We start from the raw sequence: 115,343 nt of genomic DNA on the forward strand, positions 1-115,343 counted from the left end.
CCGTTGGAGACTACAACGTTGATAGGCAAGATGTGGAAGTGCTGTGAGGCATTAAGCTAACTTGTACTAATTACCCGTGAGGCTTAACCATACAACGCCAAACGCGTTTTATGTGACAGTTTAGACAGAAGTTAATATGACTAAAGTAGATATTACTTAGAAAGACTTAAAAAATATTATCAGATATTTTCCAAATTCAGTTAATTTGTAGGAATACGAATTAACGCCCTAATTTGCTTGGTAACAATAGCGTTTTGGACCCACCTGACCCCATGCCGAACTCAGTAGTGAAACGAAACAGCGCCGATGATAGTGTAGCATTTGCTATGTGAAAGTAGGACATTGCCAGGCTCTAAATTGTAGAAAGCCCGACTAGAAATAGTCGGGCTTTTTTACGTCTGCAGAAAAGTGAAATGCGTATGATTAATGTACACTCATCTCCCTAACACGCAGGTTGGGCAAGCAACGCGACTCCCGACACTCAAATCATAAAAATATAACCACTAGCCAATGAGTGTGTCGCATTTGCTATGTGACTTTCTACCGCTGTGGGCACTGCGACATTACAGGTTCCAAATTGTAGAAAGCCCGACTAGAAATAGTCGGGCTTTTTTACGTCTGCCGGAAAGTGAAAGGCTAAAATCTTTATGAATAAAGTTGCTTTGCGAGTATATTTATTGTGTTTTTGAACTGCTGTTCTAATTGCTTTTTGCCGCTGAGATTTAAATTTTTAATAAGTTGCTCATCGGTATGGTGTTGTAAAACTGTTTGAATTAAAAGTTGCTGCTGATTGCTTGTTAACTTAGTCATTACAGCAGAATTTTGGCTAATTAAACGCCAGAGAGTAGGTGATATAGTAAAGCGGTTACTGCTGAGTTGCTGTGTAAATAACCTTAACGTATCAGAAGCTATTACCTCATCATTAAATGAGCGCAGTAATGTGTTAACCAGTTGCCATTCTAATGACTTAAAGTGGCTTAATAGGCCATAAAACAGCTCGTATTGAAACTGCTTAATCAGTGACTGTAAACTTTGCTGTGGTGCATTAAGTGATTTAACAACGAGTGTTGCGTGCTCAGCAGTGCTTTTGTCACGCTGGTAACCTAATTTAACAGCATTAAAGCCTAGGCTTTGCCAAAAGTTTAGCAATTGTGCAGTGGCACCAAAACTAGCACCAAACCAAGTACATTGTTCTTTTACTTGTGACTCGCTATAGCTCAGTAATGCTTTTCCTAGACCACAACTATGTGAGCTTGGATCAATTGCAATACGCACAACTCGCGCACTTAAATGAGTTAAAAAATCACTGTTAAAGCTCAGTTGTGCAAGTGTTTGCGCCATTAAATGCCCTTGTGGGCGGCGCTCACCATTTATTACTTGCTGAGTAAGTTCTGGGCTTAAACCGCCTTCTATCGCGACTAAACATACACCTACTAATTGCTTGTTTATTTTGCTTATAAATATGCGTTGCGATGGTGAATCTAACAACTGGCGTAAATCATTCACACTACTTTGATAATGAGCAAGTGCTAGTAAAGCAACGACTTGGCACAGTAGCGCTTCATCATTTATGAGTTGTTGCTGAGTTACTTCACTATGCTTAGGAGTCTGCAATTTATTGCTGTTAGTTTCTTGATACTGTGCATCAAGTGCTAATAAACTGCGAATATGCTGCTCAAGAGGGTCGTGTTTAGCAAAGCGCAATGGCTCATCAAGAGTAATTACTTTAGAGGCTTTATACTGGTTTTTAATATATTGGCTAAAGCGAATTGTATAGCCTCTACCATTGCCTTCATAACCTACTAAGGTGCTTGCAAATACAATGCGAGGATAATGCGCTAACATGTTTAATAACATAGGCACTGGAATAGCAGCAGCTTCATCTACTAAGAGTACATCACACTTGGGAAGCTCATTTAACAGAGCATCTGGTGCAATATATTGCATGTTAGCAAGCTGTTTTTGTAATGGATCGTAATTAACATTTAGCTGTGCAGCTAAGTGTCTAAAACTGCTGTGTGTTGCTCTAAATTGAGTGGCGCAAATAATTACTTTTTTATCAGCTAATTCTGCGGCTGCTAAGCCTAATGCGGCTGACTTTCCTCGGCCTCTATCTGCATTGATCAGTAGTGGTCTATTGGCGCGTCCATGAGCTAATTTTACTATTTGTGCTACGCAGTTTTTCTGCGGTTCAAAATCAATACTAGTGTGCAGTGCGTAGTTATAATTATTATTGATGCAGCCAAATTCTTCCCTGTAATGCAAGGCCGGTAAGCCTTTAATAATAGAGCTGAAACGCTGATTGAATAAACTATATTGATTGCTGTGGCCATGAGACTGGACACTTTTTAACGCGGGATCTTGCCAGTTATTTAGGTTACCCAGCTCAGGAAGTAATACAAACAATACTCCGCCAGCTCTAACTGTTCCTGCAATTGCGGCCAACTTATCGGGGTATAAGCCACTAAAGCCATCGTAAATGGCGTGGGTAAATTCTTGTCCTAATATTTGGTGAATGTGTGCAGGCCATTGAGCATTTTTAAGTGCACAATGTTTAGATAGAGTAAGTGTATTAGTATTTTGTACTAGTGAGTTTGTCAGCTCATAACACCAATTATCATTGCCAGTAACAAGCACTAGCTGGCGGTGATGCGCGCCAGCTAATTGTTGCTCTAATTGTATGAGTTGCTTTTTATATAGCTTGTAGTCTTGCATATGCCGTTACTAACCACTTACTACCTAAGTCATCAAAGTTGACTTGTACGCGAGATTGCGCACCCGCACCTTCGTAATTAAGTACTGTACCAATACCAAATTTAGCATGCAGTACACGTTGTCCCAAATTAAAGCCGCTATCTTCAAATGCAGCGTGACTAACTGATGCGCTAAAACGCCCTGCAGCGGGTGGTCGAGATACTTGGGTTTTAATGCGAATTTCTTCAACACAGTCCTCAGGAATTTCCCGTAAAAAGCGCGATGGTGTATGGTATTTTTCTTGTCCGTATAAACGACGGCTTTCGGCATGGCTAATATATAGTTTATCCATAGCGCGAGTCATACCTACATAACAAAGGCGGCGTTCTTCTTCTAAACGGCCAGACTCTTCATTACTTTGTTGAGAAGGGAACATACCTTCTTCTACGCCAACCATAAACACTAACGGAAATTCTAAACCTTTAGCTGAGTGCAGTGTCATCATCTGTACAGCGTCTTCGTGCTCTTCTGCTTGTCCTTCACCAGATTCAAGCGAGGTATGCGCTAAAAAGCCTTGTAGAGGAGAGCTATATTCTTCTTCTTCAGGCAATTCGTACTGATCGCAAGCGCTAATAAGCTCTTCTAAGTTTTCTACTCGGGCACGGCCTTTTTCACCCTTTTCGGCTTGATACATTGCCATTAGTCCAGAGGTTTGAATAACGTACTTAGCTTGCTCATGTAACGTTAGATCGCTAATTTTATCTTCAATATGCTCTACTAGTTCGACAAATTTACTCACTGCACCAGAAGCGCGGCCAGATAAATGTTGTTGCTCTACAATTGCTTTTGCGGCATACCAAAGTGGTAACGATTCGGCGCGTGCACAGTCGCGTATATGGCTTAGCGTTTTATCGCCAATACCACGAGCTGGAGTATTAATTACTCGCTCAAATGCAGCATCGTCTTGACGGTTACCTATTATGCGTAAGTACGACAGGGCGTCTTTAATTTCTTGGCGTTCGAAGAATCGCATGCCGCCATAAATACGATACTTTAGACCTTCTTGTAGCATGGCTTCTTCGAGTACACGTGATTGCGCATTACTTCTATATAAAATAGCCGCATCTTGCAGCGCATTGCCGGCATTTAACCAACTACGCAGTTTACTACTTACAAAACGCGCTTCGTCTAGCTCGTTAAATGCGGCGTAAATAGAAATAGGTTCGCCTTCGTTACCGTCGGTCCATAAGCTTTTACCCATACGCTCTGAGTTATTTTGGATCAGGGCATTTGAGGCTTTTAATATAGTGGCGGTAGAGCGGTAGTTTTGCTCAAGGCGAATGGTCTCTGCGCTAAAGTCAGTTAAAAAACGTTTAATATTTTCTATTTTTGCACCGCGCCAACCATAAATACTTTGATCGTCATCGCCAACAATCATAATACTATTGGAGTCGCCAGCAAGTAGTTTTAACCATGCGTATTGTATGGTGTTGGTGTCTTGAAACTCGTCTACTAACATGTGTGCAAAGCGCTGTTGATAATGGCGCAGTAGTGTAGGGTTGTTTTTGAGTACTTCGTAGCTGCGCAGTAATATTTCGGCAAAATCGACTAAGCCTGCTCTGTCGCATGCTTCTTGATACGCCGCGTACACGCGCAGCATCATTTGCTCGTTAATATCGTAGGCTTGAATATCTTTAGGGCGAAGTGCTTCATCTTTTTTAGCGCTTATGTACCAACCAAACTGTTTAGCGGGCCATTTTTTATCATCAATATTCATCGATTTTAATAAGCGTTTGATCATACGTAGCTGATCGTCTGAGTCTAAAATTTGAAATGCTTCAGGTAATTTTGCTTCACGGTGGTGCGCGCGTAAAATACGGTGCGATAAACCATGGAAAGTACCAATCCACATACCACCAACCGGCGCTTTTAGCGTCTCCTCAACGCGAGTACGCATTTCTTTAGCTGCTTTATTAGTAAAGGTAACCGCAAAAATACTATACGCTGAGGCTTGCTCAACTTGCATTAGCCAAGCAATACGATGAACCAACACTCGTGTTTTACCAGACCCAGCACCTGCTAATACCAGCATGTTTTGTAGTGGGGCTGCAACGGCATCGCGTTGTTTGTCGTTTAAGCCATCGAGTAATTGTGAAACGTCCATCGTTACGCCTTTTTAATCAATAATGCGGGCAGTATAGCAGGTGTTTTTGTTAGGCTAAATAAAATACTGTTTTTATACACAGCTATTCATAAAATTATGTTCTAAACTAGTAGCTTGATAGCAAATCAAAAACGAAAAAGGTTAAAAAGATATAATAAAAATTGCTAATTTGACCTCAATTTAGTAAAAATCACCACAGCGTTAAACTGATAAAAATACAACTATATGATTTGTAACATTTATTAAATTGGCATAGAGTGTGTAAGTAATTCTATAGCTAAAATATAAAATTAAATAAACTACAGAGGTTAGTATGTCAGGACAAGGTTCAGGCGGTAACGTAATCGCAGCATTATGTAATATATTTTTCCCGGGTTTAGGGCAGTTAGTGCAAGGGCGTATTCTTGCCGCGCTTATATTCGCTATATTATTTTTTGGTGGTGCGGCATTATGGTTTTTAATTGTGCCAGGAATAATTGCCGCTATTGTATATGTTTGGGCAATTATTGATGCAGCACGTTATAGATCGTGACGTAATTAATATTAAAGCTTTATAAAATAGCGCCTTTTGGCGCTATTTTGCTTTTTAGCGTCTGCTGCTATTTACGTATATAATTGCGCAACTAACGATTTAAAAGCGATACGTATGGAATATCAATTTATTCGCGATCCAATTAGCGGATTACGCATTAAAATAAGTAGCGAGCATGCCATAATTGGCCGCTGGTTAAACGAAGAAATAGGCAAAGATAAAATAGCTATGGTGCAAGCGCTTATTGCATCGGTGAGTTCAAGCTTTGAGCCTTTAACACTAAAAGGCCAAGAAATAGATTTAATTTTAACGAAAGACGAAGCCCTATTTGAAGCCCATGCTCTGCACCAAGACAGTGAAGATCTTATGGCTTACCAAGACGACGATTTAGCGCTTGAAGAAAATGGCCTAAGCAGTGGTTGTGGTTTTGAAGATTTTATAGATCTAATAAACTCATGGCATGAGTTTACGACTTCAAGATAAACATAACTAGAAAATATACAGCAATGCACAACAAGCATTTTATCTGTATTATTACACCAATGAAAATTTAGCTAATCAAAAATGACAGGAATTGATATGTCTGCCAATTTAAACAAACTAGTAGTGATGCTAGAAATGCAAAATGCCATGAATACCAAAGTACATGACCAATGGTTTAGCCAAGGGTTTGATTGGTACAGAGCCATTTGGGTTGAGTGTGCAGAAATGCTCGATCATTACGGTTGGAAATGGTGGAAAAAACAAACGCCTGATACCGAACAAGTTATTTTAGAGTTAGTGGATATTTTTCATTTTGGCTTATCACTCAGAATTGACGGTATCACCAGCTACGAAAAAATAGCTAAACAGCTTGAGCAAGAATTAAGCACTGCCTATCAAGCCGATGATTTTAAGCAAACACTGGAAGTGTTGGCGGCATCTGCTGTTGCAGATAAAACCTTTAATGCGGCTGCTTTTGCAGGTTGTATGGCGAAAATAGGTATGAATATTGACGATTTATACCGAGGTTATGTGGGTAAAAACACCTTAAACTTCTTCCGTCAAGATCATGGCTATAAAGATGGCAGTTACATAAAAGTGTGGGGCGGCCAAGAAGATAACGAGCATTTAGTGGAGGTTGTTAAAAGCCTTGATACCGAACATGCAGATTTTGCAAAGTTAGTGTACGAAGGCTTAGAGGCACGATACCCAACAAAATAGTTTGCGCTAAAATAATTAAATTAGCTTGCGATAGTCGGTAACATTTAAGTAATCGGCTATATCGTTATGTGGTTGTTGGCTGTCTGGGTTTGCAACCGCAAGCAAGTGTTCAATACCGTATTGGCGTGCTGCGTTGAGCACAGGAACACTATCATCAACAAAAAGCGTACGGCTTTTGTTAAATCCTAAGTCACTTTGCACCTGTTGCCATAAGCTTTGCTGCTCTTTACTTACCCCATATTCATGAGTTGATACGACACCATCTAAGTAGTTATCAATTGCAGTTTGCTCAAATTTAAGCATTACACACTCAGGGTGGGCGTTAGTAAGTAAAATTAACTCTTTACCTGCTTTTTTAAGTTCAGTTAAAAAGTACGGCACATCGTCGCGCACTTTTATTAAGTGCTTAGACTGTCGCTTTAGTTCCATAATAGGTAGGTTTAACTGTTGCTCCCAATAATCTGAGCAGTACCATTGTATTTTTCCGCTAACGGCTTGGTAGCGTTTTAAAATATCAGCTTGCGCTGCTTCAAAGCTAATATTTTTTGCTAATGCGTGCTGTTGTGGAATAACGTTAAGCCAAAAATGGCTATCGTAATGTAAATCGAGTAATGTTCCATCCATATCGAGTAAAACTGTATCGATTTTTGACCAATTTAGCATGGGCTTTTCCCTGTGAAAAGTTTATGATTAAGCACAACTGCCATGATAGCAAATTAACGCCAATGACACAGAAAAAGCACCCAATACCACCGCAAATCCTCAGTAATAAAGTTGTAGCTAAAAGTCGCTTATTTACCGTGGAATCTTTAGAACTTAAATTCTCTAATAACGAAGAACGTCAATATGAGCGAATTCGTGGCGGCGGGCGAGGTGCAGTAATGATTGTGCCGTTAACTAAAGATAACGAATTACTACTGGTGCGAGAATATTGCGCTGGCACTAACGACTATCAACTGGGTTTTCCTAAAGGGTTAATTGACCCAGGTGAAACACCAGAGCAAGCCGCTAATCGCGAACTTAAAGAAGAAGTTGGTTTTGGTGCAGGTTACCTAAAACGATTAAAAGCGGTATCTATAGCGCCAAGTCATTTTAATACCACCATGCACATTATGGTTGCTAAACAATTGTATTCACAAACATTGCCCGGTGATGAGCCAGAGCCACTGGTCGTTGTTAAGTGGCCATTAACCGATTGGCAGTCATTATTAACACAAGACGATTTTACCGAAGCACGCAGTGTAGCTGCTTTATTATTATTAGATCAGTATTTAGCATCAGGAGTCATTGATGAATAAATTACTAGAGCCTTGTATATTATTGGCTGAGCGTGCTGGTGATGCCATTATGGCTATTTATAAAAATGGCGATATTGGTAAAGAGCAAAAGCTAGACAACACACCTGTTACTAAAGCTGATCTTGCTGCTAACGACGTGCTTGTGGCTGGTTTAGAGGCGTTAGCACCCAATATTCCTATTATGTCAGAAGAAACACCGATCCCAGCATTAGCCGACAGGCAGCATTGGCAACGTTATTGGTTGCTTGATCCTATGGATGGTACCGGAGAGTTTATTTTAGAAAGTGGCGACTTTGCGGTAAATATAGCACTCATTGAAAATAACCAACCTGTACTGGGAGTTATTCATTGGCCAACAAAAGGGGTAACCTATTTTGCGAGCGCCGATAATGGGGCGTTTAAGCGTAAAAATGGTAGCGACAAGCAAATATTTGTAGCCTCACCCGATAACTTAACGGTCGCAGTAAGCCGCCGTCAAAAAATTGAAGCAGTGAGCCAGTACCTTAACGCCCAATTTACTACTGTTGCTTTAGGGTCATGCTCTTTAAAGGCATGTATTGTTGCAGAGGGAAAGGCCGACTGTTTTTTAAGAATAGGCCCCACTGGTGAGTGGGATACGGGCGCATCACAAATTATAGTTGAGCAAGCTGGCGGCAGTATTACCGATGCAGAGTTTAACCCACTAACTTATAATCAGCGTGAAAGTACTGAAAACCCAGACTTCATTGTAATGGGACACCCTGATTGGGAGTGGCAAAAAATGATTAATCCACACTAAAGGGAATACTTACAACACCAGCTGCTTGCTTTTTGTTCACTTGAACAATAATAATAACTAAAGCCTTGCATTATATGTTTATTCCTATATAGTAGCGCTCTCTTCAAGGCAGGCTCGTAAATATTACGGATTTGTTTTAAAGAAATTACAGGCGCGGGATGGAGCAGTCTGGTAGCTCGTCGGGCTCATAACCCGAAGGTCGTCGGTTCAAATCCGGCTCCCGCAACCAATTTCCTTTAGAGGATTGAGGTTACTGTAAGTGTTAGTTAAGAAAAAGCTTGTCGGTCTCAGCTCTTCATTAGCCAGCAAAGGTAGTCGTTATAAATTCGGCTCCCGAAACCAATTTTTAATTGGAAGCCAAGTTGTAATGTAAGCAACTTTAAATAAGTATACAATTTCAGGCGCGGGATGGAGCAGTCTGGTAGCTCGTCGGGCTCATAACCCGAAGGTCGTCGGTTCAAATCCGGCTCCCGCAACCAATTTCCTTTAGAGGATTGAGGTTACTGTAAACGCTAGCTTAAAAGATAAAATAAAGTAGTCGATAGACTTAAAATATACAGGCGCGGGATGGAGCAGTCTGGTAGCTCGTCGGGCTCATAACCCGAAGGTCGTCGGTTCAAATCCGGCTCCCGCAACCAATTTCCTTTAGAGGATTGAGGTTACTGTAAACTCTAGCTTAAAAGATAAAATAAAGTAGTCGATAGACTTAAAATATACAGGCGCGGGATGGAGCAGTCTGGTAGCTCGTCGGGCTCATAACCCGAAGGTCGTCGGTTCAAATCCGGCTCCCGCAACCAATTTCCTTTAGAGGATTGAGGTTACTGTAAGTGTTAGTTAAGAAAAAGCTTGTCGGTCTCAGCTCTTCATTAGCCAGCAAAGGTAGTCGTTATAAATTCGGCTCCCGAAACCAATTTTTAATTGGAAGCCAAGTTGTAATGTAAGCAACTTTAAATAAGTATACAATTTCAGGCGCGGGATGGAGCAGTCTGGTAGCTCGTCGGGCTCATAACCCGAAGGTCGTCGGTTCAAATCCGGCTCCCGCAACCACTGAAATAAATAAGAATAAACAGACACTCTTTAAGAGTGTTTTTTTATGTCTAAAATTTAGTGAGTGACTCATAACCCGAAGGTCGTCGTCACTGCGTGATGCGTTCGCTCTTCATGAACTCTGGCTCCCGCAACCACTGAAATAAATAAGAATAAACAGACACTCTTAAAGAGTGTTTTTTTATGTCTAAAATTTAGTGAGTGACTCATAACCCGAAGGTCGTCGCTTTGCTATTTACCACATTTAGTTGGATGATCAGGAAGGCGTAATACATGGCTATAAAGGTAAATTTAACTCATAGGATTTATAGGCTAGTTTTAAATATAAAAGGAACTTAGCAGCTTAATTAGTGCTAAAAGTAGTTATTTTTTTAAACTTAGCGTAGCTTATGTAGCAGTAACGTAAATATTTTAGCAAGAGTAGGCATGACAGAACTTTACCACTGGTTTGATTTAATAGGTGTTGCAGTATTTGCCATATCGGGCACCTTGGTAGCGTATGAAAAGAAGATGGATGGCTTTGGTGTTGTTGTACTTGCTACCGTAACCGCTATCGGCGGAGGAACTGTTCGCGATGTGATATTAAATGTTCCGGTATTTTGGCTTCACGACCAAAGTTATTTTGCTGCAATTTTGGCTGCAATACTACTAACAACGCGGCTAATAAATAAGCAAAGAACCATACCCCATTATAATTTACAAATTGCCGATGCGTTTGGTTTAGCTTTTTTTGCTGTAATGGGCACGCAAAAAGCATTGCTCGCCGGTATGCCAGATATGACAGCAGTGATTATGGGGGTTATTACCGGATGTTTTGGTGGCCTAATTCGTGATGTACTTGCCCGGGAGATCCCCATGTTGTTAAAGGGCGAGCTTTATGCAACCACCTGTATAGCAGGGGGAATAGTGTACACCTTGTGTATTAACTTTTCGCTTATCGTTGAAGTTGCGATGATTTTGAGTATGTTGATGACTCTATTACTACGTTTTGCAGCCATAAAATGGGGTATTGTATTACACGTTTTTAAATATCCCGACTAAACTAAAGCTAAAGGGTATTTATTAGGATAGGGAATGTCGTTAGCTCGCATATATTCTCGTGCTCAGGTGGGCATAAATGCCCCAGAAGTGATTGTTGAGGTGCATTTAGGTAATGGTTTGCCTGCTTTTCATATTGTAGGCTTGCCCGAGGCCTCGGTAAAAGAATCTAAAGACAGAGTGCGTAGCGCACTTGAAAACTCTAAGTTTGGTTTTCCCGATCAACGTATTACTGTTAATTTAGCCCCTGCCGATTTACCAAAAGACGGTGGCCGATTCGATCTTGCTATTGCCGTAGGTATTTTAGTCGCCTCAGGGCAAATAGTGTGCTCTGACATTCATAAATATGAGTTTTACGGGGAGCTGGCACTTAACGGTGAAATACGTGGCGTAAATGCTATTTTGCCCTCGGTGCTTGCTGCTAAAGAGCAGGACCGCTGCTGTTTTTTACCACTGGCAAATGATAGCTTAGCCAGTTTAGTTAACGGGGTTAAACGCAAAGCAGTAAGCTCTATAGCAGAAGTGTGGGGCGATTTACTTAATCAGCAACCACTGCCGTTAAATATACAATACCCAGATTGCACGCAAGCTCCTGATTTTTTGCTCGATTTAAGTGATGTAAAAGGCCAGCCTGGGGCAAAGCGAGTACTCGAAATTGCCGCTGCAGGAGGTCATAATTTATTGTTTTTAGGGCCCCCTGGTACCGGTAAGTCAATGCTGGCTCAGCGTATGGCAACCATTATGCCGACCATGTCAGATGATGAAGCAATTGCTACTGCTGCGCTTTATTCTATTATTGGTCAGTCGATTGATTTAACTAATTGGCGACAACGGCCATTTCGTAATCCTCACCATACCTGCTCTGCTGTTGCATTAGTCGGTGGCTCGTCAAACCCTAAACCAGGGGAAATTTCATTGGCGCATAATGGCGTGCTTTTTTTAGATGAGTTGCCAGAATTCGAACGTAAAGTGCTTGATTCGCTGCGTGAACCTATGGAAACTGGTACTGTCACTATTTCGCGTGCGGCAAGACAAATGGAGTTTCCGGCGCAGTTTCAGCTTATTACGGCGCTAAATCCTAGCCCTACAGGTTGTCACAATGATAAGCGGGCAACGCCTGATCAAGTAATGCGTTATTTGTCGCGTGTTTCGGGGCCGTTTATTGACCGTATTGACTTACAAATTGAATTACCAAGGCTAACGAGTGTTGAGTTGCAAAGTAGCAAACCCGAAGAAACCAGTGCAGTAGTAAGAGCGCGAGTAGAGGCTGCTTATTATTTGCAGTTAAAACGCCAAGGTAAAGTGAATGCGCGATTAAACAATAAAGAAATGAGTATACATTGTGATCTCGCTTCTACTGAGTTGCAGTTTTTAGCCAGAGCGAGTGAAAAACTGGCATTATCGCCACGCTCATACCATAGAATAATTAAAGTAGCGCGTACTATTAGTGATTTAAAAGGGGCGGAGCGTATTGGCTTAGATGAGTTAAAAGAAGCACTTAACTACCGCGCCTTTGAGCGCTTACTAGCGCAATTAACTAAGTACTAAATAGAGAGCATATAACCTTTACCGCGTACGGTAACTATGCGTTTTTGATCTTTTTCATCATTTAACTTTTTACGTAAACGGCCAACTAACACATCTACAGTGCGATCGTTTGGGCTCCAATCAGGCTGGCCTATTTCTTCAGATATTTTTTCGCGAGAAGTTGCTTTACCTGCGTTACCAATTAAACAAATAAGTACTTTATGTTCTGCTTCGGTTAAGCGCGATTCAGCACCTGTAGCTGTAATTAATGTGCGGTTGTCGGGGTGTAATTTAAAGTCGGCATATTCTATAAACTCTTCGCCGTTGTCATCGTTTTTATCATTTTCTGAATTTAAGTGTGCAATGCGTTTATATAAAGCACGCATGCGCAGCTCTAGCTCAAGTAAGTCTACGGGTTTGCATATGTAGTCGTCTGCGCCTTGGGCAAGGCCTGCAATGCGATCTGCTTGTGAATCACGACTCGATAATAAAATTACGCCAATATCGGTAAGGGTGTTTAACTCTTTAGCAAGTTGTAAGCCGTCGCGCTTTGGTAAAACAATATCAATAATGGCTAATGAAAAAGCACCGCGCACATTAACACGCGACCTTATAGTGCTCAGTGCATCGGCGCCAGTGGGGTCAACTTCGATTGTAAACTCGGTATTTGTAAAATGATTTTGGATGCGTTTAACGAGTAATTCGTCGTCCTCAACCAATAAAACATGAATAGTCATAATACTTTATTGTTAATGCTTATAGTTTTCTATGGTAGCACCATTAAGTAAAGGCTGAGAAGGGCGTTTATTGCTTTTAAGTAACCTAATGTTTCAAAAGTAGTTAATAAGTTTATAGTTTAGAAAATTTAGCACCTTTAGAGCTTTATTAAAGGTGCTATTTAGCCTGTACTCAGAATAAATATCTTAATCTAAGTTTGCTTAATTATTAAAAATAATTTAGCGATTAGTCGTTAGGGTAAAGGTAATCCCACCATTGGGGCTCATTTTTTAGTTTTTTATCAAAATAAGCTAGCATGGTATTCCACCAATCAAAGCGTTTGTCGCGGGCAATAATTTGATGGTTCGCACCTTTGTATTCTATTAACTCTACATCTTTATTAAGTAATTTAAGTGCGGTGTACATAGTTAAGCTTTCACCAACGGGTACGTTAGTATCACTGTCACCATGAATAAGTAGCATAGGCGTGGTTACTTTATCGGCACTAAACACTGGGCTATGTTTACTATAAAGCTCGGGGTTATTCCACGGAAAGCTGTTTTTAGACGCTTCGCCAGAATATAAATAGCCCCACCATCCTTCGCCCCAATAAGATGTGAGGTTAGAAATGCCAGCATGAGAAATCGATGCGCTAAATAAGTCGGTTTTAGTTGCTAAATGCATAGTCATAAAACCACCGTAAGAGGCACCTAAGTTGCCTACCTTTTCGCTATCTACATAGTTGTATTTATTTAAAAATGCCTGCGTGCCTGCAATTATATCGTCGCTGGTGTAGTTGCCCCACGCATTAACGTGCTGCGCCGAAAATTTTTGCCCAAAGCCGGTAGCGCCTGTTGGCTGTATTACATAAACCACATACCCGTTTGCCGCCCATAAATTAAACGGATAACGTCCAGTAAAGCCTCGTGTCACTGGCGATGTGCCGCCATAGTAATAAACCAGCGCTGGGTGTTTTTTAGTTTTATCAAGGTTATTTGGGATATAAACACGCCCTGAAATTTCAACGCCATTTTTATTAGTGAAATTAAATTCTTCGAGTGTTGGAATGTGTGTATTTGCATAGCTAAGTGGCTTTGAATCCCAGACTATTTTAGCGGTGTTTTTACTTATATTAAACCGCTTTAATTGTTGTGGACTAGAAGCCGTGGTGCCACTGAGTAATATTTCAATGTTGCGCTCGTTTGAGTAGCTAAACTGCTCAACAATATCTAAACCGATATTTAATTTTTTAAAGCGCTGCTTACTTAAATCAAATAGGTAAAGCGGTTGGGTGTCGTGCTCAGTAACCTTTAGTAATGCGTCGCCATTGTTTAATACACTCAGGCTTCCAATTGCCGGATCAAACTGTTTACTGAGTGCTTTAACGTTTTTTCCGCCGTCTGTAAGCAGGTAAAGTTGACCGTCGTAGTTATTCGCTAGCATTCCTTTTGGCAATGCTCTACCTGCCCCATTTTTAAAGTCGGGACCTGCAACAACATACACATCTTTATTGGCGTATTTGGCCTGATTAAAAGTTTTAAATTTACCCAAAGAAGTAAGCTTATTTGATTTTAAATCAAGCTCTACTAGTTCTGTTTCTGGATGAGTTGACGCTTGCATAGCGACTACAGGGCGGCTCATTAATAGTTTACCGCGCTTATTGTTAAAGTCTTCAAAGCTATGCGAAAGCGGCCCTTGGCTGAGTGTTTTTATTAAACCACTTTGTGTATCAAGCATATAAACTTGGCTTACTGAGCGTGCGTATGACCAGCGATCTTGTAACCCTTTATAATGCTTTGTAAGCTTGTCATTACCCTTGTCTGATGCAGGGTTAGACCAACTAAATATTACACTGTGCTCGTTATAAAAGGTAAAACCGCTAGCGCCTTCTAAGCGAGTAGAGAGGGTTTTTATTGATAAGTTTTTACGGTTGAGTTGTTTTAATTCACCGTTTAGTAAATACACTAAAAAGCGATTGTCTGGGCTCCAAATAAGGTTGCTTGGTTGTTCTGCCTCAAAGCGATACAGCGTTTGATTGTCGGTGTTTTTAAGCTCAGTAATATTGTTTGCTTGATTTAGAGTTTTATCATTAAAGCGGCGCGTTGTCGTAATATAGTGCTCTGAGTTTGGTGCTAATGATAAGCCGCTAATAGTGGGGGCATCAAATAATTGCTTTGCCGATAAACGCTTAGTTTGTGAAGTGCTAAGGGTAATGTTATCGCTCGGTGTTTTTGGTGTAAAGTCGAGTGTTACATCGTGCCAATTTGCAACTTGTTGCGCAACAATAATAGCAGTATGGCTACCATTATTTAAGGCGAGTTTGTAGCTGCTGTTGTCTGCCTTTTGCAATTCGCCATTTATAAACAATTGCCCTTGTTTAATGCCTTTTAAGGTTAACGTACCTTGGCTAAAACGCGTGGTTTCTATATTAAACTTAAGTGCCTGTAAGCCGCCTAAAGTGAGTGCATTTATTTTATTAAATGGCTGCCAGCTGTGTTTTTTGTCAAACACCGAAAAGTTAGCTACGGGGAGTTGTAGCTGGGGTAATAAGTTACTAATTATGGTATCGCTTTGGGCCGTTTGAAAAGGCTTTAATTGCATGTTTTCAGCCAGTGGCCCAATAAATTGAATTTTAGATTTATCAAGCGGCGCTGCAAGCGTAGCAAAACTTAAGCTGCTAAGGGTAAAAAGGGCAAAGGAGTGTTTAAATAGTTTATTGCTATGACGCCAAAGTGCGTTAAGTTTCATTATTATACCTATTATTATTGAGTCTTTGGCCAAATATAGCATGTATTGTTATCATGCCCATATATTCAACTAAGCGGAGAGCAAATGACATTACTGATAATTTATATGGTTGTTGCCATTGTTATTTCATTTTTATGCTCAGTAATGGAAGCCGTGCTGTTAAGCATTTCACCTAGTTATGTTGCATTACTGCGTAAAAAGCAGCCTGTATTAGCTAAGCAGCTCGAAAAACTAAAAAATAATATTGATCAGCCATTAGCGGCTATTTTAACGCTTAATACGGTGGCGCATACCGCCGGAGCGGCTGGAGTTGGCGCGCAAGCAGCCATTGTATTTTCGGATGCTGCAGTAGGGGTTGCCTCTGCAGTGATGACTTTATTTGTGCTGGTGTTTTCTGAAATCATACCTAAAACGTTAGGGGCAAACTATTGGCGAGTACTTACCCCAAGTGTGACTTACGGTTTACGCTTTTTAGTTATATTGCTTAAGCCTTTTGTATGGCTTGCACAAAAGCTGACAAATTTAATGGGGCCAAAGCACGACCAAGCCTATTATATTCGCCAAGAAATAGAAGCCATGGCCGATATAGGCACCGAGTCGGGGGCGCTGCATCAAGATGAGTCTGAAATAATTCGTAACTTATTACATTTTAGACATGCCAAATTATGCGACTTAATGACCCCACGTACAGTTATTTTTAAAGTTCATAAAGACTTAACCGTAAACGAATACTTGAACTTGCATGGTTCGTCGTCGTTTTCTCGAATATTAGTGTTTGATAAAGACACTGACGATATTATCGGTTTTGTGCATAAAAACGATATTATGTTGGCATGTCATCGCTTAGGCAGCGATTACAAAATTAGTAAACTAGTAAAGCCAATTTATACGGTTCCTAGTTCGCAAAATGTGTCGTCGTTGTTACAAACCCTATTAACAGACCGCACGCATATTTGTTTAGTGGTTGATGAGTATGGCGACGTACAAGGGATTGTCACTCTTGAGGACATGATTGAAGCGCTAATGGGGTTAGAAATTGTAGATGAGCGTGATCAGTCCACTAATATGCGTGCAGTTGCGAAGCAGCGTTGGCATAAACGTTTGGCAAATAGTAAAAACTTAGTCACTGAAGAAGATAAACACCCTAGAGGAGACAACTAAAGAGCTCTCCTCATTAGCTTGGGGGTTTATAGTTAATGGTATTTCCTGTCACTTTAATCCAATATTGTGCCCAGTCTATAAATTCACTCTTAGATTTAGGACGACTAAATAAAAATCCCTGTATTGCTAAGCGAGTTTTGTAATGCCTTAAATAGGCAAGCTCTTCAGGTCGTTCAACCCCTTCTGCTACTAGTTCTAAATGCTCTTGATTGGTAATATCTATGAGGGAGCTTACAACAACTTGAGAAAACTGATCTGTTTCTATATTACTAATAAGTGTGCGGTCTATTTTTATTTCGGTAAAGGGCAAGTTTTTAAGTTGGCTCATGCTAGTAAAGCCAACGCCAAAATCGTCAAGTGATAAGCCAAAACCATGCATTCTTAAGCGGTTTAATGTTTCTAATTGGCTTAGGCTTGAAAGTGCATGTTGTTCGGTTATCTCAATAATAATATCACTAGGTTTAAGCTGGTTAAGTTTTAATATAAGTAATAGCTTATTCGGGCAGCTAAGATCGTTTAACTGCATGGGAGATAAGTTAAATGCCAGTTTTAAATTTTGTCCTAGCTGCTCTTTTATATTTTCGAAATCACTGGTGGCTTTTTTAAAAAGCGCAAATGTAATTTCATTAATTAGATCATGTTGCTCAGCAAGGCTAATAAAGCGAGCTGGTAAAATTATACTGCCGTCGGTATTTGACACAATACGCGCCAATACTTCAGCACTTTTTATTTTACTGGTATTAATACATATTTTGGGTTGATAGAACGGCGTTATTTCATCATTTTTTAATGCGCTAATAAGCTCTGCTTTTGAAATAGCAGGTTCTTTTATTAAAGTGTGGCTATTTAAATAGGCAACTTTATTTAATAAAGCGCCTACTTGGGTTAATTGTACGGGCTTAGAAATATTACCGATAAGGTGGGCATTATGCTGTTTGGCTAAGTTGGCAGCTAAGCTAATTACCTTATGCTCCATTTCAGAAATAATAATAATAGCGCCTTGGTAATTTAGCTCTCCTAAATGGCGTATTAGCTCCATACCATCCATTTCAGGCATGTTTAAATCGGTAAAAATAGCATCATAATAGTTTATGTCACGTTTAACTTTTTCTAGCGCTTTTGTAGCACTTAGGCAAGTGGTTATGGTTTCCGACATATCTAACTCAGCGAGGATTGCTTCCATTACAATTAAAATAGCTTTTGAGTCATCAACGACCAGAATATTAGGCACTACTTTTTTCACTGTTATCCCTTTCAATGCATAGTGTGTATTACTATAAAAGTAGTAGGTTCTCATGTGTTTGTCATTCTTTTAATGTGTATATTAGCCAGCTAATAAAAAAGTTGTTATTAATCATGCTTGCTCGTGTTTTTTAGCTGAATCGGTATACTAGCGCTATTGTTTTAAACGGTTTTAATTATGATAAGAATAGAACTTAAGTTAGCCGATCAGCCCTTTACACTTATGGTTTCTGGGCAAAAAATTGTGCAGATATTTCATAGTCAACAAGCAATTACTTTTGATAACCCCCGCGACAACTATTATCAATTTACTTTTGATAACAAACTAATAGGTATTGATAGCGCATTGGTTAATGAGCAGAGTATTTCGTTGTTTGTAAACGATGAGTTTGCTACGCAACTTGCTTTACCTGCAGCTACTGGCGGTGAAACTAAAAAAGGCTGGCTAGGATTGGCCGCCCTTGGTTTTAAGCTATTTAAAAGTGCCAAAGTAATTAAGGTAGTGTTAGCGGGAGCGTCAGTTGCCGGTTATGCCTGGTTATTCAGTATTGAGTTTGCACTTATGCTTATTGCTTGCTTAGTCGTACATGAATACGGGCATGTGCGTGCTATGCAATATTTTGGCATTAAAACCAAAGGCATTTATTTAATTCCGTTTGTAGGCGGGCTTGCAGTAAGCGATGATAAAATTACCACGCGTTGGCAAGATGTAGTGATTTCTTTAATGGGCCCCGCGTTTGGGCTTATAACGTCAGTATTAAGTTTAGTGTTGTATTACGCTACCGAAATGGAAATATTTGCCGGTGTTGCTGTGCTTAGTGCTTTACTTAACTTATTTAATTTACTCCCCATTTTACCGCTTGATGGTGGCCATGTATTAAAAAGTATTAGCTTTTCTATGCGCTCGTGGGTAGGTTTAAGTGTGTGTTTATTGGGAGTGCTGTTTGGTTTATGGCTAAGTTACACCTTTGGTTTAATGTTGTTGGTGTTCTTTTTGTTTATTGGTGCGCTGGAAATTGTATTTGAATGGCGCGGTAGACACACTTCACATTTAATGCCACTTGATAAGTATGGCCAAGGTTTTTCAGCGGTGATGTATGCGCTGGTGGTTGCCGGGCATGTAGCTGTAATGATGCATTTTGCCGACTCAGAAAACCCCATTTTAAGCTTACCAATGAAAATTTTATCGAGCTAATCGTATTTAAAAGCAGGGCTGTAATTGCAGCCCTGCTTAATACGTTATTTTTTATACAGTTAATAAAAGCTCAACATTAAGGATATAAATACTCCAGTTACAAATAGCTGCACTACGCAAAAGCCCATAATGTCTTTGGCTTTTAGGCCTGCTATAGCAAGTACAGGTAATGCCCAAAAAGGTTGAATTAAGTTAGTCCACGCATCGCCCCAAGCTACTGCCATTGCAACCCTTGATATGTCGGCGCCAAGCGCTTGCGCTGCGGGTATTACAATTGGCGCTTGTACCGCCCATTGTCCGCCGCCCGAAGGCACAAACATATTAACCAGCCCGGCACTTATAAAACTAAAAAATGGCAAACTGTCTGCATCCGCTATGGCAATAAAACCGCTTGATATTTGCTGTGCTAGACCACTATCAACCATTACCGCCATAATGCCGGCATAAAACGGAAATTGAATAACAATACCTGCGCCACTAGGAATTGCCTGCTGTAAGCTATTGAGTAAGTTATGCGGTGTTTGATGTAAGGTGATAGCTAAAAACAAAAACAACGCAATTACGCTATTTAAGTTTAAGCCGCCACCGGCAACTAAAAAATAATAACCTAAATAAATTAACCCCAGTAAGCCAATTGTAATACCAAGCAATTTACTTTGCTCTAAGTGTTGGGCTGGCCTAGTAATATTAATTATTGCAGGGGAGGTGTTTTTTAATAGTGCGGGATCTATATAAACACTTTCCTCGGCGCTTGGAAGCATGTAACGGTTAACTAGCGGCATAATAATAAATAGTCCTACTAGTATGGCAATATTAAAGCCAGCAAATAGCGTTTGCTCAGTGCTAATAATCCCCATGCTCGATTGCAAAAAGTGCCCTTCGGTGGCTATCGTCAGTGGAATTGAGCCTGCTAATCCGCCATGCCACACTACAAACCCTGAGTAAGCGCTGGCAACTAATAAGCGGTAATCAACTCGGGTGTGTTTAGCAATGGCTTTGGCAAATAACGCACCAATAACTAAGCCAAATCCCCAGTTAAGCCAACTAGCGAGTAGTGAAATAAGCGTTACTAATATAATTGCTTTTGGTGCGGTGTTAGCAAAGGTGGCGAGTTTTTCTAGTAACTTACTAATAGGTGGAGTGCTTGCCAACATATAGCCGGTAATTAACACCAGCAGCATTTGCATTGCAAAGCTAAGTAAGTTCCAAAAACCATCGCCCCACGCTTGCAGTACCTCAATACCGGTTGTTGGAGTAAACACGCTAGCGATAACTAAGGTAATAACACTTAGTAATATTACAAATATAAAGGGATCAGGCAGGTAGCGCTCAACGAGTTTGGTAAAGGGGGTGGCTATTTTATTAAGCATAACTAGGACTGTTGTTAGTATTATTTGTAGGGTAATTAATCACGAAAAGCATTAATTGGCAAACCGCATTTAGTCTTATGGGCGTTATGTTTAAATGGGAGTAGTGAAAATATTGCTTAAACTAATAGCATAAAGTAACGTGTTGTTTATAGATAATTTACTAACTAAGACTTTGTATTATGCCGGTGATATTTAAAAGGCTAGTGTTACTTGTACGGGCTCATATTGATCAGTTGAGTTGGCAAGCAGTGGCACTGGCTATTTTGACTCATATGCTTTTAACATGGGGATTGTTATATATAGCAAATGAGCAAGCACTCACCTCCCTAACAACCTTTTTTTATTATTACACGGTAACCACTTCAACCGTAGGGTATGGCGATTTTAGCCCAGCCACAGATTTAGGGCGTTGGGTGGTGGCTTTAATACAAATACCTTTTGGTTTAGCTTTATTTGGCGTTCTGTTAGGAAAAACAGGGCAAACAATAACTTACTTAATTAGGCGCGCTATGACTGGTGATAAAAACTTTGCTCACAGTAGCAACCATATTATTATTTTTGGTTGGCACGATACCCGTACTAAAAAAATGATTGATTATATTCTGGCCGACACTAAACGTACCGAACGGCGTATTTTACTTGCAGTAACTGAGCAAATGGAGCACCCATTTTTAAGTAACGAAAGTGTCGACTTTGTGCGATTAAGTAGCTTTACCGATTTAGAGGAGCTAAAGCGTGTAGCTATAAGCTATGCCGATAAAGTGATTATTGACGGCCAAGACGACGATCAAACCTTTACCACCGCATTACGTATTAGCCGTTTAGTTAAAGATGGTTGCCATATAAGCGCGCATTTTTTAGATGAAACAAAAGTAGATATGCTATTAGAGCATTGCCAAAATGTAGAATGCAGTAGTGTTAAGTCGGCAGAAATACTCGTACGTTCGATGCAAGATCCAGGTTCGAGCCGAGTGCACGAAGAGCTACTATCAATTTTACAAGGAGATACGCAGTTTAGCTTAGCCGTTCCAGAGCAAAGCAAAGAGATGGAGTTTGGTACTTTGTTTCATCATTTTAAACATCAGCATGATGCTATTTTACTTGGTGTGGCGCACAACTTAAGTGCACAAAATATGGATTTAAATCCGCCGCTTGATTATAAAATTAGCGCCGGCGACATTTTGCATTACATAGCGATAGAGCGGGTATTAAGTCGTGAAGTGGACTGGCCTGCTTTGGCAAAAGCATGAACGAAGTTATATTTTTAATCATTCTTTTAATTGCCTACATTTTACCTGTGGTTATTATACTCAATAGTAAGCGCACTCAAGGCCACGAAAAAAATGCCTGGTTAATTGGCATTGTATTTTTTTCGTGGTTAGGGCTTATTATGTATTTAGCCATAGTGCCTAAACATGGGCGTAAAAAAAGGCAAAATAAAAAGCCTTAAATATAAGGCTTTTTGGCAATAGGAAGTAGTTGCCGCAGTGGTATTAATGGTATTGCAAGCCACTAGTTTAAACTTTAGTGCTATTCAAGCTCTTTAAGTTTGTGTTTCACAAGAGGGTCGTTTGGCGCTAATTGCTTGGCGACTTCGAGTAATTGGATGGCATCATCGGGGTGCTGCTCTTGATGTTTAAGCGCTACATCAATCAGTGGCTGAATATCAATACTGGCTTGATGCTCCTGTACATGAGCTGCTTTTTCGTCTATCAAAATATTATGTGCAGTACTTAGTAACTCTAGGCGATGCGCCGATTTCTTATTCGCTTTGTTGAGCCTTTTGTAATAGTCCTCTTTAAAGCGCAAGGTTTTAGTTTGCAGGCGAAATTGCGCAATATCAATTTGTTGATGGCGCATAAAATCCACAGCTACTTGCTTATAAAAACCAAACTTATTTAAGTAAGTAGCGTGAGTGCCGTGGCCCATACCAAATACCCGTAAATGGTTAAGTTGCTTATAGCGCTTGGCATGTAGTCGATCAATACGATTAGTGGGGTCGTAAATAATATAGCCTTGGGCGTTGCCTAAATCTAAATCGGCATAACTGCCTTCCCAATCATATTGCTGAGCTATATCTGTGCTAGAGCGGTCGTCCCATGGCACTAAGCTTTTGTTTTTAGTGCTAACAGGGTGAAAAAACAATACCTGATCCAGCTGGAGTAATTTTGCAAAAGCACCAACCGCAAAGCCACCACGGCTTAAGCCATAACCCAATCGACAATTAAACGGCGTAAGTAATGTTGATAATTGCTCGAGAAAGAATATTAAATTTCGATTACGGAACCAGTTACTCTTACCCAAATGCTGAAAGGCGATAACATTTACATTTTGTTTTTGTGCTAGGTGATAACCCCAAGGGGCGAAGTCTGCGTGAAGATCTTGCTCCTGCACATTAGTACCAGCAGGCGAAAAGGTAAATAATAGAGGCTTAGTAATATCAATAAAGTCGTACTTAACATATACATCGCCAAGTAAATCTCCCCCAGACATTGGCAGTTTGGCTTGCTGCTCATCGCACGAAAGGGTTAACCACTCATCTAACCAATACAGTAACTTCATTTTTCCTCCACAAAAACAAGCGGCGAATTATAGCAAACTCTCATAGATAAGAAAAACCAACATACTTTTGTAGTAGTGTCATAGAGTTATATCTATTGCACAGTGAATTGCTTTACTTATAAATTTACCGCTGATTTTAAATAACTAGAGTTCAAGTTAAGTAATAAAAGATTTTACTCCTCAGCCATGCGGGTAATTACTTGCCAGTCATTTTGGGTTACGGGCATTATTGATAACCGCCCGCCTTTTTTAAGCGCTATGTCGGTGATGCGAGGATTAGCTTTTATTTCTTTTAAGCTCACCAGAGAGTTTAAATGAGATTGATAAGTTACTTCTACCACTACCCAGCGAGGGTTGTCGCTGGTGGCTTTAGCATCATAATAATCACTACTTAAATCAAACTGGGTTGGATCTGGGTAAGCTGCTTTTGTTACTACAGCAATACCTACTACGCCTACGAGCTTACAGCTAGAATGGTAAATCATTACTAGGTCACCTACTTTTACCTCGTCGCGCATAAAGTTACGTGCTTGGTAATTGCGTACCCCTTCCCAAATTGTAGTGTTATTTTGTGCATTTTTAAGATCGTCAATCGAAAATGCATCGGGTTCAGTTTTAAATAGCCAATACGCCATATCAGGACTCGTAGAATGATTTACATCCTTCTATTGTATAGTATCATTTGGGTATTAGAGAATTGAGGAAGTAATAATGAGCCAAGTATTAGATGATTTATTGTCGTTGTTAACACTTGAAGAAATTGAGCAAGGTTTATATCGAGGGCAAAGCCAAGATTTAGGTTTTGGTGCTGTATTTGGCGGCCAAGTTATGGGCCAAGCGCTATCTGCTGCAAAAGAAACGCTACCAGAGGGGCGTATTGTACATTCACTCCACTCTTACTTTTTACGCCCTGGCGATGCCACTAAGCCTATTGTGTATGATGTAGAAGCTATTCGCGATGGTAAAAGCTTTAGTACTCGTCGGGTTAGTGCTATTCAGTACGGCAAGCCTATTTTTTACATGACAGCGTCTTTTCAAGGAGCTGAAGAAGGGCTGTCGCATCAGGCGACTATGCCTGACGTACCTTTACCTGAAGAGCTGCGTTCATCGTTAGAGTTTTATAAAGAAAACGCCGAGCAAATACCCGCTGCTATTCGCAATCAATTTATTAGTGAAATGCCAATAGAAATACGTCCGGTGACCTTTCATAACCCATTTAAACCTGAAGCAATGGAGCCTGTTAAGCACATTTGGTTTAAAGCTAACGGTGAAATGCCAGACGATCAACGTATTCATAATTACTTATTAGCATACGCGTCTGATTTTGAATTTTTACCAACCGCTTTGCAGCCACATGGTGTGTCTTTTATGCAACCAAATATGCAAGTTGCCACGATTGACCATGCAATGTGGTTTCATCGACCATTTAGAATGGATGACTGGATTTTATACTCAGTTGATAGCCCAAGTGCAAGCTCTGGTCGAGGATTAGTAAGAGGGCAGTTTTTTGACCGCCAAGGCAACTTAATTGCCTCAACAATGCAAGAAGGGGTTATGCGTCAGCGCTAACTTACGCACTAGTAAAAAGGGTAGTAGGTGCCATATAAATTATGCGGCACCTACATTTAAACAGGTAAGTAAGCGGCGTAGCACTCACTTAAAACTAAGGCTTTATTTACACTGACCTTGTACTATATCGCTAATTGACTGCCAAACTCGTGCTGGCAATAATGCTTTAAGATGCATATAAGTTTCACATAATTGCACGCTGCCTATTAAGCCTGCATCACCATCAGTAATTAAAGACTGTGCGCGTAAATTATCAATAAAGCCGACCAGCACCTTTTTATCAAAAAACTCAGGGGTTTTAATCCCATGCAAAGTGCCTAAACGTTGTGCCAGCACTTGGCTTTCTCGCTCTAACTCCGCTTTTTCAATGCCGTTGCTAGTTTGTATAAAGCCAATCACAATTGCATAACGCTGCAATGTAAAGTTCAGTGCTTTACCTAACATATCCAATTTAGCCAAACAGTCGTTGGTATTGGTTATATGAATGTTATCGCCATCAAGTTCTATTAAGTTTTGATCGACAAAATTCGCCAAAATACGCGTAATGTAATCCTCATCTAGCTCTCGTAAATACCATTCTTTAGCAAACAGCGGATAAAACGCCGCAACTAGCTGCTGACACTTTGAAACTGTTGTGGTTTTTTCTCTAAACAAATGCAGTGCAATTAAACTTGGTACGGCAAAAAGATGTAAAATATTATTACGATAATAATTAAAGAGTGTTTTTTCTTTATCGTTAATCGCGATAATTTCGCCAAATTCATCACTTATCACATCAAACTTATTAAGCTTTAATGCATGCGTTAACAGTTGCTCTGGCGTTTCTTCTGGAGCTGTTACTTTATTACTGTAGCTGGCGTCGCGTTGTAAGCGTAAGTAAAAATCAAGTTGCGCTAAAAGCTTTGGCTTACTCAGTGCGTGCTTGTCGTTTACCAGTAAAATCATCGCTAATAAATTAACCGCATTAAGTGCCGCTGCATTGTTAATTTTAACCATAACTTGGTCGGCTAGGTTTGCTACTTGTGGGCCTAACCACTGCGGTTTTTGTACATCGGTAGGATGTATGTCGTCACGCCAATTGGGTTGGTTGTCATTTAAGTATTGGTTTATAGAAATAGGGTCACCAAAGTTTAAATAACCTCGGCCATAGTTTTTAAGGTTTTTAATCGCTTTAAAAATCCCAAAGATAGACTCACCTTTTTTATCATTTCCAGCGAGTTCTTTAAGGTAAGTGTTAATTTCCATAACGTGCTCGTAACCAATATATACCGGCACAATAGAAATAGGGCGGTCAATACCACGCAGCATTGCTTGCATGGTCATTGCTAACATACCCGTTTTAGGCGGTAATAAGCGCCCGGTGCGGCTACGTCCGCCTTCGGTATAAAATTTAACAGAGTAACCTTTAATAAATAACTGGCTTAAATATTCTTTAAATACCGCAGAGTAAAGCTTATTACCGGCAAATGAACGGCGAATAAAAAATGCGCCCGAGCGGCGAAAGATCCCGCCTGCCGGGAAAAAGTTAAGGTTAATACCCGCGGCTATATGTGGTGGTACTAAACCTTGATGATAAATAGCATAAGTAAGTAGTAAGTAATCCATATGGCTGCGATGGCACGGCATATAAATAATTTCGTGGCCTTTATTAGTTAGCTCATGAATTTGCTCTGTGTATTTTATATCTATACCGTTATATAGCTTATTCCACAGCCAAGTTAAAAAACGCTCAGCTACGCGTATCATCGCCTCTGAATAGTTAGCCGCTATTTCATTAAGTAACTTAACCGCATTTTGACGTGCTTGCGCTTGGCTAATGTTTTTAGCCTTTGCTTCGTCTTGTATGGCCTTTTTTATTGTTGGAGAGGCTAATAATGAGTTAAATAGCTGCTCGCGCGATGGCATTTTAGGGCCTGTTGCGGCAAGTTTTTGGCGGCGAAAGTGTACGCGGGCTACTCTTAATAGTTTTTGTGGTAGCTCGTTAACGTCCGCTTTTTCGTCTACTAAAAGTGATAAGTCGAGTGGTTGGCTAAAGCGGATAAAGTTATCTCGGCCAGAAAATAGCACCACAAATAACTTTCTAAACCAACTTGGTGTTAATGAGTGTGTTATGAGCGTGCTAAGTCCGGGCTTTTCTTTGCCGGGTGCTCGGCCCCATAAAATAGTAACAGGAATAACCTGCACATCTTTTTGACCACTACTTAATAAGTGGTCAATAATTTGTTTGCCTTGCGCCAGTGCATTAGTTGGCTTTGCTATATCACCAATTAATGGTGGTGGGTTTTCAATCCCTATAAAGCGGTCTAAGCGTTGTGTGCCTAATACTTGTTGTTCTCTAGGGTCGGGTAATCCATGGCGTTTACATACCCGAGCAAGCGCCGCTAAGTCAAAGCGAGAGTTTAGGCGCACAATATAAAAGGTAGGGTTTTTAGAGTTTAATTCATATTGTTCAGTCGGCTTTTCTGGCAGTACCTTACTTCTTACAAGTAAGCGGCTTACTCCAGCTGATAAAACATTTAAGCAATAATTTACAATACGCATCGACTCACCATATAGAGAGTAATTACCCATATAATTTGGGTATATAAAAGCAAAATTGGCGCATATGATAACATAAGATCTAAAAAAGCCTTTAATTTGCGTTGCCGATTAGTCAGTACGTTATGGCTTAATATATATGCATTACACCTGATTGTAGCTGCTCTATAATAGGTTGCAGTATATTTGAGCAACCAGCAGGCTGTAATTATTTACTAATTAGCTGTTGCATTTATCACCAATGTAATTATAATACGCAGGCTTTCAAAATTCCCAAGGGAACTTGAAAGGATAAATTAAGCTAGGATTTCTAGCTAATAAACAGGAGTTCCGATTTGGAACTCAACGTAGATATAATCTAACAACCGACATCTTAATATTTAAGATTGTTTCGGTCGTTTTTTTATGCTCTTTTAAATGCTCTTTATATTGAGGTTAAGAATGTCAAATCAACGCATTCGTATTCGCCTAAAAGCTTTTGACCACCGTTTGATTGACCAATCAACGGCGGAAATCGTGGAAACTGCGAAACGCACTGGCGCACAAGTACGTGGTCCAATTCCACTACCTACACGCTTTGAACGTTTTACTGTACTAACATCACCGCACGTTAATAAAGACGCGCGTGATCAGTACGAGATCCGCACCCATAAACGTCTGATCGACATCGTAGAACCAACTGACAAGACTGTAGACGCGCTTATGCGTTTAGATCTTGCTGCTGGTGTAGATGTTCAAATCAGCCTGGGTTAATCGGAAGATTAGAGAGGTTTTAGGAAAATGGCATTAGGTCTAGTCGGTCGTAAAGTGGGTATGACACGAATCTTCACTGAAGATGGTGTATCTATCCCTGTGACAGTTATTGAAGCGACACCTAACCGCATTGCTCAGATTAAATCTGAAGCAACAGACGGTTATAACGCGCTTCAAGTAACCGCAGGCACTAAAAAAGCAAGTCGTGTAAACAAAGCTTCAGCGGGTCATTTCGCTAAAGCTGGTGTTGAAGCGGGTCGCGGTCTGTGGGAATTCCGCCTAAATGGTGGTGAAGGCGATTTTGAAGTAGGCGCTGAGCTTACTGTTGAATTATTCAACGAAATCAACAAGGTTGACGTAACCGGTACTTCTAAAGGTAAAGGTTTCCAAGGTGGTGTTAAGCGCTGGAATTTCAGCATGCAAGACGCTACACATGGTAACTCTCTATCTCACCGTGCTCCTGGTTCAATCGGTCAAAACCAATCACCTGGTAAGGTGTTTAAAGGTAAGAAAATGGCCGGTCATATGGGTGCTGAGCGTGTAACGACTCAAAACTTAGAACTAGTTCGCGTTGACGCTGAGCGTAATTTGCTTTTAGTTAAAGGTGCAGTACCTGGCGCTATCGGCGGTGACGTTATCGTTAAACCAGCTGTTAAAGCATAAGTCCTGGAGATTTAGTGATGGAATTAGCAATTAAAGACGCTTCTGGCGGTCTTGAAGTTTCTGAAGCTACTTTTGGACGTGAGTTTAACGAAGCATTAGTACATCAAGTAGTTGTTGCATACGCAGCAGGTGCTCGTCAAGGTACTCGTGCTCAGAAGACACGTTCTGAAGTAAGCGGTGGTGGTAAAAAGCCATGGGCTCAAAAAGGTACTGGCCGAGCACGTGCTGGTACGATTCGTAGCCCAATTTGGCGTTCAGGTGGCGTTAGCTTTGCAGCTAAACCACAGGATCATAGCCAAAAAGTAAACCGTAAAATGTACCGCGGTGCGATCAAAAGCATCTTATCTGAATTAGTTCGTCAAGAGCGTTTAATCGTTGTTGAAAGTTTTGCTCTAGCAGCACCAAAAACTAAAGAACTAGTTGCTAAGCTTAAAGAACTTGAGCTTAAAGATGTTCTTATCGTGACTGAAGAAGTAGATGAAAATCTTTTCTTATCGGCACGTAACCTTTATAAGGTTGACACGCGTGATGTAGCTGGTATCGATCCTGTAAGCTTAATTGCTTTCGACAAGGTACTTATTACAGCCGCTGCTGTTAAGCAACTTGAGGAGGCGCTAGCATGATTCGCGAAGAACGTCTTTTAAAAGTGATCGTTGCTCCACATATCTCTGAAAAAAGCACTATTGCTGCTGAAGAAAACAATACTATTGTTTTTAAAGTAGCAAAAGATTCAACTAAAGCTGAAGTTAAAGCAGCAGTTGAGAAGCTTTTTGAAGTAGAAGTAACGGGTGTTCGCACACTTAACGTTAAGGGTAAAACAAAACGTACTGGCGCACGTTTCGGTCGTCGTAACGACTGGAAAAAAGCTTACGTTACTCTTAAAGAAGGTAGCGAGCTAGACTTTGTCGGCGGCGCCGAGTAATAAGGGGATAGAATTATGGCACTTCAAAAGTGTAAGCCTACTTCTGCGGGCCGTCGTCACTTAGTTAAAGTGGTTAACTCTGATTTACATAAGGGTAAGCCGTACGCACCACTATTAGAGAAAAACTCTAAATCAGGTGGTCGTAATAACAATGGTCGTATTACGGTTCGTCATATCGGTGGTGGTCATAAGCAACATTACCGTTTAATCGATTTTAAACGTACTAAAGATGGCATTCCAGCCACTGTTGAACGTTTAGAATACGATCCAAATCGTAGCGCAAACATCGCTCTTGTATTATATGCAGACGGTGAGCGTCGTTACATTATCGCACCAAAAGGCTTAAAAGCTGGCGATGCAATCCAGTCTGGTGTTGATGCACCAATCAAACCTGGTAATGCATTACCAATGCGTAATATGCCTGTAGGTTCGACTGTTCACAACGTAGAATTAAAACCAGGTAAAGGTGCTCAAATCGCACGTTCTGCTGGTGCATACGTTCAAATCCTTGCTCGTGATGGTCAGTATGTAACATTACGTCTTCGTTCAGGCGAAGTTCGTAAAGTTGAAGCTGATTGTCGTGCGACTCTAGGTGAAGTAGGCAATGCTGAGCATATGCTTCGTTCACTTGGTAAAGCAGGTGCAAATCGCTGGCGTGGTATCCGTCCGACAGTTCGTGGTGTTGCCATGAACCCGGTAGATCACCCACACGGTGGTGGTGAAGGTCGTACATCTGGTGGTCGTCATCCTGTGTCTCCATGGGGTAAGCCGACTAAAGGTGCTAAGACACGTAAGAACAAGCGTACTGATAAGTTTATCGTACGTCGTCGTACTAAATAATAGTTGAGGAATAGCCATGCCACGTTCTCTCAAGAAGGGTCCTTTTATAGACCTACACTTGCTGAAGAAGGTAGAGAAAGCGTTGGAAAGCGGAGACAAGAAGCCAATTAAAACTTGGAGCCGTCGTTCAATGATCATACCTAACATGATCGGATTGACCATCGCTGTCCATAATGGTCGTCAGCACGTTCCTGTGTTTATCACAGACGAAATGATCGGTCACAAACTAGGTGAATTTGCACCAACTCGCACTTACCGTGGCCATGCTGCGGATAAGAAAGCGAAGAAACGATAAGAGGGGAAGATAAATGCAAGCATTAGCTAAACATAAATTCGCCTCTGGTTCGGCGCAAAAAGCACGTCTAGTTGCAGATCAGATCCGCGGACTACCGGTTGATCGCGCACTAGAAATCCTGGCGTACAGCCCGAAAAAAGCGGCTGTATTAGTAAAGAAAGTACTTGAGTCTGCTATTGCTAACGCAGAGCATAACGAAGGTGCTGACATTGATGAGCTTCGTATAACAACGATCTTTGTGGACGATGGTCCTACAATGAAACGTATTATGCCACGTGCTAAAGGACGCGCAGACCGCATCCTTAAGCGTACAAGCCATATCACTGTTATGGTTTCAGATAGCTAGGAGATATAAGTAATGGGACAAAAAGTTCATCCTACTGGTATTCGCCTAGGTATATCTAAACCTTGGGTTTCTACCTGGTACGCGAGTTCAAAAGATTTCTCTGCACAGCTTTTTGGCGATCACAAAGTACGTACATTCCTTACAAAGGAATTGAAAACGGCTTCTGTGTCTAAAATCGTTATTGAGCGTCCAGCAAAATCAATCCGCGTAACAATCCACACGGCTCGTCCGGGTGTTGTTATCGGTAAAAAAGGCGAAGACGTAGAAAAATTACGTCAAGCGGTAACTAAAATCGCTGGTGTACCTGCTCAGATTAATATTTCTGAAGTACGTAAACCAGAACTAGATGCACAACTAGTAGCAGACGGCATTGCCTCTCAACTAGAACGTCGTGTTATGTTCCGTCGCGCTATGAAGCGTTCGGTACAAAATGCAATGCGCATCGGTTCTAAAGGGATTAAAGTTGAAGTTAGCGGTCGTCTTGGCGGCGCAGAAATCGCACGTACAGAGTGGTATCGTGAAGGTCGTGTACCTCTACATACTCTTCGTGCTGATATCGACTACGCAACTTCTGAGGCCTTAACCACTTATGGTATCATTGGTGTTAAAGTTTGGATCTTCAAAGGCGAAGTTATTGGTGGTTTACCACTAGTACAAGAGCAAGAGAAGCCAGCTAAACGCGCACCAAAGAAAGCCAAAAAAAGTGCTAAGTAGAGGTAGCGAGTAATGTTACAGCCAAAACGTACAAAATTCCGTAAAACGCACAAAGGTCGCAACCGTGGTCTAGCGCAAAACGGTAACAAAGTAAGCTTCGGTACTTTCGGTTTGAAAGCTACTGGCCGTGGCCGCATGACTGCTCGTCAAATCGAAGCAGCTCGTCGTGCCATGACGCGTCACGTGAAACGTCAAGGTAAAATCTGGATCCGTGTTTTCCCAGACAAGCCAATCACGAACAAACCGCTTGAAGTTCGTATGGGTAAAGGTAAAGGTTCTGTTGAGTATTGGGTTGCTGAAATTCAGCCTGGTAAAGTACTTTACGAAATGGAAGGTGTTTCAGAAGAGCTTGCTCGTGAAGCGTTTGACCTTGCTGCTCGTAAATTGCCATTCAAAACAACTTTCGTAACTCGGACGGTAATGTGATGAAAGCTAGCGAACTAAAAGATAAAAGCGTAGAAGAGCTTAATACTGAACTTCTAGGACTTCTTCGTGAGCAATTTAATATGCGCATGCAAGCAAGCACTGGTCAGTTAGCTCAGACACACACGCTAAGAACAGTACGCCGCGATATCGCGCGTGTAAAAACAGTTATTAACCAGAAGGCAGGTCAATAATGAGCGATAAAATTCGTACTCTTCAAGGCCGTGTAATTAGCGACAAGATGGAAAAATCTTTCACTATTGCTATCGCACGTTATGTGAAGCACCCAATTTATGGGAAATTCATTCGACGCACGACTAAGCTACACGTACATGACGAAAATAATGAAGTTCAGGCTGGTGACGTAGTTACTATCCGTGAATGTGCTCCAATTTCTAAGAGTAAATCTTGGACATTCGTAGCAGTTATTGAACGTCCAAAACAAGCTTAATTTTTAATTAAGTCTGTTTTATAAAAAGCCTCGGCATTTATTTGCTGGGGCTTTTTGTTTTTGGGGCTATCAGCCGCAAGCTTTCAGCGGTCAGCTGCTCGAAGTGAATTTGAGCGCCATAGCCTGAGTTGAGCGTTATGAAACCTGAGTGTAAAAAACACTACGGCAAGCTGGCATAAAAACAATAGCCTTTGCCACAGCAAAGGCTATTGTTTTTATGCGCAGACCGCTTACCAAATCATTTCGACAAACTCAGGGTGATCAACAAATGGGTTGCGATTGCCTTGATGTTCATAAGCGGCTTGGTTTCTATCTTGCTCTAATTGGCTAACAGGATCGTTGTTATGCCAGTTTAACAGCATAGCCACAACCCAGTTTTCAAATACTTGGGTGCTGGTGCCATTAAGTACCGCATTACTCGCCGTGGTATTATTTTGCCAAGTGCCAATCATATTTTCGTAGCGTGTTGCCATGTAAAAGTAAGCGCGGGCAAAGTCACCTTTAAACTCATCAATCGGCTCAAATACCGTGCCTGAGTAATTTAATGAACTCGTTGCTGTGCCTAACTTACTGCCATTGTTTGATGTGTAGCTAGGCGTTGCCACCTCACCAAAGGGGTAATTGCTACGCTTTGAATTAACATAACCATCGGTGGCAAAAATATGGTGTACGTCTGAATTCATCGGCTCAACGGTGCCGCCAAACCAGCTTTTAGGAAATGAATGCTCACGGTTATAACAATCGGCTTCACTATTATAATTGCCGCATTGATCAGTAATCGCTACGTAGTTATAGCTGTCTGCGCCGTTGGGGTTTTCAGAATAGCGGTCGAGTATTGAATTATCGTTTTCAAAATAGTTATCACGTGATGCACGGTCGTAAAAGTGCCAAATAGCAGCATAGCCCTGAGAATTATGGCCTTTAATAATATGATACAACTCAGTTTTTAGCGCATAGCCAGTTAACCCTTGGGTACTCGCATAATAGCCACTGGGCGGTGGGGTTTCACTAGCGCCTAAGGTAAACGCAGTGGCCTCTGAGCTTTGAAAGCTAGCTCCACTGGCCAGTGTCGTTTGCTCTACCGTTAATGCATAACTACCATTACCGACAGTACAGCAAATGCCATCGCCATAACTATCAAAAATAGTAAAGGTATAATCGCCATCCACTAAGCATGTTTGCTCATTATAATGGCTGTTGGCAGCATAGCCACCGCCCGTAGCCACTATCACACTTTGACTATTGGTGATCTGCCAACTGGTTTCATCACCATAGTTATCGGTGGTCAGGTTTAAAGTTACGGTGTTGTCACTGCAGCTAGGCGGTGATACCGGGTCGCCCGCTGACGGTGAAAAGCTATCTACATAAACGCTTTCATTGCCATCAAAACCGCTTACATCATAGAAGCGCAGACCAACAGTAATTTTGCCAGTACTGGGGGCGGTGTACGAATAACTGAGTTGTTGCCATTGGTTCAACAGCGTAGGGTTTGAATAATCGTGATATCCATCGGCCACCAGGCGAGCCTTCAAACCGCCTTCGGTGTGATACACCCAGCTAGAAAATAAGTAGCTTTTTCCTGCCTCCACAGCAACTTGTTGCAGCAGGTCGGTGTTACTTTGGGTAGCCGTGGTTACGACCACCTTTGCCGCCAGTGCGCCGGAGTTTACTTGCGTATTGTCTGCGGCAAGGGTGATGCCGGAGTCTATTGTGCTCCAACCATCGGGTTGACTGCCCGACCAGTTTTCAAAATCACCATTAGCAATAGTCGCTATGCTTGGTAGCGTAGTGAACAATAATGCACTGGCAAGTAAGTATTTTTTGTATGTCCCGTATGACATGATTTTTCCTTATAGATGCGCTTAAAGTATGGGCGGAGCTACTATAACGTACCATTATATTGTTGCAGTAATGTTAATTTCAGTGCGGAAGGAAAATCATAAAATTGGATGAGTTTGTTAGATCAAGACTTTATGCAAAATTATCTTAGCCTTGCAGCAAAGGTGTGCAAGTAGCCATTATTTTTAAACTATTTTTTACTGTTTTTGGTTAAGTTAATAACTAAATAGAATATCAAAGTTGATTCTGTTCTTTTTTTAACTCTGCATTGCCCGCTATCCTACAAGCTCAGTAAACCTCAACAGATTCTCTCTGGGTGAGGTAAAACTCATTTTGAACGACGTATAACAGTACGTTGTGTTTAACTTTTAGGGTTACGGGGAATTGATTCATGTTGCTAGGTCAACTAAACGCTGCGGCAAGTCCGCTATCGCAAGAGCAAGTACAAAAGCTGCAAGGTTTAGTGGCTGAGCTTAATCCAATTCAACAAGCATGGGTTAGTGGCTATCTTGCTGCAAATGCTAATACGGCGGCCTTAGGCGGTGCTATGAGCGTAGCTCCAAGTGCTGGTGAGGCAGTTGCATTAACTATTTTATATGGCTCGCAAACAGGTAATGCAAAGGGTGTAGCTGCTAAGTTAAAAGCACAAGCAGAGTCACGCGGTTTAGCCGTAAAGCTAGTGAACATGGCCGATTACAAACCAACTGCACTAAAAAAAGAAAAGTTTATAACTGTGGTTGTTGCAACTTCCGGCGAAGGTGAGCCACCAGAAGATGCAGAGGCTTTGCACGAATTTTTAACCACTAAAAAAGCGCCTAAGTTAGACGGAGTGAAAGTAGCCGTGATTGGCTTAGGGGATTCGAGCTATGAATTTTTTTGCCAAACAGCAAAAGACTTTGAGCAGCGGTTAAATAAACTCGGCGCAGAAACAATTTATCAACGCGCCGATTTAGATGTAGATTACGATGACGAAGCGGCAACTTGGATCACTGGCGCATTGGATGCCTTTGAACCCGATTTAAAAGCACAGCAAGGTAGCTCAGGTGGTCAAGTTATTGCAATGCCGTTTGCTGGGTCAACTACTGTGGCAAATCAATATACTAAACAAAACCCGTTTGCCGCAGAGTTAGGTTTAGTGCAAAAAATTACAGGTCGCGACTCAACTAAAGATGTCCGCCACGTAGAAATTTCGCTTGAAGGCTCAGACATTAGTTATATACCAGGTGATTCATTAGGCGTGTATTTTTTAAATGACGAGGCTCGTGTTGATGAGTTGCTTACACACACGCAAATTGATGCAGCTAGTTTAGTAAAAGTTGCAGATGAACAGCTAAGTATTCGCGATGCACTGATTGAAAAACTTGAATTAACGCAGTCGTACCCTGGCTTTGTGGAAAAATATGCAATAGCTACAGGCACACCACAACTATTAAAACTGGTTGAAGATAAAGCGGCAATGCATGAATACATTGAACCACGCCAAATATTTGATGTAGTTGCACAAAACCCGGCTAAGCTTGACGCGCAAACACTCGTCGATTGCCTGCGTAAATTACAAGCACGTTTATATTCAATTGCCTCTAGCCAAAGCGAGGTTGAAGACGAGGTACATTTAACCGTGGCATTGGTTGAATTTAATGCCTTTGGCAGTGAGCATTTAGGCGGTTGTTCGGGCTATTTAGCGCGCCGTGCTGAGGAAGGCTGTAAAGTTAAGGTATTTAGTGAGCATAACGATAATTTCCGTTTACCAACGAATGATGAAACACCAATAATTATGGTTGGACCTGGTACGGGAATAGCACCGTTTCGCGCCTTTTTACAAGAGCGTGATGCGCGCGGCGCATCAGGTAAAAACTGGCTGTTTTTTGGCAATCCACATTTTACTCAAGACTTTTTATACCAAGTTGAAATTCAAGGTTACTTAAAGTCGGGTTTACTAAGCAAAGTAGATGTTGCATTTAGTCGCGATCAAGCCGAAAAAGTGTATGTGCAAGACAAGTTACGTAGTAACAGCAAAGCTATTTTTGAGTGGCTTGAAGCCGGCGCACATTTTTATGTGTGTGGCGACGCTAACCATATGGCAAAAGATGTACACCAAACATTACTCGAAATTATTAAAGAAAATACCGGTAAGAGCGATGAAGATGCTCAGCAGTATTTAAAAGATTTACGCAGCGCAAACCGCTATCAGAAAGACGTTTACTAAAATTAAATATTTAAAGCAGCCGTCACTGTCACTAATTTAGGATTAAACATGAGCGAACAAGATAAAAACGTAAAGCTTTCTGATAACGAGCGTATGAAACGAGAAAGTAATTTTTTACGTGGCACTATAGCAACAGATTTAAAGGATGAGATCACCGGTGGTTTTACCGCTGATAACTTCCAGTTAATTCGGTTTCACGGTATGTACCAGCAAGATGACCGCGATATTCGTGGTGAGCGTGCTAAGCAAAAGCTTGAGCCATTACACAACGTAATGTTACGTGCGCGTATGCCTGGCGGTATTATTAAGCCTGAGCAATGGTTAGCCATTGATAAATTTGCAGAAGAAAAAACCAGTTATGGCAGTATCCGTTTAACTACGCGTCAAACGTTTCAGTTTCACGGTGTATTAAAGCCTAACATTAAAGGCATGCATCAATTACTGGATAGCGTTGGAATTGACTCTATTGCTACCGCAGGCGATGTTAATCGAAATGTGTTGTGTACTACTAATCCGGTTGAGTCAGAGTTGCATCAAGAAGCGTATGAGTGGGCTGCAAAAATTTCAGAGCACCTATTACCAAAAACTAAGGCTTACGCCGAAATTTGGCTGAATGGTGAAAAAGCAGAAACCACAGAAGAGCCAATTTTAGGTTCTAATTACTTACCGCGTAAGTTTAAAACAACGGTAACAATTCCGCCGAATAATGAAGTGGATGTGCACGCCAACGATTTAAACTTTGTAGCTATTGCCGATAACGGTAAATTAATTGGCTTTAATGTGCTTGTAGGTGGTGGCCTTGCCATGACACATGGCGATACAGCAACCTACCCACGTAAAGCAGACGACTTTGGTTTTATTCCACTAGAACATACGTTAAAAATTGCGGAGCATGTGGTATCGGTACAGCGCGATTGGGGTAATCGTTCAAATCGTAAAAATGCTAAAACAAAATATACATTAGACCGAGTAGGCGTTGATGTATTTAAAGCGGAAGTAGAGAAACGCGCTGGTGTTGAGTTTGCCGCAAGTCGTCCTTATAAATTTACTCACCGAGGCGATCGTATAGGTTGGGTTGAAGGTATAGATGGCAAGCATCACCTAACATTATTTATTCAAAGTGGGCGTATTTTAGATTATCCAAACAAACCACTAAAAACAGGCTGTCGTAAAATAGCAGAAGTTCACCAAGGTGACATGCGCATGACGGCAAACCAAAACTTAATTATTGCTGGTGTAGCTGCAGATCAAAAAGCCGTGATTGAAGAAATTGCCCGTAACCACGGTTTAATTGACGATAAAGATACCGAGCAACGTAAAAACTCCATGGCGTGTGTGGCACTGCCAACATGCCCGTTAGCCATGGCTGAGGCTGAGCGCTATTTACCTAGCTTGGTTGAAAAAATAGAAGCACTACTAGCCAAGCATGGTGTGCCGAATGACAGTATTATTATGCGCGTAGTGGGTTGCCCCAATGGCTGTGGCCGTGCCATGTTAGCTGAAGCGGGATTGGTTGGGAAAGGTCCGGGTAAATATAATGTGTATTTAGGCGGTAACCTTGAAGGCACGCGTATTCCTAAATTATATTTAGAAAATGTGGGTGAAGACGTGTATTTAGCTGCTTTTGATGAATTAATTGGGCAATGGGTTAATGAGCGTAATGACGGTGAATGTTTTGGTGACTTTGTGATCCGCAAAGGCATTGTTGCTGAAGTTAAAGTATCGGTTACCGATTTTCACGCATAATAATAAGCCAGTGCAACACACTGGCTAAGGTTTGGAATTTACCATGAGTGAATTTAAAAATATTTTACAGTTAGATAAACAAAGCCAAACTAGCATGCTAGCAGACGCCAATGGCATACTGAAAAACATGAGCGCTGAACAGCGCGTACAATGGGCACTTGAAAATTTACCTGAGACACATTTTTTATCATCGAGTTTTGGTATTCAAGCCGCCGTAATGTTGCACTTAATAACATCACAACAGCCAGATATTCCGGTGGTATTAACAGATACAGGCTATTTGTTTCCACAAACATATCAATTTATTGAGCAAATGACGGCGCGTTTATCACTCAATTTAAAAGTGTATAAATCAGAACTGAGCCCTGCTTGGCAAGAAGCTAAATTTGGTAAGTTATGGGAGCAAGGAGAGGCCGGAATTAAGCAGTACAATCAGCTTAATAAAGTTGAGCCGATGACTCGCGCCTTAAAAGAAATTAATGCTGGTACGTGGTTTAGTGGCCTGCGTCGCGACCAAGCATCAAGCCGTGCTGATAAGCAAGTAATTGAAATTAGCCGTGGTACAGTAAAAGTTTACCCAATTATTGAGTGGACAAACCGCGATGTATATCAGTATTTAACTAAGCATAACTTGCCGTACCATCCTCTTTGGGAAGAAGGCTATGTGTCTATGGGAGACATACATACTACACGTAAGCTAGAGCCCGGTATGACCGAAGAGGAAACTCGCTTTTTTGGTTTAAACCGAGAGTGTGGTTTGCACATTGATGGTGATGGTATTTAATATTATTGATTACCTAACTCAATACTTAAAAAAACGCAGCCTTGGCTGCGTTTTTTACTTACACAAAAGGATTGCCTGATTGATTACTTTTTATTAGACTTGGCCGAATAAAGGATTAATTTTAAGCAGGAAGGCTATGAAATACTTTACCTATTTAGCAGTGTCAGTAATGATTATTGCTGTTATTTCTCTGTTTTATTTAAAAAAGCCAAACGGAGAAACATGGCTTAGTACATCTGTTGTGAGCAACCAATCTCAGCAAATTAAAGATAAAATAATCTCGCTTACTAGTAACACGTTTGAGCAAGCCGTTAATAGCGTGTCGAATACATCCTCAACAACCCGCAGTAAAATATTTAAGTGGCAAGATCAGCAAGGCCAGTGGCACTTTTCAGATACACCTCACCCTAATGGGAAAAGTGTTGAAGTAAAACTAGATCCTAAAGATATTAACGTGGTAGTTGCCCAAGATACGGCTATTTTATCGGGCAGTTCCAAATCTTCAGCAGTAAGTAGCACTTCAGCTACACCTACAGTTTATGATCCAGTATCAATTAAAAAGGTGTTTGATGACGCTGAAAAAGCAAAACAAAAATTAGAGCAACGTACTAAACAATTAAATGATTTAAACAGTTTTTAATTATTTGGGTTTATGGCTATGCGCTTTTAAATAACGCTTTTCTGCTTCCATAAGTAAAATAGTTAAATAAATTTTAGTGGGTAACGATAATAATACGCCAATAGCAATGCAGGCTGCCGCTATAATTATGCCGTTAATACCATGCTGGCTAGTAAAGTAGCTTGATACAATTAACGCATGACCAGTCACAATTAGGCATAACCCAAGTACAATTGATATTTTAAGTAGCCTAATAATTATAATTTGTGACATAACGCCCTCACTAATAGTCATACTAGTGTAGAGTGTTTTTAAAGCATTACCTTGATTTATCGCAACAGACGCGCATAAAAAAGCCTAACTAAATTGTTAGGCTATGATTAAATTTTAGGCGTAAGTTTATGCTGCTATTAGTTAATCGAGCATATTACGAAGTACATACTGTAAAATGCCACCGTGTTTGTAGTAATCCCACTCTTTTGGCGTATCAATACGTACATCGGCACTAAAGCTTACTTTTTTACCTTCACTATTAGTTGCAATAACGCTAACTTCCTTGGTTTTATCAAACAAGCCTTCAATATCAAACTGCTCTTGGCCGGTTAAACCTAGCGACTCATGACTTTCGCCATCTTTAAACTGTAGTGGTAAAACTCCCATACCAATAAGGTTAGATCGATGAATACGCTCATAGCTTTGTGCTATTACAGCTTTAACGCCTAACAGGAGCGAGCCTTTAGCCGCCCAGTCACGAGATGAGCCGGTACCATATTCTTTACCAGCTAAAATAACCAATGGCGTATCGTTCTTTTGATATTCCATGGCTGCATCATAAATACTGGCAAGCTCATCATCAGGTTGCGTGCGAGTAACACCGCCTTCAGTACCAGGTGCAAGTAGGTTTTTAAGTCTAATATTAGCAAATGTACCGCGCATCATTACTTCGTGGTTACCACGACGCGAACCATAGGAGTTAAACTGCGCTTGTCCTACTTTGTTATCTTGTAAATATAACCCTGCTGGTGAGTCTGCTTTAATCGCACCGGCTGGCGAAATATGATCCGTAGTAACCGAGTCACCTAGTTTTGCTAAACAACGTGCGCCGGTAATGGTTGGAATACCCGGAGGCTCAATACTCATCCCATCAAAAAAGGGTGCTTTTTTAATATAAGTTGATGCATCATCCCAATCGTAAAGTTTACCATCAGGTATTTGAATTTTTTGCCAACGGCTATCGCCTTCGTATACGTTAGCATAACTTTTTTCGAACATTTCTCTGGTTACCGTTTCCTTAACTAAATCGCTTACTTCTTTAACACTTGGCCAAATGTTTTTAAGGTAAATATCGTTACCGTTAGCATCTTGTGCAAGTGGTTCGTTATATACGTCAATATCGGTTCTGCCCGCAATGGCGTAAGCTACAACAAGCGGAGGAGATGCTAAAAAGTTCATTTTTACATCTTGGTGAATACGCCCTTCAAAGTTACGGTTACCCGATAAAATAGAGCTCACAACCAGTTTGTGCTTTTGAATAGCATCTGAAATTTCAGGAGCCAGTGGGCCTGAGTTACCAATACACGTGGTACAACCATAGCCAACTAAGTTAAAGCCTAGGCTTTCTAAATCGTCCATTAGCCCTGCTTTTTCTAAGTAGTCAGTAACGACCTTAGAGCCAGGAGCAAGCGATGTTTTAACCCAAGGTTTTACATTAATCCCTAATTGCTTGGCTTTTTTAGCAACTAAACCAGCCGCTAAAATAACACTGGGGTTAGAGGTATTTGTACAACTAGTAATTGCGGCAATAACACAGGCACCATCGTTTAGTTCAAACTCTTGGCCCTTAAAGTTTACTTTAGCTGCCCCTATAAACGGTGCTTCATTGCTTGACTCGTCAGGGTTAGTTGCAGGGCCTTCGCTTTCGATACGCGCTTGCTGTGTATCACTGCTGCTAATTTTTGCTAAACGCTCTTCTTGAAACTCTTTTAAATGTTGGCTAATTGCTTCACCCGCTTTATCAAGCGATATTCTATCTTGTGGGCGTTTAGGGCCAGCAAGGCTTGGTACTACGTCATCTAATATCAGTTCAAGTTTATCGGTGTAATTAGCTTCATCGCCATCGTTGCGCCATAAGCCTTGATGCTTAGCATAATCTTCAATAAGTTTAAGCTGTTTTTCATCGCGGTTGGTTAAACGCAGGTAGTTAATGGTTTCGTCATCAATCGGGAAAATACCACATGTAGCACCATATTCTGGCGCCATGTTGGCAATTGTTGCTCTATCGGCAAGTGGTAAGTCGGCAAGGCCATCACCATAAAACTCTACAAATTTACCTACTACACCATGGTTACGTAGCATTTCGGTAACGGTAAGTACTAAGTCGGTAGCTGTGGTGCCCTCTGGTAAACGGCCGTTTAATTTAACCCCTACAACCTGAGGTATTAATAAACTAATAGGTTGGCCAAGCATGGCGGCTTCGGCTTCAATGCCGCCTACGCCCCAACCAAGTACGCCTAAGCCGTTAATCATAGTGGTGTGCGAATCGGTACCCACTAAGGTGTCTGGGTACGCATACTTTTGGCCATTGCGTTCATCGTTAAAAACAACGCGGGCTAAGTACTCTAAATTTACTTGGTGCACAATGCCAGTTGCCGGAGGCACAACTTTTAAGTTATCGAAGGCGGTTTGGCCCCAACGTAAAAATTCATAACGCTCTTTATTACGGTCATATTCAAGCTTGGCGTTTAAGTCAAACGCACCTTCATTACCATAACCATCTACTTGCACAGAGTGGTCAATAACAAGTTCAGCAGGAGAAAGCGGGTTAATTTTTGCAGGATCGCCGCCTAATTTTTCCATCGCATCGCGCATTGCCGCTAAATCGACAATGGCAGGTACACCGGTAAAGTCTTGCATCACAACACGGGCAGGCGTAAACGCTACTTCAGCAGAGGGTTTAGCTTGAGGGTCCCAATCTAATAGGGCTTGAATGTCTTGTTCTTTAATGTTTTCGCCGTCTTCGTTACGAAGTAGGTTCTCGAGTAGTATTTTTAAAGAAAAAGGTAAGCGTTTGGCTTTGTCGCCAAGGCCTTTAAGAGAGTGAATATGAAACTGCTCACCATTAACGGTAAGTTGCTGTTGGGTTTTGAAACTATTATTCATTATTTGCCCCTTTGTTATTAGATAAGTGCTATGTAGAGTGACCTTTTATAGTTTGTGAATTGCAAAGTGTATACCAAGATAAAAACAGTGTTTAAAGTGTGATTTTTAAACAGCCATTACAATAGAGATGATGCTGAAAGTTTTTAATTCAAGGGAGCCAGTTAGACTTACCCAAAAGATATTTTTAATTTGCATACAACCAGCCTTGCTGTTTGCCCTTAAAGCTAACGTAAAGTAGTAATATGGCAATTACTACCACCAGCAGTGGCATAAATACCGCGCTAGAACCCATTATTTTAACGCTGTTAATAACAATAAAGTTGTAATACTGTTGGATTAAAATAGCCATTAACGACACGGTAAATACGGGCAGTGCAAATGACTTTTTAGCGAGTAATAAAACACTGCCAAGCGTGCCGCCAAATACTGCAATAGCAAATGCAATGGTTGACCAAACGGGAATGTTAGAATATGCAGCTTGCTGATCTATAGGAAGTTTGCTAATTACTTCGGGTGTCATCAGCATTTGTAGTGCAAAGGCAATAACGCCACATAAGTTCCATATAAGCGCTACCCATGCGAGTGGTTTTAACCACTTAGGAGGGGGATGTGCAAGCATTTAATTACCTTACTTTTTGTTATAGTTAGTGAGGTAATTAAAGATCAAAAAAACCAACTATACAAGTTGGCTCGTTTTATAAATAAAAATCAAAAAAAGACTATAATTTAACCGAATGAAATAGGGCGACGACCGGTTTTTTCATCTACTTTAGGTTTTTTAGTGCGCTTACGTTTATTTTTTGCAGGCTGACTCACCGGTTGCGGTGCTGCTTGGCTTGGCTCGGATTGCGGCTGCTCGGCAGGTCGCTCTACCGGTGTTGCATCTTCACTTAACGCTAGTTGAAAAAGCTCGCCATCAAACTCTAGTATGTCGCCACTGTATAGTTTTTTCCGTTTAATTGTACAAATTTCATGGTTAACACCCACATAACCTTCAGCAATTAAGTTTTTTGCTTGGCCGCCGCCTTCCACTAAATTTAGTACTTTTAATAATTTACACAGCTCAATCGGCTCTTCTTCTAATTCAATTTCTATATATTCTTCGTTCATGTTTGCTCTCGGTGGGGTAACGCATTAACGCTAGTATAAAGTGAAGTCACTATTTTTGCATCAAAGTGCGTATACAAATCTAACCATGGTTTTCTATGTGTTCGCTCAACTTAGCAATACGTAAGCTCATACCTTCTATTATTCGATCTTTAATTTTTTCGCGTATTACATTGGGTAAGCGAGTAAGGGAATCAGAGGTAATAGCAAGCACAATTGCATCTGTTTTAGCGCGTGCGCTAATGCTGCGTGCACGGTTATTAATAAAAGCGCCTTCACCTATAAACTCCCCGGGGCGTATAGTACCGAGCTCTAATAAATGGTTGTGCTTAAACACTATTAATGCACCGCTAAGTACTATAAATAGGCGCTTATCGTTGTCGTGCTGTTTAAATAAAAATGAATTTTCGCGCACTAAATACAATAAACCAAACGACTCTAAAAGTATTTGGCGCTCGTTAAGGCTAAATTCTTTAAAAAACCCTAAACGGTTGATAATTTCCATCTGTTTAAATAGCGGAATGTTCTCTATTAACTTCATTAATTACCTAAGAGTTATTACGCGCAAAACTAATTAATGTTGCGCTCTTTTAATTTACGGGTCAATGTATTGCGTCCCCAGCCTATTTTTATAGCGGCTTCTTGTTTGTGGCCTGCGCAATTGGCGAGTGCTGCTTTTATTAAGCGGGTTTCGAGTTGCGCTTGAATATTAGGCCAAATATTTTCCTTACCTTGTTTAAGTTCCTGATTAAGCCATAACTGGAAGGCATCTAACCAATCGCCTTCTTCTTGAGTTAGTGAGGCATTAATAATTTCAGGTGGCAAGTCTTGCTCGCTAACAAGCTCACCAGGAGCCATAACCGTAAGCCAACGGCAGGTGTTTTCTAATTGGCGTACGTTACCGGGCCAACTGAACAAGCGTAGCTGCTCAATTGCTTTAAGGCTAAGAATTTTACTTTCTACTTGCAGATCTTTAGCGCTTTTATGTAAAAAGTGCAGTGCTAGACGCTCAATGTCTTCGGTACGCTCCCTGAGGGCAGGTAAGCGCAGGCGCACTACATTTAAGCGATGAAATAAGTCATCCCTAAACTTGCCTTGTTTTACGAGCTCCTCAAGGTTTTGATGGGTTGCAGCAATAATACGCACATCTACTTTTATGCTTTTATGCCCGCCAACACGGTAAAACTCTCCATCAGATAATACCCGTAGTAGTCGAGTTTGTACGTCGAGGGGCATATCACCAATTTCATCTAAAAATAGGGTGCCGCCATTGGCTTGTTCAAAACGGCCTTTTCGTACGCTATCTGCACCAGTAAAAGCCCCTTTTTCATGGCCGAATAATTCTGACTCAACCAGCTCTTTAGGAATTGCGGCCATATTTAGCGCAATAAATTGGTTTTCTTTACGCGGGCTATGGTTGTGCAGGGCGCTGGCAACAAGCTCTTTCCCCGTTCCTGATTCACCATTAATAAGTACACTCATGCTTGAAGCTGCAAGCTTACCTATGGCCCTAAATACTTCTTGCATGGCAGGTGCTTCGCCAATTATATGCGCGCTTTTAGGGGGCGTGAGTTTACGTTTAACTTTTTTTGTAGAATTAGCTCTATAGGCGCTTTCAACTAGGGCAACCGCTTCGTTTAAATCAAAAGGTTTGGCTAAATATTCAAAAGCCCCTTTTTGAAAAGCATTTACGGCGGAATCGAGATCTGAATGTGCGGTAATAATAATAACCGGTAAGCCGGGCACTTGCTCAGCTATTAGCTCCAGCAGTGCCATGCCGTCCATTCCGGGCATTCTTACATCGGAGATCAGCACGCTCGGTTGGCTAAATTTTAATGCATTAAGCACACTTTGTGCTTCAGCAAAGCTTTGTACTGTAAAACCTGCGCGAGTAAGCGCTTTTTCTAATACAAAACGAATAGAGGCATCGTCATCTACAAGCCAAACTGTTTTCATGCGTACTCCAAGGCGTTAATCTGCAAGAGGCAGATAAATATTAAATTCGGTGTGACCAGGCCAGCTATCGCACTCAATATAACCATTGTGTTGATCAATTAATGTTTGCGCTATAGAAAGTCCCAATCCAGAGCCGCCATCTTTATTGGTGATCATCGGATAAAACAAAGTATCGCGTACACTAATATCAATCCCTGGGCCATTATCGAGCACTTGAATTAACAAGGCTTTTTTTGGTGCCTTACCGGGCCTACGGTGCTGATAGTTAATTCGGGTTTTAATTTTTATTTCCCCACCATTAACTAATGCCTGCTGGGCATTACGCACAATATTAAGTACCACTTGTTGCACTTTACTTTGGTCAATATAGACATCAGGAATACTCGGGTCGTAATCTTTTACCAAGCGAATATTGTCACTATTATCTAGGGTACTTAATTTGATCACCGACTCTAAAGTTTGATGTATATTGCCATAAGACTTTTGCGGTAATTGGTTAGGCCCAAGTAGTCTATCTACTAACTCACGCAGTCGGTCGGCTTGCTCAATAATAAGCTCGGCACATTCATTTCTTTCTTGCTGGTCTACCTCGTACTGCAATAACTGCGCCGCTCCGCGAATTCCCCCTAAAGGGTTTTTAATTTCGTGTGCTAAACCTCGAATTAAATTACGTGCGGCTTGGTATTGATGCATTTGGTTTGATGCTTGATCAAATTTAATTTCATCATCGGTTTGCCGACATTCTAATAAAATATAAAGCGCACCTTGGTATTTTATTTGTTTTGAACTGACCGCTAATTTAGCATGGCGAGAATCAACAAATACCACGTCAGCCCTATGCTGGTGGCAATCTACGCCATCAATTAAAGAGTATTGCGCTATGCGTTTTAAATCGATTGAGTGGTAGTTAAATAAATCATCAAAAGATTGCCCTAATAAACGCTTAGTGCCTAAACCAAGCAGCTCACTGGTACTGGTATTAGCATAAATAAGCGTAAAGCTTTCGTTTAAAAGCATCACGGCTGTGGTTTGATTTTGCCATATGGCATTGAGTAGCTCAGGGCTAAAGTGTGTGTTATTAAGCATTGTTGCACCATTTTAGTGCGCCTGTGTTTTCAGGCAAGTAATTTAATGAAATTGCACTGCAATTGCAATTGCTATTTTTAATATGAATTAGGTGGGAGTTAATTACCTAAGCTTAAGCCTTTTCTGTGCATAAAAAACACACTTAATGGGCTTATCGCAATAACTTGGTTTTGTTTGTTGTACAGCTTAACTTGCAGAGTGTGCTCACCACGCTCTACATCTCTTAAAGCAAAGGTTGAGGTATCACTTGCTGCGCCATAGGCTTTACCATCAAGCAATAGCTGTATTGTAAAGTCGTTTTCAAAGCGGGGGGTAATGCGAGCAGATACATACACAGAGCCGGTATTTTCACGAATAGTTTGTTTGTGCTCAGGCGATGCAATACCAATACTAAATGCAACTGGCTGCACTTTAGTTTGGCTATTTAAAATATCAGTATTTGTTGCAGGCATGGTTAAATCTTGGCTGGTGAGTTTTATCTCTTTGGCGCCAATATGAGGGGTATCTGAAAACACCAATACGCCATTTTTATCTTTCCATGCGTAAATTTTTTTTTCACCAGCGTAACTACAAACACTTAATAATGAAGTAATTAGTAGTAATAAAATCTTGCTACTCACTCTGCAACCCTGCATTTTTTACATTAACTTTACTTTAGTGGAGAAAGTACTAATTTACCATTAAAAAAGCCCGCAAAGCGGGCTTAAATATATATTTTATAACTGTTAATTAAAATTAACAGCTGTAATACATTTCAAACTCAATAGGGTGCGTTGTCATGTTAAGTTTTTCAACTTCTTGACTCTTAAGTTTAATGTAAGCATCAATTAAATCATTAGAGAACACATCACCTTGATTTAAAAACTCACGGTCAGCATCAAGAGATGCCAGTGCTTCTTCTAATGAAGAGGCAACGGTTGGAATTTCTGCTGCTTCTTCTGCCGGTAGGTCGTATAAATCTTTATCCATTGCATCACCAGGATGGATTTTATTTTTAATTCCATCAAGGCCAGCCATAAGCATGGCAGCAAAAGCAAGATACGGGTTAGCCGTTGCATCAGGGAAGCGTACTTCAATACGACGACCTTTAGCCGATGGTACTACCGGAATACGAATTGATGCAGAACGGTTACGTGCAGAGTATGCAAGCATTACCGGTGCTTCGTAACCTGGTACTAAACGTTTGTACGAGTTAGTAGAGGCGTTAGCAAACGCATTAATTGCTTTAGCATGTTTAATAATACCGCCAATGTAATAAAGCGCATCTTCAGAAAGACCGCCGTATTTATCACCGGCAAATAAGTTAACACCGTCTTTAGCTAACGACTGATGACAATGCATACCAGAACCGTTATCGCCAACAATAGGTTTAGGCATAAAAGTAGCTGTTTTGCCGTATAAATGAGCCATGTTATGGATAACATACTTCATTTCTTGAATTTCATCGGCTTTAATTACCATAGTATTAAAGCGCGTAGCAATTTCGTTTTGCCCTGCAGTTGCTACTTCGTGGTGGTGTGCTTCAACAACTTGTCCCATTTCTTCTAATACTAGACAAGTAGCAGAGCGCCAATCTTGAAAATCATCAACAGGAGCAACTGGGAAGTAACCGCCTTTAACGCCAGGGCGATGACCTGTATTGCCGTCTGCGTATTCTTTATCTGAGTTCCAAGCAGCTTGCTTAGAATCGATTTTGTACATAGAGCCAGACATGTCTGTTTTATATTTTACGTCATCAAATACGAAGAACTCTGGCTCTGGGCCAAATAAAACCGTATCAGCAATACCCGTAGAGCGCATATATTCTTCAGCACGCTTTGCTACAGAGCGAGGATCGCGCTCGTAACCTTGTAATGTAGAAGGCTCTACTACGTCACAACGTATAATTAATGTGGCTTCTTCAGTGAATGGGTCAAGCTTAGCTGATTCAGCAACAGGCATTAACACCATGTCTGATTCGTTAATGCCTTTCCAGCCAGCAATTGAAGAACCATCGAACATTTTACCATCTTCAAAAAAGTCTTCATCAATTTGATGATGAGGAATTGAAATATGCTGTTCTTTACCTTTGGTATCAGTAAAGCGTAAATCAATGAACTTAACGTCATTTTCTTTAATAAAATCTAAAACCGATTGCGACATGTGTCCTCCAACTATAAGGTTTTATTATTGCTGCTTAAATGCTTTGTGTTTTATAAGCTGATTTTGTGCCACTATTGTAACTTAATGTTTATAAACATAAAAAATACAAAAGTAATAACGGCGGTTACTAATGCGCACCATTTTGGTGCGTAAATGCTTCAATATAGTGCAACAGTTACAGAGTAAAAAGTTGCTCGCTATTTAATCGTGATAGACTAACATAAAGTAAATACAAAAGACTGACCAAAATAGCAATAATGTCATTAAAGTGGAGGTTTTTATAAAAATATTAAAAATTTTATTTTTATAATTAGTTAATTTAAAACAGTAGGTTAAATAAAAAAACCAGAAAGTTTGCAAATTTATTTTGGATAAACTTTCATCCATTCCATTTATAAGGGATAATATGCGCCCTTTTAAATCCTATGCTGGGACATCTCGTGAAAACGCAGGTGAGTGCGTAAGCCCCTGCAGGATCAATGAGATTCAATTTCTCTGAGTGAATATTAATGAGTATCGAAAAGATAAGAAATATAGCAATTATCGCCCACGTTGACCACGGTAAAACTACACTGGTTGACAAACTGCTTGAGTTTTCAGGCACATTAGAAACACGCGGCGGTAATGAAGAGCGCGTGATGGATTCAAACGATATAGAAAGAGAGCGTGGTATTACCATTTTAGCGAAAAACACCGCTATTTCATGGAACGGCTACCACATTAATATCGTAGATACTCCAGGACACGCCGATTTCGGTGGTGAAGTGGAACGCGTACTTTCAATGGCTGACTCAGTATTACTAATTGTTGACGCTCAAGAAGGCCCAATGCCACAAACGCGTTTTGTTACGCAAAAGGCATTTGCGCAAGGTTTAAAGCCAATCGTAGTAATTAACAAAATCGACAAGCCAAGTGCACGTCCTGATTGGGTTATGGATCAAATCTTTGATTTATTCGATAACTTAGGCGCCACTGACGAGCAGTTAGATTTTAAAGTAATCTATGCATCAGCAATCAACGGCTGGGCAACATTAGATTTAGACGAGCCATCTGATAACATGGATGCCATGTTCCAAATGATCGTTGACGAAGTATCACCACCAGATGCAGATCCTGAAGGTGACTTCCAAATGCAGATTTCTCAACTTGATTACAACTCATACGTGGGTGTAATTGGTGTTGGTCGTATCAAGCGTGGTTCTGTTGCTCCAAACCAACAAGTAACTATTATTAGTGCTGATGGTACTAAACGTAACGGTAAAATTGGTACAGTTCAAAGCTACTTAGGCCTTGAGCGTATCGAAACTGACCGTGGTTATGCAGGTAACATCGTTACTGTAACCGGTATTGGCGAGCTTAAGATTTCAGACACTGTTTGTTGTACTACTAACGTTGAAGCATTACCACCACTAAGTGTTGATGAGCCAACAGTAACAATGACATTCTCTGTAAATAACTCACCTTTTTGTGGTAAAGAAGGTAAGTTTGTAACGTCACGTAATATTCGTGAGCGTTTAGACAAAGAATTAGTACACAACGTAGCACTTCGTGTTGAAGATACTGGTAGCCCAGATAGCTTCCGTGTTTCTGGCCGTGGTGAGTTACACCTAGGTATCTTAATCGAAAACATGCGTCGTGAAGGTTACGAGCTTGCAGTATCTCGTCCAGAGGTAATTTTGCGTACTGTTGACGGCGTATTAGAAGAACCGTTTGAAACAGTAACAATTGACTGTCAAGAAGAGCACCAGGGTTCTGTAATGGAGCAAGTTGGCCTACGTAAAGGTGAACTTACTAACATGACTCCAGATGGCAAAGGCCGTATGCGTTTAGACTTTATTATCCCAAGCCGTGGTTTAATTGGTTTCCAAACTGATTTCATGACGCTTACTTCGGGTTCTGGTCTTATGTACCATACGTTCGATCATTACGGTCCTCATAAAGGCGGTTCAATCGGTGTTCGTAAAAACGGCGTAATCATTGCAAATGCTACAGGTAAAGCACTGACTAACGCATTGTTTAACTTACAAGAGCGCGGCCGTTTATTCATCGGTCACGGTGTTGAAGTTTACGAAGGTATGGTTATCGGTATTCATAACCGTGATAACGACCTTACAGTTAACGCCCTTAAAGGTAAGCAGTTAACTAACGTACGTGCATCTGGTACAGATGAAGCGCAAACGCTTTCTCCACCTTTAAACTATTCACTTGAGCAAGCGCTTGAGTTTATTGATGAAGATGAGTTAGTTGAAGTAACGCCACTAAACATTCGTATTCGTAAGCGTCATCTTACAGAAAACGAACGTAAACGTGCGGGTCGTTCGCCTAAGTCATAATCTATTAATTTAGAATAATGATTTTAAAAGCCGCTGTATTGCAAAATACAGCGGCTTTTTTGTGTTTGAAAGTTAGCTAAATAACAGATTAAAGAGGGTAGATTAAAGAAATTATCATCACCGCGATGATTGGCGTGCTGTGCATTACATTGAGTTTTTCTCCTCTAAAAGCGCAGCGCCTCTTAACCTCTTTGTGAATAATTCACTTAAAGATCTTTTGTATGCAGAATGAGAATAAAAAGTAAAAGGGAGAGCTTAAAATAGCCGATAATGCAAAGTACTAGTGTTTGTTGGCAGGGTATTTTTTCGTTGGGTTTCGCTGCGCTCAACCCAACCTACGTGCATTCGTTAAAGTTTGATTGTTTCGCCTTCATTTAAAATATACAGCGGTACTGGTGCATTCATTTTTTTATACATATGCAGTAAGCGCGATAGTGCTGAGTGGCTGCTGTGATCGCCCATTTGCCAGCTTGAGTTGCCATATCCCCATGGTATCATTACTTTGCAATTAAGCTCTGTGGCCGCATTAAGGGCATCCTCTGGCGTGGTATGAACGTAGCGATACCCTTTAGCGTTAGTTTTATGGTAATAAGAGGCAATTGGCATTAGGCATAGGTCTATATCACCGTACTTTTGCTGTATGTCTTTAAAGTGTTGTGAATAGCCAGTATCGCCGGCAAAAAATAAGGTGCTGCCATTTTGTTCAAGCAGCCAGCCATTCCAAGAATCTTTATTATCATCTTCGTAAATATAGGGAATAAGCACCCGATTACTAAAGTGATGCGCAGGCACTGCGTGTATGGTTAAGTCCTCAATGCTGGTTTTTGCATACCACGCCATTTCAGTAATATTAAAGCCACCCGTTGGGAAGTTATCTGCCATTCCTAGGGGGGCTAAATAACGTGGTTGAGTACCCAGTTTTTTAATATCTGCTTTATTAAAGTGATCGTAATGAATATGCGAATACATAACGGCGTTAACGTTTTCAAGTGTTTGCTTATTTGGCCATGCTCCGGGTTTGCGATAAAACCCACCTGCAAGCTTAAAGCCTAAATCAACCGGTGAATCAAACTGCTCACTAACCGGATCAAATAATACATTTTGTCCATTAGGTGTACTGACCACAAAGCTGGCATGCCCTAACCAACGAACCGTATAACCGGTATTGAGCTGCGGCTTAATTTGCTTCCCTTGATACTGGCAGTTGCTGCTGGGTGTTTCGCAAATCAAGTCCGGATGTGGCGGGTAGCAGTTCTGCTCGCAGGTGGTTGGGTAAACCTTTTTGCCTGGATATAAATTATGGTAACGGTCTGTTTGGTTGTTAACGGCAATAACTGAGTTTTTGTCAGCTATTTTTTGCACCTGATTAGGTGTACTACACGCTGATAAAAAACAGCTTATAAAGATTATAAGGGCAATGTGTTTCATAATTAAATCCGTTTTAAAATAGTGCTAAAGCAGCCATGCAGCCATAAAAAAGCCTGCAATAATGCAGGCAAATTTAAATATAATATCAACTAACTAACCGGCACTATTCATTTGTTCAATAAATTTATTTGAGTCGGCAATCGATTTATTCATATCGTTCATTAGCAATTGTATATCGCGTTTAAGGTTAGTGAATTCACCTTTAATAGCCGATACCGCTTGTGCGTTTAAGTTATGCTTTAAGTATAAAACGTTATCATGAAGCGATGTTAATACCGGCTCCATTTTGCTCTCTGCGCTGCGCATTGAGCGTAATAGCTGATCAAATTGACGCTTAGTCGCGGCTAGCTTTTTACTGCTTTCACGCTTAAGTGATGCGCTTTTGTACTGCTCTAGCTCATCGCTCCACTCATCAAATAAGGCTTCTGCTACGTCTTCTACTTTATTGATGTTAGTTGACACTTCGTTAGCGGCTTTTAAGCTCGACTCGTAGTCATCGTTTAACTGATTGTAGGTGTCTTGCAGTTCGCCACCATTAAAATCAATAAGTGTAGTTAAGCGCTCAAGCGCTGATTTAAACTCTTCTTGAGACTCTTGTTGCGAGTCTTTGGTTTCTTCTACGCGGTCAATAAGAATATCACGTTTGTGAACACCTACTTTTTCCATGGCCGAGTAATAAGCCGACTGGCAACCCGATAATGTTAGTACAAGTGCAAGTACGGTAACACTCAGTAATGTTTGTTTTTTCATTTGGTTTCCTATTTACGTGTGTTAATGCTGTAAATTATGGTGCTGATTGTTATTATGGTCAAAATTATATTAGCACAAGTCAATGTTATGAACGATAAGCTCTCTTATTATAAACAGCAAGTTGGATCTTTTTTGCGGCAGCAACCCGGCTGGTGGATGCAATATATTAACCGCTGTATTGATGACCAAATAACCGTTAATGCGGGCTATTTAGCTTATGTAACTTTGCTGTCTTTGGTGCCATTGATTGCCGTAGGTGTGGCGATATTTTCGGCTTTCCCGGGGTTTGAATCAACTCGATTAGCAATTGAAAGCTTTTTATTTACTAACTTTGTGCCTACTTCGTCAGATGTTATTAAAGAGCATATTAGCTCGTTTGCGGGCAATGCAAATCAAATGACCGCAGTGGGTATTGGCTTTTTAGCTGCTATTGCCTTATTACTCATTCGTAATGTTGATGCCACGCTTAACCGTATTTGGCGAATTAAGAAAAAGCGTCCAATGATGATTTCGTTTGCCGTTTATTGGATGGTACTCAGTTTAGGACCCGTATTTTTAGGCGGCAGTATTGCAGTTACTTCGTATATTGTATCGCTGGTGTCGTTTGCTGATCAGGGGATTCCGGGATTTAGTGGCTTTTTATTAAAGTTATTACCGTACGGCATTTCTATGGTGGGTTTTATTATGCTCTACACCTTGGTGCCCAACACTCGAGTGTCGTTTAAAGCGGCGATACCTGGGGCACTATTTGCTGCCATGTTGTTTGAGTTAACTAAAAAAGGTTTTGCACTTTATATTAGCCACTTTCCATCTTATGAAGTTATTTATGGTGCAGTTGCTACCATTCCTATTTTGTTTGTGTGGATATATTTGTCGTGGATAGTGGTGTTGCTGGGCGCTGAGCTTACGGCGTGTATTAGCCCTGAAAATATAGAAGACACGCCAGAAATAGAGCTAGACGAGCAACCAAATACAAAGGATACGCTGTAAAATGCAAGGTTTAATACAACGTGTAAAACATGCCAAAGTAGAAATTAATAACCAAGTAGTTGGCGAAATTGGTCAAGGAATTTTAGTGTTGTTGGGTGTTGAAAAACAAGATGACGAGCAAGCGGCCGATAAGTTACTACATAAGATTAGTAATTACCGCATTTTTACTGACGAAAACGACAAAATGAACCTAAGTCTAAAAGATATTGCTGGTGAGCTATTAGTGGTGTCGCAGTTTACTTTGGCGGCAAATACTAAAAAGGGCATGCGACCTAGCTTTTCATCGGCGGCAACCCCAAGCCAAGCTAATGAGTTATACGAGTACTTTGTAGCGCAAGCCAAGGCGCTTAATTTAACGGTTGCTACCGGTGAGTTTGGTGCCGATATGCAAGTGAGCTTGTGTAACGATGGGCCAGTAACCTTTAATTTAGCTGTTTAGTGATCACCACGATATGATTTATATAGCCTGCTACTTTTTGCGGGCTAACTTTATAACCAAATACATTAAGTAATACTTGCTGTAACTGTTTTAATTGCGACTCATGTTGCGATAAAAAATTAATAAATAGCGTGCCGTTGTTGTTAAGGGCTGCGTGTATTTTTTGATAAAAAGCGGGTGCGAATAAAAATCGTGGCGCGTCTATTTGGCTAAATAAATCTAAAATAATCCAATCTATGTTGCGGGCGCGACCCAGTACTTGCTGGGCATCCTCACAAAGTAACCGCTGTGTATTATTACTAGGCACTTGCTGCGTAGTAAAAAACTTTTTATAACAACTAATTATATCTGCATTTATTTCAGCTGAGGTGATTTTTGCGTGTGGATATTGGTGCAGCAAATAATTACGAATTGCTCCGCCGCCAAGCCCCAGCTCGAGTACTTTTTTAGGAGTACTTAATGTGTGCCAATGCTGTGCTAAGCACTGTAAGTGTGGCAGTAATAAATTGCTTGGTTGCTGCTGCGTTACCACAGATTGCAGAGTGTCATTTATTAGCAGCCAACGCAGTTGCTGATGTTGGCGTACTTGAATGTGATCGCCCCCATATTTATGCCAATAAAGTAACTGGCCAACACTGTGGCTGTTTTCAATAAAATAGCTATTAATCAGGCCATTTACAGGGTTTATGTATTCGCTCATGTTGCTCAGCATAAACTAGCATAGCTAAAGCGCAATGGCTTTTGTCATTAATTTTTTACACTTTGCATTTGCCATCACCAAAGTCGTATTGGCAGTTTTTTTTAGATGGAGTATGGTATTTGCCATAATTAAGTGACGTTGTATTTTATTTACGGCTTAACAGCAGGAGTATGTATGTTTCAGGTAAGTACACCGCAAAGTAGTGAAGATTGGCAAGCCTATTATCAATTACGCTGGGAAATTTTACGTGCCCCTTGGGGTGAGCCACGTGGTTCTGAACAGGATGATTTAGAACAAGATGCCGAGCATCGCTTTATTAAAAATAAAGCGGGTAAAGTATTAGGGGTGGCGCGGCTGCACTTTAATAACCAGCAACAAGCTCAAGTTCGCTATATGGCTGTAGCTGAAGAAAGCCGTAATCAGCATATTGGTAGTCGTTTATTACATGACCTAGAAAAAATAGCATGGTCACAAGACGCTGCAGAGTTAGTGTTATTTGCACGCGAGCGCGCACTCGAATTTTATAAGCGCCATGGTTATGAAACACAAGAAAAAGCGCATTTAGCGTACGGCGATGTACAACACTATAAAATGGTAAAACAAAAGCCATCAGAGCCTGGCTGGTTTCGCCACCCTAACTGGACTCAAGTGCTGCAAAACACTTGGCGTGAGTCAATTCCAATTAGTGATGCAATGGGCATTAAAGTAGAGAGCTATACCGACTGGCAATTTACGACTAGCGCAGATTTAGATGCTAATTTAAACCTGCATAACACTATGTTTGCTGGTTCTATTTATAGCTTAGCAACCCTTACGGGATGGGGCGCAACCTACTTAGCACTTAAAGAAGCAGGGCTTGAAGGGAGTATTGTATTAGCCGATGCCAATATTAAATATTTAAAACCGCTTAGCAGTGATCCACGCGGCTGTGTTGATATACAAAGCTGTAAGGGTAAGCTCAGCGAGTTAGAAACTGAGGGTAAAGCCAGCTATTTAGTGCCTGTTATTATTTATGATGGTGATAAGGTAGTGGCTGAATTTGAAGGGCAGTTTGTAGTAAAAAAATAAGCTGTTAGCACTTTATAATTGAATTAAGCACGAAAAAAGCCAAGCAATGCTTGGCTTTTTAATTTATTTACTTTAATCGCTCATTAATTAAAGTAAATCGGTAAGTAGTATACCTACGCCAATGCGTTCTATATCAGCGTTGTAATCAATTAAGCTTTCGCCATAGCCATTAAAGTACTGTGCATAACCACGCACTCGGCCCCAAAGCGGAAATGACCAATCGAGCTGTAAAGCACCGCGATTGTCTGAATTTAGGTTGTTACGGGTCATAAAGCTAAATTCATGTTCATTAAGGCGATACGCACCGCTAAACTCAAAGTAACCCATGTATTTGTAAATGTCAGGGTTGTCGTCGCCTCTTGGATCTAAAGGTGTTTCTTTCTCGCTTTCTGAAATACGATACCAAGGCTTAAAGTTAAATACAAAGCCATTTTTTTCCCAAATAAAGTTAGCGTAAATACGGTTCCATGAACGTGAGTTTGGCTGGCTATTACCGTTAGACTGATGCGAAATACCCAAAACAACAGCCATTTCGTCGCCCCAAGGAACGTGCTCTTGATCTAAATAGTTAACCCAAAAAATTTCTGGCTCGTAGTTGGTCTCACGAAATGGTGATGAGCTTTCTTTGTTATAAAGCTGCCAATATGACTGTAGTGTAAAGGCAAAAAATATAGCTTGGTCTTCATCAGAAAAGTCATTGAAGAGAGGCACCTTAATTGAAAGCTGATACTTGGCTTCTAAGTTATCGAGTGGCTCGTCATTTTTTTCGCCAGTTAGCTCGTCGAATGTTTCAAATGAGCTATTGTTCGGATGCGATACATACGAGATAGGTAAAATGTAGTTACGTTTATGTGGCGTAATAACATTACGGTTTTTTTGGCTTACTGCTTCACGTGCTTTGCGCTTATCGATAGCGGTAAGCTGTTTATCTTCTTCAAGAGCGGAGCATTTTTTACGAAGCTGGTCGAGTGTTTGCTTGCCGTCTCCACCAATCACTTCATTTAAAATACATTGTTTTACCAGCTCAATATTACTATTTTGCTCATTGCTTTTAGGCTTTTCTTCAGCAAAAACAGTAGTACTAACTAATGTTGAAAGTATGATCAAGTATCGCCAGCTCATTGTAATTCCTTTGTGAGTATTGATGGTTTAATGCGTTAATTTAATTATAACGCCTTTTTACATATGTAACGGTGAACTTTTACTGAATTTACGTATATTTTGTATAATTAGATCAAAATAAAAGCGGCCTAAGCCGCTTTTATAATGCAAATTAACTATAGTTAACTTACTCTCACGCAATGAGAAGGGAGAGCTTAAAGCTCAAATACGTTAGTAAAAAATTTATACAGTTCAGTGCCTTGGTTAACACTCGCCGAGGCAAAGTGCAGTATGGCAATAGCATCACACTCAAGGATAAGTGTTTGTAGTGGCTGTTCACTTAAATAACGCTCCATGCGCAGTATTTTAGCAATTGGCTCACCCGCTTTAATATGCGCGCCTAGGGGGGCAATATACTCAACCATTCCGCCCATGGGCGCGTAATAAGCAAAGTAATCATTTAAATGACACGCGTAGCGAGTAATGCTAGCCGGCGTGTGGGGTGCATTTTCAAATACGGCTTTATAATTTAAGTAACTTAAAATACTGTTTGCATCGTTTAGTGCTTCGCTCAAGTCTATTTTTTCTTGGCTGCCTAGCTCTACAGTAAAAGCTTCTACAGGTATGCTTAGCTCGCGACCTTGTTTGCTCAGTGCTTCGCTTAAATGCCACCAGGGGCAAAAGTTTGCTTCATCCATAGCGCCGTCAAAATCACTAGGAATAAGCAGTACGTGCTCAATATTAAAATACCGAGCGCTATTAGCTGCATAGGTTGGGCAGTACAAGTGCTTGCTTGAAATAGGACCTGTGTGTAAATCCAGTACTATATCGGCTTGGTGAGCGAGCTTTTGTAAGTTAAGTGCAATGCGTTTACCTGTATTGAGTAAATAAGCAGGGCCGTTGAGTTTGCTGTCAACTTCGTCAATAAGTGCCTGTTTAAACGTGCTTTTTAATGTGGCATCGTCGTATTGCGTATGGTTTTTTGCAAACTGAGTGACTAACTCAGTATTATAATGATACATCCTATTCCAATTAGTGCCGGTGATAGGGTCGAACCGACCTAAGGTAAATTCCCCCGACTTTTGATTACAACCAATAGGATTGGCATAGGGCACTAAAGTAATATCACCTTTAAGATTGAGGTGCTTTAATTGTTCAAGTAGTTGAAAAATTACCGCATTACCTTGTACTTCAGCCCCGTGCATGTTGGCCTGAATATACACACTTGGCCCCGTGCCACCGCCTTTTAAACGATACACAGGAATAGTGAGTGGTAAGCCATTGGCAACTTCACCAACGACGATGTTTTCTTGACTAATTGGTGAGGCGATCATGAGTATCTCAACATTTTAATTTTATCTCGGGTACTTTATTTTAGGTACATTATCTTAGGTAAATTATCTCAAGTAATAACTGGCATCTTCGGCTGCACGTAGGCAGCTAAGTTTGTTTTGTTCTAAAACATATTCGCCTGCAAGTTCGTGGCATAAAAAGTACGGCATACTTTCACTAAAACCATAGGCACCACATTGACTAAACACCAACCAGTCGTGTTCATTTAGATCACTTGGTAATGCGTGCTCGCCCAAGCAATCGAGTGCGGTACAAAGTGGCCCGTATAAGCTCATAGCTTGGGTTGGTGTGTTTGAATCTCGTAGTAACGCTGCTGGAAAGTCTTGACTAGTGACGGCTGGGCGCAATAAGTGGTTTATGCCGCCACTTAAAATAACTTGTTGTTGGCCATAGTTTTGTTTTCGCTCTACCACTGGGGTTGCGTAATGTCCGCATTCACCCACGGCATAGCGGCCAAGCTCCATCCATAGCTCTTCAACGCCCGCCTGTTTTTTAATTTTAGCGAGGGCTGTTATTAAGTCATCCCAATTAAGCGTTATGTCGTTTTGCGTATACGGAATACCTAAGCCGCCACCTAAATCTAAAATTTTAAGGTTTATATTTAAATCGCGAGCAAGCTGGCTAAGTGGTGCAATCATTTGTGACCACAACTCACTGAGTTTTTGCGTACTGAGCATATTTCCCCATTGAAAAATATGCAGGCCATCAAAGCTAAGTGCGTCATAGTCGGTAATATTAAGTGCCTGCCACTCTGTACAACCGAGTCCAAATGGCGTGAGGCTATCGCCACCTAGTGGATTTTTTTCGCCCTCGGGCCAACGTAACTGTACGCGCAGTAATACCTGTAGTTGACAGTTTTGTAGCTTGGCTTGCTCATTGAGCCAGCGAACTTGATTAAGACTTTCGGCAACAAAAGTACGTACGCCGCGCTCAATAAAGTGTTTAATTTGTTTTGGGCTTTTAGCTGGCCCGGTGTTGAGCACGCGATCGCTACTAACGCCTTGAGCAAGTACTTGCTCAAGCTCGCCTTTACTGGCTACGTCAAAATTAAACCCGGCGTTATCTAAGCATTGAATAATTTTAGACAGTGGATTTGCTTTAACCGCATACCACAGTTTTACCTCGGTTTGTGCGACCAATTGTGCCAAGTGATTATTTAGCGTATCTAGGTCGTAAACAAAAAATGGGCTATCGAGTTGGCTTGATAATTCATTAATTGCCGTTTTAACGCCCGTGCTCAAAAAGCTCATTAACGTAAAACCTCTTCAAGTAGTAATGATGCATCACTTTGCTCATCGCGGTACTTAACAATTAACGCGCACGACATGCTTAAACCTTGTGCACGCGCCCATTCGTTTGAAGCAGGGCGAGAGCCTGGTATTACAATAGCGTACTCAGGAATTGGCTCGCCTTTATCAAGTTGGCGCTCGTTTACACAGTCGTATACCGGAATCGTGGCCGATAAACGTACACCAGGAGCAAGCACTGCGCCTTTTTTAATTACTACGCCTTCAACAATTACGCAGCCTGCGCCAATAAATGCATCATCTTCAACTACCACTGGGCTGGCACCAATTGGCTCTAACACACCACCAAGTTGCACGGCTGCGCTAAGGTGTACATTTTTACCTACTTGCGCACACGAGCCAACTAAAGCGTGGCTATCTACCATAGTGCCTTCGTCAATGTATGCGCCAATATTTACATACGCTGGTGGCATAATAATAGTGCCTTTAGCTACATAAGCACCACGGCGCACGCTTGAGCCACCCGGGACCATACGTACGCCATCGGTGGCACTAAACTGTTGTGGCGCTAAGTTATGTTTATCAACAAAGCCACCGGCAAATTCGGTGTTTGTACCATTTTTAAAGGCTTCTAAAATACCTTGTTTTACTGCAACGTTAGCCTGCCATTGGCCGCTTTCGTTTTGTGATGCTGCGCGTACTGCGCCCGACTCTAAATTATTTAATAGTTCTAACCAGCTCATTATAAAAACCTATGTTTAATGCCAAGATAAAATGGTGTTGTTTGCTTGTTCAATGCACGTTGTTTGCGTTAATTCGAGGTGAGTTAACGGGGGGCGTAAATACGAACTCGTTAATCGCCCTTGTAAATGCATGAGTACTTTAACGGGAATGGGGTTTGCTACAGTGAACAAGCTACTGATTGCGCTTGACCACTGAGTAAATAAATTGGGGTATTGGCCACTTAGGCTACGCTGTACAAATTCGTGAGTTTGTAGCGGCCAAGCATTAGCTGCTACCGATACCAGTCCTTTAGCACCGGCTTGGGCAAAGTAGGGCATAAGCGCATCATCGCCGCTAAAAATAGCTAAGTTAGGAGCCGCTTGACGGTAAGCTTCAAATTGCGCAATGTTGCCACTGGCTTCTTTAAGTGCCCATAGGTTTTTATGTTGCTGTAGGTTTTGAATGGTTGCTACTGGAATATCGACAGCGCTTCGCCCTGGTACGTTATAAAGCATACAAGGGTGTTTACTTATATTTAAAAGGCTTTCAAACCAATGGGTTTGTCCAATTACACCGGGCTTTGCATAAAGCGGCGAGCCAAGTAAAAAACTATGAATAGGCAGGTGGTTACAGTATTCAACCCAGGCTAATTGCTGTTTGAGGTTCATACCACCTACAGCCACCATTAAGGGTACATTAGGTGATAATTGGCACACGTGCTCAACAATGGCTTGTTGCTCTTTAAGTGTTAAGGCTAAGCCTTCACCTGTGCTGCCTAGTAATAAAATGGCATTATTAGCAGCAGCTTGCTCAGCAACCAAAGTGGTTAAGGTGCCATAGTCGATTGTACCGTTTTGATTAAACGGAGTAACGAGCGCCGTCCAGACTGAGTAGTCATCTAAATTAAAGTTTTTGATCATCTCTCGCGAACTTATAGAATGTTCGGCGAGTTAAGAAGCTATATAGGAAAGAGCCGCATTAACATCGTTCGAACAAATACCCACGTGTAGGGTATGTTATAATTCGAAGAGCGAATGGGCTTAAATAATAGGGCGCACGGCCTTATTATACTAAGACCAGAAGCTCTCCACCAAACTAATAAGCTACGTTTAAATAGCTATTGGTGACAGTCGCTAGGATTCAACCTAGTCGCCCGAAACAACAATGACACAAACATTGTTGTTTCTCGGCGTTAATTCCCCTTACGTATGCTCAATGGAGTTTGTGCTCCTAACATACGCTACCTGAATAACGCACCTCTTCCAGCCCTTTATATTTGTACTGCTAGCAATACAAATATAATTAAATAGGGTAAGTGCGATGATTAAATCATTTTAGCCATCTGGGTGTCAAGCAGCTAAATGCAGATAGTGTCATCGATTTTGGTTACGGTTACGTATAATGACAATTTCCCTTAAACTAGAGGGTAATCGCGGCGCGAAATTTGTAACTGCAAAATAAGGTTTCAAGCAGATGGAAAAATTTAATGATATTTATCAGCGAGCAGTAGAGCGAAAAGGCTCAACACAAATGCTACAGCAACTACTCGCTAAACCCGCATCTAAGCAACAATTAGCAGCTTTAAGTGATGATGATTGGCTGGAAGAGTTTACGCGTAAGGTTTTTCAAAGTGGCTTTTACTGGTCGGTTATTAACAGCAAGTGGGCAGGTTTTAGAGAGGTTTTTTGGCAGTTTAGCGTTGAAAAATTATTAATGATGCCACCCGATATGTTGGAGCAAAAAGCCAGCGACGAGCGTATTGTTCGCAATTATAAAAAAGTAAAAACGATCCCCGAAAATGCGTTCATGATCCATGAGGTTACCCAGCAACATGGTAGCTTTAGTCAGTTTATTGCAGACTGGCCAAGTGAAGATATTATTGGTTTGTGGGCGTACTTAAAAAAACACGGTGCACGCTTGGGTGGAAATACCGGCCCTTATACTTTGCGTGCATTGGGTAAAGACACCTTTTTATTATCGCGGGATGTTGAGAGTTATTTGCGCGCGCACAAAATTATTGATGGTGGCTTACAAACTAAAAAGTCGTTAACTGCAGCGCAAGCGTTCTTTAATGAATTACAGCAACAAAGCGGTTTGAGCATGCAAGAGCTAAGCTTAATTATAGCCTACAGTGTAGGCGATAATCGTGTAGGTATAAGCCAACAACAGTAGAGGGTAGTTATGAATTTAATGCCAAGGTACAGACAAGTAGCCGACAATTTTGCAATTGAAGATCGCCCATCTAAGGTGGCCGCCCCACAGCTATTACTCTGGAACGACAGCTTAGCTAAAGCGTTTAATATTAATGTAGCTCCTGAGTTACGGGCCAGTACTTTTGGCGGCAACGAACAGCAAGCAATTGCAGCGGTTGCACTAGGATACTCAGGGCATCAATTTGGACATTTTTCACCACGCTTAGGCGATGGGCGTGCTCATTTGCTAGGAGCAGTAGCGGATGCGCAAAACCAATTATGGGACATTCAATTAAAAGGCTCTGGTGCCACTCCTTACTCTCGTGGTGGCGATGGCCGGTGTGCACTTGGCCCGGCAATACGTGAATATATAATGAGCGAAGCAATGCAAGCGTTAGGTATTAAAACCACGCGCTGCTTAGCTGTGGTTGGTAGTGGCGAAACTGTGTACAGAAACCCACCTCAGCCTGGCGCTATTGTGACGCGCTTAGCCAGTAGCCACATTCGTGTTGGCTCGTTTCAGTATTTAGCAACACAAGGTGACGTTGCAGGGCTTAAAAACCTTGCCGACTTAGCTATTGAGCGTCATTACCCAAAAATTCAAGCAACAGGACCTGAGCGCTATTTAGCGTTTTTAGCTGCAGTGATTAAAAACCAAGTTGAGCTGGTGGTTAGTTGGATGCGAGTAGGCTTTATACATGGCGTAATGAATACCGATAATACGCTGGTTAGTGGCGAAACTATCGACTATGGCCCATGCGCCATGATGAACAGCTTTGATTTTGATACCGTGTTTAGCTCTATTGATAAGCAAGGGCGTTATGCATTTGGTAATCAACCTAATATTGCTAACTGGAACTGCGCTCGCTTAGCTGAGAGTTTAATACCGCTTGTACATGATGACGACGAACAAGCTGTGTCATTAATGACTCCAATACTAGATGGTTTTGCTGAGCAATTTAATGCTGAATTTAGTGCAATGTGGGCAACTAAGCTAGGCTTAGCTGATACAGATACAGCCGATAAAGAGTTAATTGCAGAGCTATTACAGTTATTAAAAGAGCATCAACTCGACTATACCAATACGTTTGATGCACTAACCGAGTCTTTAACAGGTGTAATGAGCATACCAGAGGCATTAGTTCAGTGGGCCTGTAAGTGGCAAAAATGCACCGATGATCGCAGCTATATTGTAATGCGCGCAGCTAATCCACGAGTTATTCCTCGTAACCATGTGATCGAAAAAATACTTAGTGAGTATAATAAGGCAGGCTCAAGTGAATTACTGCATGAGTTTATGCAGGTTATGCACACACCTTATAAAAATACAGACAAATTGGCAAAATTTCAGGATGCACCTAGCAGTGATAAAGAGTATTATACTTTTTGTGGTACTTAATTATTAGATGTAAATTTAAGTTGCTGATTATAAAAGGTCATTTAGCGGCGGTAGCGCTGCTTTATTATTGAGCACAATAAACTGAGCTGATATTATTGATATGCATTTAAAGCTAAGTGGCTGGCGCTCAATATAAACTCAGCGAGTGAAGTAGGTATGGTTATTTAATAAATTTAGATACCAGCAATAGTATTTATTATTTAGGGGTTGGGTAAAGTAATTTATATGTCCTAAACTTACTAATACCGTACATATAGAGTATTAAAAACGAATTAATTATCTTTTGTTAAGTATTGATTAATAAAGGATCAGGTAATCTTAATAAAACTGGTTGAGCTAGAAAGAATTAGCTATATTTTTAATTGTTAAAATGGGAAGAAAACAATGAAATTAAAATCACTTACAATCGCAATCGCGTTAGCTGCAACTAGCGCATCAGCATTTGCAGCAGAAAAAACTGAAGGTTTTTACATTGGTGTGTTCGGTGACTATTACGATGCATCTTGGAAAAATCTAAACATGCACCAAAACTTGGAAGTTAATGAATCTGCAAGTTGGGGTGCTGAAGTTGGCTACCGTTTCAGTGATTACTGGAGTGCACGTCTTGAGTATGCAGATATGGACTTTAATGCATTTCTTAAAAATCCGATTCCTAATGGTAATCGTAACGACGTAGAAGGCGAGCGTTTTGGTGTTGATGCACTTTACCACTTTGGTGGCGGCCCTTTCTATGGTTTATTTGGTATTAAAGAAGTAAAAGTAGCAACTGATAATACTTTCTTAAACGCAGGTGTTGGTTACCAGCACTTCATTACAGACGGTTTATTTGTTAACGCAGAAACATCTGTTTATCAAGGTCTTGACCGTGGTTATACCGATGTGAACGCTAAACTAGGTATTAACTACTTATTTGGTCAAAGCTCAGTAGCAGAAGAGCCAGTTCAACCAGCTCCAGAGCCAGTAATTGTTGAAGTTGCACCAGTAGACAGCGACAACGATAACATTCCTGATGTAGATGATCAGTGTCCTAATACACCAATGACTGATGCAGTTGATGGCACAGGTTGTACTTTATACGAAGATAAAGAAGTAACTGTAAGCTTATTAGTGACTTTCCCTAATAATACCTCTGCAGTATCTACACAGTACTTAAACGATATCGATAAAGTAGCTGAGTTCTTAAAAGAGTACCCAGATACAACTGTTCTTTTAGAAGGTCATACTTCTTCTGTAGGTAAAGCATCTTACAACAAGTGGTTATCTAAAAAACGTGCTGACGCAGTAGCTAAAAAATTAGTAGCTGATGGCGTAGCAGAAGACCGTATTACTACAGTTGGTCTAGGTGAAGAGCGTCTTAAAAATGAAGCGAACACTAAAGCAGCACACCAAGAAAACCGTCGTGTAGAAGCGCATATCAAAACGATTAAAAACGTTAAAGTTTTACGTTAATAAAATCGATTGAATTACAAAAACCCAGCTTTATGCTGGGTTTTTTTATGTCTACTAAAAACCCAAATTAAAAATAAATACTAATGATTCTTACTTAATAAACATTCATGGAAATTGATTTTACTTTATCTACTATTCATAATACTTATAGTCGGTATAATCAGTTGCTGAACTGGATAGATTTTCATCTACCCATAAAAGCTTTATAATTAAGCGTTAGAATACTATAAGTATTGGGTAACATTGCGCTTATGAAGCGCTACCGAATACTTTCACGTCACCAAGAGGGCAATATTGTGCTACAAGAATATCGTAAACACGTAGAAGAACGTGCCGCGTTAGGTATCGTACCAGCGCCATTAGATGCTCAGCAAACGGCTGATCTTATTGAATTAATCAAAACTCCACCGGCTGGTGAAGAAGAATTTATTCTCGACTTATTAGCTAATCGTGTACCGGCAGGTGTTGATGATGCAGCTTATATCAAAGCAGGATTTTTAGCGGCAGTTGCTAAAGGTGAAACTAATTCTCCACTACTTTCTAAAGAAAAAGCGGCAGAATTATTAGGTACTATGCTAGGCGGTTACAATATCGCACCTATGATAGACCTACTTGATGACGACACACTTGCACCTATCGTAGTTAAAGGCCTTTCAAACACATTATTAATGTTTGATGCATTTTACGATGTAGAAGAAAAAGCAAAAGCGGGTAACACATTCGCTAAGCAAATTATTGAGTCTTGGGCAAATGCAGAATGGTTTACTAATAAACCAGCTGTTGCTGAAAAGATTTCAGTTACTGTATTTAAAGTAACTGGCGAAACAAATACGGATGACTTGTCACCTGCACCAGATGCATGGTCTCGTCCAGATATTCCACTACATGCTTTAGCTATGCTAAAAATTGAACGTGATGGTATCACTCCTGACAAACCAGGCGAAGTAGGCCCAATCACCCAACTAGAAGAATTAAAAACTAAAGGCTTACCACTAGCTTACGTTGGTGATGTTGTTGGTACGGGTTCTTCACGTAAATCTGCAACTAACTCAGTGCTTTGGTTTATGGGCGATGATATTCCGTTTGTACCAAATAAGCGTGTTGGCGGTGTATGTCTAGGTAATAAAATTGCACCAATCTTCTTTAACACTATGGAAGATTCTGGTGCTTTACCAATTGAGCTAAATGTTGATGAACTTAACATGGGCGAGCAAATTGACATCTACCCATACGAAGGTGTTGTTAAGCAGCATGGTACTGATAAAGTAATCTCTAAGTTTGAACTTAAATCTGAAGTGATTTTAGATGAAGTTCGTGCTGGTGGTCGTATTCCACTAATCATTGGTCGTGGTTTAACAGACAAAGCACGTACATCACTTGGTTTAGGTGCTACTGATATATTTAAAGTACCAACAGCAACTGAAGTATCAGATAAAGGCTTTACACTAGCGCAAAAAATGGTTGGTAAAGCATGTAACGTTGCAGGTATTCGCCCAGGTCAATACTGTGAGCCTAAAATGACAACTGTTGGCTCGCAAGATACAACAGGTCCTATGACACGTGATGAGCTTAAAGATTTAGCCTGTTTAGGTTTCTCTGCAGACTTAACAATGCAGTCTTTCTGTCATACATCTGCATACCCAAAACCTATTGATGTAAACACGCATCACACGCTTCCTGATTTCATCATGAACCGTGGCGGCGTTTCACTTCGCCCAGGTGACGGTATTATTCACTCATGGTTAAACCGTATGTTATTACCAGATACCGTAGGTACTGGTGGTGATTCGCATACACGTTTCCCATTAGGTATTTCATTCCCAGCGGGTTCGGGTGCAGTAGCATTCGCAGCAGCAACAGGTGTTATGCCTCTTGATATGCCTGAGTCAATTTTGGTTCGTTTTAAAGGCGAAATGCAACCAGGTATCACACTACGTGACCTTGTTCATGCAATCCCTTACTACGGTATCAAGCAAGGCTTATTAACAGTTGAGAAAAAAGGTAAAATCAACGAGTTTTCTGGTCGCGTACTAGAAATTGAAGGCGTTGAGCACCTAACTGTTGAGCAAGCGTTTGAATTATCAGATGCATCTGCTGAGCGTTCAGCTGCAGGTTGTACGGTTAAGCTTTCAAAAGAGTCTATTTCTGAATACCTAGAATCAAACATTGTTATGCTTAAGTGGATGATCTCTGAAGGTTATGGCGATGTACGTACGATTGAACGTCGTATTAATGCAATGCAAGACTGGTTAGCTAATCCTGAGCTTATGGAAGCAGATAAAGATGCTGAATACGCTCACGTAGTTGAAATCGACTTAGCTGAGATTAAAGAGCCAGTTCTTTGTGCTCCAAATGATCCAGATGACGCGCGTCTACTTTCTGATGTTGCTGGCGAGAAAATTGATGAAGTATTCATCGGTTCTTGTATGACTAACATTGGTCACTTCCGCGCGGCTGGTAAGTTACTAGATGGCTTTAAAGGTCAACTACCTACTCAGCTTTGGGTTGCTCCACCTACTAAGATGGACAAAGACCAACTAATTGAAGAAGGCTACTATGGCATCTTTGGTCGTGTTGGCGCACGTATAGAAACTCCAGGTTGTTCATTATGTATGGGTAACCAAGCACGTGTTGCTGATAAAGCAACGGTAGTGTCTACCTCTACACGTAACTTCCCTAACCGTTTAGGTAATGGCGCAAATGTATTTTTAGCATCATCTGAACTTGCTGCAGTTGCGGCAATTATCGGTAGATTGCCAACTGCTGCTGAGTATCAAGAATATGCAGCGAAGATCAATGCAACAGCGTCAGATACATATCGCTACTTGAACTTCCATCGCATGCCTGCTTACACTAAAAAAGCAGACAACGTGATTATTCAACAAGCAGTATAATTTTTACAGCTTATTTAAAAACCCGCTTTTGCGGGTTTTTTATTGGCTAAAATAAATTTTAGATAGTTAATGTTGTTTTTTTGCATTTATTGTATTAATTTTGGTGGTTAATTGTTTTGAAGTTAAATAATAAAGCAATAAATCCTCTTTGCATGCATTAAAATCCCCGCAATATTATAATTACTATAGCAGGATTTTTATGACCGCTTTAAACCCCCAGAATTTACTGCAGCTGCGTTTTATTAACCAAACAAATATTGATTTGGTTAAGCCTTCTTTTGATAACCTGCCAACTAATCCTTATGCAGATGGTGCTTTTCGTAAACGCCGTTACTCTGTAGTTAAACTACAAAATGGTGAGCTAAAGCTACAAGCAACAAAAGCATTTGTACAAGATGATGCAATTAATACCTTTCAGGGTAATGTTGAGCGTAGCTACGAAGATTTAGAGCAAAGCCTACTTGAGTCAGCGGGCATGAAAAGTATTGTGAATGAGTTTCGTCAAATTACCGGGATTGATGAAGAACGTGATATCGAAATTCATCAATTTCGTATGTTAGCGATTGATAGTGATACGCCTGCGGCGCCAGAAGGCGTGCACCAAGATGGTTTTGATCATGTGTGTGTATGTGGTGTATCGCATGAAAACTTAGAGGGCGGTGAGTTGCTTGTATACGAAAACAAGCAAGCCGATCCCTGTTTTAAAATGGCCATAAAAGACGGTATGTTTGCAGTTATTAACGACCGTCAAGTGTGGCATAACGCCACTCCAATGAATAAACTTGATGCCAGTAAACCAGGTTACCTGGATTGCTTTGTATTAACGTCTTAAGGAATGAGCATGAATATAACGCAATTACGTGAGCAATTTCCGGCATTAATGCAAAGCGTTAATGGTAACTCTCCCGTGTTTTTAGACGGCCCCGGTGGCTCGCAAGTACCGCAATCGGTACTTAACGCTATGACTGCTTATTTGGGTTATTACAACTCAAATTTAGGCGGAGCATTTTTCTCAAGCGATAAAACCGTTGAGCTAATGGCAAGTGCGCGCCAAGCAGCTGCCGATTTACTCAATGCGCCCAGCTCACAACAAATTGTATTTGGTCCGAATATGACCAGCTTAACGTTTAGCTTTAGCCGCGCAATTTCACGTAACTGGCAAGCGGATGATGAGATTATTGTCACTAACGCGGATCACTTTTCTAACGTTTCGTCGTGGCAACAAGCAGCTGAAGATAAAGGTGTTAAAGTTAATACTGCGCTTATTAACGAAGCCGACTGCACACTCAATATGGCGCAGTTCGAGAGTTTACTAAACAGTAATACTAAGCTAGTAGCGGTAACTTACGCCTCTAATACCACAGGTTCAATTAACAATATTAAACGTATTGTAGAGCTTGCTCACAACGTAGGTGCGCTGGTATATGTTGACGCAGTACATTATGCACCGCACGAACTTGTAGATGTACAAGCGCTTGATTGCGACTTTTTAGCCTGCTCTGCGTACAAGTTTTTTGGCCCGCATTTAGGTATGGTTTATGGCAAAAAAGAGCACCTTGAAGGATTTACCCCGTACAAAGTTGAGCCAGCTAAAGACGTAGCGCCAGGTCGCTGGGAAACCGGCACACAAAGTTTTGAAGCCATGGCTGGTTTTATAGCGGCGGTTGATTACATTGCAGCAATTAGCGAGCTTGACGACAGCCATTCGCGTCGTGAAAAGTTAAATGTTGCCTTTGCTAAAACCAAGCAACACGAAATGGCGCTGAGTGAATACTTTTTAACGCGCTTAGTTAATTACCCGCGTATTAAGCTGTTTGGTATAGATGACTTAGATCGTTTAAATGAGCGTACGCCCACTTTTGCGTTAACGTTTGAAGATTTAGAGCCGCGCGCTGTATCTGAATTTTTAGGTAAGCAACATATTTGTGTATGGGATGGCAACTTTTACGCACAAGGTTTGTGTGAGCAACTCGGCGTACTTGATAAAGGTGGCGTAGTGCGCATTGGTTGCATGCACTACAACACCACCGCAGAGCTTGATCAGTTATTTAATTTGTTTGATGAGCTACTAGGTTAATATACATAAAAAAGGTGCGCTAGCTCTTTGGCGCACCGTATATTTGCTCTGCGCGGTTAAACAGTACCCACGAGGTTAAAATATACTTATCGTTAGATACTGGTTTATTGCCACGGTGAGTGTGAGTAAAGTAGCCGGGCGCTATTACCATGGTGCCTTTTTTAGGCGCAATTTTACGCTTTTGATAATAAAACTCCGTTTCCCCACCTTGCTCAACATCGTTTAAATAAAACATAAACAGCAATACTCTATGTAGCGCCTCGTTATGATTTAACTGCGGATAAACTTCGCTGTGCCAATACGGGTAACCGCCTTTATTTACTTGGTATTTTTGCGCCTGAATATTACCTAGCCTAAAAATTTGCTGCACTAATAAGGGCAGTTGTGGTTTACCCACTTCATCAAAGTTTGCGTGTGTTAAGTCAACAGGTTCGCCGTTTTTAGGGTGATATACTTTTAGTCCAAAGGCACCAATCATAATAAAAATATGTTCTTCAATGTATTTAAAAACATACTGTGCAGTGGTTTGTTGAATGTGTTTTAATTGCTCAACGTATTCCGGATGATTGTTTAAGTGCAAGTCGTGGCTATCTTTTTTATTTAAATCGATACCGCCAGATGTCATCCCTTGTTTTATATGCGGGCTTTGAGAAAAGGTAGTGATAAAGTTATCACAAAAGTCATTGCTGAGCGCGTTATCGTATACGCGAATAAAGTCCGTCATAGTTTACCTTTATATAATTATTATTGGATTATTATGTTTATTGAAAAAGTGATGCCGCGCTTTAGTGAAACAGATGCGCTAGGACATATTAACAATACCGTACTCCCTGTATGGTTTGAAGCTTCGCGTGCGCCTATTTTTAGGTTTTTTACCCCAGATTTAAACCCACATGACTGGAAGCTAATTATTGCTAAAGTTGAAGTGTCGTTTGTTGGCGAGTTATTTTATGGCCATGAAGTAACCATTAAAACCTCAGTAGAGCATGTAGGTACCAGCTCGTTTGTATTGCGCCAAGAAGCCCACCAACAAGGTAAGTGTTGTGCAGTTGGTAAAACGGTATTGGTACGTTACGATTTTGCAGCGAAAGCAAAGCAATCGCTTTCAGTATCTGAAAAAACGTCACTTAATGCGCATTTAGCTCTAACTAGTTAGTTTGGTAAATGTTTACAGCGGTATTGAGCCATTATAGTTTTGAATATACTGGCTCAGCGCCGTTATTTGCTCAGCATTAAAACGTAAACCTAACTTACTACGACGCCACAATACATCCTCGGCGCAGCGAGCCCACTCGCTATTAACTAAATAATTTACTTCAGTGGCGTATAAACCATGGCCAAAATGCTGGCCTAAATCAGCTACGCTTTGGGCATCTGTAAGTAGGGTATAAGTGCCTGTACCATAACTGCGTATAAAACGATTTAAAATAAACTCAGGCAACCATGCATACTTTGCCTGTAGTTGTTGCTGTAATACTACCTTTGATGAAAAGTCGCCACCGGGTAGTGGAGTGTTTTTCGTCCATGCTTGGCCCATATGCGGATAAAAGCTGGCGAGTTCGTTTACTGCATTTTCAGCGAGCTTGCGATAAGTGGTAATTTTTCCACCAAATACACTTAGCAGTGGTGCCTGGTTATTATTGCTCGATAATATCAGTTTGTAGTCGCGAGTAACGGCTTGTGCGTCGCATGAGTTATCATCTAGTAAGGGGCGTACACCACTAAAGGTATGCACTATGTCGTTATGAGTAAGTTGTTTTTTAAAGTAATTATTAGGGGCTGTTGATCTTTGTAGTACATATATCAATCAGCCCACATTGGTAGCCACATCATAGTAAATGCTAAAGCGAGCATTGAATGATAATTTCGTTCAAGCTTTTCATACCGTGTGGCTATCCCTCTATATTGCTTAATACGGCCAAATGCATTCTCAACCAAGTGCCGATATTTGTACATGCACCAGTCAATATCCTCATTGCCTACTAAACTGTTACCCTTACGTGGAATAACGGGTGTAGCGTTATTATCACGCACAAATGTTCTCAGTTTTTCACTGTCGTAGCCTTTATCTGCGACAACCATATTACTTGTTGAGCAATTAGCTACGAGTGACTCTGCATGGACGATATCATGCGTATTTCCACAGGATAATTCATAATAAACAGGCAACCCTCCGCTATCGACTGCAAGATGAATTTTCGTAGAGTTTCCACCTCGACTCTTTCCAATTGATTCATTGTCAGCGGTTCTTGCACCGCAACTATGTTGATGAGCTCTGACAATACTGCCATCAATGAAGACCCAATCCATGTCCGCATCACGAGATAATGCGCGAAATAGTTCATTCAAAATCCCTTTTTTGGACCATAAATTAAACCGTCTGTAGATAGTACTCCAACGGCCAAAATAAGAAGGTAAATCTCGCCATGGAATACCTGTGCGCATCTTATACAGTATGCCTTCGAGCGTTTTTCTATGGTCGGGCTTATTATAAATTCGACCACTTAAGTACATTACTTTTGATAAGACATTCCATGTCCCGTCTGTTAACATTAATCTTGGCATGTAGGTTCGGTGTAAAGTTTTCTGGCGAATTCAATTATACCTTATCTTCATGCTGTTTGTTTTTCATACCGCAAAGATCAACACGCCCTAGTAATGCCAATTAAGTAATCGACTTCTTCATCGCTAATTTTTACATCTGCTATATTGCCGCTGTATTCTTCATCTGTAGTGCCAATCAGTGAATAGTCATCTTCAAATGGGGTAACAAAAATAATACGCTGATCTTTATTTTGTAAAATATAGGCCTGCGGCTCAGTGTGAATACGCGGCACAATAATATGGCTGCCTTTAACTAAGCGAATATTATGTGGCGATGGGCCAGTAATTACTTCATCAAAAAGCGATGCAACCCAAGGGCCCGCTGCATTTACAACGCCTTTAGCAACTATAGAGCATTGCTTTTTGCTGTCTTGTTGCTCTAAGATCACACTCCAATTATTATGACTGCGGACTGCTTTAATACAGCGCGTGCGGGTTAAAATGGTTGCCCCTTTTTGCTGTGCTGCCAACGCATTTAAAATAACTAACCTCGAATCATCAACCCAGCCATCAGCGTATTCAAAACCGCGGGTAATAGTCTTGTTCAATATACTATCGCAGGTAAATTTAATTGATTTTGATGCGGGTAAAGTAATGCGTTTGGCAAGATGGTCGTATATAAATAACCCAATTCTAATCATCCAGTAAGGGCGTAAATGTGCTTGATGTGGCAGGCTAAAAGATAGCGGCCACATAATATGTGGGGCATTTTTTAATAACACTTCGCGCTCTTTAAGTGCCTCTTTTACTAGCCTAAATTGGTAATGCTCTAAATAGCGTAGCCCACCATGAATAAGTTTACTGCTACTTGATGAGGTAGCAGAGGCTAAATCATTTTGCTCACACAGTAATACTTTTAAGCCTCTACCGGCGGCGTCAGCCGCAATACCAGTGCCATTAACGCCACCGCCAATAACCAGTAAGTCATATTCATTATCGAGTGATTTCACTGAATACCTCTTTATTAATTTAAGCGATGGCATATCAATAGCCAATAACACTATCGCATTAGCAGTCGTCTTTTGTCGCGTTATTTGAAAGCGTGACCTGTGCTATACAGTGCTGCCATTTTGCGTATAAATCGTTACGTTCATCTATGTTCATGGTTGGCTCAAAACGACGGTCGCATTGCCACATAGTAGCTAATTGCTCCGTTGACTGATAAACCCCAGTTTGCAGCCCTGCTAAATAGGCAACTCCCAGAGAAGTTGTTTCTGTTAGCGCTGGGCGTTCCACACTGGCGCCTAAAATATTAGCTAAAAACTGCATGGCCCAATTGTTTTTTGCCATGCCACCGTCCACGCGCAAAATACTTGGACGCAGGCCATCACCTTCCATGGCTTTTTGTAAATCTTTGGTTTGATAGCCAACAGACTGCAGCGCCGCTGCTACTATAGTGCTAATGCCCGAATCACGGGTTAAACCTAAAATAGCACCACGGGCATTGGCATCCCAGTATGGGGCGCCTAAACCGGTAAACGAAGGCACTAAAAATACGCCGTGATCCAGTGGCACGTCTTTGACCATAGCTTCGCTGTCGCCAGCATGTTCAAGTAGCTTTAAGCCCTCAACAATCCATTGCATAGTGGCACCCGCCATAAAAATACTGCCCTCTATAGCGTAGGTCACTCTACCATTGAGCCTGTAAGCCACAGTAGTTAATAAGCGGTTATTAGAGGTGAGGGCTTTATCGCCCGTATTAAGCATTAAAAAACAGCCCGTTCCGTAGGTGCTTTTAGCCATGCCTTCTTTAAAGCAAGCTTGGCCGATTAATGCGGCTTGCTGATCCCCCGCCATGGCGCAAATTTTAATCGGTGCACCAAAAAGTTCACTGCTGGTACTGCCAAACTCGGCTGCGCTGTCCATCACTTCTGGAAGCATAGAGTGTGGAATATTAAACTGCGTTAGTAACTCTTCATCCCAACATTGCTGATGTATATTAAATAATAGTGTACGTGAGGCGTTGGTGGCATCAGTACGGTGCACTTTACCAGCAGTTAAATGCCACAGTAAATAACTGTCAACTGTACCAAATGCTAGCTCACCGGCTTGCGCTTGTTGCTGTGCACCGGCAACATTATCTAAAATCCAGCGAATTTTAGTGGCTGAAAAATACGGATCTAATAATAGTCCGCTTTTATCGCTAATTTTTTTACTGAGTTTATCGCTACGTATTTGCTCGCAATACTCGCTGGTACGGCGATCTTGCCACACAATGGCATTATAAATTGGTTGGCCAGTCTTTTTATTCCATACTAAAGTGGTTTCGCGCTGATTAGTGATACCAATGGCAATAACCTGCTCGGCTGTAACCTGGTTATTAGCCAGTACTGTTTTACAGGTACTTAGTACGGTTTGTAAAATATCGTTAGGGTCGTGCTCAACCCAGCCATTATTGGGAAAGTGCTGCGGGAATGTTTGCTGAGCAGTATCAACTACCTTGGCATCTTTGGTAAATAAAATAGCCCGAGAGCTGGTAGTTCCTTGATCAATCGAGAGTATGTATTTAGACATAAGCTTAACGTTATTTATCTTAGATACAGATAGCTTGTCTGCAAGTTAAATTAATAGCAATGCTTTTTAAATATTTGGAAGGGCTGTTATAGCTATACCGTTGCAATTTATGCCAAGGGTGGGTGGCAGCGTATATGAGGGAAAGGTTAAAGAGCCCATAAGTCAGAGGGCTCTTAAATACAATGGCTATAAATTGCGCTTAGCTGGCTTTTAACAGCTGTTGATGTAACCAATCTTTCAATACCACACGGTCATGTTTTAATTGCAGCATTGCTTCGTCATCAATAGGCGCGTCTTGCAGCTCTAAGGTACGAATTTCTTTATCAAGCGCATTATATTTTTTGGCTTTATCTGCAAACTCTGGATCATTGCTATTGAGTTTTTTAATGGTACTTAAGTGCTCAGGAAAGTCTTGAGTTAATGAATGATCTTCGCCTAACATAGGTACTCCTTAACGGTGCGTGTAATAAATGTGTTTTAAAAATAACACGCTTAGGGTTTAGTTAAATTCAGATTGCATGGGTATTTATGTACGCCATAATATTAGAGCTGGGGGTTGCTTGAGTATAAATCAACATAGAGCCGTTATTAATTATTATTACGGAAATACTTATATATCACTATACAAAGCACTGACACTCAAAGATGCTTAAGTTAGAATACAAAATGCAACAACTCCTCGCAAACAATAACTACTTTGAGTGCTTTATTACATGCTTTTAATGATCGACAATTACGACTCGTTTACCTATAACTTGGTACAGTACTTTCAGCGTTTAGATCAAGAGGTGCTGGTTAAACGCAACGACCAAATAACGCTTAGCCAAATTAAGCAGTTAAACCCACAACACATTGTAATATCACCTGGTCCTAAAAGCCCAAGCGAAGCGGGTATTTCACTAAGTATTGTTGAGCAATTAAAAGGGCAGTATCCTATTTTAGGAATTTGCTTAGGGCATCAAACTATTGCTCAAGCCCTAGGAGCCAAGGTCGTGCGTGCTAAAAAAGTAATGCACGGTAAAACATCGCCAATTTACCATAGTGATCAAGGAGTATTTAAAGGCTTAGCTAAGCCTTTAACGGTATGTCGGTATCATTCTTTAATTGTTGAGGCGCAGTCGCTGCCTAAAGAGTTGCAAGTAACAGCCTGGACCCAAACCCACCAAGGTGAGTTTGACGAAATTATGGGATTATTACATACAGACTTGGCACTTGAAGGTGTACAATTTCATCCGGAAGCTATTTTAACTGAGCAAGGTTTAGCGTTACTTGATAACTTTTTAACTCGCTTCTAAGCTTATAGTATTAAGTAAATATCATTACATTAAAGACAGAGAGCCATGACCGAAATAGTGCAGCAACCGCGTATTGTTAAAATGCTTAATCAACGAGCACATGATTTGCTGCTTGGTCATAACTTTGCTCATCAACAAATTGGCTTTATTCATACGCTAGAAATGGACTATGGCGAACCACTAAAGCAACGCACATTACTTGAAGTAGAGGTTGCCGCTCAGCAAAAGCGCAAGCTAAAAAGTACCGCGCATCATAAATATCGTGCAGCAGCGAGCGAGCAACTGCATAAAGCAATAGAAAAAATGATGTCTGAGCAGCTTAGCGATATAGACAGTGTTATTCAAAACACCATAGGTGTAGAGGATAACGTATGTGCCATGTTAGATATTTTAGCCACAAAAAGTGCATCGGTTGGGCGTTTAGAGCCCTTAGTTAACGACCTAAGCTGGCTTGGCAGAGAGTTAGTTACTTTAGTAAACTTGCCTTATTATCGTAATCAGCGCAGCAAAAATACCGCTGTGAAAGTAGATAGCCCCGCTTTAGCGCTGCGTTATATTGGCCTAGATAACTTACAGCTAGTAGTGCCAACTTTTGCAGTGCGCCATTGGATGCCTTATAGCACAGAGCCTTTTTCGTTACTAAAAAGGCGCTTAAAAGAAAGCGCCATGGCGAATGCTATTGCGGCACAAAAAATTGCTGAAGTTAACGAAGTTAACCCAAGCCATGCCTTTACTTTAGGAATGTTATTAAACGTGGGGCAAATAGCCTTAGTGCGTTTATATTTAAAAGTGTTTGAGCAAATTTGGCAGCGAAAAGTGCAGTTTGCTCGCACCACAGCTAATAAAGACTTACATACTGCATTGCTGGAGCTAAAACCAGACCCTTTATTTTTAACCACCTTACTGAGCGAACAGTCGTTGGCTATTAGCGCTAAAATAATTGAAAAAATGGCCTTTAAGTATTTGCCGTTTAATAGCGTCATGCAGCAACTTGTTAATGGGGTAGAAAAAGGCGATACAGCGCTGCCTTTAACGCAGGTAATGTTAAAAGCACGATGTTACTCTCAGTACTTAACGCTAAAACAGCATCAGCTAGTTGAACCGGATGAAACGCTTAGTTGGTTTTCGTACTTTAAGTTCACCAAAAAAGAGCTAAAAGCACTCCAAGCAAGCAATTTTAATAATCTTGCTATTCAAATTGATTAAATTTGTTAATTTTTTTGCGACTATCCATTCACTTTTTATTATCTCTTTTCAATACATTTCCCCGTTTAAAGTGAGGCGCGCTCGTTGTTCAGGCGCTTTATTGGCTAAAAACGAGCTGCATAAAGCAAGCAAATAGTTATTCACTATCTATGAAATTATATCTCAAGCCCTTTATTATCAAGGGTTACATGAAAGTTTTTGAAGAGACATAATCAATGTTTTCTGAAATAATAAGCGTCTGAAAATTGAACCACACAGCCCTTTTTATGCAAATATCGCTATACTGAGTTTGCTAAAAAACACATATGCTACAGGTTACCACACAGCTATTTACGGCTTTGTGATGTACACAATTAAGAGGAAATAAAATGACAGTCAATCGCGAATTATTTGATCACGTAATGGTTCCTAACTACGCACCTTCAAGCGTAATTCCAGTTCGAGGCGAAGGCTCTCGCGTATGGGATCAACAAGGTCGAGAGTTTATCGACTTTGCTGGTGGTATTGCCGTTAACTGTCTTGGCCATTGTCACCCTGCATTAGTAGGCGCATTAAAAGAGCAAGGCGAAAAGCTTTGGCATCTATCAAATGTAATGACCAACGAGCCAGCATTACGCTTAGCTAAAAAAATGGTTGATGCAACCTTTGCCGAAAAAGTTTACTTTGCCAACTCAGGCGCAGAAGCAAACGAAGCAGCACTTAAATTAGCGCGTCGTTTTGCCCTTGATCAATTTGGCGCAGAAAAGTCACAAATCATCGCATTCAACAAAGGTTTCCACGGCCGTACATTCTTTACCGTAACTGTTGGTGGCCAAGCGGCATACTCAGATGGTTTTGGTCCTAAGCCAGGCGACATTGTACATTGTGATTACAACGACCTAGCTGCATTTGAAGCACTTATTAGCGACAAAACATGTGCCGTTATGATGGAGCCACTTCAAGGCGAAGGCGGTATTGTTTCGCCAACTGACGAATTTGCACAAGGCGTTCGTGATTTATGTACTAAACATAATGCACTGCTTATTTTTGATGAAGTGCAAACAGGTGTTGGCCGTACAGGTAATTTATACGCATACCAAGGTTTAAACGTTGTTCCTGACATTTTAACTACGGCTAAAGCATTGGGCGGCGGCTTTCCTATTGGCGCTATGATCACCACAACTGAAATTGCACAGCATCTTAAAGTAGGTACGCATGGTTCTACTTATGGTGGTAACCCATTAGCGTGTGCCGTTGCCGAAGCAGCATTCGATACTGTAAATACTCCAGAAGTACTTGCTGGTGTAACAGCAAAAGCAGCATTATTTAACCAACTACTAACTGCAATTAACGATAAATACCACGTGTTTAGCGAAATTCGCGGCCAAGGTTTATTAATTGGTGCAGTAGTAAGCGAGCAATACAAAGGTCGTGCAAAAGAGTTTTTAGTGGCAGGTACTGAGCACGGTCTTATGTCATTAGTTGCCGGTGCTGACGTGGTTCGTTTTACACCATCATTAGTTATCCCAGAAGCCGACATTCGCGAAGGTATGGCACGCTTTGAAAAAGCAGTAGCCAGTGTTGTAAGCGCTTAATAGCCAAACAATATCTATTAAGGGCAAACTTAGTTTGCCCTCTAATTTTAATTTACCGTTATATTATAAGGGAGTAAGCGGGTTTATGATGATCCTTCGCCCAATCCAACAAAGTGACTACCCTGCATTAGTGAAAATAGCCCACGAATCGGGTCATGGCTTTACTTCTTTACCTAATAATGAAAAGTTATTGCAAAAGAAAATAGATCATTCGGTTAGCTCATTTGCAAAAGCTGCCACCGAGCCGGGCGACGAAGGTTATTTATTTGTACTAGAGGACACCGAAACCGGTGAAGTAGTTGGCACCTCAGGTATAGAAGCCGCTGTTGGCTTAGATGATGCATTTTATCACTATCATTTAAGTAAAGTGATTCATTCCTCACGCACTCTAAACGTATATAAAGCAGTTGATATTTTAACGCTTTGTAACGACTACACCGGCGCTACAGAGCTATGTACATTATTTTTGAAAGACGCATACCGTAAAAACTGTAACGGTAAATTACTTTCAAAATCGCGTTTTATGTTTATTAAACAGCATCAGCAGCGCTTTGCACAAACCGTCATTGCAGAAATGCGCGGTGTGTCTGACGACAACGGCAGCAGCCCATTTTGGCAATGGCTAGAAGAGCACTTTTTCTCAATGGACTTTCCAACTGCCGACTATTTAACAGGCATAGGTCAAAAAGTATTTATTGCTGAATTAATGCCTAAGTACCCAATTTACGTTAATTTGCTCAGCAAAAATGCGCAAGCTGTTATTGGTAAAGTACACGACAACACACGGCCAGCAATTGAGCTATTAAAAAGTGAAGGTTTTACCTTTAATGGGTATGTCGATATTTTTGATGCCGGCCCCACAGTTGAAGCAAAAGTAGATAACATTGCCACCATTCGCAATGCTAAACACTTTAAAGTTGAAATAGGTGAACCAAGTGGCGACACCATGGTGTTATTAGCCAACGAACAGCTTACAGATTTTAGAGCAACTGTAGTACCTATGACGTTTGATGAGCGCATGAGCAGCATAGTAATAACGCAACAAGTAGCCGATGCACTGTATTTACAAGCGGGCGATAGCGTAAGCGCAACCACGATTTAATTTAGGAGAAAGTACAATGACTCATCCTGCACAATTTATTAATGGTCAATGGTCAGAAGGCCAAGGAACCGAATTTAGTTCAGTAAACCCGGCCAATAACAATGTTATTTTCCAAGCAAACTCAGCAACTGCAGAGCAAGTAGATGCCGCAGTTAGCGCAGCGCGCGAAGCATTTTATGCTTGGGCTGATAAAACATTTGCTGAACGTTTAGAAATAGTTAAAGCATTCGCAGCGCAGTTAAAAGAAAACAGCGAAGAGCTAGCCATTACTATTGCTCAAGAAACAGGTAAGCCACTGTGGGAAACTCGCACTGAAGCGGGTGCTATGGTTGGTAAAATTGCCATTTCTGAAAAAGCATTTTTAGAGCGCACTGGCGACGTAGAAAACGCAATGCCACTAGGGCGTGCAATGATCCGCCACAAACCACACGGTGTTGTAGCAGTATTTGGTCCGTATAACTTTCCGGGGCATTTACCTAATGGCCACATAGTGCCAGCGCTTTTAGCCGGTAACACGGTTATATTTAAACCGTCTGAGCTTACGCCTAAAGTGGCCGAGCTTACGCTTAAACTGTGGGAAAAAGCAGGTTTACCAGCGGGTGTAATTAACCTTGTACAAGGTGAAGTAGCAACGGGTAAAGCACTTGCTGCTCACAAAGGTATTGATGGCTTATTCTTTACGGGTTCTTCGCGCACAGGTCATATTTTACATGAACAGTTTGCGGGTCAGCCGGGTAAAATTTTAGCGCTTGAAATGGGTGGCAATAACCCACTTATTATTACCGACGTTGAAGATACTAAAGCAGTAGTGCACGATATTATTCAATCTGCGTTTATCTCAAGTGGCCAGCGTTGTACCTGTGCACGTAAATTGTTTTTACCAACAGGTAGCAAAGGTGATGTAATACTGGAGCGTTTAATTACCGCAACTAAAGCGATTAAAGTAGGTAACTATGACGATGCAGATCAGCCATTTATGGGCTCAATGATCTCATCAGCTGCCGCTGCCGGTATGATTAAAGCGCAAAGCGAACTGGTTGAGCTTGGCGCTCAAGTATTAGTAGAGCTTGAGCATACAGCTAATACTGGTTTTGTAACGCCAGGTATTATTGAGTGTACAAATATTAGTGACTTCCCAGATGAAGAGCATTTTGGACCACTTTTAAAAGTATTCCGCTTTGACGATTTTGACCAAGCAATTGATAAAGCCAACGATACAAGCTTTGGTTTATCAGCTGGTTTACTTAGCGACAGTGCAGCCGACTACGAGCACTTTTTACGCCGTATTCGCGCCGGTATTGTTAACTGGAACCGCCCAATTACTGGTGCATCAAGTGCTGCACCGTTTGGTGGTATTGGCGCATCGGGTAATCACAGAGCCAGCGCGTATTACGCTGCAGATTACTGTGCATACCCAGTAGCATCAGTAGAGCTTGAAAAAGTTGCTATGCCAGCGACATTAAGCCCAGGCTTAAAAATAGACTAAAATTACTACTAAATAATTATAAAAGCAGCTTCGGCTGCTTTTTTTGTATTAGCTATGTCACTAAGCTAGTAATTATTACTGCTTTCTGCTTAAATTACTGAATTAATTATTTTTAAGGTATACGTATAATGGTTTTAAATAGGCAAGGGTACGACGATTTAATTATGTACCTAACTCAAAACTTAGCTTTATTTGAGAAGCCGGGTGAAATAAAACCAGGTGCTCCTACGATTATGGAATTAATCGAAGATGTGATTGCACAAAACGTAATGCTCATATGTCAGCAGCACACAGAGCTCACTACAGAGCAGCGTAGCCAAATTGTACGTGAAGTCGATGGCATAGTTTACGATTTACAAGAAGTCCTCAGTAGCATCACCTCGCGGCCTGTTACGGTAGAGCAACACGCGTTTATTGATGAGTTTGGTGGTTTGGTTAAAAACCTATTTGATAACGCAGTTTCTTAGCTTTCAACCCTTCTATACTTTCCGGTAGCACGCTTTAAATGCGCTGACGGTTTAACCACCCTTGCATAAATTTAAGTGCCTTGATCAAGCTCATTTATATTATTGCTGAGCGCTCACTTATTAAAGCTGATTGGTATACAATCAAGAAAATAATTTTTGAGGTATAACAATGCAAGCAAATGTAAAATGGGTTGAAGGTAATACCTTTATTGGTCGCTCTAATTCAAATCATAATGTTGTATTTGATGGCGGTAGCGACAGTGCTGCACCAAGCCCTATGGAAATGGTATTAATGTCAATCGGCTGTTGTTCATCGGTTGATGTAGTGAGCATTTTAAAAAAAGCAAAACAAGATTTTAGCAACGTAGAAGTACAGTTAACGGCAGAGCGCGCCGAAACTGCCCCACGAGTATTTACCAAAGTTAATTTACACTTTGTGGCAACGGGCAATAATGTGTCTGAAAAGCACCTTGCACGCGCTGTTTCACTCTCTGCTGAAAAGTATTGCTCGGTTGCATTAATGCTTGATAAAACAGTAAAAATTACGCATAGCCACGAAGTTGTGCAAGATCAAGTAAAATAACGCTTTTTCCATGAGTAAAATTCGTATAAAATCCGCGAACTTTTATTCTGCTAGAGCAGATTTCACTAATTTATAGGTTGGTTTATTATGAACAAACCCTTCGATAAACTTAAACTCCATGGTTTTAATAATTTAACTAAAAGTTTAAGCTTTAGTATTTACGACATTTGCTATGCAAAGACCGAGCAACAACGTAAAGAATATATTGAATATATCGATGAGCAGTACAGTGCAGATAGACTAACCGACATTTTAGGTGAAGTTGTTGATATTATAGGTGCTAACATTTTAAATGTAGCGCGCCAAGATTACGAACCGCAAGGTGCAAGCGTAACTATTTTGGTTTCAGAAGAGCCGGTAGAAGAGCAGCAAAATTACGATGCTGACGAAGCGCCAGGCCCATTACCAGATTCAGTGGTTGCTCATTTAGATAAAAGCCATATTTGTGTACACACGTACCCAGAAGCTCACCCTGATGACGGTATTTGTACTTTTCGCGCCGATATTGAAGTGTCAACTTGTGGTATAATATCGCCACTTAAAGCGTTAAACTTCCTTATTCATAGCCTAGAGTCAGACGTAGTAACAATTGACTACCGCGTACGTGGTTTTACCCGCGACATAAACGGCGTTAAACACTACATTGACCATGCAATTAGCTCAATTCAAAACTTCATGACAGAAGATACCAAAGAAGCGTACCAAATGATGGACGTGAACGTGTATCAAGAAAACCTGTTCCACACCAAAATGATGTTAAAAGAGACTGATTTAAATACCTATTTATTCGGCCTTTCTACGGATGATTTGTCAGATGAAGAAGAGGAAGAAATTCGCTCTAAACTGACCCGTGAAATGCAAGAAATATTCTATGGCCGTAACTTGCCAGACCTAGATTAAATAGCAAAATATAGTCAATAAAAATGGCGCTCAATGAGCGCCATTTTTTTGTGTTAAAAAACTATAAAAAGCTTATAGCTAGTATATTTAGTATTATTTAAGCATGCTGTAAAGCAAAGCCATTACTGCCATTGAGCCAACCGCTAATATAAATAAGGTGCTTAAACGATTACGATGCTTGTGCAATGCCGGTACTTTATACACAGCAATCATGGGCATAATAAATAAAATCATCGCAATGATAGGGCCAGATAACTGATCCATCATATCGAGTATGCTTGGGTTTTTAACCGCGCAAAACCAAATAGCAAAGAACATTAGTACAGCACCTACCTTATCGGCAACTTTAGCGCTTATGTTCGATTGCTTAGTCACCAAGCCAGTAAAGCTTTCGCGTGCACCCAAAAAGTGCCCTAAAAATGACGACATAATCGCAATAAACGCCACCAATGGGCCAAGCGTAGCAATAAACGAATTGTCAGTAATGTTGGCAAGGTACGATAAAACCGACACATTCGCCGCTTTTGCCGCCGCCATTTGCTCGCCAGTTAGTGACAACACACACGAAAACACAAACAGCAATACAAAGGTAATTAACAGCAAGCTGGTACGCTTTAATATCGCCTCAGACTTAGCAACCGCTTTATTACCATAATGACCGCGTTGTACGTTAACAAAGCTCGAAATAGCCGCTGCGTGGCTAAACGAAAACACAATAATAGGAATCGACAACCACAATGTTTTACCAAAACTACCCACTTCTGGCAGCGCCATATTCGGCATTTGCCAACTAGGGATTAAATACAAGGATAAAAAAAACAATATGCCCACAAGCGGATAAACTAAAATAGCAAAAGCGCGAAGCATCAGCTTTTCGCCGCCCATCATTAAGCCAATCATACCTGCAACCAATACACCAGAAAGCAACACCCGCGATGGCGACTCCATGCCAAGCTGGTTCACCATAAAGCTGTCTACGGTATTGGTTAAACCGACACCGTAAATAAGTAAAATCGGAAAAATAGATAAAAAGTACAGCAAAGAGATTAACCGACCCGCGGTCACCCCAAAATGCTCCTCTACTACATCGGTAAAGTCAGCATCTTTATTTTTTGACGACAGCACAAACCGCGCTAAACCGCGGTGCGCTAAAAAGGTCATTGGAAAGGCCAAGCACGCCATAATAATTAACGGCCAAAAACCGCCAATACCAATATTAATAGGTAAAAATAAAATACCGGCACCAACGGCGGTACCAAATAGGCTTAACGTCCACTGTGTGTCGTGTAAAGTCCAAGAAGACTGTTTTGCTGTAGATGCATTAAAATGCGTAGCATCTTGAGAAGGGGGCATAAGCTCACCAGATTTTTTTAGAATAATAATGACGGCAAAGCATATAGTTTTTACTTAATGATTTCATTCGATAAACTAGCTTAATATTCGGTTATTTGTAGCGTACCAGTTACGCCTGTAATTAATTTGCAACAGCGTTATAAAAGTGAGCAGAGAATGGCAGTGGCTTTAGCTCAACGTTAAAAATAATAAGCAGGAAAGGTGCATTTAAAGGGGGGTTAATAACTACCCCATAAAATTTATGCACTGCAATCTAGGGTATAATTATTGTAAACCTCACTTTCCACCTAGGTTGTAAAGTGATTAAAAACAGGAGTTCTTGTGATATTTGAAACCTTGTCAGTTAAGCATTTAGCTATGTTATTGCAATTTGAATCAGAAAATAAAGCTTGGTTTGAATCAATACTGCCGCCGAGAGAAGATTACTTTTATCGCGATTTAGGCATTAAAATGCATATTTATGATGCCATTATAAACATGCAATTAGGCACGCATTATTCGGGTGTGCTTATTGTTAATGAGCAAATTGTTGCGCGCGCAAATTTAAAAGATATAACCGGGACAACAAACACTGCCGCAGTGGGTTATCGAGTTGCTAAAAATAGCATAGGTAAAGGCTACGCCAGCTTTTGCCTTAACGAATTAATTAGCATAGCCGCTCAGCATTATGCAGTTAACCAGTTAGAAGCCTTAGTACTAGATAATAACCCCGCCTCAAAAGCCGTACTATTAAAGTGTGGCTTTAAAGCGCAATCCCATAAAGACAACTACATGACAATAAACGGACTCACATTAGGCGTTAAACACTTTTTACGTGCGCCAATTTAATCTTTCTTAAACAAATGTAGTTATGTTTTCATAAGCTCAAATTTACTTAATTTATAGTTTTATTCTAGGTGAGCGAATACGCTCCATAGTTTGGGTTGCGCTTCGCATATAGCATTACGGCACTTTAATTTATCAGCATTTGGGCTTTTGATTATCTGGTGTACACTGGCAAAGTAACTTATTGATAAGGATATTGAATTGTCGCAGCCTAAAACTCTTCTAATTCCAGCTATGCGCTGGCTTTCTCTTTTATTGTGCGCAATAACCGCAGCCACAATAACTGTATTTTTAAGCAAAGTGGGCTTTGTACAAAAGGCGTACGCAAGCTGGGGTGCTATTTTAAATACCAATCCGGTTTTACATTACAGTAGCGCTTTTTTAGCGGGTATTGGCATAAAGCTGTTGCTTGATAAGTTTTATATATCGCACCCTAAACGCAGTATTGGGTTTAACTGGCGATACCCGCCGGTAACAATTGCTGTGTGGTTATCAATATCAGCCTTACTTATTTATCTTTTTGTGAATACAGCATATAGACCTTATTTTATTGACGATGATCTACTTTTTTCTAGTTTGAAGTATGTACACATCACTTTATTCTCATCTGCATTATTTGCTTTGTTTCAAGAACCTAAAGATAAAGCAAAAAAGTTGAATGGTAAGTCATGGTTTATCTTATTCACTGCTTTAGTAATACTCTTGCTTGCATCAGGTTTTTACCATACACCATGGCCGCTTATTACTACGTTCACTTTGCTTTACTGTCTTGCTGTTATTTTAAGGTTGCGAGCTAGCAGCGAGATAAAACAACCTCACAGCCAAAGTAGCTCTGTTGAAGCTAATACGGACGATGGCCTGAACGATTTAGATGATTTTAGAGAGTGGTTTAAAGATGACTCAATCATTAAAAATACAGAGGAATTAGAACCCGATTTACAAGTTTATGCAAAGCGTATCACCGATCGGCTACGAAGTGGCGGTGATGAAAATGAAGATGAGTTAAAGGGAGCTCAACATATTGCATTATGCGGACCTTACGGTTGTGGGAAAAGTAGTATCGTCGAAAGTGTTGTGAATGACTTAGCAAAAAGATCTGAAAAAGAGAGTATTTGGATACAGAGCGATATATCAACATGGGGCGCAGCCAGTGGCAGTGTTGCGCATGTGATACTGAGCCATATTATTGATGATATAAGCCAGCATATTGATATGTGCGCCTTTCGTGCCCTCCCTAAGCATTACACCGAAGCGTTAAAGTCAGGCGGTAGTTGGCTGCAATTTGCTTCAACGCTACTTGCAGGCCCTGTTGATACCTTGTTAAGCTTTAAAAAGCTTAACAAGGTACTGCAAGCAACCAACCATAAACTATTGATTACCTTGCAAGATGTTGATCGTGGTACGGGCGATGAGAACGAAAAACGTTTAAATGATATAGCTGCGTTGCTGGATAGATTGAAAAATCGAAATTTGAGTCACATCAATTTTATCGTCGCGATGGGGAATGAAAACGACGTTGCAGCCGAAGTGATTTCAAAAGCAACGGATTATAGAGAAGATATTTTTTCCACTGATTTGACTGAAAGGATATTTAATTACATTAAATTAAGTGTTGAAAGTGCAATTTCCCCCGATAAAAATACGGCTCAAAAAAGTTATTATATTTTTGGTAATAGTGGGCTACTTGAAAAGCGAGATGGTGATATTTTTACTCTAAGAGGAAATACACCTGAGTTCTCAAAAAATAACCAAGATATACGGCACTTGAACGAGGTTATTACCTCATTAAGAATAATGAAAAAAATATTACGCAGAGTTGACCAAGTGTGGCAACCTGAAAAGTTGATGGGCGAAGTTAACTTCATATCATTATTACAAACTATTAGCTTGAAAGAAGTAAATTATTCCGCATTTATTAAGATGAAAATAAGTAGGCCTAGAATAATTGAAGAACATAAAGGTGAAAGGATTAAACTACTCATTGGAGAAATGTCTCTAGATGAAAAGGGTAATAAAAATGGTAGTTTAGAGATTTTTTTTAAGCAGCTGTTTCGTACTTCGCCTCTGCTATACAGACATCAATTTCTTACACAAACTCCTATCGATACATCTGAAAAGGATGCTCTTTTAAATAATAAAGAAGAGATAAAATTAAATATGAACCGCTACACACAACAAAGTGTGGGATGCATGACTTGGAATATAGACTATTTAAATAGGATACTATTAGAACAAATACCTAACAATGGAGAGTTAAGTGATCAAGTTTTAATTGCTAAAATTATTGAATTGAGGGAGTCGCAAAATATAGTTGTATTCTTAAATGAATGGTTAACCCTCTCTGAAGAATATAGCCAAGGAATTGAACGTTTTTTTTTCATACCTCGCTGCTGCAAAGATAATACTAAAAGTTTAGTGCAATTTTTTGAGGCCGATGTTCCAAGTCGTTGCATTATGCAGTTTGCAGTAGCAGAAAGAAATATAAACGAAAATATAGATTTAGCTATCACTTGGCTTATAGCAATTAACTTAGACCTAGAAAACTTTTATGAAGTGATAAATAAATTATTGTATGTTAAAGATGGCAGAGCCAATTTTAATCGTCTTTTAAAATATCTAGGGTATACACATATAGTACCTGTTGAATCTAATGAGATATTAGATCAACTCAATTCTGATGATTTAGGAAGGCTAATATTAATTTACTTAAAGAAAAGTTATCAGAGTTATCGCATGGGAAAAAAGTTTTCTGATTATGAAAATTGCAGAAAACTCCATTCTTTCGGGGAACAGCTGTTAAACTTTAACATCGAAGCCCCCACAGATAGCGATGTAGCTCTTACGAATACAGCTGAGCTACCTGGCTATGAAGAATTAAATACAGGTTTAAGCCTGAGGATCATATTGTGAAAGCAAATTATGAACCATGGTCTATCACAAAGCTTAATAAATTATGGCTCTACATGTTGGGTTTCGTTGCACTCAACCCAACCTACGGTGTTTAAATAGTCATTGAGCTACTTGTGGCTTAAGCCCGCAGCTCGTTGCACTTTACTCTTCAATAGCTGAGACAATAAAATACGGATTTAAGTATTCATCTTTGGTGTTATAAATAAGCGGGCTGCCATCAAGTTTAGTCACTTTAGCACCGGCGATTGCGGCGATTGCATGGCCTGCGCCTGTATCCCACTCACAGGTTGGGCCTAAGCGCGGGTAAATATCGGCGCTGCCTTCGGCCACTAAACATAGTTTTAGTGAGCTGCCTTTTGAAACCATGGCTACCTCGTCAAAGCGTTTTACAAATTCGGCTAAATCAGGTGAGGGGTGTGAGCGGCTGCCAACGACGCGTATTAGCCCTGTGTTTGGCTTGGTAGTTACTTTTAGCTCTATCCGCTCATCGCCTTTGTCTTTAAATGCGCCTATGGCTTCGCTTGCTAAGTAAGATACGCCAAGGGCAGGGGCGTCTACTACAGCTAAAACCGGAATACCATTTTCGATAAGTGCGATATTTACGGTGAACTCACCATTTTTTTTAATAAACTCTTTAGTGCCATCGATAGGATCTACTAGCCAGTAACGTTTCCATGCTTTGCGAACTTCCCAGCTTATATCGGCGTTTTCTTCACTTAATATAGGAATGTCGGGAGTGAGCTGCTGTAGCCCTGCAACAATGATTTTATGAGCTGCTAAGTCGGCGTCGGTTACTGGGCTTTCATCGGCTTTGTATTCAACGTTAAAGTCCTTTTGATAAATTCCCATTATGGCGCTACCCGCTTTGCGGGCAAGGATCAGGGTTTCTTCTAGCAGTTCGGTTTGGTTCATTGGGGTTAACCTATATTATGTGCTGTTGTTTTAGATACGTTATCAGCTGAACAACCGATTGGTCTAGGGTGTTTTTACTGGTATCTAAAATTATTTCTGGATTGATGGGAATTTCGTAGCTTGAATCAATGCCGGTAAAGTGTTTAATTTCGCCTGCGCGGGCTTTTTTGTATAAGCCTTTAGGATCGCGGCTTTCGCACACATCGAGTGGGGTATCGATAAATACTTCGATAAATTCACCTTCATCTACTAGGCTGCGCACCATGTCGCGCTCTGCTCGAAAAGGCGATATAAACGCAGTAAGTACTAACAAGCCAGCGTCGGTCATTAGCTTTGCGGTTTCGCCTACGCGGCGAATGTTTTCAACTCGGTCTGCGTCGCTAAAGCCTAGGTCTTTACATAAACCGTGGCGTACGTTGTCGCCATCGAGCAGGTAAGTATGAATACCTTGTTGATTAAGCGCGGCTTCTAGCGCATTTGCTACAGTGCTTTTACCTGAGCCCGAAAATCCGGTAAACCATATAATAGCGCTCTGATGCTTTTTTTGCTCACTACGTTGTGCTTTAGTGGTTGCGTAGTTATGCCAAACTATATTTTCATCCATAGTGAGTTATCTCTTTATGCTGTGAACGCCGGTATTAAAACGGAAATACTAGCGGGATCAAGGTTAATACTGTTATTGAATAAATAATAGAAAGGGGCAAGCCCATCACTACATAATCTTTTAAACGATAGTTACCCGCGCTGTAAACCATCAGGTTAGTTTGATAACCAAACGGCGATATAAAACTTGCTGATGCGCCAAACGCAACCGCCATAATAAATGGTAGTGGGTCTACATTAAAGCCAACGGCAAGTGAATAGGCAACCGGAAACGACAAGGCTGCAGCGGCGTTATTGGTTATTAGTTCGGTAAATAATACCGTCATTAAAAATATTGCGATAAAGGCGCTATATGGGCCAAAGTCGCCAAGTACTACAAACATAGCCGCCGATATTTGCCCAGCAAGGCCTGTGCCTATCATTAGTTTTGCCAAGCCTATGGCGCTGCCAACTACGGCGAGCAACTCAATAGGAAAGCGACGCTTTACTTCGCTAAGCTTAATAGTACCGCAAAGCATTAAGCCAATCAGTAATACTAATAAGCCTTTAACTAGCGGCACTAAACCAATAATGCTTAAGCCCAGTACTGCTGCAAAGCTTAGCAGCACAATGTTTGACTGTTTAGGGGCGAGGTGGGTTTGTAAATCAAACCCCGATATATACACAAACTCACGTTTTAAATTAGGCAAATTGTAAAAGCTTTTACCCGGGGCGAGTATTAGTGAGTCGCCTGCTTGTAAACGCACTTGCCCTAAACCACCTTGCAGGCGATCGTGGCCGCGGCGAATAGCAATAACCGCCGCATGAAACTGCTCTCTAAAGCGGGCTTCTTTTACGGTTTTACCAATAAATTTTGAAGACTGACTTACAACAACCTCTACTAAGTGTTCTATGTCTTTTTGATGATTGTCGTGCACTACTTTTAAACCATCGAAACGCGTAAGTAAGGGGACTGATTTTATATCGCCCACAAAAAGTAATATGTCGTTTTGTTTAATTATTTGCTGTGGCGTGACCGCACAAATGCGTTGGTTATCGCGAATTATTTCGCCTAAAAATAAGTCTTTAAGTTCACGCAGGCCATTTTCTTCTACGGTGCGACCAATTAGCTTTGAACCGGCTTGTACTTTACCTTCAAGATAAAAAGGCACGACTTCTTGGTCGCTTTTACCGTTGTCGGGTAAGTATTTTAACATGACTAAAATAGTGATTAAGCCCACACTTAATGCACCTAAGCCCACTAAGGTAAAGTCAAAAAAGCCCAGTGGCGCCATGCCCGCATCTACGGCAAAACCATTTACTATTAAGTTGGTTGATGTGCCAATAAGAGTAATAGTGCCGCCTAAAATAGCGGTGTACGATAGTGGTAATAGTAACTTTGATGGCGAGTGATTGGGATTGTCTTTTATCGCGGTAATTAAGGAAGCAACCACGGCGGTGTTATTAGTAAACGAGGATAAAAACGCGGTCGAAAGCCCTAATTTAGTCACTGATTTAACTAAACTACCACTCGATAGCGATTGCGCTAATTTTTGAATAAGGGTGGTTTTTTCAATCGCAATTGACACTAATATCAATAGCACCAAAGTAATTAGCGACGGGTTAGTATAATTAACTAACATGCTTTCTAAATCTATTAGCCCTGCTAAGTAGCTGCTACCAATGGCTCCCACAAATAGCCATGCTGGATTAAGCCGAGTGCCAAAAAGGCACCCGACTAAAGTAAGCATAATGCCTGTTAAAATGAGCTGATCTACCATGCTTTATATCCTATAACAGGCTCAAAAAGTATTATAACTTTGATATATCAAGCGCTTGCCAATGTGGAAAGTGCTTGCGTACTAAGGTGTTAAATTCAACTTCAAAAGCACTAAAGTTACTTTGCTGCGCTTGGCTTTGCAGTACTTGCTCTATCATACCGGCTGCAATAGTTAAGTTAGATAAGCGATCGATAAGTATAAACGAGCCAGTTTCGTGATTACTGTGATACTCATCGGCCAAAATAGTTTCGCTAAGTTCTAGCGTTACAATGGCGATTTCGTTTAACTGTAGAGTGTCGCTGCTACCATGCTCTAGGGTATTTACATCGATAGTGTGATCAATCTTAGTAACTTGAGCAGAGGTGTTTTTGCTACCAAGTTTAAAGTTATAGCTTTTACCTAGCTGCAGCGGCGTTTCGTGCATCCACACTAATTTAGCTTGTAGCTGGTTGGTGACTATTGCCGTAGAACTTGCAGGTACAATGACATCGCCTCGGCTAATATCAATTTCGCTATTTAGCGTAACGGTAATTGCTTGGCCAGCTTGTGCGCTGTCTAGGTTGCCATCAAAGGTAACAATTTCTTTAATACTAGAGGTTTTGCCCGATGGAAGTACTTTTATTGCATCACCCACTTGTAACTTGCCAGAGGCTAGTGTGCCCTGAAAACCGCGAAAGTTTAAGTTAGGGCGCGCCACATACTGCACCGGTAAACGTGCTTCTAAGTCAGTGTCGATTTGCGCTGCTGGCGAGTCTTCTAATAACTCTAGCAATGGTTTGTCGGTGTAGTAAGGCGTATGTACAGAACGAGTAACTACGTTATCGCCTTTAAGCGCCGACATAGGTACAAATTTAATGTTACTTACATTAAGTTGCTCGGCAAATTTTAAGTAGTCGGCTTTAATTTTTTCATAAACAGTTTCGTCAAAATCAACGATATCCATTTTATTAATAGCCACAACAAATTGCTTAATACCAAGCGAGTCACAAATAAAGCTATGGCGCTTAGTTTGTACTTGTACGCCGTAACGCGCATCCACCAAAATAATAGCTACATCGCTGGTTGATGCACCCGTTACCATGTTGCGCGTGTATTGCTCGTGCCCTGGAGTGTCGGCAATAATAAACTTGCGCTTAGCGGTCGAAAAATAACGATACGCTACGTCAATGGTTATGCCTTGCTCGCGCTCAGCTTGTAGGCCATCTACAAGCAATGCTAAATCAAGGTCATCGCCTGCGTTACCTACTTTTTCGTTATCTTTATGCAGCGCTGCTAGCTGATCTTCATAAATTTGATGGCTGTCGTGCAGTAGGCGGCCAATGAGTGTTGATTTACCGTCATCTACGCTGCCACACGTAAGCATACGCAATAAACTTTTGTCTTGCTGGCGTGCTAGGTAGGCGTCTATGCCTATTTCTTTTACTTCGTTGTATGTGTCGTTATTTTGGCTAGACATTAAAAATACCCCTCACGTTTTTTCTTTTCCATTGAGCCTGCCGAGTCATGGTCAATAACCCGACCTTCACGTTCAGATGACGTAGATAGCAGCATTTCTTCAATAATTTCGGTTAATGAACTGGCCGTTGATTCCACTGCACCGGTAAGTGGGTAGCAGCCTAAAGTACGAAAACGTACCGACTTCATCATTGGCACTTCACCCTCGAAAAGTGGCATACGGTCATCGTCAACCATAATTAGGGTGCCGTCGCGATCAACCACTGGGCGCTCTTTGGCTAAATACAAAGGCACCATGTCGATGTTTTCTTGATAAATATATTGCCAAATATCCAACTCGGTCCAGTTAGACAGTGGGAATACACGAATACTTTCACCTGGATTTACTTGGCTGTTGTACGTATTCCAAAGCTCTGGGCGTTGGTTTTTAGGATCCCAGCGGTGGTGCTTATCGCGAAATGAATAAACACGTTCTTTAGCGCGTGACTTTTCTTCGTCGCGGCGTGCGCCACCAAAGGCGGCATCAAAGCCATATTTGTCGAGTGCTTGTTTTAAACCTTGAGTTTTCATTATATCGGTATGCTTACCAGAGCCATGTTCAAACGGGCTTATACCAATTTCCATACCTTCTGGGTTTTTATGCACTAGTAGCTCAAAGCCGTATTCTTTGGCAATACGGTCACGAAATTCAATCATTTCGCTAAACTTCCAATTAGTGTCTACGTGTAATAACGGAAACGGAATTTTTGCAGGGTAAAATGCTTTACGCGCTAAGTGCAAAAGTACCGACGAATCTTTACCAATTGAGTAAAGCATTACTGGGTTCTCAAACTCAGCGGCGACTTCGCGCATGATTTTGATACTTTCAGCTTCAAGCTGCTGAAGGTGAGTTAAAGCCATTGTTAGTCGTCCTACTAAAATAATTAAAAGTTAAAATCTAATAAATGTATAAAGCTTATGCCACATCGGTAAGTGGTTGCGCAAAACTGCTAGTTTGCGCTTTGGCACCAAACCAATGTAACTCTTGGTGCAAGGATGTTACTTCGCCAATAATAAGCAGCGCAGGAGAAACCACACTGTTACGCGTAATTAAATCGGCAAGCTCGCCCAATTCCCCAGTAATTACGCGTTGATTTTTACGGGTGCCGTTTTCAATAATGGCAACGGGTGTATTAGCGCTGCGGCCATGTTTTAAAAGCTCAGCTTGTATATGTGGCGACTTTATCACGCCCATATAAATAGCTAAGGTTTGATTTGGTTTAGCCAGCGATTGCCAATCGAGTTCTTGGCCGTCTTTTTTACAATGTCCGGTTACAAACTGAATCGCTTGTGCGTGGTCACGATGGGTAAGCGGAATACCCGCATAGGCACTGCATCCTGCGGCGGCAGTTATACCAGGTACAATTTGATAATTTACCTTGTTAGCCGCCAGTACTTGTACTTCTTCACCACCACGGCCATAAATAAACGGATCGCCACCTTTAATACGGCATACTTTTTTACCTTGCTTGGCTAAATCGACCAGCATTTGGTTAGTGTCTTGCTGCGCTACGCTGTGATCGCCTAAACGTTTGCCTACACAAATAAGGTCGGCATCGCGGCGCACTAGTTCCATAATTTCGTCAGATACTAAATAGTCATAAACCACTACATCGGCTTGTTGCATAAGTTGCAGTGCCTTAAGTGTCAGTAATTCAGGATCGCCAGGGCCTGCACCTACTACATAAACCTCGCCTTCGGGCTCGGCTTTAGCATTTAGCATTTGTTCTAACTGTTGCTCTGCGGCTTGGGTGTCGCCGGTTTGTACTTTACTAACAACCGATGAGTCGAATACGCCTTCCCAAAACTGGCGACGATCGGCAAAGTGCTTAAAGCGTTGTTTTACTTTGCTTCTAAAGCCACCTACAAGCGTTGCCAGCGGGCCAATATGTTGCGGTATTAGGGTTTCTAATTTTTCGCGTAGGCGGCGCGCTAATACCGGTGCAGTGCCTGCGCTTGAAATAGCAATAGTGATAGGGTTACGATCGACAATCGATGGAAATATAAAGGTGCACTTAGGCTGATCGTCAACTACATTAACAAAAATGTTATTCGCATTAGCCAGTTCAAACACTTGGCTATTTACATGCTCTAAATCTGTAGCAGCAATTACCAGCATCATATTTTTTAAATGTTGCTCGTTAAAGTAGTCGTGTATAAGCGTTACTTTATTGTCGCTAGCAAGCTCAATGAGCTGTTGGCAAAATTTGGGAGCGACTAAAGTAATACTGGCACGCGCTTTTAAAAGCGCGCTGCATTTACGCAACGCAACATCTCCACCGCCAACAACCAATACAGGTTTGTTGTCGAGTTTGGTAAAGATAGGTAAATACTGCACGTTAATCACACCCCTAAAATAAATGGCTCGTTTAGCCTAATAGCCACAATATAGCGCCACATACTAAGTAAAAAATAATTAAAACCCACTCGTTATAACTAAAAGTTATAACGAGTGGGTTTTTAAGGCCGAAATCTTAATTAGTAAGGCTTTGCGGTCGGTTGCATGTAAAACTAAGGGCTTAGAGTGTTTGGTTATGAGCTATAGCAAGTTTAGGTTACTATAATTATAGGTATTAAATCACGGTATAAATATGATGAGGTTACTATGATTAAACAACAAAAAGAGGCTGCTTTGGCTGTCGCCTTAATGGATTTAACCAGCCTAAATAGCGACGATAATAGTGCCGCTATTAATAAATTAGTAAACAGCATTAACCCTAAATTAGGCACGCCCGCTGCAGTATGTGTTTACAGTGATTTTGTAGCAGAAGCAAAAGTAGCCTTAGCAACCAGAGAGCTAAGCCATATAAAAGTAGCCACAGTAACTAACTTTCCAACGGGTGACGCGCCTTTAAATACCGTAATAAACGAAACACTAATTGCCATAGAGCGCGGCGCAGATGAAATTGATTTAGTTATTCCATATAAAGCATTAATAGCGGGTGATAAAAGCCGTGTGCTTGAGTATGTTACCGAGAGCAAAAAAGTCTGTGGGTCGCGCGCTCAACTTAAAGTGATTATAGAAAGCGGCGAGTTACAAACACCTGAGCTAATAGCATCAGCCACATTATTAGCTATTAAAGGCGGTGCCGACTTTGTAAAAACAAGTACCGGTAAGGTCGCTGTCAACGCTACGCTTGATGCGACAAAAATTATACTCAATACCATTAAAGAGTCGGGCAAGCTAGTTGGCTTTAAAGCGGCGGGAGGGGTTAAAACGCTTGCTGATGCGAGCGATTACTTAACCCTTGCAAGCACTATTATGGGTAATGACTACTTACAAGCAAATACCTTTAGATTTGGCGCATCAAGTTTATTAACTAATGTGTACGCGGTATTAAATGAAGCGTGATAGCGAACAAGAAAAACAACAGTTAGAGCACGATGCAGCGAGGTTGTTTTTACGTTGTTATGAGCAGCAATACGGTATTCATATGCGCCATATTTGGCATAATGAGCCCAATAAGCCCGACGTTAGCTGCTACAAAGGCGATCAGCAGCTTGATATTGAAGTTGCGCACTTATACGCCAGTGAAACCGAAGCAATGGCAGTGCTTGGCCGGCCACTGTCAATTCCAATGCAGCGGGCGTTGGCCGATATGGCGCAAGCACCGAGTGAGCAAAGGTTACGCCTAGCGTTAGAGAGGTTACTGGAGCAAAAAGCCACTAAGTCTTATCATTCAGCGCGAACTTGGTTATTAATTCGCAATGCCAGCACTATTTGGCATAAAGCTGACTTTGATGCTCAGCTTGAAAAGATCAGTGTGCCGCAAACGCATGCATTTGAGCAAATTTGGTTGTTATGCGATTTTTATCGTGGCGAGTTGGTACGTTTATTTTGATTTTTTTACGGTAACTCATTGCAGGAATGACTTTTTATTGCATAAATAAATATTAATTTAGCGAGTTAAGTGGTTAAATAATGCGGTGTGTAAATTAACGGTGAAGATTTTATCAGATGGCAATCTTTACTCTTGTGTTAATGAACTGCGTAAGTATAATAGGCATCCACTTTGCAGGGGCGTAGTTCCAATTGGTAGAACAGCGGTCTCCAAAACCGACGGTTGGGAGTTCGAATCTCTCCGCCCCTGCCAATATTACTCGCGATGCGGGTAAGTCTGGGGTTAAAAATCGGTTTAAATAAGTCTGTTTTTAAGTTTAGATTTTAATGGATTAACCCTACCATAGCGTAGGGTTGTTGTGTCTGTAGTTAAGGTAATAATATTATGAGCACGAATGTAGAAACGCCATCAAGTGCGATGGAGTCAGTAAAGTGGTTAGTAGCAATAGTGCTACTTGCAGGCGCAGTTGTTGGTAATCACATGTTTGCAGATCAGTCTGTATTGCTACGTGCGATTGGCGTTGTAGTTGCAATAGCAGCTGGTTTAGCAATTGCCTCGCAAACAGCTAAAGGACGTGCTTTCCTTACTTTTGCTAAAGAAGCAAGAATTGAAGTGCGCAAAGTAATTTGGCCAACGCGTCAAGAAACTATCCACACGACATTAATTGTAATGGTTGCAACAGCGATAATGGCACTTATCCTTTGGGGATTAGATGGCATTTTATTCCGCGCTGTAGGCTTTTTAACTGGATTGGAGATCTGATCCCATGTCGGATGAGAACAACGAAATAAAGCTACGTTGGTACGTAGTACAGGCTTTCTCAGGTTATGAGAAGCGTGTTGCACAAACTATTTTAGAACACATTAAAATCAAAGGCCTTGAAGAGAGCTTTGGTGAGGTATTAGTACCAACAGAAGAAGTGATTGAGATGCGCGCTGGTCAAAAGCGTAAATCTGAGCGTAAGTTCTTCCCTGGTTATGTACTAATTCAAATGGATATGAACGATAAAAGCTGGCATTTAGTTAATAGCACAGAACGTGTTATGGGCTTTATTGGTGGTACGTCTGATCGTCCTGCACCAATTAGTGCCAAAGAAGCTGAGCGTATTCTTAATCGTCTACAAGAAAATGCTGAAGCACCTAAACCTGCGACCTTATTTGAACCAGGTGAAGTTGTTCGTGTTACTGACGGTCCATTTGCTGACTTTAGCGGTGTTGTTGAAGAAGTTGACTATGAAAAGAGCCGCGTTAAAGTGTCGGTACTTATTTTTGGTCGTTCTACACCGGTTGAACTTGAATTTGGTCAAGTTGAACAAGATAAGTAATTGATTAAAAAAGTGATGCTAAATTTTTTATAAAATTTGGCACGAAGCTTGAAAAAGGCCGCTGATTAACTTATAATCAGCGGCCTTTTTGTATTTGGGTAAATTAATTTTACTCTGCAAAAAGTACGAAACAATTTTTTAAATTGGGGAGCCGTTAGAGTACGCGTCCTCGCGCGCACAAGGCTGAGACCCACTTAATGAGGTATTTATAATGGCTAAAAAAGTTGAAGCTCTAATCAAGCTACAAGTTGCCGCTGGTATGGCTAACCCTAGTCCACCAGTAGGTCCTGCACTAGGTCAACACGGTGTAAACATCATGGAATTCTGTAAAGCGTTTAACGCACGTACAGAATCTATCGAAAAAGGCGCTCCAGTTCCTGTAGTGATCTCTGTTTACGGTGACCGTTCTTTTACGTTCGACATGAAAACTCCACCTGCGGCATACTTGCTACTTAAAGCAGCTGGCGTTAAATCAGGCTCAGGCCGTCCTAACACTGAAAAAGTAGGCACAGTAACTCGTGCTCAACTTGAAGAGATTGTTGAGACTAAACGAGCTGACCTTACAGCTTCTGATTTAGAAGCTGCGGTTCGCACTATCGCAGGATCTGCTCGTGCGATGGGCTTGAGCGTAGAGGACTAAGAATATGGCTAAATTAACTAAACGTATGCGTACTATCCGCGAAAAAGTGGAAGTAACTAAAGATTACGAAATCAACGAAGCGATCGCGCTTTTAAAAGAGTTAGCGACAGCTAAATTCGTAGAAAGTGTTGACGTTGCTGTTAACCTTGGTATCGATGCTCGTAAATCTGATCAAAACGTTCGTGGTGCAACTGTACTACCTAACGGTACTGGTCGTGACGTTCGCGTTGCAGTATTCACACAAGGCGCTAACGCAGAAGCTGCGAAAGAAGCCGGTGCTGAATTAGTAGGTATGGAAGATCTTGCTGAGCTAGTTAAAAAAGGCGAGATGAACTTTGACGTTGTTGTTGCATCACCAGACGCTATGCGTGTTGTTGGTCAACTAGGTCAAATCTTAGGCCCACGTGGTCTAATGCCAAACCCTAAGACTGGTACAGTAACACCTAACGTTGCTGAAGCAGTTAAAAATGCAAAAGCGGGTCAAGTACGTTACCGTAATGACAAAAATGGCATCATCCATACTACTATTGGTAAGGTTGATTTCACTGCTGAGCATTTACAACAAAACCTTGAGTCATTAATTGTTGCGCTTAAGAAGGCTAAACCTTCTCAAGCTAAAGGTGTTTACTTGAAGAAAGTAACTATCTCTACAACAATGGGCGCAGGCGTTGCTGTTGACCAAAACACTTTAAGCACAACTGTAGCTTAATCGGTGTTTACATGGCGTGAAATTTGTACTATAATTTCGCGCCATTTTGTTGATTAATTCGTTTTTCAGCAAAGTAAAGAATTCGGGTTGAAGTCCATAATTTCGTTGCGCCTTAGGGTAAAGCGATAAATTGGACTTCCGTCCAAGACCGTAGGTGGCTTCGGCCTTAATATTCACCTACGTAGACGGTGTAGACCCCAGATAGATTTTTCCTAATCCTTCTGGCTCTCGCCGTAAAAAGCATCTCTATCTTGATTGATAGAGAAGAGTAGAACAGGGGACACCGAGTGTCGGTAACCCCATTAAACCAGGAGTAACACCCATGGCTTTAAATCTTCAAGGCAAACAAGCAATAGTTGCTGAAGTCAACGAAGCAGCCAATGGTGCTCTATCTGCAGTTGTTGCAGATTCTCGTGGTGTAACAGTTGGCGCAATCACTGCCCTTCGTAAAGAAGCTCGTGCAAATGGTGTTTGGATGAAAGTTGTCCGTAACACTTTAGCAAAACGTGCTCTTGAAGGAACACAGTTTGAGTGCCTTTCTGATTCATTTGTTGGTCCAAGCTTAATCGCTTTCTCATCAGAGCACCCAGGTGCTGCTGCGCGTATCTTTTCTGCTTTTGCAAAAAAGAACGAGAAATTTGAGCTTAAAACGGCCGCTTTTGAAGGAAATGTTGTTGATGCAGCAATGCTTGCTACATTACCTACATACGACGAAGCTGTTGCACGCTTAATGAGCGCTATGAAAGAAGCGTCTGCTGGTAAATTGTGTAAAACAATTGAAGCAGTACGTGTACAGAAAGAAGAGCAAGCTGCTTAATTTTAAGCTGTTTAATCCCTTTCGGTGTAAAATTTATTTGGACTTAAAGTCCGTTAATTATTAGGAAATTTGAAATGTCTGTATCTAAAGACCAAATCCTTGACGCAATTGCTGAAATGTCAGTAATGGACGTTGTTGCTCTTATCGAAGCAATGGAAGAAAAATTCGGCGTAACTGCTGCTGCTGGTATGGTAGCTGGTCCAGCTGCTGAAGCAGTTGAAGAAAAGACTGAATTTGATGTAATCCTTACTGGCGCTGGCGCTAACAAGGTTTCTGCAATCAAAGCAGTTCGTAGCGCAACTGGCCTAGGCCTTAAAGAAGCGAAAGCTCTTGTTGAAGCTGCACCAACACCTGTTAAAGAAGGTATCTCTAAGGAAGAAGCTGAAGCTCTTGCTAAAGACCTTACTGAAGCTGGCGCTGAAGTTGAGATCAAGTAATCTAGCTTTTGCTAGGTTCGTTGTCTGAGAAATCAGGCAAGGGCTGGTGATTATTTAATCACCGGCCTTTTTGCGCTATAGAGCGATGTATTCCTATAGCGCAAATAAAATCTGATTTTTTCTTTACTTTCAACGCTTTATAGTTTGCTAGTGTTAAAGTGGGACTAAATTAGAACAACAATCAAATGTTGTAAATCTTGGCATAGATGCCAGTTAAGTCTGTTCTTACAAGAACAGGTCGGGTCAAAGATCAGCAAGCTGAGGAACCCCATGGCTTACTCTTATTCTGAAAAGAAACGTATCCGTAAGGATTTTGGTAAACGTCCACAAGTTTTGGATATACCTTTCTTACTATCTACACAGTTAGAATCGTTTAAAAAATTCTTAGTGCCTGACGCTGATGGCGATCATGGTTTGGAAGCAGCCTTCCGTTCTGTGTTCCCAATTAAAAGCTACTCAGGAAATTCTGAGCTGCAATACGTAAGTTATCGTATTGGCGAGCCAGTTTTCGATGTAAAAGAATGTCAAATTCGCGGTGTGACTTATTCTGCTCCACTTCGCGTGAAATTGCGTCTTGTAGTTATGGACAAAGAAGCTCCAGGCACAGTTAAAGACATTAAAGAGCAAGAAGTTTACATGGGCGAAATTCCGCTCATGACCGATACCGGTACCTTTGTAATTAATGGTACAGAGCGTGTTATCGTTTCTCAGCTACACCGTAGCCCTGGTGTATTCTTTGATAACGACCGCGGTAAAACTCACTCATCGGGTAAAGTGTTATATAACGCACGTGTTATCCCATATCGTGGTTCATGGTTAGACTTTGAATTTGATGCAAAAGATAACTTATATGTACGTATTGACCGTCGTCGTAAATTACCGGCGTCTATTATCTTACGTGCACTTGAGTACTCGAGTGAAGACATTCTTGGTATTTTCTTCGACAACACTACGTTTGAAGTAACTGACGGTAAAGTTCTTATGGAACTGGTACCTTCACGTTTACGTGGTGAAACCGCCGCTTTTGATATTAAGAGCGAAGACGGTGAAGTGTTTGTTGAAAGTGGTCGTCGTGTTACGGCTCGCCATATCAAGAACATCGAGAAAAAAGGCATTAAGCAATTAGAAGTACCACATGAGTACATCATTGGTCGCGTATTAGCGAAAAACTATGTTGATGAGTCAACAGGTGAAGTTGTAGCTAATGCAAATGACGAGCTAACGCTTGAATTAATGGCTGAATTGGTTAAAGCCGGTCACACTAAAATTGATACGTTATATATCAATGAAGTGGACAGCGGTGCTTACATGTCAAATACATTGAACATTGACTCTTCAAGCAGCCGTTTAGAGGCATTAGTAGAAATTTATCGCATGATGCGCCCAGGCGAGCCACCGACGAAAGACGCGGCTGAAGCCTTATTCCAGAACTTGTTCTTCTCAGAAGAGCGCTATGACTTATCAACTGTAGGTCGTATGAAGTTCAATAGCCGTGTTGGTTACGATACCGATACAGGCCCAGGCACATTAAGCAAAGAAGACATCGTGTCTGTTATGAAAGTATTGATTGCTATTCGTAACGGTGTTGGCGATGTAGATGATATTGACCACTTAGGCAACCGTCGTATACGTAGTGTTGGCGAAATGGCTGAGAACCAATTCCGTGTAGGTTTAGTACGTGTAGAACGTGCTGTACGTGAGCGTTTAAGCTTAGGTGACCTAGATGCGATAATGCCACAAGATCTTATTAACGCTAAGCCTATTTCGGCAGCGGTTAAAGAGTTCTTCGGCTCGTCTCAGTTATCACAGTTTATGGACCAAAATAACCCGCTATCAGAAGTAACGCATAAGCGTCGTATTTCTGCATTAGGGCCGGGCGGTCTAACTCGTGAGCGCGCAGGCTTTGAAGTACGTGACGTTCACGTAACTCACTATGGTCGCGTATGTCCAATCGAGACTCCTGAGGGTCCAAACATCGGTCTAATTAACTCATTATCTACGTACGCACGTACTAATGATTATGGTTTCTTAGAAACACCTTACCGCAAAGTGGTAGACGGTGTTGTAACTGATGAAGTTGATTACCTATCAGCCATTGAAGAAGGTCAGTTTGTTATCGCACAGGCGAACTCAAACTTAACCGAAACCAATGAGTTTGTAGATGAACTTATTCCATGTCGTCACAAAGGTGAATCTACCTTTATGGGACGTATGGACCAGCAATATATGGATGTATCACCACAACAGGTGATCTCTGTAGCGGCAGCACTTATCCCGTTCCTAGAACACGATGATGCTAACCGTGCATTGATGGGTTCAAACATGCAACGTCAAGCAGTACCAACATTGAAAGCGGATAAGCCGTTAGTAGGTACTGGTATTGAGTTAACACTAGCGAAAGACTCTGGTGTTACTATCGTTGCAAAACGTGGTGGTGAAGTAATGTATTGTGACGCAAGTCGCATCGTTGTTAATGTACATGAAGAAGAACGCGTTCCAGGCGAAGCGGGCATCGACATTTACAACTTAACCAAATACACACGTTCTAACCAAAATACATGTATTAACCAAAAACCAACTTGTATGGTTGGCGAACCGGTTACTCGTGGCGATGTGTTAGCAGATGGTCCTTCGACTGACTTGGGCGACTTAGCTCTTGGTCAAAACTTGCGCGTGGCATTTATGCCATGGAATGGTTATAACTTCGAGGATTCAATCTTACTATCAGAGCGCGTAGTTGAAGAAGATCGTCTAACGACTATCCACATTCAAGAACTACAATGTATTGCCCGTGATACTAAATTAGGTTCTGAAGAGATCACTGCAGATATCCCGAATGTGGGCGAATCTGCGCTAGGCAAGCTTGATGAATCAGGCGTTGTTTATATTGGTGCTGAAGTTAAAAGCGGCGATATTCTAGTAGGTAAAGTGACTCCGAAAGGCGAAACGCAATTAACCCCTGAAGAGAAGCTACTACGAGCGATCTTCGGCGAAAAAGCGTCTGACGTTAAAGACAGCTCTTTACGTGTACCAAATTCTGTAACTGGTACTGTAATTGACGTGCAAGTTTTCACCCGTGATGGTGTTGAAAAAGATAAGCGTGCGTTAGAAGTTGAAGAAATGCAGCTTCGCGATGCGAAGAAAGACTTCAACGAAGAGTTCCGTATTCTAGAGGCTGGTGTATTAGACCGTGCGCGTAAGTTACTTATCGCAGCTGGCTTTGATGAAGACAAATTAGCGTTATTAAATGCTGAGAAGCTACTTACGCAAAGCCTTGCTGAAGAAGACAAGCAAGCTGAGCTTGAGCAATTAGCAGCCCAGTATGACGAGCTTAAAGCTGAATACGATAAGAAGTTTGAAAACAAACGTCGTAAAATCACTCAAGGCGATGACTTAGCACCTGGCGTACTTAAGATTGTTAAAGTATACCTAGCTGTTAAACGTTGTATCCAACCGGGTGATAAAATGGCGGGTCGTCATGGTAACAAAGGTGTTATCTCGACTATCGTACCAGTAGAAGATATGCCATACGATGATAAAGGTCGTACGGTAGATATCGTACTTAACCCACTGGGTGTACCATCACGTATGAACATCGGTCAGATCCTTGAAACACATATGGGTCTAGCTGCACGTGGTATTGGTGAACGCATTGAAGAAATGATGAAAGAGCAACGTGAGCTGCATGAGTTACGTGCCTTCATTAAACAAGCCTACGAAATTGGCGAGTCTCGTCAAGTAGTAGACATTGATAGCTTTACAGATGACGAAATTCGTCGTTTGGCTGAAAACTTAAAAGGTGGTTTACCAATAGCTACTCCAGCATTTGATGGCGCGAAAGAAAGCGAAATCAAAGACATGCTTGAGCTTGCGGGCTACCCAAGAAGTGGTCAGGTTACACTTTATGATGGCCGTACTGGCGATCAGTTCGAACGTCAAGTAACCGTAGGTTACATGTACATGCTGAAACTGAATCACTTAGTTGATGACAAAATGCATGCGCGTTCTACTGGTTCTTATAGCCTTGTTACTCAGCAGCCGCTGGGTGGTAAAGCACAGTTCGGTGGCCAGCGTTTTGGTGAGATGGAAGTATGGGCACTTGAAGCTTACGGTGCTGCTTACACTCTACAAGAAATGCTAACAGTGAAATCGGATGACGTGAACGGTCGTACTAAGATGTATAAAAACATCGTTGATGGTAACCATAAAATGGAACCAGGTATGCCAGAATCGTTTAACGTATTGTTAAAAGAAATCCGCTCACTGGGTATCAACATCGAGTTGGAAGAAAATTAAGCCAATTAGATGCTGCAGTTAACGCTGCAGCATCTGTTACGGCCGAATAGAATGTAGGGACGAGATTATCCGTCCTCAAGATTAACTCCGACAGGAGAGCTAAGGTGAAAGACTTACTTAAGTTTCTGAAGCAACAAAATAAGACCGAAGAATTCGATGCAATTCGCATTGGTCTTGCTTCACCAGACATGGTTCGTTCGTGGTCATACGGTGAAGTAAAGAAACCTGAGACTATTAACTACCGTACTTTCAAGCCTGAGCGCGATGGCTTATTCTGTGCCCGTATTTTCGGCCCAGTGAAAGATTATGAATGCTTATGTGGTAAATATAAGCGTCTTAAACACCGCGGTGTGATCTGTGAGAAGTGTGGCGTTGAAGTTACACTCACTAAAGTGCGACGCGATCGTATGGGTCATATTGACCTTGCGAGCCCAGTTGCGCATATTTGGTTTTTAAAATCATTACCGTCACGTATCGGCTTAATGCTAGATATGACGCTTCGTGATATTGAACGTGTTCTTTACTTCGAATCATTCGTAGTAACTGAGCCTGGTATGACAACGCTTGAGCGTGGTCAGCTATTAGGTGAAGAAGAATACCTAGATGCACTTGAAGAGCATGGTGATGAATTTGAAGCTAAGATGGGTGCTGAAGCAGTTTTAGACTTGCTTCGTGAACTCGATCTTGCACAATTAATTGCTGAAATGCGTGAAGAGTTACCAACAATTAACTCTGAAACTAAGCGTAAAAAAATCACCAAACGTCTTAAGTTAATGGAATCGTTCCACCAATCAGGTAATAACCCTGAATGGATGATCATGACAGTACTTCCAGTATTGCCACCTGATCTACGCCCATTAGTACCACTAGACGGTGGTCGTTTTGCGACGTCTGATCTAAATGACCTTTACCGTCGTGTTATTAACCGTAATAACCGTCTTAAGCGTCTATTAGATTTAGCAGCACCAGATATTATCGTACGCAACGAAAAACGTATGTTACAAGAAGCGGTAGATGCGCTACTTGATAACGGTCGTCGTGGTCGTGCAATTACAGGTTCTAACAAACGTCCTCTTAAATCTCTTGCCGATATGATCAAGGGTAAGCAAGGTCGTTTCCGTCAGAACTTACTTGGTAAGCGTGTAGATTATTCAGGCCGTTCTGTAATTACAGTGGGTCCTACACTTAAGCTTCACCAATGTGGTCTTCCTAAGAAGATGGCACTTGAGCTATTCAAACCATTCATCTATGGCAAATTAGAGCGTCGCGGCATGGCTACGACAATCAAAGCTGCGAAGAAGATGGTTGAACGTGAAATGCCGGAAGTATGGGATGTGCTTGACGAAGTAATTCGTGAACATCCAGTATTACTTAACCGTGCACCAACACTTCACCGTTTGGGTATCCAAGCGTTTGAACCTGTGCTTATCGAAGGTAAAGCGATTCATTTGCATCCATTAGTATGTGCGGCCTACAACGCCGATTTCGATGGTGACCAAATGGCGGTACACGTACCGTTAACAATCGAAGCGCAGCTTGAAGCTCGTGCCTTAATGATGTCTACAAACAACATTCTATCTCCTGCGAATGGTGAGCCAATCATCGTTCCTTCACAGGATGTTGTATTGGGTCTTTATTACATGACTCGTGACCGCATTAACGCGAAAGGCGAAGGCGCGATATTTAAAGATCCAAAAGAAGCAGAAAAAGCATACCGTAGTGGCAATGCAGACCTTCACGCAATTGTGAAAGTACGTATTAGTCAATCAGTTAAAAACGAAAACGGCGTAGTAGAAGATACTATCACTGTTATCGATACAACTGTTGGTCGTGCAATTCTGTCGCTAATTTTACCAAAAGGCATGCCGTATGAGTCAATCAATCAGCCGCTAGGTAAAAAGCAGATTTCTGGCTTAATTAATGAGTGTTACCGTCGTCTTGGTCTTAAAGACACCGTTATGTTTGCTGACCAAATTATGTACACCGGTTTCCATTATGCAATGAAGTCAGGTGTTTCAATCGGTATCGATGACTTAGTTATCCCACCGGTTAAAGCGCAGATCATTGAATCAGCTGAAGCTGAAGTTACTGAAATCAACCAACAATTCCAATCAGGTCTTGTAACGGCTGGTGAAAAGTACAATAAAGTTATCGATATCTGGTCACGTGTAAATGAAAACTTATCACGTGAGATGATGTCTAACTTGTCGAAAGACACAGTTATCAATGCACAAGGTGAAGAAGTAGAGCAAGCGTCATTTAACTCAGTGTTTATGATGGCCGACTCAGGTGCTCGTGGTAGTGCTGCTCAGATCCGTCAGTTGGCGGGTATGCGTGGTCTAATGGCACGTCCAGATGGTTCAATCATCGAGACGCCAATCACAGCTAACTTCCGTGAAGGTCTAAACGTACTTCAGTACTTCATCTCAACGCATGGTGCGCGTAAAGGTCTTGCCGATACAGCACTTAAAACAGCTAACTCGGGTTACCTAACGCGTCGTCTAGTAGACGTTGCACAAGATTTGGTAATCAATGAAGACGACTGTGGCACAGAAGATGGCTTAACAATGAAACCGCTTATTGAAGGTGGTGATGTTGTAGAAGCACTTCGTGAACGTGTTCTAGGTCGTGTTGTTGCTGAAGATATTGTTATTCCTGGTACTAATACAGTACTAGTTGAACGTAACATTATGCTTGACGAAAAACTGTGTGACCTTTTAGAAGAGCACTCAGTAGATGAAGTTCGCGTACGTTCTGTTATCACGTGTGATAATGACTTTGGTGTTTGTGCTAACTGTTACGGTCGTGACCTAGCACGTGGCCATATCATCAACGCAGGTGAATCAGTAGGTGTTATCGCGGCACAATCAATTGGTGAGCCAGGTACACAGTTAACGATGCGTACATTCCACATCGGTGGTGCGGCATCTAGAGCGTCTGCTGAGAATAATGTACAAGTTAAAACTAACGGTACATTAAAGCTTCACAACGCTAAGTACGTATTAAATACAGACGGTAAGATTGCTATTATTTCGCGTTCTACGGAAATTACTATCATTGATAGTTATGGCCGTGAAAAAGAGCGTTATAAAGTACCTTACGGTGCAGTATTAACAGTACAAGACAATGCAGAAGTTCAAGGTAACGACATCGTTGCTACTTGGGACCCGCATAGTCACCCAATCGTACTTGAGCATAAGTCAAAAGTATCGTTCAGCGATATCGATGACTCGAATACTGAAACACAGACAGATGAACTAACCGGTTTAACCCGTATAGTTGTTAAAGATCTTTCTAAAGCGAATGCGAAAGAACCTAAGCTTATCATTGAAAGTGAAGAGCGCGGCTTACAAGAAACACGTCTTCCTTCATTCACTACGATTGAAGTAATTGACGGCACGACAGTAAACCCTGGTGACGTATTAGCACGTATTCCGCAAGAAGGTTCGAAAACTCGTGATATCACGGGTGGTCTACCACGCGTAGCCGATTTATTCGAAGCTCGTAAACCGAAAGAACCAGCTATTTTAGCTGAAGTTACCGGTACAATTAGCTTTGGTAAAGAGACTAAAGGTAAGAAGCGTTTAGTTATTACGCCAGATGAAGGTGATCATTACGAAGAGATGATCCCTAAATGGCGTCAACTTAACGTGTTTGAAGGTGAACGAGTGTCTAAAGGTGAAGTTATCGCCGATGGTCCAGAATCACCGCATGACATCTTACGCTTACGTGGTGTGACTCATGTTGCTAACTACATTGTTAACGAAGTGCAAGAGGTTTACCGTTTGCAAGGCGTTAAGATCAATGACAAGCACATTGAAACTATTATCCGTCAAATGTTACGTAAATGTACCATTATGCACGGTGGTGATACTGACTTCTTAGCCGGTGAGCAAATTGAAGTGGCACGCGTTAATATCGCAAACCGCGACCTTGAAGCTCAAGGTAAGATCCCAGCTAAGTTTGAAATCCAGTTAATGGGTATCACAAAAGCATCACTAGCAACAGAATCTTTCATCTCTGCAGCCTCTTTCCAAGAGACAACACGTGTTTTAACCGACGCAGCAGTGAATGGTAAGAGCGATGAGTTACGCGGTCTGAAAGAAAACGTAATAGTGGGTCGTTTGATCCCAGCCGGTACCGGCTTTTCGTATCATCAAGAACGTATGGCTCGCCGTAAGCAAAGAAATGTAGTAGAAGAGCAGACTGTAAGTGCAGAAGAGGCAACTCAAGCGCTAACTGATGCTTTAAATGCGGATTTATCTGGAAATCAATAAACTAAACCAAATCAATAGATTAGGTTTTCGCAAGGTAGATATCTTCTACCTTGCGAGCGGTTTAGGTTGACAGGTCAATCTTTGCTCATTAAAATTCCGCCACCCATTTACCTGTGCGTTTAAAACAAACTTGTAAAAACGGGCGGATTTTTTATTTTTTCAGTAGTAATTCTAATTTCAGGAGCTATTTAAATGGCAACTATTAACCAGCTAGTGCGTAAGCCACGCCGTAGCAAGGTTACGAAAAGTAACTCAGCTGCGCTTAAAGCGTGTCCGCAAAAGCGCGGTGTATGTACTCGCGTATATACAACTACACCTAAGAAACCAAACTCGGCGTTACGTAAAGTAGCTCGTGTACGTTTAACTAACGGTTTCGAAGTAACTTCATACATTGGTGGTGAAGGTCATAACCTTCAAGAGCACAGTGTAATCCTAATCCGTGGTGGTCGTGTTAAAGATTTACCAGGTGTGCGTTTTCACACCGTTCGTGGTGCACTTGACTGTGCAGGCGTTAGCGATCGTCGCCAAGCTCGTTCTAAATACGGTACTAAACGCCCTAAAGGCTAATAGTTCTCCGTTAGTAAGGCCAAGCACTAAATATTTTTAATTATTGTTTTGGGTTATTGACTCGATAAGAGCAAACCTGAATAAACCGGAGATACAAAATGCCTAGAAGACGCGTAATAGGTCAACGTAAAATTCTTCCAGATCCTAAGTTCGGATCGGAGCTTCTTGCGAAATTCGTAAACATCGTAATGTTAGATGGCAAGAAATCTACTGCTGAAAAAATCGTTTATGGTGCGCTAAATGTGGCTGCTGAGAAATCAGGCAAGTCGCACCTAGAAATCTTTGAAACGGCACTTGATAATATCCGCCCACAGGTAGAAGTTAAATCTCGCCGTGTTGGTGGTTCAACTTACCAAGTACCAGTTGAAGTACGTCCAGTTCGTCGTAACGCATTAGGTATGCGTTGGTTAGTAGACGCTGCTCGTAAGCGTGGCGAAAAATCTATGGGCTTACGTTTAGCTCAAGAAATCGTTGACGCTGCTGACAACAAAGGCACTGCGGTTAAGAAACGTGAAGACGTTCACCGTATGGCTGAAGCGAATAAAGCATTCGCTCATTACCGTTGGTAATCTGCCCTTAACCTTTAAGAGGATTTTATGGCACGTACAACTCCACTTGAGCGCTATCGCAATATCGGTATTTGCGCTCACGTAGATGCAGGCAAAACCACCACAACAGAACGTATTCTGTTTTACACCGGTCTTTCTCATAAGATCGGTGAAACGCATGATGGTGCTGCAACTATGGACTGGATGGAGCAGGAACAAGAGCGTGGTATCACAATCACTTCTGCTGCAACTACGTGTTTCTGGAAAGGGATGGACGCTCAATTTGACGCTCATCGTATCAATATTATTGATACTCCAGGACACGTTGATTTCACTATCGAAGTAGAGCGTTCTTTACGCGTATTAGATGGTGCGGTAGTTGTTCTTTGTGCTTCATCGGGTGTACAGCCGCAAACTGAGACAGTTTGGCGTCAAGCGAACAAATACGAAGTTCCAAGAATGATCTTCGTAAACAAAATGGATCGCACAGGCGCTGACTTCTTTGCAGTTGTTAGCCAGGTGAAATCTCGTCTTGGAGCAACGCCTGTTCCAATTCAGTTGCCAATAGGCGCTGAAGACGGCTTTAAAGGTGTTATTGACCTTATTAAAATGAAAGCCATTAACTGGAATGATGAAGACCAGGGTATGACTTTCTCTTATGAGGCAATACCGGCAGAACTTCAGGAATTAGCCGACGAATGGCGCTCTCATTTAGTTGAAAGTGCTGCAGAAGCTACTGAAGAACTAATGGATAAATACTTAGAGGGTGAAGAGTTAAGTGAAGCCGAAATAAAAGAAGCTTTACGCCAACGTACATTAGCAAACGACATTGTTCCTATGACGTGTGGTAGCGCATTTAAAAACAAAGGTGTTCAAGCTGTGCTTGATTGCGTTGTTGAATACATGCCTGCTCCTACGCAAGTGAAACAAATTCAAGGTATCCTAGAAGATGGTACCGAAGAAGAGCGTCCTGCTGATGATAAAGCGCCGTTTGCTGCACTTGCATTTAAAATTGCAACGGACCCGTTTGTTGGCACCTTAACTTTTTTCCGTGTTTACTCTGGTACTGTTAAACAGGGTGACGCGGTATACAACCCAGTTAAAAGTAAGCGTGAGCGTCTTGGTCGTATCGTACAGATGCATTCAAACTCACGTGAAGAGATCAAAGAAGTCTTCGCAGGCGACATCGCGGCGGCTATTGGTCTCAAAGACGTAACAACAGGTGAAACACTGTGTGATCCGAAATCCATTATTACGCTTGAGCGTATGGAATTTCCTGAACCAGTAATCTCTGTTGCGGTTGAGCCTCGCACAATCGCTGACCAAGATAAGATGGGGATCGCGCTGGGTAAACTAGCGGCTGAAGATCCATCTTTTCGTGTACAAACCGACGAAGAATCGGGTCAGATTATAATATCTGGCATGGGTGAACTTCACCTCGATATCCTCGTCGAACGTATGAAACGTGAATTCAGTGTTGAATGTAACGTTGGTAAGCCGCAGGTTGCATACCGAGAAGCTATCCGTTCAACTGTTAAAGTTGAAGGTAAGTTTATACGTCAATCAGGTGGTCGTGGCCAATATGGTCACGTCTGGCTTAAACTTGAACCGATGGATATTACGGATGACGAAGCACCAATTTACGAGTTCGTTAACGAAACTGTAGGTGGTTCTATTCCCAAAGAATACGTCCCTGCGGTAGACAAAGGCATCCAAGAGCAAATGGCTCAAGGTGTGCTGGCAGGCTACCCACTACTTGGCGTTAAAGCGACTTTATATGATGGTTCATTCCATGATGTAGACTCGAATGAAATGGCATTTAAAATAGCAGGTTCATTGGCAATGAAACAAGGCGCGCTGCAAGCGAGCCCGGTACTTTTAGAGCCAGTAATGAAGGTTGAAGTACTCACTCCTGAAGCAAACATGGGTGATGTAGTTGGTGACTTAAACCGTCGCCGCGGCATGATCGAAGGCATGGAAGATGCATTAGGTGGACTGAAGCAAATTAATGCACAGGTTCCCCTTTCTGAAATGTTTGGTTATGCTACTGACTTACGATCTGCAACACAGGGTCGTGCTTCATACTCTATGGAGTTTTTGAAGTACGCCGAAGCATCGAAACATGTTGCAGAGACAATAATTTCAGCTCGCGCTGTAATATGATTTTTAGCTTGTTTAACTCAATAGTGAGTTAGACTTTAATTTCTTTATAGGAATTTTTTAAGATGGCAAAAGCAAAGTTTGAACGCGTAAAACCGCATGTAAACGTAGGTACAATCGGCCACGTTGACCACGGTAAAACTACACTAACTGCAGCAATCACTAACGTACTTGCAAAAGTATACGGCGGTGTTGCTAAAGATTTCGCATCAATCGATAACGCTCCAGAAGAGCGCGAACGTGGTATCACTATTTCAACGTCTCACGTTGAATACGATACACCTACACGTCACTACGCACACGTAGATTGTCCTGGTCACGCCGATTATGTTAAAAACATGATCACTGGTGCTGCTCAAATGGATGGCGCTATCTTAGTAGTTGCTGCGACTGATGGCCCTATGCCACAAACGCGTGAGCACATCCTACTTTCTCGTCAAGTTGGCGTTCCTTACATCATCGTGTTCATGAACAAATGTGACATGGTTGATGACGAAGAGCTACTTGAACTAGTAGAAATGGAAGTTCGTGAACTTCTTTCAGAATACGATTTCCCAGGTG

At 41.2% G+C, this 115,343-nt stretch carries 100 protein-coding genes, 6 tRNA genes, 2 rRNA genes, 3 pseudogenes and 1 riboswitch (1 of these 112 running past the window's edge); of the genes and pseudogenes, 70 read left to right on the forward strand and 41 right to left on the reverse strand.

The genetic code is table 11. The annotated features are described in order from the left end of the window. Together I6E78_RS09785 and rrf are read left to right on the forward strand one after the other, a co-directional pair. Positions 1-91, forward strand: a 23S ribosomal RNA gene (locus tag I6E78_RS09785); the annotation flags it as partial. 145 nt (positions 92-236) lie between these two features. Continuing rightward, a 5S ribosomal RNA gene (rrf, locus tag I6E78_RS09790) occupies positions 237-351 on the forward strand. A 294-nt stretch (positions 352-645) separates the two neighbouring features. Here the strand turns inward: rrf and I6E78_RS09795 are convergent. Next, positions 646-2,715 carry a GNAT family N-acetyltransferase gene (locus I6E78_RS09795; RefSeq protein WP_197182379.1) on the reverse strand — a complete coding sequence of 690 codons (2,070 nt, stop codon included), beginning with the start codon at positions 2,713-2,715 and terminating at the stop codon, positions 646-648. Beyond that, positions 2,693-4,858, reverse strand: coding sequence for a DNA helicase II (gene uvrD / locus I6E78_RS09800; RefSeq protein WP_058372303.1), 2,166 nt, complete (start codon positions 4,856-4,858; stop codon positions 2,693-2,695). Before uvrD ends, I6E78_RS09795 begins: the two co-directional genes overlap by 23 nt. A gap of 313 nt (positions 4,859-5,171) precedes the next feature. On the opposite strand from uvrD, the gene I6E78_RS09805 reads away from it, so the two are divergent. From I6E78_RS09805 to I6E78_RS09815, 3 genes are all read left to right on the forward strand, one after another. Continuing rightward, positions 5,172-5,390 (forward strand): hypothetical protein, encoded by a 219-nt coding sequence (locus I6E78_RS09805; RefSeq protein WP_011326845.1) that lies wholly within the window; start codon positions 5,172-5,174, stop codon positions 5,388-5,390. Between the two features lie 114 nt (positions 5,391-5,504). Further along, positions 5,505-5,873 (forward strand): YacL family protein, encoded by a 369-nt coding sequence (locus I6E78_RS09810; protein WP_058374477.1) that lies wholly within the window; start codon positions 5,505-5,507, stop codon positions 5,871-5,873. 96 nt (positions 5,874-5,969) lie between these two features. Then, positions 5,970-6,593: a dUTP diphosphatase gene (locus I6E78_RS09815; RefSeq protein ID WP_197182380.1), complete on the forward strand. Its 624-nt coding sequence runs from the start codon at positions 5,970-5,972 to the stop codon at positions 6,591-6,593. Between the two features lie 15 nt (positions 6,594-6,608). On the opposite strand, the gene yrfG is transcribed toward I6E78_RS09815, so the two are convergent. Continuing rightward, positions 6,609-7,256: a GMP/IMP nucleotidase gene (gene yrfG, locus I6E78_RS09820; protein WP_058372304.1), complete on the reverse strand. Its 648-nt coding sequence runs from the start codon at positions 7,254-7,256 to the stop codon at positions 6,609-6,611. A 62-nt stretch (positions 7,257-7,318) separates the two neighbouring features. Here yrfG and nudE point away from each other — a divergent pair, with 62 nt between their 5' ends. From nudE to I6E78_RS09865, 9 genes are all read left to right on the forward strand, one after another. Then, the gene (gene nudE / locus I6E78_RS09825) at positions 7,319-7,891 is read left to right on the forward strand and encodes an ADP compounds hydrolase NudE (protein WP_197182436.1); all 573 of its coding nucleotides are present in this window, start codon (positions 7,319-7,321) and stop codon (positions 7,889-7,891) included. Further along, a complete protein-coding gene (cysQ, locus tag I6E78_RS09830) occupies positions 7,884-8,669 on the forward strand; it encodes a 3'(2'),5'-bisphosphate nucleotidase CysQ (RefSeq protein ID WP_011326850.1) in 786 nt (261 codons plus the stop codon). Before nudE ends, cysQ (I6E78_RS09830) begins: the two co-directional genes overlap by 8 nt. Positions 8,670-8,821: 152 nt before the next feature. Further along, positions 8,822-8,898: transfer RNA gene (locus I6E78_RS09835), tRNA-Met, on the forward strand. 173 nt (positions 8,899-9,071) lie between these two features. Continuing rightward, positions 9,072-9,148, forward strand: a tRNA-Met gene (locus I6E78_RS09840). Positions 9,149-9,230: 82 nt separating this feature from the next. Beyond that, positions 9,231-9,307 (forward strand) — tRNA-Met (locus tag I6E78_RS09845). An 82-nt stretch (positions 9,308-9,389) separates the two neighbouring features. Beyond that, positions 9,390-9,466: transfer RNA gene (locus I6E78_RS09850), tRNA-Met, on the forward strand. Between the two features lie 173 nt (positions 9,467-9,639). Then, positions 9,640-9,716, forward strand: a tRNA-Met gene (locus tag I6E78_RS09855). A gap of 426 nt (positions 9,717-10,142) precedes the next feature. After that, positions 10,143-10,757, forward strand: a complete 615-nt coding sequence (locus I6E78_RS09860) for a trimeric intracellular cation channel family protein (RefSeq protein WP_011326851.1) — start codon at positions 10,143-10,145, stop codon at positions 10,755-10,757. A 33-nt stretch (positions 10,758-10,790) separates the two neighbouring features. After that, positions 10,791-12,302 (forward strand): YifB family Mg chelatase-like AAA ATPase, encoded by a 1,512-nt coding sequence (locus tag I6E78_RS09865; RefSeq protein WP_197182381.1) that lies wholly within the window; start codon positions 10,791-10,793, stop codon positions 12,300-12,302. On the opposite strand, the gene I6E78_RS09870 is transcribed toward I6E78_RS09865, so the two are convergent. Together I6E78_RS09870 and I6E78_RS09875 are read right to left on the reverse strand one after the other, a co-directional pair. After that, the gene (locus I6E78_RS09870) at positions 12,299-13,018 is read right to left on the reverse strand and encodes a response regulator transcription factor (protein ID WP_058372307.1); all 720 of its coding nucleotides are present in this window, start codon (positions 13,016-13,018) and stop codon (positions 12,299-12,301) included. The two genes, I6E78_RS09865 and I6E78_RS09870, sit on opposite strands and share 4 nt — an antisense overlap. Before the next feature lie 226 nt (positions 13,019-13,244). Beyond that, positions 13,245-15,746 carry an alpha/beta hydrolase family protein gene (locus I6E78_RS09875; protein WP_197182382.1) on the reverse strand — a complete coding sequence of 834 codons (2,502 nt, stop codon included), beginning with the start codon at positions 15,744-15,746 and terminating at the stop codon, positions 13,245-13,247. An 84-nt stretch (positions 15,747-15,830) separates the two neighbouring features. Between I6E78_RS09875 and I6E78_RS09880 the strand changes: the two genes are divergently transcribed. After that, positions 15,831-16,907: a hemolysin family protein gene (locus I6E78_RS09880; protein WP_197182383.1), complete on the forward strand. Its 1,077-nt coding sequence runs from the start codon at positions 15,831-15,833 to the stop codon at positions 16,905-16,907. Positions 16,908-16,920: 13 nt separating this feature from the next. On the opposite strand, the gene I6E78_RS09885 is transcribed toward I6E78_RS09880, so the two are convergent. Then, the gene (locus I6E78_RS09885; RefSeq protein WP_197182384.1) at positions 16,921-18,150 is read right to left on the reverse strand and encodes an EAL domain-containing response regulator; all 1,230 of its coding nucleotides are present in this window, start codon (positions 18,148-18,150) and stop codon (positions 16,921-16,923) included. A gap of 177 nt (positions 18,151-18,327) precedes the next feature. Here I6E78_RS09885 and I6E78_RS09890 point away from each other — a divergent pair, with 177 nt between their 5' ends. Further along, a complete protein-coding gene (locus I6E78_RS09890) occupies positions 18,328-19,344 on the forward strand; it encodes a metalloprotease (RefSeq protein ID WP_197182385.1) in 1,017 nt (338 codons plus the stop codon). Between the two features lie 59 nt (positions 19,345-19,403). Here I6E78_RS09890 and I6E78_RS09895 read toward each other — a convergent pair whose 3' ends face one another. Then, entirely contained in the window at positions 19,404-20,714 is a 1,311-nt protein-coding gene (locus tag I6E78_RS09895; protein ID WP_058372312.1) for a short-chain fatty acid transporter, read from the reverse strand. 179 nt (positions 20,715-20,893) lie between these two features. Here I6E78_RS09895 and I6E78_RS09900 point away from each other — a divergent pair, with 179 nt between their 5' ends. Together I6E78_RS09900 and I6E78_RS09905 are read left to right on the forward strand one after the other, a co-directional pair. Continuing rightward, positions 20,894-21,964: a potassium channel family protein gene (locus tag I6E78_RS09900; RefSeq protein ID WP_197182386.1), complete on the forward strand. Its 1,071-nt coding sequence runs from the start codon at positions 20,894-20,896 to the stop codon at positions 21,962-21,964. Next, the gene (locus I6E78_RS09905; RefSeq protein ID WP_197182387.1) at positions 21,961-22,164 is read left to right on the forward strand and encodes a PLD nuclease N-terminal domain-containing protein; all 204 of its coding nucleotides are present in this window, start codon (positions 21,961-21,963) and stop codon (positions 22,162-22,164) included. The genes I6E78_RS09900 and I6E78_RS09905 overlap by 4 nt, the downstream gene beginning before the upstream one ends. An 80-nt stretch (positions 22,165-22,244) precedes the next feature. Here I6E78_RS09905 and I6E78_RS09910 read toward each other — a convergent pair whose 3' ends face one another. Further along, complete coding sequence (locus I6E78_RS09910; RefSeq protein ID WP_197182388.1) at positions 22,245-23,276, reverse strand: cytosolic protein; 1,032 nt, start codon at positions 23,274-23,276, stop codon at positions 22,245-22,247. Positions 23,277-23,449: 173 nt separating this feature from the next. Beyond that, on the reverse strand, positions 23,450-23,911 hold the full coding sequence (locus I6E78_RS09915; protein ID WP_197182389.1) for an EVE domain-containing protein: 462 nt from the start codon (positions 23,909-23,911) through the stop codon (positions 23,450-23,452). A gap of 76 nt (positions 23,912-23,987) precedes the next feature. Here I6E78_RS09915 and tesB point away from each other — a divergent pair, with 76 nt between their 5' ends. Continuing rightward, positions 23,988-24,845 carry an acyl-CoA thioesterase II gene (gene tesB / locus I6E78_RS09920; protein WP_011326863.1) on the forward strand — a complete coding sequence of 286 codons (858 nt, stop codon included), beginning with the start codon at positions 23,988-23,990 and terminating at the stop codon, positions 24,843-24,845. A gap of 102 nt (positions 24,846-24,947) precedes the next feature. On the opposite strand, the gene plsB is transcribed toward tesB, so the two are convergent. Next, complete coding sequence (plsB, locus tag I6E78_RS09925) at positions 24,948-27,386, reverse strand: glycerol-3-phosphate 1-O-acyltransferase PlsB (protein WP_197182390.1); 2,439 nt, start codon at positions 27,384-27,386, stop codon at positions 24,948-24,950. A gap of 438 nt (positions 27,387-27,824) precedes the next feature. On the opposite strand from plsB, the gene rpsJ reads away from it, so the two are divergent. Genes rpsJ through rpsQ form a run of 11 tightly spaced genes read left to right on the forward strand, consistent with a single transcriptional unit; the run spans position 27,825 to position 32,790 of the window. Continuing rightward, positions 27,825-28,136, forward strand: coding sequence for a 30S ribosomal protein S10 (gene rpsJ / locus I6E78_RS09930; RefSeq protein ID WP_002957900.1), 312 nt, complete (start codon positions 27,825-27,827; stop codon positions 28,134-28,136). A 27-nt stretch (positions 28,137-28,163) separates the two neighbouring features. Beyond that, entirely contained in the window at positions 28,164-28,799 is a 636-nt protein-coding gene (gene rplC, locus I6E78_RS09935; RefSeq protein WP_011326865.1) for a 50S ribosomal protein L3, read from the forward strand. A 17-nt stretch (positions 28,800-28,816) separates the two neighbouring features. Beyond that, on the forward strand, positions 28,817-29,422 hold the full coding sequence (gene rplD / locus I6E78_RS09940; protein WP_002957897.1) for a 50S ribosomal protein L4: 606 nt from the start codon (positions 28,817-28,819) through the stop codon (positions 29,420-29,422). Continuing rightward, positions 29,419-29,721 (forward strand): 50S ribosomal protein L23, encoded by a 303-nt coding sequence (gene rplW, locus I6E78_RS09945; protein ID WP_011326866.1) that lies wholly within the window; start codon positions 29,419-29,421, stop codon positions 29,719-29,721. Before rplD ends, rplW begins: the two co-directional genes overlap by 4 nt. 15 nt (positions 29,722-29,736) lie before the next feature. Continuing rightward, positions 29,737-30,561: a 50S ribosomal protein L2 gene (rplB, locus tag I6E78_RS09950; RefSeq protein ID WP_011326867.1), complete on the forward strand. Its 825-nt coding sequence runs from the start codon at positions 29,737-29,739 to the stop codon at positions 30,559-30,561. A 16-nt stretch (positions 30,562-30,577) separates the two neighbouring features. Beyond that, positions 30,578-30,856 (forward strand): 30S ribosomal protein S19, encoded by a 279-nt coding sequence (gene rpsS, locus I6E78_RS09955; protein ID WP_010376377.1) that lies wholly within the window; start codon positions 30,578-30,580, stop codon positions 30,854-30,856. A 13-nt stretch (positions 30,857-30,869) separates the two neighbouring features. Beyond that, positions 30,870-31,202 (forward strand): 50S ribosomal protein L22, encoded by a 333-nt coding sequence (rplV, locus tag I6E78_RS09960; protein WP_002957892.1) that lies wholly within the window; start codon positions 30,870-30,872, stop codon positions 31,200-31,202. Between the two features lie 12 nt (positions 31,203-31,214). Beyond that, complete coding sequence (gene rpsC, locus I6E78_RS09965) at positions 31,215-31,916, forward strand: 30S ribosomal protein S3 (RefSeq protein ID WP_011326869.1); 702 nt, start codon at positions 31,215-31,217, stop codon at positions 31,914-31,916. Between the two features lie 12 nt (positions 31,917-31,928). After that, a complete protein-coding gene (gene rplP / locus I6E78_RS09970) occupies positions 31,929-32,342 on the forward strand; it encodes a 50S ribosomal protein L16 (RefSeq protein ID WP_011326870.1) in 414 nt (137 codons plus the stop codon). Beyond that, a complete protein-coding gene (gene rpmC, locus I6E78_RS09975) occupies positions 32,342-32,533 on the forward strand; it encodes a 50S ribosomal protein L29 (RefSeq protein ID WP_011326871.1) in 192 nt (63 codons plus the stop codon). The genes rplP and rpmC overlap by 1 nt, the downstream gene beginning before the upstream one ends. After that, a complete protein-coding gene (gene rpsQ / locus I6E78_RS09980) occupies positions 32,533-32,790 on the forward strand; it encodes a 30S ribosomal protein S17 (RefSeq protein ID WP_011326872.1) in 258 nt (85 codons plus the stop codon). Before rpmC ends, rpsQ begins: the two co-directional genes overlap by 1 nt. A gap of 230 nt (positions 32,791-33,020) precedes the next feature. Here the strand turns inward: rpsQ and I6E78_RS09985 are convergent, their stop codons facing one another. Further along, positions 33,021-34,631: an endonuclease gene (locus I6E78_RS09985; protein ID WP_197182391.1), complete on the reverse strand. Its 1,611-nt coding sequence runs from the start codon at positions 34,629-34,631 to the stop codon at positions 33,021-33,023. Positions 34,632-35,020: 389 nt separating this feature from the next. Between I6E78_RS09985 and I6E78_RS09990 the strand changes: the two genes are divergently transcribed. The 4 genes from I6E78_RS09990 (at position 35,021) to I6E78_RS10005 (ending at position 40,005) form a co-directional block, all read left to right on the forward strand. Beyond that, the gene (locus I6E78_RS09990; RefSeq protein ID WP_197182392.1) at positions 35,021-36,835 is read left to right on the forward strand and encodes an assimilatory sulfite reductase (NADPH) flavoprotein subunit; all 1,815 of its coding nucleotides are present in this window, start codon (positions 35,021-35,023) and stop codon (positions 36,833-36,835) included. A gap of 48 nt (positions 36,836-36,883) precedes the next feature. Further along, on the forward strand, positions 36,884-38,581 hold the full coding sequence (gene cysI / locus I6E78_RS09995) for an assimilatory sulfite reductase (NADPH) hemoprotein subunit (protein WP_197182393.1): 1,698 nt from the start codon (positions 36,884-36,886) through the stop codon (positions 38,579-38,581). 43 nt (positions 38,582-38,624) lie between these two features. Further along, positions 38,625-39,365, forward strand: a complete 741-nt coding sequence (locus I6E78_RS10000; protein WP_058372320.1) for a phosphoadenylyl-sulfate reductase — start codon at positions 38,625-38,627, stop codon at positions 39,363-39,365. Positions 39,366-39,501: 136 nt separating this feature from the next. Further along, positions 39,502-40,005, forward strand: coding sequence for a DUF4124 domain-containing protein (locus tag I6E78_RS10005; protein ID WP_197182394.1), 504 nt, complete (start codon positions 39,502-39,504; stop codon positions 40,003-40,005). Here I6E78_RS10005 and I6E78_RS10010 read toward each other — a convergent pair whose 3' ends face one another. The 9 genes from I6E78_RS10010 to glnA form a co-directional block, all read right to left on the reverse strand. Then, complete coding sequence (locus I6E78_RS10010; protein ID WP_197182395.1) at positions 40,006-40,257, reverse strand: hypothetical protein; 252 nt, start codon at positions 40,255-40,257, stop codon at positions 40,006-40,008. It abuts the gene before it with no gap. A 141-nt stretch (positions 40,258-40,398) separates the two neighbouring features. Continuing rightward, positions 40,399-43,143, reverse strand: a complete 2,745-nt coding sequence (acnA, locus tag I6E78_RS10015) for an aconitate hydratase AcnA (protein WP_197182396.1) — start codon at positions 43,141-43,143, stop codon at positions 40,399-40,401. A gap of 184 nt (positions 43,144-43,327) precedes the next feature. Next, positions 43,328-43,762 (reverse strand): hypothetical protein, encoded by a 435-nt coding sequence (locus I6E78_RS10020; protein ID WP_197182397.1) that lies wholly within the window; start codon positions 43,760-43,762, stop codon positions 43,328-43,330. A gap of 107 nt (positions 43,763-43,869) precedes the next feature. Next, on the reverse strand, positions 43,870-44,253 hold the full coding sequence (locus tag I6E78_RS10025; protein ID WP_197182398.1) for an RNA-binding S4 domain-containing protein: 384 nt from the start codon (positions 44,251-44,253) through the stop codon (positions 43,870-43,872). Positions 44,254-44,332: 79 nt separating this feature from the next. Continuing rightward, positions 44,333-44,791 (reverse strand): Crp/Fnr family transcriptional regulator, encoded by a 459-nt coding sequence (locus I6E78_RS10030; protein WP_197182399.1) that lies wholly within the window; start codon positions 44,789-44,791, stop codon positions 44,333-44,335. A gap of 29 nt (positions 44,792-44,820) precedes the next feature. Continuing rightward, positions 44,821-46,206 carry a nitrogen regulation protein NR(I) gene (ntrC, locus tag I6E78_RS10035; RefSeq protein ID WP_058372325.1) on the reverse strand — a complete coding sequence of 462 codons (1,386 nt, stop codon included), beginning with the start codon at positions 46,204-46,206 and terminating at the stop codon, positions 44,821-44,823. Positions 46,207-46,221: 15 nt separating this feature from the next. Further along, complete coding sequence (gene glnL / locus I6E78_RS10040; protein WP_058372326.1) at positions 46,222-47,292, reverse strand: nitrogen regulation protein NR(II); 1,071 nt, start codon at positions 47,290-47,292, stop codon at positions 46,222-46,224. A 98-nt stretch (positions 47,293-47,390) separates the two neighbouring features. After that, positions 47,391-47,912, reverse strand: a complete 522-nt coding sequence (locus tag I6E78_RS10045) for a DUF4124 domain-containing protein (RefSeq protein WP_099046594.1) — start codon at positions 47,910-47,912, stop codon at positions 47,391-47,393. Between the two features lie 115 nt (positions 47,913-48,027). Beyond that, the gene (gene glnA / locus I6E78_RS10050; protein ID WP_011326885.1) at positions 48,028-49,434 is read right to left on the reverse strand and encodes a glutamate--ammonia ligase; all 1,407 of its coding nucleotides are present in this window, start codon (positions 49,432-49,434) and stop codon (positions 48,028-48,030) included. Positions 49,435-49,943: 509 nt separating this feature from the next. Here glnA and typA point away from each other — a divergent pair. Continuing rightward, entirely contained in the window at positions 49,944-51,767 is a 1,824-nt protein-coding gene (gene typA, locus I6E78_RS10055) for a translational GTPase TypA (RefSeq protein ID WP_197182400.1), read from the forward strand. Between the two features lie 348 nt (positions 51,768-52,115). Here typA and I6E78_RS10060 read toward each other — a convergent pair whose 3' ends face one another. Both I6E78_RS10060 and I6E78_RS10065 read right to left on the reverse strand, forming a co-directional pair. Further along, complete coding sequence (locus I6E78_RS10060; RefSeq protein ID WP_197182401.1) at positions 52,116-53,195, reverse strand: MBL fold metallo-hydrolase; 1,080 nt, start codon at positions 53,193-53,195, stop codon at positions 52,116-52,118. A gap of 93 nt (positions 53,196-53,288) precedes the next feature. Further along, entirely contained in the window at positions 53,289-53,945 is a 657-nt protein-coding gene (locus tag I6E78_RS10065) for a DUF2959 domain-containing protein (protein ID WP_058372330.1), read from the reverse strand. Positions 53,946-54,032: 87 nt separating this feature from the next. Here I6E78_RS10065 and I6E78_RS10070 point away from each other — a divergent pair, with 87 nt between their 5' ends. Together I6E78_RS10070 and dtd are read left to right on the forward strand one after the other, a co-directional pair. Then, positions 54,033-54,935: a virulence factor BrkB family protein gene (locus tag I6E78_RS10070; RefSeq protein ID WP_058374482.1), complete on the forward strand. Its 903-nt coding sequence runs from the start codon at positions 54,033-54,035 to the stop codon at positions 54,933-54,935. A gap of 1 nt (position 54,936) precedes the next feature. Next, positions 54,937-55,374 (forward strand): D-aminoacyl-tRNA deacylase, encoded by a 438-nt coding sequence (gene dtd, locus I6E78_RS10075; RefSeq protein ID WP_058372331.1) that lies wholly within the window; start codon positions 54,937-54,939, stop codon positions 55,372-55,374. Here the strand turns inward: dtd and I6E78_RS10080 are convergent. Further along, positions 55,358-56,086, reverse strand: coding sequence for a spermidine synthase (locus I6E78_RS10080; protein WP_058372332.1), 729 nt, complete (start codon positions 56,084-56,086; stop codon positions 55,358-55,360). The two genes, dtd and I6E78_RS10080, sit on opposite strands and share 17 nt — an antisense overlap. Before the next feature lie 162 nt (positions 56,087-56,248). Here I6E78_RS10080 and I6E78_RS10085 point away from each other — a divergent pair, with 162 nt between their 5' ends. After that, entirely contained in the window at positions 56,249-57,142 is an 894-nt protein-coding gene (locus I6E78_RS10085; RefSeq protein WP_058372333.1) for a bifunctional GNAT family N-acetyltransferase/hotdog fold thioesterase, read from the forward strand. An 87-nt stretch (positions 57,143-57,229) separates the two neighbouring features. Here I6E78_RS10085 and I6E78_RS10090 read toward each other — a convergent pair whose 3' ends face one another. The 5 genes from I6E78_RS10090 to dapA all read right to left on the reverse strand — a co-directional run bounded on the left by I6E78_RS10090 (position 57,230) and on the right by dapA (position 62,486). Next, on the reverse strand, positions 57,230-58,264 hold the full coding sequence (locus I6E78_RS10090; protein ID WP_197182402.1) for a phospholipase A: 1,035 nt from the start codon (positions 58,262-58,264) through the stop codon (positions 57,230-57,232). A gap of 194 nt (positions 58,265-58,458) precedes the next feature. Further along, on the reverse strand, positions 58,459-59,577 hold the full coding sequence (locus I6E78_RS10095; RefSeq protein ID WP_197182403.1) for a succinylglutamate desuccinylase/aspartoacylase family protein: 1,119 nt from the start codon (positions 59,575-59,577) through the stop codon (positions 58,459-58,461). 63 nt (positions 59,578-59,640) lie between these two features. Further along, complete coding sequence (locus tag I6E78_RS10100) at positions 59,641-60,846, reverse strand: PLP-dependent decarboxylase (protein WP_197182404.1); 1,206 nt, start codon at positions 60,844-60,846, stop codon at positions 59,641-59,643. Further along, complete coding sequence (locus I6E78_RS10105; protein ID WP_058372337.1) at positions 60,846-61,586, reverse strand: 2,3,4,5-tetrahydropyridine-2,6-dicarboxylate N-succinyltransferase; 741 nt, start codon at positions 61,584-61,586, stop codon at positions 60,846-60,848. Before I6E78_RS10105 ends, I6E78_RS10100 begins: the two co-directional genes overlap by 1 nt. A 15-nt stretch (positions 61,587-61,601) precedes the next feature. After that, on the reverse strand, positions 61,602-62,486 hold the full coding sequence (gene dapA / locus I6E78_RS10110) for a 4-hydroxy-tetrahydrodipicolinate synthase (protein WP_011326898.1): 885 nt from the start codon (positions 62,484-62,486) through the stop codon (positions 61,602-61,604). Positions 62,487-62,638: 152 nt separating this feature from the next. Then, positions 62,639-62,836, reverse strand: a riboswitch (Lysine riboswitch). Between the two features lie 203 nt (positions 62,837-63,039). Between dapA and I6E78_RS10115 the strand changes: the two genes are divergently transcribed. The 6 genes from I6E78_RS10115 to I6E78_RS10140 all read left to right on the forward strand — a co-directional run bounded on the left by I6E78_RS10115 (position 63,040) and on the right by I6E78_RS10140 (position 71,577). Continuing rightward, on the forward strand, positions 63,040-63,738 hold the full coding sequence (locus tag I6E78_RS10115; RefSeq protein WP_058372338.1) for a DNA-3-methyladenine glycosylase I: 699 nt from the start codon (positions 63,040-63,042) through the stop codon (positions 63,736-63,738). Positions 63,739-63,747: 9 nt separating this feature from the next. Further along, entirely contained in the window at positions 63,748-65,157 is a 1,410-nt protein-coding gene (locus I6E78_RS10120; RefSeq protein WP_197182405.1) for a protein adenylyltransferase SelO, read from the forward strand. A 384-nt stretch (positions 65,158-65,541) separates the two neighbouring features. Then, positions 65,542-66,606, forward strand: a complete 1,065-nt coding sequence (locus I6E78_RS10125; protein WP_197182406.1) for an OmpA family protein — start codon at positions 65,542-65,544, stop codon at positions 66,604-66,606. Between the two features lie 296 nt (positions 66,607-66,902). Further along, positions 66,903-69,500, forward strand: coding sequence for a bifunctional aconitate hydratase 2/2-methylisocitrate dehydratase (gene acnB / locus I6E78_RS10130; RefSeq protein WP_058374483.1), 2,598 nt, complete (start codon positions 66,903-66,905; stop codon positions 69,498-69,500). Between the two features lie 199 nt (positions 69,501-69,699). Further along, positions 69,700-70,332: a 2OG-Fe dioxygenase family protein gene (locus tag I6E78_RS10135; RefSeq protein WP_197182407.1), complete on the forward strand. Its 633-nt coding sequence runs from the start codon at positions 69,700-69,702 to the stop codon at positions 70,330-70,332. 9 nt (positions 70,333-70,341) lie between these two features. Beyond that, complete coding sequence (locus I6E78_RS10140) at positions 70,342-71,577, forward strand: cysteine desulfurase-like protein (RefSeq protein ID WP_197182408.1); 1,236 nt, start codon at positions 70,342-70,344, stop codon at positions 71,575-71,577. 19 nt (positions 71,578-71,596) lie between these two features. Here I6E78_RS10140 and I6E78_RS10145 read toward each other — a convergent pair whose 3' ends face one another. Continuing rightward, the gene (locus I6E78_RS10145; RefSeq protein WP_197182409.1) at positions 71,597-72,301 is read right to left on the reverse strand and encodes a 2OG-Fe(II) oxygenase; all 705 of its coding nucleotides are present in this window, start codon (positions 72,299-72,301) and stop codon (positions 71,597-71,599) included. A gap of 33 nt (positions 72,302-72,334) precedes the next feature. Here I6E78_RS10145 and I6E78_RS10150 point away from each other — a divergent pair, with 33 nt between their 5' ends. Beyond that, a complete protein-coding gene (locus tag I6E78_RS10150) occupies positions 72,335-72,733 on the forward strand; it encodes an acyl-CoA thioesterase (protein WP_058372342.1) in 399 nt (132 codons plus the stop codon). 12 nt (positions 72,734-72,745) lie between these two features. On the opposite strand, the pseudogene I6E78_RS10155 reads toward I6E78_RS10150, so the two are convergent. The 5 genes and pseudogenes from I6E78_RS10155 to I6E78_RS10175 all read right to left on the reverse strand — a co-directional run. Continuing rightward, positions 72,746-73,351, reverse strand: a pseudogene (locus tag I6E78_RS10155) (glycerol-3-phosphate dehydrogenase C-terminal domain-containing protein); the annotation flags it as partial. A gap of 29 nt (positions 73,352-73,380) precedes the next feature. Next, positions 73,381-74,142 carry an IS5 family transposase gene (locus I6E78_RS10160; RefSeq protein ID WP_197182410.1) on the reverse strand — a complete coding sequence of 254 codons (762 nt, stop codon included), beginning with the start codon at positions 74,140-74,142 and terminating at the stop codon, positions 73,381-73,383. 89 nt (positions 74,143-74,231) lie between these two features. After that, positions 74,232-75,131: pseudogene (gene glpD, locus I6E78_RS10165) on the reverse strand (glycerol-3-phosphate dehydrogenase); the annotation flags it as partial. A 58-nt stretch (positions 75,132-75,189) separates the two neighbouring features. Then, on the reverse strand, positions 75,190-76,695 hold the full coding sequence (gene glpK, locus I6E78_RS10170; protein ID WP_197182411.1) for a glycerol kinase GlpK: 1,506 nt from the start codon (positions 76,693-76,695) through the stop codon (positions 75,190-75,192). Positions 76,696-76,894: 199 nt separating this feature from the next. Further along, complete coding sequence (locus I6E78_RS10175; protein ID WP_058372345.1) at positions 76,895-77,137, reverse strand: YdcH family protein; 243 nt, start codon at positions 77,135-77,137, stop codon at positions 76,895-76,897. Positions 77,138-77,408: 271 nt separating this feature from the next. On the opposite strand from I6E78_RS10175, the gene I6E78_RS10180 reads away from it, so the two are divergent. The 8 genes from I6E78_RS10180 (at position 77,409) to speD (ending at position 85,308) form a co-directional block, all read left to right on the forward strand. After that, a complete protein-coding gene (locus I6E78_RS10180) occupies positions 77,409-77,990 on the forward strand; it encodes an anthranilate synthase component II (protein ID WP_197182412.1) in 582 nt (193 codons plus the stop codon). A gap of 45 nt (positions 77,991-78,035) precedes the next feature. Then, a complete protein-coding gene (locus I6E78_RS10185; RefSeq protein ID WP_197182413.1) occupies positions 78,036-79,196 on the forward strand; it encodes an HDOD domain-containing protein in 1,161 nt (386 codons plus the stop codon). Between the two features lie 368 nt (positions 79,197-79,564). After that, positions 79,565-80,770, forward strand: a complete 1,206-nt coding sequence (locus tag I6E78_RS10190) for an aspartate aminotransferase family protein (RefSeq protein ID WP_058372347.1) — start codon at positions 79,565-79,567, stop codon at positions 80,768-80,770. 85 nt (positions 80,771-80,855) lie between these two features. Next, a complete protein-coding gene (gene astA, locus I6E78_RS10195) occupies positions 80,856-81,872 on the forward strand; it encodes an arginine N-succinyltransferase (RefSeq protein ID WP_197182414.1) in 1,017 nt (338 codons plus the stop codon). Between the two features lie 16 nt (positions 81,873-81,888). Further along, positions 81,889-83,358: a succinylglutamate-semialdehyde dehydrogenase gene (astD, locus tag I6E78_RS10200; RefSeq protein ID WP_197182415.1), complete on the forward strand. Its 1,470-nt coding sequence runs from the start codon at positions 81,889-81,891 to the stop codon at positions 83,356-83,358. Positions 83,359-83,486: 128 nt separating this feature from the next. Next, positions 83,487-83,825: a DUF3802 family protein gene (locus I6E78_RS10205; protein WP_197182416.1), complete on the forward strand. Its 339-nt coding sequence runs from the start codon at positions 83,487-83,489 to the stop codon at positions 83,823-83,825. 169 nt (positions 83,826-83,994) lie between these two features. Further along, positions 83,995-84,408, forward strand: a complete 414-nt coding sequence (locus I6E78_RS10210; protein WP_011326916.1) for an OsmC family protein — start codon at positions 83,995-83,997, stop codon at positions 84,406-84,408. A gap of 87 nt (positions 84,409-84,495) precedes the next feature. Then, positions 84,496-85,308, forward strand: coding sequence for an adenosylmethionine decarboxylase (gene speD / locus I6E78_RS10215; protein ID WP_011326917.1), 813 nt, complete (start codon positions 84,496-84,498; stop codon positions 85,306-85,308). A gap of 93 nt (positions 85,309-85,401) precedes the next feature. Here speD and I6E78_RS10220 read toward each other — a convergent pair whose 3' ends face one another. Continuing rightward, on the reverse strand, positions 85,402-86,661 hold the full coding sequence (locus I6E78_RS10220; RefSeq protein ID WP_011326918.1) for an aromatic amino acid transport family protein: 1,260 nt from the start codon (positions 86,659-86,661) through the stop codon (positions 85,402-85,404). A 321-nt stretch (positions 86,662-86,982) separates the two neighbouring features. On the opposite strand from I6E78_RS10220, the gene I6E78_RS10225 reads away from it, so the two are divergent. Together I6E78_RS10225 and I6E78_RS10230 are read left to right on the forward strand one after the other, a co-directional pair. Beyond that, on the forward strand, positions 86,983-87,489 hold the full coding sequence (locus I6E78_RS10225; RefSeq protein WP_197182417.1) for a GNAT family N-acetyltransferase: 507 nt from the start codon (positions 86,983-86,985) through the stop codon (positions 87,487-87,489). A gap of 198 nt (positions 87,490-87,687) precedes the next feature. Next, complete coding sequence (locus I6E78_RS10230) at positions 87,688-90,396, forward strand: P-loop NTPase fold protein (RefSeq protein ID WP_197182418.1); 2,709 nt, start codon at positions 87,688-87,690, stop codon at positions 90,394-90,396. 141 nt (positions 90,397-90,537) lie between these two features. On the opposite strand, the gene cysQ (I6E78_RS10235) is transcribed toward I6E78_RS10230, so the two are convergent. The 6 genes from cysQ (I6E78_RS10235) to cysG are packed head-to-tail and all read right to left on the reverse strand — an operon-like array spanning position 90,538 to position 97,503. Beyond that, entirely contained in the window at positions 90,538-91,308 is a 771-nt protein-coding gene (gene cysQ, locus I6E78_RS10235) for a 3'(2'),5'-bisphosphate nucleotidase CysQ (protein ID WP_197182419.1), read from the reverse strand. 10 nt (positions 91,309-91,318) lie between these two features. Further along, positions 91,319-91,912, reverse strand: coding sequence for an adenylyl-sulfate kinase (gene cysC, locus I6E78_RS10240; RefSeq protein WP_197182420.1), 594 nt, complete (start codon positions 91,910-91,912; stop codon positions 91,319-91,321). 34 nt (positions 91,913-91,946) lie between these two features. Beyond that, a complete protein-coding gene (locus tag I6E78_RS10245) occupies positions 91,947-93,671 on the reverse strand; it encodes an SLC13 family permease (RefSeq protein WP_197182421.1) in 1,725 nt (574 codons plus the stop codon). A 31-nt stretch (positions 93,672-93,702) separates the two neighbouring features. Then, positions 93,703-95,127 (reverse strand): sulfate adenylyltransferase subunit CysN, encoded by a 1,425-nt coding sequence (cysN, locus tag I6E78_RS10250; protein WP_197182422.1) that lies wholly within the window; start codon positions 95,125-95,127, stop codon positions 93,703-93,705. Further along, on the reverse strand, positions 95,127-96,026 hold the full coding sequence (cysD, locus tag I6E78_RS10255) for a sulfate adenylyltransferase subunit CysD (protein ID WP_197182423.1): 900 nt from the start codon (positions 96,024-96,026) through the stop codon (positions 95,127-95,129). Before cysD ends, cysN begins: the two co-directional genes overlap by 1 nt. Before the next feature lie 55 nt (positions 96,027-96,081). Then, positions 96,082-97,503, reverse strand: a complete 1,422-nt coding sequence (gene cysG, locus I6E78_RS10260) for a siroheme synthase CysG (RefSeq protein ID WP_197182424.1) — start codon at positions 97,501-97,503, stop codon at positions 96,082-96,084. A gap of 267 nt (positions 97,504-97,770) precedes the next feature. Here cysG and deoC point away from each other — a divergent pair, with 267 nt between their 5' ends. The 15 genes and pseudogenes from deoC to tuf form a co-directional block, all read left to right on the forward strand. Beyond that, a complete protein-coding gene (gene deoC, locus I6E78_RS10265; protein ID WP_197182425.1) occupies positions 97,771-98,517 on the forward strand; it encodes a deoxyribose-phosphate aldolase in 747 nt (248 codons plus the stop codon). Continuing rightward, the gene (locus I6E78_RS10270; RefSeq protein ID WP_058372359.1) at positions 98,507-99,007 is read left to right on the forward strand and encodes a hypothetical protein; all 501 of its coding nucleotides are present in this window, start codon (positions 98,507-98,509) and stop codon (positions 99,005-99,007) included. Before deoC ends, I6E78_RS10270 begins: the two co-directional genes overlap by 11 nt. Before the next feature lie 175 nt (positions 99,008-99,182). Next, positions 99,183-99,259, forward strand: a tRNA-Trp gene (locus tag I6E78_RS10275). 132 nt (positions 99,260-99,391) lie between these two features. Further along, on the forward strand, positions 99,392-99,769 hold the full coding sequence (gene secE / locus I6E78_RS10280) for a preprotein translocase subunit SecE (RefSeq protein ID WP_058372360.1): 378 nt from the start codon (positions 99,392-99,394) through the stop codon (positions 99,767-99,769). A gap of 4 nt (positions 99,770-99,773) precedes the next feature. After that, on the forward strand, positions 99,774-100,331 hold the full coding sequence (gene nusG, locus I6E78_RS10285; protein ID WP_011326935.1) for a transcription termination/antitermination protein NusG: 558 nt from the start codon (positions 99,774-99,776) through the stop codon (positions 100,329-100,331). Between the two features lie 211 nt (positions 100,332-100,542). After that, positions 100,543-100,971 (forward strand): 50S ribosomal protein L11, encoded by a 429-nt coding sequence (gene rplK, locus I6E78_RS10290; RefSeq protein WP_058372361.1) that lies wholly within the window; start codon positions 100,543-100,545, stop codon positions 100,969-100,971. Between the two features lie 4 nt (positions 100,972-100,975). Beyond that, positions 100,976-101,680, forward strand: a complete 705-nt coding sequence (gene rplA / locus I6E78_RS10295) for a 50S ribosomal protein L1 (RefSeq protein WP_058372362.1) — start codon at positions 100,976-100,978, stop codon at positions 101,678-101,680. A gap of 322 nt (positions 101,681-102,002) precedes the next feature. Continuing rightward, a complete protein-coding gene (rplJ, locus tag I6E78_RS10300; RefSeq protein ID WP_011326938.1) occupies positions 102,003-102,497 on the forward strand; it encodes a 50S ribosomal protein L10 in 495 nt (164 codons plus the stop codon). A 74-nt stretch (positions 102,498-102,571) separates the two neighbouring features. After that, the gene (gene rplL / locus I6E78_RS10305; RefSeq protein ID WP_058372363.1) at positions 102,572-102,934 is read left to right on the forward strand and encodes a 50S ribosomal protein L7/L12; all 363 of its coding nucleotides are present in this window, start codon (positions 102,572-102,574) and stop codon (positions 102,932-102,934) included. 270 nt (positions 102,935-103,204) lie between these two features. Further along, on the forward strand, positions 103,205-107,230 hold the full coding sequence (gene rpoB / locus I6E78_RS10310) for a DNA-directed RNA polymerase subunit beta (protein ID WP_058372364.1): 4,026 nt from the start codon (positions 103,205-103,207) through the stop codon (positions 107,228-107,230). A gap of 104 nt (positions 107,231-107,334) precedes the next feature. Then, positions 107,335-111,507 carry a DNA-directed RNA polymerase subunit beta' gene (gene rpoC / locus I6E78_RS10315; RefSeq protein ID WP_058372365.1) on the forward strand — a complete coding sequence of 1,391 codons (4,173 nt, stop codon included), beginning with the start codon at positions 107,335-107,337 and terminating at the stop codon, positions 111,505-111,507. A 192-nt stretch (positions 111,508-111,699) separates the two neighbouring features. Then, positions 111,700-112,074 (forward strand): 30S ribosomal protein S12, encoded by a 375-nt coding sequence (gene rpsL, locus I6E78_RS10320; RefSeq protein ID WP_008165517.1) that lies wholly within the window; start codon positions 111,700-111,702, stop codon positions 112,072-112,074. 98 nt (positions 112,075-112,172) lie between these two features. After that, positions 112,173-112,643, forward strand: a complete 471-nt coding sequence (gene rpsG, locus I6E78_RS10325; RefSeq protein WP_011326942.1) for a 30S ribosomal protein S7 — start codon at positions 112,173-112,175, stop codon at positions 112,641-112,643. Positions 112,644-112,670: 27 nt separating this feature from the next. Then, positions 112,671-114,785, forward strand: coding sequence for an elongation factor G (fusA, locus tag I6E78_RS10330; protein ID WP_058372366.1), 2,115 nt, complete (start codon positions 112,671-112,673; stop codon positions 114,783-114,785). Between the two features lie 62 nt (positions 114,786-114,847). After that, positions 114,848-115,343: pseudogene (tuf, locus tag I6E78_RS10335) on the forward strand (elongation factor Tu); it runs 723 nt beyond the window's last position.

It is taken from the genome of Pseudoalteromonas sp. NZS127, assembly GCF_015864805.1.
Lineage (GTDB): Bacteria > Pseudomonadota > Gammaproteobacteria > Enterobacterales > Alteromonadaceae > Pseudoalteromonas > Pseudoalteromonas nigrifaciens.

What these genes read in the sequence shown, in the direction of transcription:
- I6E78_RS09795 (WP_197182379.1), bottom strand. Translation starts at nt 2,715, where the DNA reads ATGCAAGACTACAAGCTATATAAAAAGCAACTCATACAATTAGAGCAA.
- uvrD (WP_058372303.1), bottom strand. Translation starts at nt 4,858, where the DNA reads ATGGACGTTTCACAATTACTCGATGGCTTAAACGACAAACAACGCGAT.
- I6E78_RS09805 (WP_011326845.1), top strand. Translation starts at nt 5,172, where the DNA reads ATGTCAGGACAAGGTTCAGGCGGTAACGTAATCGCAGCATTATGTAAT.
- I6E78_RS09810 (WP_058374477.1), top strand. Translation starts at nt 5,505, where the DNA reads ATGGAATATCAATTTATTCGCGATCCAATTAGCGGATTACGCATTAAA.
- I6E78_RS09815 (WP_197182380.1), top strand. Translation starts at nt 5,970, where the DNA reads ATGTCTGCCAATTTAAACAAACTAGTAGTGATGCTAGAAATGCAAAAT.
- yrfG (WP_058372304.1), bottom strand. Translation starts at nt 7,256, where the DNA reads ATGCTAAATTGGTCAAAAATCGATACAGTTTTACTCGATATGGATGGA.
- nudE (WP_197182436.1), top strand. Translation starts at nt 7,319, where the DNA reads ATGACACAGAAAAAGCACCCAATACCACCGCAAATCCTCAGTAATAAA.
- cysQ (WP_011326850.1), top strand. Translation starts at nt 7,884, where the DNA reads ATGAATAAATTACTAGAGCCTTGTATATTATTGGCTGAGCGTGCTGGT.
- I6E78_RS09860 (WP_011326851.1), top strand. Translation starts at nt 10,143, where the DNA reads ATGACAGAACTTTACCACTGGTTTGATTTAATAGGTGTTGCAGTATTT.
- I6E78_RS09865 (WP_197182381.1), top strand. Translation starts at nt 10,791, where the DNA reads ATGTCGTTAGCTCGCATATATTCTCGTGCTCAGGTGGGCATAAATGCC.
- I6E78_RS09870 (WP_058372307.1), bottom strand. Translation starts at nt 13,018, where the DNA reads ATGACTATTCATGTTTTATTGGTTGAGGACGACGAATTACTCGTTAAA.
- I6E78_RS09875 (WP_197182382.1), bottom strand. Translation starts at nt 15,746, where the DNA reads ATGAAACTTAACGCACTTTGGCGTCATAGCAATAAACTATTTAAACAC.
- I6E78_RS09880 (WP_197182383.1), top strand. Translation starts at nt 15,831, where the DNA reads ATGACATTACTGATAATTTATATGGTTGTTGCCATTGTTATTTCATTT.
- I6E78_RS09890 (WP_197182385.1), top strand. Translation starts at nt 18,328, where the DNA reads ATGATAAGAATAGAACTTAAGTTAGCCGATCAGCCCTTTACACTTATG.
- I6E78_RS09895 (WP_058372312.1), bottom strand. Translation starts at nt 20,714, where the DNA reads ATGCTTAATAAAATAGCCACCCCCTTTACCAAACTCGTTGAGCGCTAC.
- I6E78_RS09900 (WP_197182386.1), top strand. Translation starts at nt 20,894, where the DNA reads ATGCCGGTGATATTTAAAAGGCTAGTGTTACTTGTACGGGCTCATATT.
- I6E78_RS09905 (WP_197182387.1), top strand. Translation starts at nt 21,961, where the DNA reads ATGAACGAAGTTATATTTTTAATCATTCTTTTAATTGCCTACATTTTA.
- I6E78_RS09910 (WP_197182388.1), bottom strand. Translation starts at nt 23,276, where the DNA reads ATGAAGTTACTGTATTGGTTAGATGAGTGGTTAACCCTTTCGTGCGAT.
- I6E78_RS09915 (WP_197182389.1), bottom strand. Translation starts at nt 23,911, where the DNA reads ATGGCGTATTGGCTATTTAAAACTGAACCCGATGCATTTTCGATTGAC.
- tesB (WP_011326863.1), top strand. Translation starts at nt 23,988, where the DNA reads ATGAGCCAAGTATTAGATGATTTATTGTCGTTGTTAACACTTGAAGAA.
- plsB (WP_197182390.1), bottom strand. Translation starts at nt 27,386, where the DNA reads ATGCGTATTGTAAATTATTGCTTAAATGTTTTATCAGCTGGAGTAAGC.
- rpsJ (WP_002957900.1), top strand. Translation starts at nt 27,825, where the DNA reads ATGTCAAATCAACGCATTCGTATTCGCCTAAAAGCTTTTGACCACCGT.
- rplC (WP_011326865.1), top strand. Translation starts at nt 28,164, where the DNA reads ATGGCATTAGGTCTAGTCGGTCGTAAAGTGGGTATGACACGAATCTTC.
- rplD (WP_002957897.1), top strand. Translation starts at nt 28,817, where the DNA reads ATGGAATTAGCAATTAAAGACGCTTCTGGCGGTCTTGAAGTTTCTGAA.
- rplW (WP_011326866.1), top strand. Translation starts at nt 29,419, where the DNA reads ATGATTCGCGAAGAACGTCTTTTAAAAGTGATCGTTGCTCCACATATC.
- rplB (WP_011326867.1), top strand. Translation starts at nt 29,737, where the DNA reads ATGGCACTTCAAAAGTGTAAGCCTACTTCTGCGGGCCGTCGTCACTTA.
- rpsS (WP_010376377.1), top strand. Translation starts at nt 30,578, where the DNA reads ATGCCACGTTCTCTCAAGAAGGGTCCTTTTATAGACCTACACTTGCTG.
- rplV (WP_002957892.1), top strand. Translation starts at nt 30,870, where the DNA reads ATGCAAGCATTAGCTAAACATAAATTCGCCTCTGGTTCGGCGCAAAAA.
- rpsC (WP_011326869.1), top strand. Translation starts at nt 31,215, where the DNA reads ATGGGACAAAAAGTTCATCCTACTGGTATTCGCCTAGGTATATCTAAA.
- rplP (WP_011326870.1), top strand. Translation starts at nt 31,929, where the DNA reads ATGTTACAGCCAAAACGTACAAAATTCCGTAAAACGCACAAAGGTCGC.
- rpmC (WP_011326871.1), top strand. Translation starts at nt 32,342, where the DNA reads ATGAAAGCTAGCGAACTAAAAGATAAAAGCGTAGAAGAGCTTAATACT.
- rpsQ (WP_011326872.1), top strand. Translation starts at nt 32,533, where the DNA reads ATGAGCGATAAAATTCGTACTCTTCAAGGCCGTGTAATTAGCGACAAG.
- I6E78_RS09985 (WP_197182391.1), bottom strand. Translation starts at nt 34,631, where the DNA reads ATGTCATACGGGACATACAAAAAATACTTACTTGCCAGTGCATTATTG.
- I6E78_RS09990 (WP_197182392.1), top strand. Translation starts at nt 35,021, where the DNA reads ATGTTGCTAGGTCAACTAAACGCTGCGGCAAGTCCGCTATCGCAAGAG.
- cysI (WP_197182393.1), top strand. Translation starts at nt 36,884, where the DNA reads ATGAGCGAACAAGATAAAAACGTAAAGCTTTCTGATAACGAGCGTATG.
- I6E78_RS10000 (WP_058372320.1), top strand. Translation starts at nt 38,625, where the DNA reads ATGAGTGAATTTAAAAATATTTTACAGTTAGATAAACAAAGCCAAACT.
- I6E78_RS10005 (WP_197182394.1), top strand. Translation starts at nt 39,502, where the DNA reads ATGAAATACTTTACCTATTTAGCAGTGTCAGTAATGATTATTGCTGTT.
- I6E78_RS10010 (WP_197182395.1), bottom strand. Translation starts at nt 40,257, where the DNA reads ATGTCACAAATTATAATTATTAGGCTACTTAAAATATCAATTGTACTT.
- acnA (WP_197182396.1), bottom strand. Translation starts at nt 43,143, where the DNA reads ATGAATAATAGTTTCAAAACCCAACAGCAACTTACCGTTAATGGTGAG.
- I6E78_RS10020 (WP_197182397.1), bottom strand. Translation starts at nt 43,762, where the DNA reads ATGCTTGCACATCCCCCTCCTAAGTGGTTAAAACCACTCGCATGGGTA.
- I6E78_RS10025 (WP_197182398.1), bottom strand. Translation starts at nt 44,253, where the DNA reads ATGAACGAAGAATATATAGAAATTGAATTAGAAGAAGAGCCGATTGAG.
- I6E78_RS10030 (WP_197182399.1), bottom strand. Translation starts at nt 44,791, where the DNA reads ATGAAGTTAATAGAGAACATTCCGCTATTTAAACAGATGGAAATTATC.
- ntrC (WP_058372325.1), bottom strand. Translation starts at nt 46,206, where the DNA reads ATGAAAACAGTTTGGCTTGTAGATGACGATGCCTCTATTCGTTTTGTA.
- glnL (WP_058372326.1), bottom strand. Translation starts at nt 47,292, where the DNA reads ATGCTTAATAACACACACTTTAGCCCTGAGCTACTCAATGCCATATGG.
- glnA (WP_011326885.1), bottom strand. Translation starts at nt 49,434, where the DNA reads ATGTCGCAATCGGTTTTAGATTTTATTAAAGAAAATGACGTTAAGTTC.
- typA (WP_197182400.1), top strand. Translation starts at nt 49,944, where the DNA reads ATGAGTATCGAAAAGATAAGAAATATAGCAATTATCGCCCACGTTGAC.
- I6E78_RS10060 (WP_197182401.1), bottom strand. Translation starts at nt 53,195, where the DNA reads ATGAAACACATTGCCCTTATAATCTTTATAAGCTGTTTTTTATCAGCG.
- I6E78_RS10065 (WP_058372330.1), bottom strand. Translation starts at nt 53,945, where the DNA reads ATGAAAAAACAAACATTACTGAGTGTTACCGTACTTGCACTTGTACTA.
- I6E78_RS10070 (WP_058374482.1), top strand. Translation starts at nt 54,033, where the DNA reads ATGAACGATAAGCTCTCTTATTATAAACAGCAAGTTGGATCTTTTTTG.
- dtd (WP_058372331.1), top strand. Translation starts at nt 54,937, where the DNA reads ATGCAAGGTTTAATACAACGTGTAAAACATGCCAAAGTAGAAATTAAT.
- I6E78_RS10080 (WP_058372332.1), bottom strand. Translation starts at nt 56,086, where the DNA reads ATGCTGAGCAACATGAGCGAATACATAAACCCTGTAAATGGCCTGATT.
- I6E78_RS10085 (WP_058372333.1), top strand. Translation starts at nt 56,249, where the DNA reads ATGTTTCAGGTAAGTACACCGCAAAGTAGTGAAGATTGGCAAGCCTAT.
- I6E78_RS10090 (WP_197182402.1), bottom strand. Translation starts at nt 58,264, where the DNA reads ATGAGCTGGCGATACTTGATCATACTTTCAACATTAGTTAGTACTACT.
- I6E78_RS10095 (WP_197182403.1), bottom strand. Translation starts at nt 59,577, where the DNA reads ATGATCGCCTCACCAATTAGTCAAGAAAACATCGTCGTTGGTGAAGTT.
- I6E78_RS10100 (WP_197182404.1), bottom strand. Translation starts at nt 60,846, where the DNA reads ATGAGCTTTTTGAGCACGGGCGTTAAAACGGCAATTAATGAATTATCA.
- I6E78_RS10105 (WP_058372337.1), bottom strand. Translation starts at nt 61,586, where the DNA reads ATGAGCTGGTTAGAACTATTAAATAATTTAGAGTCGGGCGCAGTACGC.
- dapA (WP_011326898.1), bottom strand. Translation starts at nt 62,486, where the DNA reads ATGATCAAAAACTTTAATTTAGATGACTACTCAGTCTGGACGGCGCTC.
- I6E78_RS10115 (WP_058372338.1), top strand. Translation starts at nt 63,040, where the DNA reads ATGGAAAAATTTAATGATATTTATCAGCGAGCAGTAGAGCGAAAAGGC.
- I6E78_RS10120 (WP_197182405.1), top strand. Translation starts at nt 63,748, where the DNA reads ATGAATTTAATGCCAAGGTACAGACAAGTAGCCGACAATTTTGCAATT.
- I6E78_RS10125 (WP_197182406.1), top strand. Translation starts at nt 65,542, where the DNA reads ATGAAATTAAAATCACTTACAATCGCAATCGCGTTAGCTGCAACTAGC.
- I6E78_RS10135 (WP_197182407.1), top strand. Translation starts at nt 69,700, where the DNA reads ATGACCGCTTTAAACCCCCAGAATTTACTGCAGCTGCGTTTTATTAAC.
- I6E78_RS10140 (WP_197182408.1), top strand. Translation starts at nt 70,342, where the DNA reads ATGAATATAACGCAATTACGTGAGCAATTTCCGGCATTAATGCAAAGC.
- I6E78_RS10145 (WP_197182409.1), bottom strand. Translation starts at nt 72,301, where the DNA reads ATGACGGACTTTATTCGCGTATACGATAACGCGCTCAGCAATGACTTT.
- I6E78_RS10150 (WP_058372342.1), top strand. Translation starts at nt 72,335, where the DNA reads ATGTTTATTGAAAAAGTGATGCCGCGCTTTAGTGAAACAGATGCGCTA.
- I6E78_RS10160 (WP_197182410.1), bottom strand. Translation starts at nt 74,142, where the DNA reads ATGCCAAGATTAATGTTAACAGACGGGACATGGAATGTCTTATCAAAA.
- glpK (WP_197182411.1), bottom strand. Translation starts at nt 76,695, where the DNA reads ATGTCTAAATACATACTCTCGATTGATCAAGGAACTACCAGCTCTCGG.
- I6E78_RS10175 (WP_058372345.1), bottom strand. Translation starts at nt 77,137, where the DNA reads ATGTTAGGCGAAGATCATTCATTAACTCAAGACTTTCCTGAGCACTTA.
- I6E78_RS10180 (WP_197182412.1), top strand. Translation starts at nt 77,409, where the DNA reads ATGCTTTTAATGATCGACAATTACGACTCGTTTACCTATAACTTGGTA.
- I6E78_RS10185 (WP_197182413.1), top strand. Translation starts at nt 78,036, where the DNA reads ATGACCGAAATAGTGCAGCAACCGCGTATTGTTAAAATGCTTAATCAA.
- I6E78_RS10190 (WP_058372347.1), top strand. Translation starts at nt 79,565, where the DNA reads ATGACAGTCAATCGCGAATTATTTGATCACGTAATGGTTCCTAACTAC.
- astA (WP_197182414.1), top strand. Translation starts at nt 80,856, where the DNA reads ATGATGATCCTTCGCCCAATCCAACAAAGTGACTACCCTGCATTAGTG.
- astD (WP_197182415.1), top strand. Translation starts at nt 81,889, where the DNA reads ATGACTCATCCTGCACAATTTATTAATGGTCAATGGTCAGAAGGCCAA.
- I6E78_RS10205 (WP_197182416.1), top strand. Translation starts at nt 83,487, where the DNA reads ATGGTTTTAAATAGGCAAGGGTACGACGATTTAATTATGTACCTAACT.
- I6E78_RS10210 (WP_011326916.1), top strand. Translation starts at nt 83,995, where the DNA reads ATGCAAGCAAATGTAAAATGGGTTGAAGGTAATACCTTTATTGGTCGC.
- speD (WP_011326917.1), top strand. Translation starts at nt 84,496, where the DNA reads ATGAACAAACCCTTCGATAAACTTAAACTCCATGGTTTTAATAATTTA.
- I6E78_RS10220 (WP_011326918.1), bottom strand. Translation starts at nt 86,661, where the DNA reads ATGCCCCCTTCTCAAGATGCTACGCATTTTAATGCATCTACAGCAAAA.
- cysQ (WP_197182419.1), bottom strand. Translation starts at nt 91,308, where the DNA reads ATGAACCAAACCGAACTGCTAGAAGAAACCCTGATCCTTGCCCGCAAA.
- cysC (WP_197182420.1), bottom strand. Translation starts at nt 91,912, where the DNA reads ATGGATGAAAATATAGTTTGGCATAACTACGCAACCACTAAAGCACAA.
- I6E78_RS10245 (WP_197182421.1), bottom strand. Translation starts at nt 93,671, where the DNA reads ATGGTAGATCAGCTCATTTTAACAGGCATTATGCTTACTTTAGTCGGG.
- cysN (WP_197182422.1), bottom strand. Translation starts at nt 95,127, where the DNA reads ATGTCTAGCCAAAATAACGACACATACAACGAAGTAAAAGAAATAGGC.
- cysD (WP_197182423.1), bottom strand. Translation starts at nt 96,026, where the DNA reads ATGGCTTTAACTCACCTTCAGCAGCTTGAAGCTGAAAGTATCAAAATC.
- deoC (WP_197182425.1), top strand. Translation starts at nt 97,771, where the DNA reads ATGATTAAACAACAAAAAGAGGCTGCTTTGGCTGTCGCCTTAATGGAT.
- I6E78_RS10270 (WP_058372359.1), top strand. Translation starts at nt 98,507, where the DNA reads ATGAAGCGTGATAGCGAACAAGAAAAACAACAGTTAGAGCACGATGCA.
- secE (WP_058372360.1), top strand. Translation starts at nt 99,392, where the DNA reads ATGAGCACGAATGTAGAAACGCCATCAAGTGCGATGGAGTCAGTAAAG.
- nusG (WP_011326935.1), top strand. Translation starts at nt 99,774, where the DNA reads ATGTCGGATGAGAACAACGAAATAAAGCTACGTTGGTACGTAGTACAG.
- rplK (WP_058372361.1), top strand. Translation starts at nt 100,543, where the DNA reads ATGGCTAAAAAAGTTGAAGCTCTAATCAAGCTACAAGTTGCCGCTGGT.
- rplA (WP_058372362.1), top strand. Translation starts at nt 100,976, where the DNA reads ATGGCTAAATTAACTAAACGTATGCGTACTATCCGCGAAAAAGTGGAA.
- rplJ (WP_011326938.1), top strand. Translation starts at nt 102,003, where the DNA reads ATGGCTTTAAATCTTCAAGGCAAACAAGCAATAGTTGCTGAAGTCAAC.
- rplL (WP_058372363.1), top strand. Translation starts at nt 102,572, where the DNA reads ATGTCTGTATCTAAAGACCAAATCCTTGACGCAATTGCTGAAATGTCA.
- rpoB (WP_058372364.1), top strand. Translation starts at nt 103,205, where the DNA reads ATGGCTTACTCTTATTCTGAAAAGAAACGTATCCGTAAGGATTTTGGT.
- rpsL (WP_008165517.1), top strand. Translation starts at nt 111,700, where the DNA reads ATGGCAACTATTAACCAGCTAGTGCGTAAGCCACGCCGTAGCAAGGTT.
- rpsG (WP_011326942.1), top strand. Translation starts at nt 112,173, where the DNA reads ATGCCTAGAAGACGCGTAATAGGTCAACGTAAAATTCTTCCAGATCCT.
- fusA (WP_058372366.1), top strand. Translation starts at nt 112,671, where the DNA reads ATGGCACGTACAACTCCACTTGAGCGCTATCGCAATATCGGTATTTGC.